101 protein-coding genes and 2 tRNA genes (2 of these 103 only partly in view) are annotated in these 115343 nt (G+C 57.3%); 49 read left to right on the forward strand and 54 right to left on the reverse strand.

The window, feature by feature from the left end; all coding sequences use genetic code 11:
- A protein-coding gene (gap, locus tag AB4Y89_RS03860; RefSeq protein WP_442299578.1) for a type I glyceraldehyde-3-phosphate dehydrogenase crosses the window boundary here: on the reverse strand, positions 1-126 show its 5' portion. It extends 879 nt beyond the left edge of the window; only the first 126 of its 1005 coding nucleotides appear in the window; it begins with the start codon at positions 124-126; the stop codon falls past the left edge of the window.
- A 274-nt stretch (positions 127-400) separates the two neighbouring features.
- Here gap and AB4Y89_RS03865 point away from each other — a divergent pair, with 274 nt between their 5' ends.
- Genes AB4Y89_RS03865 through AB4Y89_RS03885 form a run of 5 tightly spaced genes read left to right on the forward strand, consistent with a single transcriptional unit; the run spans position 401 to position 3990 of the window.
- Complete coding sequence (locus AB4Y89_RS03865; RefSeq protein ID WP_442299579.1) at positions 401-1186, forward strand: AAA family ATPase; 786 nt, start codon at positions 401-403, stop codon at positions 1184-1186.
- A 29-nt stretch (positions 1187-1215) separates the two neighbouring features.
- Positions 1216-1983, forward strand: a complete 768-nt coding sequence (locus tag AB4Y89_RS03870) for an ATP-binding cassette domain-containing protein (protein ID WP_442299580.1) — start codon at positions 1216-1218, stop codon at positions 1981-1983.
- Entirely contained in the window at positions 1980-2612 is a 633-nt protein-coding gene (locus AB4Y89_RS03875; protein WP_442299581.1) for an ABC transporter permease, read from the forward strand. The genes AB4Y89_RS03870 and AB4Y89_RS03875 overlap by 4 nt, the downstream gene beginning before the upstream one ends.
- Positions 2609-3490, forward strand: coding sequence for a glycine betaine ABC transporter substrate-binding protein (locus AB4Y89_RS03880; RefSeq protein ID WP_442299582.1), 882 nt, complete (start codon positions 2609-2611; stop codon positions 3488-3490). Before AB4Y89_RS03875 ends, AB4Y89_RS03880 begins: the two co-directional genes overlap by 4 nt.
- A complete protein-coding gene (locus AB4Y89_RS03885) occupies positions 3490-3990 on the forward strand; it encodes a DinB family protein (RefSeq protein ID WP_442299583.1) in 501 nt (166 codons plus the stop codon). The genes AB4Y89_RS03880 and AB4Y89_RS03885 overlap by 1 nt, the downstream gene beginning before the upstream one ends.
- Before the next feature lie 112 nt (positions 3991-4102).
- On the opposite strand, the gene ribA is transcribed toward AB4Y89_RS03885, so the two are convergent.
- Positions 4103-4681, reverse strand: coding sequence for a GTP cyclohydrolase II (ribA, locus tag AB4Y89_RS03890; RefSeq protein WP_442299863.1), 579 nt, complete (start codon positions 4679-4681; stop codon positions 4103-4105).
- On the opposite strand from ribA, the gene AB4Y89_RS03895 reads away from it, so the two are divergent.
- The 4 genes from AB4Y89_RS03895 to AB4Y89_RS03910 all read left to right on the forward strand — a co-directional run bounded on the left by AB4Y89_RS03895 (position 4583) and on the right by AB4Y89_RS03910 (position 9082).
- On the forward strand, positions 4583-4840 hold the full coding sequence (locus tag AB4Y89_RS03895; protein ID WP_442299874.1) for a hypothetical protein: 258 nt from the start codon (positions 4583-4585) through the stop codon (positions 4838-4840). The two genes, ribA and AB4Y89_RS03895, sit on opposite strands and share 99 nt — an antisense overlap.
- 10 nt (positions 4841-4850) lie before the next feature.
- Positions 4851-6188 (forward strand): sensor histidine kinase, encoded by a 1338-nt coding sequence (locus tag AB4Y89_RS03900; RefSeq protein ID WP_442299584.1) that lies wholly within the window; start codon positions 4851-4853, stop codon positions 6186-6188.
- A gap of 215 nt (positions 6189-6403) precedes the next feature.
- Positions 6404-7930, forward strand: a complete 1527-nt coding sequence (locus AB4Y89_RS03905) for a lipopolysaccharide biosynthesis protein (protein WP_442299585.1) — start codon at positions 6404-6406, stop codon at positions 7928-7930.
- Between the two features lie 12 nt (positions 7931-7942).
- The gene (locus AB4Y89_RS03910) at positions 7943-9082 is read left to right on the forward strand and encodes a putative nucleotide-diphospho-sugar transferase (protein ID WP_442299586.1); all 1140 of its coding nucleotides are present in this window, start codon (positions 7943-7945) and stop codon (positions 9080-9082) included.
- 1 nt (position 9083) lies between these two features.
- On the opposite strand, the gene thiS is transcribed toward AB4Y89_RS03910, so the two are convergent.
- Together thiS and thiD are read right to left on the reverse strand one after the other, a co-directional pair.
- A complete protein-coding gene (thiS, locus tag AB4Y89_RS03915; protein WP_442299587.1) occupies positions 9084-9305 on the reverse strand; it encodes a sulfur carrier protein ThiS in 222 nt (73 codons plus the stop codon).
- Between the two features lie 140 nt (positions 9306-9445).
- The gene (thiD, locus tag AB4Y89_RS03920; protein WP_442299864.1) at positions 9446-10243 is read right to left on the reverse strand and encodes a bifunctional hydroxymethylpyrimidine kinase/phosphomethylpyrimidine kinase; all 798 of its coding nucleotides are present in this window, start codon (positions 10241-10243) and stop codon (positions 9446-9448) included.
- A gap of 259 nt (positions 10244-10502) precedes the next feature.
- Between thiD and AB4Y89_RS03925 the strand changes: the two genes are divergently transcribed.
- Positions 10503-11054, forward strand: coding sequence for a septal ring lytic transglycosylase RlpA family protein (locus AB4Y89_RS03925; protein WP_442299588.1), 552 nt, complete (start codon positions 10503-10505; stop codon positions 11052-11054).
- 10 nt (positions 11055-11064) lie between these two features.
- Positions 11065-11799: an orotidine-5'-phosphate decarboxylase gene (pyrF, locus tag AB4Y89_RS03930; protein ID WP_442299589.1), complete on the forward strand. Its 735-nt coding sequence runs from the start codon at positions 11065-11067 to the stop codon at positions 11797-11799.
- 51 nt (positions 11800-11850) lie between these two features.
- Here pyrF and AB4Y89_RS03935 read toward each other — a convergent pair whose 3' ends face one another.
- From AB4Y89_RS03935 to recN, 9 genes are all read right to left on the reverse strand, one after another.
- Positions 11851-12030: a hypothetical protein gene (locus AB4Y89_RS03935; protein WP_147648351.1), complete on the reverse strand. Its 180-nt coding sequence runs from the start codon at positions 12028-12030 to the stop codon at positions 11851-11853.
- A gap of 154 nt (positions 12031-12184) precedes the next feature.
- On the reverse strand, positions 12185-13273 hold the full coding sequence (locus AB4Y89_RS03940; RefSeq protein WP_442299590.1) for a hypothetical protein: 1089 nt from the start codon (positions 13271-13273) through the stop codon (positions 12185-12187).
- 67 nt (positions 13274-13340) lie between these two features.
- The gene (locus AB4Y89_RS03945) at positions 13341-14399 is read right to left on the reverse strand and encodes a CPBP family intramembrane glutamic endopeptidase (protein ID WP_442299591.1); all 1059 of its coding nucleotides are present in this window, start codon (positions 14397-14399) and stop codon (positions 13341-13343) included.
- A 15-nt stretch (positions 14400-14414) separates the two neighbouring features.
- Positions 14415-15260 carry an acetyl-CoA carboxylase carboxyltransferase subunit alpha gene (locus tag AB4Y89_RS03950; RefSeq protein WP_442299592.1) on the reverse strand — a complete coding sequence of 282 codons (846 nt, stop codon included), beginning with the start codon at positions 15258-15260 and terminating at the stop codon, positions 14415-14417.
- The gene (locus AB4Y89_RS03955) at positions 15260-15670 is read right to left on the reverse strand and encodes a DoxX family protein (RefSeq protein ID WP_442299593.1); all 411 of its coding nucleotides are present in this window, start codon (positions 15668-15670) and stop codon (positions 15260-15262) included. Before AB4Y89_RS03955 ends, AB4Y89_RS03950 begins: the two co-directional genes overlap by 1 nt.
- Positions 15671-15702: 32 nt before the next feature.
- Positions 15703-17436: a DUF885 family protein gene (locus AB4Y89_RS03960; protein WP_442299594.1), complete on the reverse strand. Its 1734-nt coding sequence runs from the start codon at positions 17434-17436 to the stop codon at positions 15703-15705.
- Between the two features lie 77 nt (positions 17437-17513).
- Positions 17514-21032, reverse strand: a complete 3519-nt coding sequence (dnaE, locus tag AB4Y89_RS03965; protein ID WP_442299595.1) for a DNA polymerase III subunit alpha — start codon at positions 21030-21032, stop codon at positions 17514-17516.
- 212 nt (positions 21033-21244) lie between these two features.
- On the reverse strand, positions 21245-21856 hold the full coding sequence (locus tag AB4Y89_RS03970) for a YdcF family protein (protein WP_442299596.1): 612 nt from the start codon (positions 21854-21856) through the stop codon (positions 21245-21247).
- Between the two features lie 17 nt (positions 21857-21873).
- Positions 21874-23583, reverse strand: a complete 1710-nt coding sequence (gene recN, locus AB4Y89_RS03975; RefSeq protein ID WP_442299597.1) for a DNA repair protein RecN — start codon at positions 23581-23583, stop codon at positions 21874-21876.
- A 101-nt stretch (positions 23584-23684) separates the two neighbouring features.
- Between recN and AB4Y89_RS03980 the strand changes: the two genes are divergently transcribed.
- The 6 genes from AB4Y89_RS03980 to AB4Y89_RS04005 all read left to right on the forward strand — a co-directional run bounded on the left by AB4Y89_RS03980 (position 23685) and on the right by AB4Y89_RS04005 (position 29046).
- Positions 23685-24479, forward strand: a complete 795-nt coding sequence (locus AB4Y89_RS03980) for a MotA/TolQ/ExbB proton channel family protein (protein WP_442299865.1) — start codon at positions 23685-23687, stop codon at positions 24477-24479.
- 11 nt (positions 24480-24490) lie between these two features.
- A complete protein-coding gene (locus tag AB4Y89_RS03985; RefSeq protein WP_442299598.1) occupies positions 24491-24901 on the forward strand; it encodes an ExbD/TolR family protein in 411 nt (136 codons plus the stop codon).
- 3 nt (positions 24902-24904) lie between these two features.
- Complete coding sequence (locus AB4Y89_RS03990; protein WP_442299599.1) at positions 24905-25693, forward strand: TonB family protein; 789 nt, start codon at positions 24905-24907, stop codon at positions 25691-25693.
- 49 nt (positions 25694-25742) lie between these two features.
- A complete protein-coding gene (gene tolB, locus AB4Y89_RS03995; protein WP_442299600.1) occupies positions 25743-27098 on the forward strand; it encodes a Tol-Pal system beta propeller repeat protein TolB in 1356 nt (451 codons plus the stop codon).
- Between the two features lie 120 nt (positions 27099-27218).
- Positions 27219-27965: a peptidoglycan-associated lipoprotein Pal gene (pal, locus tag AB4Y89_RS04000; RefSeq protein ID WP_442299601.1), complete on the forward strand. Its 747-nt coding sequence runs from the start codon at positions 27219-27221 to the stop codon at positions 27963-27965.
- A gap of 106 nt (positions 27966-28071) precedes the next feature.
- Complete coding sequence (locus AB4Y89_RS04005; RefSeq protein WP_442299602.1) at positions 28072-29046, forward strand: tetratricopeptide repeat protein; 975 nt, start codon at positions 28072-28074, stop codon at positions 29044-29046.
- A 109-nt stretch (positions 29047-29155) separates the two neighbouring features.
- Here the strand turns inward: AB4Y89_RS04005 and AB4Y89_RS04010 are convergent, their stop codons facing one another.
- On the reverse strand, positions 29156-30223 hold the full coding sequence (locus AB4Y89_RS04010; protein WP_442299603.1) for a dihydrodipicolinate synthase family protein: 1068 nt from the start codon (positions 30221-30223) through the stop codon (positions 29156-29158).
- Positions 30224-30306: 83 nt separating this feature from the next.
- On the opposite strand from AB4Y89_RS04010, the gene AB4Y89_RS04015 reads away from it, so the two are divergent.
- On the forward strand, positions 30307-30798 hold the full coding sequence (locus AB4Y89_RS04015) for a hypothetical protein (protein WP_442299604.1): 492 nt from the start codon (positions 30307-30309) through the stop codon (positions 30796-30798).
- 65 nt (positions 30799-30863) lie between these two features.
- Here AB4Y89_RS04015 and carB read toward each other — a convergent pair whose 3' ends face one another.
- The 4 genes from carB to AB4Y89_RS04035 all read right to left on the reverse strand — a co-directional run bounded on the left by carB (position 30864) and on the right by AB4Y89_RS04035 (position 36280).
- Positions 30864-34151: a carbamoyl-phosphate synthase large subunit gene (gene carB / locus AB4Y89_RS04020; RefSeq protein ID WP_442299605.1), complete on the reverse strand. Its 3288-nt coding sequence runs from the start codon at positions 34149-34151 to the stop codon at positions 30864-30866.
- A 13-nt stretch (positions 34152-34164) separates the two neighbouring features.
- Positions 34165-34689 carry a hypothetical protein gene (locus AB4Y89_RS04025; protein WP_442299606.1) on the reverse strand — a complete coding sequence of 175 codons (525 nt, stop codon included), beginning with the start codon at positions 34687-34689 and terminating at the stop codon, positions 34165-34167.
- Complete coding sequence (gene carA / locus AB4Y89_RS04030) at positions 34686-35822, reverse strand: glutamine-hydrolyzing carbamoyl-phosphate synthase small subunit (RefSeq protein WP_442299607.1); 1137 nt, start codon at positions 35820-35822, stop codon at positions 34686-34688. Before carA ends, AB4Y89_RS04025 begins: the two co-directional genes overlap by 4 nt.
- Positions 35823-35965: 143 nt before the next feature.
- Complete coding sequence (locus tag AB4Y89_RS04035; RefSeq protein ID WP_442299608.1) at positions 35966-36280, reverse strand: Rieske (2Fe-2S) protein; 315 nt, start codon at positions 36278-36280, stop codon at positions 35966-35968.
- 92 nt (positions 36281-36372) lie between these two features.
- Between AB4Y89_RS04035 and AB4Y89_RS04040 the strand changes: the two genes are divergently transcribed.
- The gene (locus AB4Y89_RS04040; protein WP_442299609.1) at positions 36373-36789 is read left to right on the forward strand and encodes a DoxX family protein; all 417 of its coding nucleotides are present in this window, start codon (positions 36373-36375) and stop codon (positions 36787-36789) included.
- A 263-nt stretch (positions 36790-37052) separates the two neighbouring features.
- Here AB4Y89_RS04040 and AB4Y89_RS04045 read toward each other — a convergent pair whose 3' ends face one another.
- From AB4Y89_RS04045 to AB4Y89_RS04060, 4 genes are all read right to left on the reverse strand, one after another.
- Positions 37053-38294: a DUF1501 domain-containing protein gene (locus AB4Y89_RS04045; RefSeq protein WP_442299610.1), complete on the reverse strand. Its 1242-nt coding sequence runs from the start codon at positions 38292-38294 to the stop codon at positions 37053-37055.
- A gap of 186 nt (positions 38295-38480) precedes the next feature.
- Positions 38481-40616, reverse strand: coding sequence for a DUF1800 domain-containing protein (locus tag AB4Y89_RS04050; protein ID WP_442299611.1), 2136 nt, complete (start codon positions 40614-40616; stop codon positions 38481-38483).
- An 83-nt stretch (positions 40617-40699) separates the two neighbouring features.
- Entirely contained in the window at positions 40700-42871 is a 2172-nt protein-coding gene (locus tag AB4Y89_RS04055; protein ID WP_442299612.1) for an alpha-ketoacid dehydrogenase subunit alpha/beta, read from the reverse strand.
- A 176-nt stretch (positions 42872-43047) separates the two neighbouring features.
- The gene (locus AB4Y89_RS04060; RefSeq protein WP_442299613.1) at positions 43048-43419 is read right to left on the reverse strand and encodes a hypothetical protein; all 372 of its coding nucleotides are present in this window, start codon (positions 43417-43419) and stop codon (positions 43048-43050) included.
- 40 nt (positions 43420-43459) lie between these two features.
- Between AB4Y89_RS04060 and AB4Y89_RS04065 the strand changes: the two genes are divergently transcribed.
- Positions 43460-44395, forward strand: coding sequence for a mechanosensitive ion channel family protein (locus AB4Y89_RS04065; protein WP_442299614.1), 936 nt, complete (start codon positions 43460-43462; stop codon positions 44393-44395).
- Positions 44396-44491: 96 nt separating this feature from the next.
- Here the strand turns inward: AB4Y89_RS04065 and AB4Y89_RS04070 are convergent, their stop codons facing one another.
- Both AB4Y89_RS04070 and AB4Y89_RS04075 read right to left on the reverse strand, forming a co-directional pair.
- On the reverse strand, positions 44492-46618 hold the full coding sequence (locus tag AB4Y89_RS04070; protein ID WP_442299615.1) for a thioredoxin domain-containing protein: 2127 nt from the start codon (positions 46616-46618) through the stop codon (positions 44492-44494).
- Positions 46619-46922: 304 nt separating this feature from the next.
- Positions 46923-48986: a TolC family protein gene (locus AB4Y89_RS04075; protein ID WP_442299616.1), complete on the reverse strand. Its 2064-nt coding sequence runs from the start codon at positions 48984-48986 to the stop codon at positions 46923-46925.
- A 322-nt stretch (positions 48987-49308) separates the two neighbouring features.
- On the opposite strand from AB4Y89_RS04075, the gene truA reads away from it, so the two are divergent.
- The 5 genes from truA (at position 49309) to AB4Y89_RS04100 (ending at position 54392) form a co-directional block, all read left to right on the forward strand.
- A complete protein-coding gene (gene truA, locus AB4Y89_RS04080; RefSeq protein ID WP_442299617.1) occupies positions 49309-50103 on the forward strand; it encodes a tRNA pseudouridine(38-40) synthase TruA in 795 nt (264 codons plus the stop codon).
- Positions 50103-51299 carry a M20/M25/M40 family metallo-hydrolase gene (locus AB4Y89_RS04085; protein ID WP_442299618.1) on the forward strand — a complete coding sequence of 399 codons (1197 nt, stop codon included), beginning with the start codon at positions 50103-50105 and terminating at the stop codon, positions 51297-51299. The genes truA and AB4Y89_RS04085 overlap by 1 nt, the downstream gene beginning before the upstream one ends.
- A gap of 174 nt (positions 51300-51473) precedes the next feature.
- Positions 51474-53072 (forward strand): trypsin-like peptidase domain-containing protein, encoded by a 1599-nt coding sequence (locus AB4Y89_RS04090; RefSeq protein ID WP_442299619.1) that lies wholly within the window; start codon positions 51474-51476, stop codon positions 53070-53072.
- Between the two features lie 164 nt (positions 53073-53236).
- Entirely contained in the window at positions 53237-53653 is a 417-nt protein-coding gene (locus tag AB4Y89_RS04095; protein ID WP_442299620.1) for a peptidoglycan-binding domain-containing protein, read from the forward strand.
- Positions 53654-53807: 154 nt separating this feature from the next.
- A complete protein-coding gene (locus AB4Y89_RS04100; RefSeq protein ID WP_442299621.1) occupies positions 53808-54392 on the forward strand; it encodes a hypothetical protein in 585 nt (194 codons plus the stop codon).
- A gap of 124 nt (positions 54393-54516) precedes the next feature.
- On the opposite strand, the gene AB4Y89_RS04105 is transcribed toward AB4Y89_RS04100, so the two are convergent.
- The gene (locus AB4Y89_RS04105; protein WP_442299622.1) at positions 54517-55671 is read right to left on the reverse strand and encodes an ROK family protein; all 1155 of its coding nucleotides are present in this window, start codon (positions 55669-55671) and stop codon (positions 54517-54519) included.
- Positions 55672-55860: 189 nt separating this feature from the next.
- On the opposite strand from AB4Y89_RS04105, the gene AB4Y89_RS04110 reads away from it, so the two are divergent.
- Positions 55861-55937, forward strand: a tRNA-Val gene (locus tag AB4Y89_RS04110).
- 28 nt (positions 55938-55965) lie between these two features.
- Here AB4Y89_RS04110 and AB4Y89_RS04115 read toward each other — a convergent pair.
- From AB4Y89_RS04115 to AB4Y89_RS04125, 3 genes are all read right to left on the reverse strand, one after another.
- The gene (locus tag AB4Y89_RS04115; RefSeq protein ID WP_442299623.1) at positions 55966-57558 is read right to left on the reverse strand and encodes a carboxylesterase/lipase family protein; all 1593 of its coding nucleotides are present in this window, start codon (positions 57556-57558) and stop codon (positions 55966-55968) included.
- A gap of 116 nt (positions 57559-57674) precedes the next feature.
- A complete protein-coding gene (locus AB4Y89_RS04120) occupies positions 57675-59336 on the reverse strand; it encodes a M20/M25/M40 family metallo-hydrolase (protein WP_442299624.1) in 1662 nt (553 codons plus the stop codon).
- A gap of 88 nt (positions 59337-59424) precedes the next feature.
- The gene (locus AB4Y89_RS04125) at positions 59425-60648 is read right to left on the reverse strand and encodes a hypothetical protein (protein ID WP_442299625.1); all 1224 of its coding nucleotides are present in this window, start codon (positions 60646-60648) and stop codon (positions 59425-59427) included.
- 401 nt (positions 60649-61049) lie between these two features.
- Between AB4Y89_RS04125 and AB4Y89_RS04130 the strand changes: the two genes are divergently transcribed.
- Both AB4Y89_RS04130 and AB4Y89_RS04135 read left to right on the forward strand, forming a co-directional pair.
- Positions 61050-64427: a carboxypeptidase regulatory-like domain-containing protein gene (locus AB4Y89_RS04130; RefSeq protein WP_442299626.1), complete on the forward strand. Its 3378-nt coding sequence runs from the start codon at positions 61050-61052 to the stop codon at positions 64425-64427.
- Positions 64428-64465: 38 nt separating this feature from the next.
- The gene (locus AB4Y89_RS04135) at positions 64466-66052 is read left to right on the forward strand and encodes an amidohydrolase (RefSeq protein ID WP_442299627.1); all 1587 of its coding nucleotides are present in this window, start codon (positions 64466-64468) and stop codon (positions 66050-66052) included.
- Positions 66053-66101: 49 nt separating this feature from the next.
- On the opposite strand, the gene AB4Y89_RS04140 is transcribed toward AB4Y89_RS04135, so the two are convergent.
- The 5 genes from AB4Y89_RS04140 to AB4Y89_RS04160 all read right to left on the reverse strand — a co-directional run bounded on the left by AB4Y89_RS04140 (position 66102) and on the right by AB4Y89_RS04160 (position 72975).
- A complete protein-coding gene (locus AB4Y89_RS04140) occupies positions 66102-67592 on the reverse strand; it encodes an ABC transporter permease (protein WP_442299628.1) in 1491 nt (496 codons plus the stop codon).
- A gap of 6 nt (positions 67593-67598) precedes the next feature.
- Positions 67599-68963, reverse strand: coding sequence for an ABC transporter permease (locus AB4Y89_RS04145; RefSeq protein ID WP_442299629.1), 1365 nt, complete (start codon positions 68961-68963; stop codon positions 67599-67601).
- A complete protein-coding gene (locus AB4Y89_RS04150; RefSeq protein WP_442299630.1) occupies positions 68963-70426 on the reverse strand; it encodes an ABC transporter permease in 1464 nt (487 codons plus the stop codon). The genes AB4Y89_RS04145 and AB4Y89_RS04150 overlap by 1 nt, the downstream gene beginning before the upstream one ends.
- Entirely contained in the window at positions 70426-71181 is a 756-nt protein-coding gene (locus AB4Y89_RS04155) for an ABC transporter ATP-binding protein (protein WP_442299631.1), read from the reverse strand. Before AB4Y89_RS04155 ends, AB4Y89_RS04150 begins: the two co-directional genes overlap by 1 nt.
- A 78-nt stretch (positions 71182-71259) precedes the next feature.
- A complete protein-coding gene (locus tag AB4Y89_RS04160) occupies positions 71260-72975 on the reverse strand; it encodes a M20/M25/M40 family metallo-hydrolase (protein WP_442299632.1) in 1716 nt (571 codons plus the stop codon).
- A gap of 583 nt (positions 72976-73558) precedes the next feature.
- Between AB4Y89_RS04160 and AB4Y89_RS04165 the strand changes: the two genes are divergently transcribed.
- The 4 genes from AB4Y89_RS04165 to AB4Y89_RS04180 all read left to right on the forward strand — a co-directional run bounded on the left by AB4Y89_RS04165 (position 73559) and on the right by AB4Y89_RS04180 (position 75932).
- Positions 73559-74389, forward strand: a complete 831-nt coding sequence (locus AB4Y89_RS04165; RefSeq protein ID WP_442299633.1) for a hypothetical protein — start codon at positions 73559-73561, stop codon at positions 74387-74389.
- Positions 74390-74406: 17 nt separating this feature from the next.
- Positions 74407-74766 carry a copper resistance protein CopC gene (locus tag AB4Y89_RS04170; protein WP_442299634.1) on the forward strand — a complete coding sequence of 120 codons (360 nt, stop codon included), beginning with the start codon at positions 74407-74409 and terminating at the stop codon, positions 74764-74766.
- Positions 74767-74768: 2 nt separating this feature from the next.
- Complete coding sequence (locus AB4Y89_RS04175; RefSeq protein WP_442299635.1) at positions 74769-75641, forward strand: copper resistance D family protein; 873 nt, start codon at positions 74769-74771, stop codon at positions 75639-75641.
- A 214-nt stretch (positions 75642-75855) separates the two neighbouring features.
- Positions 75856-75932: transfer RNA gene (locus tag AB4Y89_RS04180), tRNA-Asp, on the forward strand.
- A 22-nt stretch (positions 75933-75954) separates the two neighbouring features.
- Here the strand turns inward: AB4Y89_RS04180 and AB4Y89_RS04185 are convergent.
- Both AB4Y89_RS04185 and AB4Y89_RS04190 read right to left on the reverse strand, forming a co-directional pair.
- Positions 75955-77214, reverse strand: coding sequence for a tyrosine-type recombinase/integrase (locus tag AB4Y89_RS04185; protein WP_442299636.1), 1260 nt, complete (start codon positions 77212-77214; stop codon positions 75955-75957).
- Positions 77211-77624: a helix-turn-helix domain-containing protein gene (locus AB4Y89_RS04190; RefSeq protein ID WP_442299637.1), complete on the reverse strand. Its 414-nt coding sequence runs from the start codon at positions 77622-77624 to the stop codon at positions 77211-77213. Before AB4Y89_RS04190 ends, AB4Y89_RS04185 begins: the two co-directional genes overlap by 4 nt.
- A gap of 121 nt (positions 77625-77745) precedes the next feature.
- On the opposite strand from AB4Y89_RS04190, the gene AB4Y89_RS04195 reads away from it, so the two are divergent.
- Positions 77746-78684 (forward strand): LysR family transcriptional regulator, encoded by a 939-nt coding sequence (locus tag AB4Y89_RS04195; RefSeq protein WP_442299638.1) that lies wholly within the window; start codon positions 77746-77748, stop codon positions 78682-78684.
- Positions 78685-79093: 409 nt separating this feature from the next.
- On the opposite strand, the gene AB4Y89_RS04200 is transcribed toward AB4Y89_RS04195, so the two are convergent.
- From AB4Y89_RS04200 to AB4Y89_RS04225, 6 genes are all read right to left on the reverse strand, one after another.
- Positions 79094-79603: a GNAT family N-acetyltransferase gene (locus AB4Y89_RS04200; protein ID WP_442299639.1), complete on the reverse strand. Its 510-nt coding sequence runs from the start codon at positions 79601-79603 to the stop codon at positions 79094-79096.
- A gap of 41 nt (positions 79604-79644) precedes the next feature.
- Entirely contained in the window at positions 79645-79971 is a 327-nt protein-coding gene (gene trxA, locus AB4Y89_RS04205) for a thioredoxin (RefSeq protein ID WP_442299640.1), read from the reverse strand.
- A 115-nt stretch (positions 79972-80086) separates the two neighbouring features.
- Positions 80087-81535 carry an efflux transporter outer membrane subunit gene (locus tag AB4Y89_RS04210; protein WP_442299641.1) on the reverse strand — a complete coding sequence of 483 codons (1449 nt, stop codon included), beginning with the start codon at positions 81533-81535 and terminating at the stop codon, positions 80087-80089.
- The gene (locus AB4Y89_RS04215) at positions 81532-84672 is read right to left on the reverse strand and encodes an efflux RND transporter permease subunit (RefSeq protein ID WP_442299642.1); all 3141 of its coding nucleotides are present in this window, start codon (positions 84670-84672) and stop codon (positions 81532-81534) included. The genes AB4Y89_RS04210 and AB4Y89_RS04215 overlap by 4 nt, the downstream gene beginning before the upstream one ends.
- Positions 84669-85919, reverse strand: a complete 1251-nt coding sequence (locus tag AB4Y89_RS04220) for an efflux RND transporter periplasmic adaptor subunit (RefSeq protein ID WP_442299643.1) — start codon at positions 85917-85919, stop codon at positions 84669-84671. Before AB4Y89_RS04220 ends, AB4Y89_RS04215 begins: the two co-directional genes overlap by 4 nt.
- 146 nt (positions 85920-86065) lie before the next feature.
- Complete coding sequence (locus AB4Y89_RS04225) at positions 86066-86845, reverse strand: isocitrate lyase/PEP mutase family protein (protein WP_442299644.1); 780 nt, start codon at positions 86843-86845, stop codon at positions 86066-86068.
- Positions 86846-87329: 484 nt separating this feature from the next.
- Between AB4Y89_RS04225 and AB4Y89_RS04230 the strand changes: the two genes are divergently transcribed.
- The 8 genes from AB4Y89_RS04230 (at position 87330) to AB4Y89_RS04265 (ending at position 93085) form a co-directional block, all read left to right on the forward strand.
- Positions 87330-88268: a GlxA family transcriptional regulator gene (locus AB4Y89_RS04230; protein ID WP_442299645.1), complete on the forward strand. Its 939-nt coding sequence runs from the start codon at positions 87330-87332 to the stop codon at positions 88266-88268.
- A gap of 87 nt (positions 88269-88355) precedes the next feature.
- Positions 88356-88529, forward strand: a complete 174-nt coding sequence (locus AB4Y89_RS04235; protein ID WP_442299866.1) for a DUF1272 domain-containing protein — start codon at positions 88356-88358, stop codon at positions 88527-88529.
- Positions 88530-88636: 107 nt separating this feature from the next.
- Entirely contained in the window at positions 88637-89500 is an 864-nt protein-coding gene (locus tag AB4Y89_RS04240) for a DNA-3-methyladenine glycosylase family protein (protein ID WP_442299646.1), read from the forward strand.
- Positions 89501-89534: 34 nt separating this feature from the next.
- Positions 89535-89993 (forward strand): methylated-DNA--[protein]-cysteine S-methyltransferase, encoded by a 459-nt coding sequence (locus AB4Y89_RS04245; RefSeq protein ID WP_442299867.1) that lies wholly within the window; start codon positions 89535-89537, stop codon positions 89991-89993.
- Positions 89994-90369: 376 nt separating this feature from the next.
- Positions 90370-91029 carry a cysteine hydrolase family protein gene (locus AB4Y89_RS04250; protein ID WP_442299647.1) on the forward strand — a complete coding sequence of 220 codons (660 nt, stop codon included), beginning with the start codon at positions 90370-90372 and terminating at the stop codon, positions 91027-91029.
- Positions 91030-91165: 136 nt separating this feature from the next.
- The gene (locus AB4Y89_RS04255; protein WP_442299648.1) at positions 91166-91954 is read left to right on the forward strand and encodes a type 1 glutamine amidotransferase domain-containing protein; all 789 of its coding nucleotides are present in this window, start codon (positions 91166-91168) and stop codon (positions 91952-91954) included.
- A 111-nt stretch (positions 91955-92065) separates the two neighbouring features.
- Entirely contained in the window at positions 92066-92542 is a 477-nt protein-coding gene (locus AB4Y89_RS04260) for a DUF4437 domain-containing protein (RefSeq protein WP_442299649.1), read from the forward strand.
- 150 nt (positions 92543-92692) lie between these two features.
- Positions 92693-93085 (forward strand): nuclear transport factor 2 family protein, encoded by a 393-nt coding sequence (locus AB4Y89_RS04265; RefSeq protein ID WP_442299650.1) that lies wholly within the window; start codon positions 92693-92695, stop codon positions 93083-93085.
- A gap of 126 nt (positions 93086-93211) precedes the next feature.
- On the opposite strand, the gene AB4Y89_RS04270 is transcribed toward AB4Y89_RS04265, so the two are convergent.
- Positions 93212-93730, reverse strand: a complete 519-nt coding sequence (locus AB4Y89_RS04270; RefSeq protein WP_442299651.1) for a TetR/AcrR family transcriptional regulator — start codon at positions 93728-93730, stop codon at positions 93212-93214.
- Between the two features lie 446 nt (positions 93731-94176).
- On the opposite strand from AB4Y89_RS04270, the gene AB4Y89_RS04275 reads away from it, so the two are divergent.
- Positions 94177-95892 (forward strand): FAD-dependent oxidoreductase, encoded by a 1716-nt coding sequence (locus AB4Y89_RS04275; protein WP_442299652.1) that lies wholly within the window; start codon positions 94177-94179, stop codon positions 95890-95892.
- A gap of 541 nt (positions 95893-96433) precedes the next feature.
- Here AB4Y89_RS04275 and AB4Y89_RS04280 read toward each other — a convergent pair.
- The 6 genes from AB4Y89_RS04280 to AB4Y89_RS04305 form a co-directional block, all read right to left on the reverse strand.
- Complete coding sequence (locus AB4Y89_RS04280) at positions 96434-97717, reverse strand: MFS transporter (RefSeq protein ID WP_442299653.1); 1284 nt, start codon at positions 97715-97717, stop codon at positions 96434-96436.
- Between the two features lie 423 nt (positions 97718-98140).
- The gene (locus AB4Y89_RS04285) at positions 98141-100156 is read right to left on the reverse strand and encodes an NACHT domain-containing protein (RefSeq protein WP_442299654.1); all 2016 of its coding nucleotides are present in this window, start codon (positions 100154-100156) and stop codon (positions 98141-98143) included.
- Between the two features lie 434 nt (positions 100157-100590).
- On the reverse strand, positions 100591-101529 hold the full coding sequence (locus AB4Y89_RS04290; protein ID WP_442299655.1) for a DUF5677 domain-containing protein: 939 nt from the start codon (positions 101527-101529) through the stop codon (positions 100591-100593).
- Positions 101530-101717: 188 nt separating this feature from the next.
- Positions 101718-102203, reverse strand: coding sequence for a DUF6790 family protein (locus tag AB4Y89_RS04295; protein ID WP_442299656.1), 486 nt, complete (start codon positions 102201-102203; stop codon positions 101718-101720).
- Positions 102204-102260: 57 nt separating this feature from the next.
- Positions 102261-102677: a DUF1398 domain-containing protein gene (locus AB4Y89_RS04300; protein WP_442299657.1), complete on the reverse strand. Its 417-nt coding sequence runs from the start codon at positions 102675-102677 to the stop codon at positions 102261-102263.
- A gap of 9 nt (positions 102678-102686) precedes the next feature.
- Positions 102687-103160 carry a MarR family winged helix-turn-helix transcriptional regulator gene (locus AB4Y89_RS04305; protein ID WP_442299868.1) on the reverse strand — a complete coding sequence of 158 codons (474 nt, stop codon included), beginning with the start codon at positions 103158-103160 and terminating at the stop codon, positions 102687-102689.
- 133 nt (positions 103161-103293) lie between these two features.
- Here AB4Y89_RS04305 and AB4Y89_RS04310 point away from each other — a divergent pair, with 133 nt between their 5' ends.
- Together AB4Y89_RS04310 and AB4Y89_RS04315 are read left to right on the forward strand one after the other, a co-directional pair.
- Positions 103294-104685 (forward strand): cation:proton antiporter, encoded by a 1392-nt coding sequence (locus tag AB4Y89_RS04310; RefSeq protein ID WP_442299658.1) that lies wholly within the window; start codon positions 103294-103296, stop codon positions 104683-104685.
- 85 nt (positions 104686-104770) lie between these two features.
- A complete protein-coding gene (locus AB4Y89_RS04315; RefSeq protein WP_442299659.1) occupies positions 104771-106099 on the forward strand; it encodes a transposase in 1329 nt (442 codons plus the stop codon).
- 236 nt (positions 106100-106335) lie between these two features.
- Here the strand turns inward: AB4Y89_RS04315 and AB4Y89_RS04320 are convergent, their stop codons facing one another.
- The 3 genes from AB4Y89_RS04320 to AB4Y89_RS04330 form a co-directional block, all read right to left on the reverse strand.
- Positions 106336-107931, reverse strand: a complete 1596-nt coding sequence (locus tag AB4Y89_RS04320) for a ParB/RepB/Spo0J family partition protein (protein WP_442299660.1) — start codon at positions 107929-107931, stop codon at positions 106336-106338.
- An 82-nt stretch (positions 107932-108013) separates the two neighbouring features.
- Positions 108014-108427, reverse strand: a complete 414-nt coding sequence (locus AB4Y89_RS04325) for a DUF6908 domain-containing protein (protein ID WP_442299661.1) — start codon at positions 108425-108427, stop codon at positions 108014-108016.
- Positions 108424-109335: an ArdC family protein gene (locus tag AB4Y89_RS04330; RefSeq protein ID WP_442299662.1), complete on the reverse strand. Its 912-nt coding sequence runs from the start codon at positions 109333-109335 to the stop codon at positions 108424-108426. Before AB4Y89_RS04330 ends, AB4Y89_RS04325 begins: the two co-directional genes overlap by 4 nt.
- A gap of 463 nt (positions 109336-109798) precedes the next feature.
- On the opposite strand from AB4Y89_RS04330, the gene AB4Y89_RS04335 reads away from it, so the two are divergent.
- Positions 109799-111289 carry an MFS transporter gene (locus AB4Y89_RS04335; protein WP_442299663.1) on the forward strand — a complete coding sequence of 497 codons (1491 nt, stop codon included), beginning with the start codon at positions 109799-109801 and terminating at the stop codon, positions 111287-111289.
- 11 nt (positions 111290-111300) lie between these two features.
- Here the strand turns inward: AB4Y89_RS04335 and AB4Y89_RS04340 are convergent, their stop codons facing one another.
- Positions 111301-111891: an alpha-ketoglutarate-dependent dioxygenase AlkB gene (locus AB4Y89_RS04340; protein WP_442299664.1), complete on the reverse strand. Its 591-nt coding sequence runs from the start codon at positions 111889-111891 to the stop codon at positions 111301-111303.
- Between the two features lie 160 nt (positions 111892-112051).
- Between AB4Y89_RS04340 and AB4Y89_RS04345 the strand changes: the two genes are divergently transcribed.
- Positions 112052-112429 (forward strand): MGMT family protein, encoded by a 378-nt coding sequence (locus AB4Y89_RS04345; protein WP_442299666.1) that lies wholly within the window; start codon positions 112052-112054, stop codon positions 112427-112429.
- 177 nt (positions 112430-112606) lie between these two features.
- Positions 112607-112867, forward strand: coding sequence for a hypothetical protein (locus AB4Y89_RS04350; RefSeq protein WP_442299668.1), 261 nt, complete (start codon positions 112607-112609; stop codon positions 112865-112867).
- 15 nt (positions 112868-112882) lie between these two features.
- On the opposite strand, the gene AB4Y89_RS04355 is transcribed toward AB4Y89_RS04350, so the two are convergent.
- Entirely contained in the window at positions 112883-113530 is a 648-nt protein-coding gene (locus tag AB4Y89_RS04355; RefSeq protein ID WP_442299670.1) for an SOS response-associated peptidase, read from the reverse strand.
- Position 113531: 1 nt separating this feature from the next.
- Positions 113532-114506, reverse strand: a complete 975-nt coding sequence (locus AB4Y89_RS04360) for an ATP-dependent DNA ligase (RefSeq protein WP_442299671.1) — start codon at positions 114504-114506, stop codon at positions 113532-113534.
- 93 nt (positions 114507-114599) lie between these two features.
- Here AB4Y89_RS04360 and AB4Y89_RS04365 point away from each other — a divergent pair, with 93 nt between their 5' ends.
- Entirely contained in the window at positions 114600-114824 is a 225-nt protein-coding gene (locus AB4Y89_RS04365; protein WP_442299672.1) for a DUF3606 domain-containing protein, read from the forward strand.
- A gap of 79 nt (positions 114825-114903) precedes the next feature.
- Positions 114904-115343, forward strand: the 5' portion of a protein-coding gene (locus tag AB4Y89_RS04370; protein WP_442299673.1) for a recombinase RecA. 571 nt of this gene lie beyond the right edge of the window; 440 of the gene's 1011 nt are visible here — the first part of the coding sequence; its start codon is at positions 114904-114906; its stop codon lies off the right edge, out of view.

Consider the following 115343-nt stretch of genomic DNA (forward strand, 5'->3'; position numbering starts at 1 on the left):
TGCCAGCGTCGCCGGGCTGGTCAGGTCGTTAACGGCGACAAACTCAATTTCAGGGTTATTGATTGCGGTGCGGAAGACATTACGGCCGATGCGGCCGAAGCCGTTGATTCCTACCTTCACTGCCATATGCAGTTGGCTCCTTGTTCAATTCACAGGTTGAAACGAGTAGCATTTCGCGTTTCCAGGCCGCTGGTTGGCGGCAGACGCACGTCTAAAGATCGATGCTACCAGCAGGGCAAGGGCCCCGCAAATAACGAGTGGCCCAGGACGTGGCCTCGCCATTAGCCAAAACTATGGCCTCCCATTACCCAGCCGAATACCTCCGGAGAGGGAGGAGTTTGCGGCTGGCAAGTCACTGTGTTACAAGCAGAAACATATGCGCGAATGGATGCGCGAAAAGATGAGAAGACGTTCCCGCCGCGGGCCCAACAATTCGGAGTCCACTGGCAAGATCGGTCAGGAGTTACCTGCCGACCAGCCAGCTCCGTTGCGTCCCGCTTATCCTGATGAACCGGCTGGCCAGCAGGCTGCGGCTGAACCTCCACCCGACGTTGTCGCGGCAAGCGAGGTTTCCGCGGTTGCAGAGGCGCTTGAGGCCGGCCCTGAGGCCGTTGCCGAGGGAAAGGTAGAGGTCGAGACTCAGCCTGCTGAGCCGCCTGCATCTCAGCCTGACGACCCCTCGACGGCGTCTCCGCGACAGCCACGCGGCTATGTGGTGCTAACCATCGGTCTTCCCGGAAGCGGGAAAACCACCTGGTACAAGCGCCGTGGCGTAACCCCGCTTTCGAGCGATATGCTACGCAGTATTCTGTTCGATGACATCACCGAGCAGCGTTATCAGGGGCTGGTCTTTTCCACCCTGAGGTCGCTGCTCCGGGCCCGGCTTATCGCCAAGATGCCATGGAATTACGTCGATGCCACCAATCTCTCGGCGCATGAGCGTCGCCAGTGGATCAAAATGGCCAAGAGCTTCGGCTACGAGGTGCACGCCGTGTACTTTGACGTGCCACTTGAGATCTGCATGGAGCGCAACCGCAAACGTGAGCGTAGTGTCTCCGACGACGTCATGAAGAAGATGGCTGAACGTCTGAGACCGCCAAGCTTCAAAGAAGGGTTCTCGAAGGTCACCGTCGTCCGCGTCAAGAGCGGCCCTAACGACGATTCTGCGCCTGCCGCAGAGGCCTGAAGTCCCCGGCAATCAGGAGAGGCCCTTTTATGGCCATGGCCGCCGTTGAGTTCGACGCCTTATCGCTCGTACTCTCCGGCGGCCGCTCCATTTTGAGCGGAATCCATCTCGCCGTAGAGCAGGGAAGCACGACTGCCTTCCTTGGCCGCTCCGGCAGCGGCAAAACCACTCTTCTACGCATGGTGAACGCCATGGCGGCGCCTACCGCCGGAGAGGCGCGCGTGATGGGGAAGCCTGTCGCGTCCCAGGACTGTATCGCGCTCCGCCGCGGGATAGGCTACGTCATCCAGGAGACCGGTCTCTTTCCGCATATGACGATCGAGCGCAATGTCGGTCTTCCCCTGGAGATGGCGGGGCAGTCGAAGACGCAGATCGCTACACGTGTTGCTGAACTGCTGCCCATGGTCGGCCTCGAAGGAACGAGCTTCGCCCGCCGCTATCCATGGCAGCTCTCCGGAGGTCAGCGGCAGCGTGTGGGGCTTGCACGGGCTCTGGCGGCCGATCCGCCAATCCTGTTGATGGATGAGCCCTTCGGAGCTCTGGATCCCGTTACCCGGGTGGAGATGCAGGAGATGATGGCATCGCTGATCGAGCGTCTCCATAAGACGGTCCTCCTGGTGACGCATGATCTGGAAGAGGCTCTTTATCTCGCACAGCGGGTGATCTTTCTGGAAGGTGGACGCGTCGTCGCGGACCTTCCTTCGAACAAAGTGATGCCCTCCAGCGACCCCCATGTGCGGCAGTACATCCGCGCTGTTCGGCACAATCACCGCAACCACGAGGAGCCGATGGCATGACCGGTTTCCTCCGAGCGCACGGGTATGAGATAGCCCGGCTGACCTTTGAGCACCTGTGGCTTACGCTGTTTGCGATGCTGCTGGCGACGGTGATCGGGCTGCCGCTTGGCATCATGCTCTCCCGCAGGCCGAAGCTGGCCAGACCCATCATCGGCTTTGCCAACGTGCTGCAGACCGTGCCGTCTCTCGCACTATTCGGTCTGCTTCTGCCGGTGCCGTGGCTTGGAGAAAATGCAGCTCGCCTGGCCATCCTGGCCCTCACTGGATATGCCTTGCTGCCAATCCTTCGGAATACCTATGCCGGAATTCGCAGTATCGATCCGACGCTGACCGACATTGCTACCGCGCTCGGTATGACGGCGCGTCAGAGACTCCTCAAGGTGGAGCTGCCGCTCTCGGCGTCTGTCATCCTCGCAGGCCTCCGGACCGCCACCGTGACCTGCGTCGGTGTCGCGACCATTGCAGCAGCCATCGGCGCCGGCGGTCTTGGCGAACTGATCTTCCGCGGTGTCGCCTCCGTGGATAACAGCCTGGTTCTTGCCGGGGCGGTTCCGGCCGCCTTGCTGGCATTACTGGCGGATGCGGCGCTTGGGTTTGCGGAAAAGAAGTTGACGGTGAAACGAGCATGAGCCGCAGATTCCTTCTGATTCCAATGCTGGCTCTGCTTAGTCTTGTGGCCTGTGCGCCTCCGCGGGCATCACGCATCGTGGTTGGCTGCAAGAACTTTACGGAGCAGGTCATCCTTGGCGAGCTGCTGGCACAGCAGATCGAAAGCACCACCCACGAGCGTGTCGAGCGCCGTTTCTATCTCGCGGGCAGCTATATCGCGCACCAGGCGTTGGTGCAGGGACGGATCGATCTCTATCCGGAGTACACCGGGACTGCGCTGACTGCCGTACTCAAACAACCGCTGGACCGCGATCCAGAACGAGTGCTGGCCACCATCCGCACCATCTACGCCAGGCAGCATCACGTCACCGTCGCACAGCCGTTAGGCTTCGAAAACACCTTTGCCATGGTGCTTCGGAAGGATGATGCCGCCCGGCTCGGCGTACAGACGCTCTCCCAGGCTGCCCAGTTCGCCCCGCATTGGAAGCTTGGTACCGGCTACGAGTTTGAGTCGCGCCCGGACGGGCTGCCAGGCCTGCAGCAGACCTATCAGCTCCGTTTCAATGGTTCTCCACGGGTCATGGATCTCGGTCTGCTGTATCGCGCCCTCGCCAGCCATCAGGTGGACATTGTCTCCGGCAACTCGACCGATGGGCCTATCCGGGCGCTGGGCCTGGTTGTGTTGCTGGATGATAAACGTTACTTTCCTCCCTATGAGGCCGTGCCGCTTGTCCGGGAGGATGCACTCCGGCGCCACCCAGGGCTCGCAGTGGCGCTGCAACAGCTTGCCGGAAAGATCTCTGCCGAAGAGATGCAAGCGCTGAATCACGAGATTGACGGCAATCATCGGGATGTTGTCGAACTCGTACGAGAGTTCCGCCAAAAGAAGGGACTGTGATGGTTGAACCCTGGCTCCGCAGCAGCCGCACTGAAATCGAACCCGTTCGCCGGGCGGTACTGCACGCCCTTGATCTTGCGGAAGAAGATCTCTATCGGTGGTCGAAGGACCTCTCTCGGGAAGAGTTGCACGCGAGGCCGCATAACCTGCCTTCGGTCGCGTTTCAGCTTCGTCATATCGCGAGGTCTCTCGATCGCCTTCTGACCTACGCCGAACGTGGTTCGCTGACCGAGATGCAACTGATCCTGCTTCGCTCTGAGGCAGATCCGCAGGGAACTCCCGAAGAGATTCTCGCGGAGCTCGGCGGCGCGTTAGCCACGTCCCGTGACCGTGTTCTCGCGATCACTTCTGGCTTTGGAGAACTTCGCCATGTCGGACGCGACAGACTTCCTGTCACCCTCGCCGGCCTGCTGGTCCACGTCGCCGATCACACGCAACGTCACGTCGGCCAGGCTATTACTACCTCCAAGGTCGTCGTTGGGTTTCGGCTGAAGGACTGATGCCGGCAGTGCTGTTTAGAGCACTTGCGTCTACCGAAACCCCGGAAGTCTAGCATCTCAAGACACAGTTGGACATGGCCGGGCAGACAGCGCAGCCCCGGAGAACGGTTCCCTAGATGCTAGGTAGCAGGTGGCCCATCTTCTCGCGCTTTACCTGGAGATATCTCTCGAAGGTCGCCTCGGGTTCCACTTCGGCCGAGATGCGTTCAACGACCTTGATTCCGCCAGCTTCCAGCGCAGCCACTTTCTCCGGATTGTTGGTAATCAGCTTCACGGAGGTGATGCCAAGCAGCTTCAAGGCCTCGGCCGGCAACTCAAAGTCACGGCAGTCTGCCTTGAAGCCCAGCTCTTCGTTTGCCTCAACGGTGTCCCGTCCGTGGTCCTGCAGCTCATAGGCGCGCAGCTTCGCCATCAGGCCGATGCCGCGGCCTTCCTGCTGCTCGTAGATCAGGATGCCGGCTCCGGCCTCGATGATCATGCTCATGGCCAACTCCAGTTGGAGACGGCAATCGCAACGAAGGGAATGAAATACATCTCCCGTCAGGCACTGCGAGTGCACCCGCACGAGGGGAGGGGCAGAGAAGACATCGCCATGGACCAGCGCAACCACACCCTCAATCCGTTTCGCAGGCGCGGGCAAAGCTTCGTTGCACGGCTCTGGATTGGCGACTACGCCCTCAAAACCGTGAATCCGAAACTGGCCCCAACGGGTGGGCAGATCGGCTTCAGCTACTTTACTAACTCGTTCAAAGGGCATTGTGTTGATTATAGTTCCGTTAACTTAGATGAATATGGTGCGGCTTTGGCTTCGGAGGAGTTGTCACCATCTGGTAAAAGACAGCTAGAGTAAGAATGGCCCTATGCATCCCACCGACCCCAAGCTGATCCTCATCACGCTCCTGGTAAAGCTGGGTGTGGCGGCGGCGGTCTCCAGTTCACTCTCACGGTCAAGCGTCTTCAAGGATCTGTTGCTGTCGCACCATCGCACGCGGCGGCAAACCTTGATTCTTCTGGCGCTTATCTGCACACCATTGATGCTGGGTGTCTGGCTGCGGAGTATCGTCCCAAATTTTCTAGCTGCCGATATCAGTTTCGAAACGGTGATTCTGCTGGGGCTCGTCCTGGGGGCGGGGCCTGCAACGCTGGGCGGTATCTTCCTGGCTCTCCCGGCCCTGCTCCACCATGAGTACCTGGCGTTGCCGGTGAACATGCTGGTCGGGAGCTTTGCCGGGGGATTTCGCTCATTTACCAGCCTGGAAGACGTCTGGTCGTTCACGCCCCTTATCGACCTCAGCCTCTACCGTTGGGTCCGTCGAAACCTCAGCAGGCCCCATCTGGACCGGCAACTGCTGTTGCTGCTCCTGATTGCGGTTCTTGAACTTGGCGCAAGTGGTTTAGCTACAATATTTCCCAGGCGATTCTTCTCGCTACACTCGAACAGATGGCTTGTAGAACTAGCTCTTTGCGCCTGTTCGCCCGTAGTCGTGGGAATTCCGCTGAAGATCTGGAATGCGGTCCGCATCGAGCGAAAGCTGGAAGAGCAGACCCGCCTGCTGCTGGAAGCCCGCCTGGACGCGCTGCAGCGGCAGATCAATCCGCACTTTCTTTTCAATACTTTGAACTCCATCGCCTCGCTAGTCCGGTTCAAGCCTGAGCTGGCGCGGGAGATGGTGGTCAAGCTGGCAAATATCCTGCGGGTCCTCCTGAAGGACCGAGAAGCGTTCGTCCCATTCTCAGAGGAGCTGGCGTTTACCGACAACTACCTTCGAATCGAGGTCGTCCGGTTTGGCGAGAAGCTGCGTTTCGTAAAGGAGATCAGCCCGGAGACGGAGCATCTCGTCGTACCCAGCATGATCCTGCAGCCGCTGATTGAGAACAGCATCAAGCATGGTCTGGAGCCTCGGATTACCGGAGGTACGGTCACGCTTCGCAGCAAGCTGGATGGCGAGCAGCTCCTGATTGAGGTGGAAGATGACGGCATCGGGATGGCTCCGGAGAACAACGCGCCGTCACCGGTGAGCGGCCTGGTTCGCCCGGGAACAGGCATCGGAATGCGCAATGTCCGCGAACGTCTGGAGGTGCTGTACGGCGATTCGGCCTCCATGGAGACCAACAGCCGTCCCGGCAGGGGGACCAGAGTGACTCTCAAAATGCCGGCTATGCACGCCCACGAGGCGGCGGCATTATCAGAGACGTAGCCATATTCGGCCTATACTCTTTACGTCCGATAACACATATTCTGTAGAGTGGATTCTCGCAGCTGCTTCCCAGCCTGCGTTCTTTCGAGATCATCTTTGTTTTCTGCTGTTTGCAAGCGCTGCACTCTTGCTGTGCTAGCATGCGAAAAACACGGTTCTTCTTCGAGCCTTCCTCTCCAGCATCAGCCTAAAGGACCTTACAGCACTCATTTTCTATGAATTTGCGCCGAATCTTTAAGACGCTCTTCACGAACTTTCTAGGTCAAGGCGTCACGATCATCTCGCAGCTCATCGTGCCGCCACTGTTTCTCCGGTCCTATTCCAACGGCATCATGGTCTACGGCGAATGGATTGCGCTCAGCGCCGCCGTCAGTTACCTGGGCACCCTCAACTACGGGATCCAGAACTACTCCAACAACCAGATGTCGATCCTGTACAACAGCGGCGACATTGAGGGCGCCAAGAATGTTCAGGGTGCGGCTCTGCGGCTGCTGGTTGGGTTCTTTACGCTTTTTGCCATCGCCGGCCTGATCGTCTTTGTTCTGCCGATCGCGTCGTACCTGAACCTGAAGGTCGAAACTCCGTTCCAGAATGCGCTGGCACTATACCTGCTGATCCTGCAGATCGCCCTGAACATGCTGTTCAGCCTGATGACCAACAGCTACATGGTCGTGGGCCAACTGCACCGCGGAAACTACTGGGCCAGTGCGCAGCGACTGTTCTCCATCGTATGCATTGCATTGACCGTGAAGATGCACGGTTCGTTCCCAGCCGTCGCCGGGGCGCAGTTGGGGGCTTTCTTCACCTTCCTAATCCTGGTGATGATCGACATGCGGCGGAATGCGCCGATCCTTCTGCCGTCACTGCGATACGGCAGCATGGAGCATGTCCGGGCGATCATCAAACCCAGCGGCCACTTTCTGCTGATTGCCCTGGCCGGCTTCCTTACCTGGCAGGGTCCTATCATCATCATCCAGCGTATGCTTGGCCCGGCGGCCGTGGCGACCTTCGCCCTGGTGCGCGTGGTCTTCCAGATGGCTCGGCAGATCCTCTCGATCGCCAGCTCTACCATCTCTCAGGACATCACCATGCTCTTCGGCAAACGCGACTGGAATGCCCTGCATAAGCTTTACGATCTGTCGGAGCGGGTGGTCCTCTTCCTGACACCGATCGTCACCATCGGAAGCTTCCTGATGTGCCCATTCCTCTTTACGGTCTGGCTGCACAAACGGAATCTGTACGATCCAAAGCTCTGTTTCCTGATGGCCATTGTGTCGGCGGTACTCGGAATCAAGGAACACAAGACCCAGTTCCAGTCCTCCTCGAACAAGCACGAGCGCTTCGCCGTCTTCAGTGTGGTCGGCTATCTCGTGATGTTGGGAGTATCCCTTCCGATCATGAAGATGTACAGCCTTACGGGCTTCATCCTCTGCTGGCTGGTCTGGGAGATCATCCAGACCTATGCCGTCGTTCGCTTCAATGAAGACATCTTCCCCGCCGAATATAAGGTCAGCCTGCAGCCAATTACCCGGCTGGCCATCTTTATGAGCGTCGCGTTCGCCCTGTCGTTCTACCCCTCCAAGCTCGAGGTCAACTGGTCACTGTGGGCGGTTGTAGGCTTCTCCTGCGCCGCAGCTCTGCTGTTCGCCGCTGCCGCATACGCCTACTTCGGGATCGGTGAACTGAAAGACATCCTGCAGCAACGGTTCAGAAGCCGGTTTCTCAAGACTCGCTCCGCCTGAAAGAAAACAACCATGTTGACGCGACTATTTCTTGGAAGCAGCCGTCTGTGTGCCCGGATGGGATGGTGGACCATGACGGTGGCGAGCCTGGTTTACGCCGGTCCCCTTCCGTCGCTTGCTGCCTTCGACCGCGGCAGGCTCTCCTATGCTCTTCTGCTCTCCAGGAGGAGCGGCACATCCCAGACGCTCTTTGAACGGCTACTGAAGCGTGACTTTGGCAAAGACGCAGCGATCGATCTCGAGATCGCCGAAATGGCCATGCGGCTGGGCAACCCCTCTTTAGGGCGGGACCTGTTGCAAAAGGTCGCCCAACGCGACCAGGGGCACGCTGCCGTAGTCGCTGAGACAATGCATCGGTACCTTACCCAGATTCTTGATGGGACGGTTTCCGATACCCTTCATCGGCAGATCGAGGCGCTCGCGCTTGGATCCGGTAGCCGCGTAACGATTATTACGCTCAGCGGTCACTATCTGGAGATGTTCGAGCTCTGGAAGGAACAGGCGTTGAAGTACGTCGACCAGCGTTTTCTGGTGATTGCTCTCGACAGCAAAGCTGTCGATGTAGCTTCACGGTTGGAATGTTGCCGCGTTCTGGACATCTCCTCCTACTTCCTCTTCGACGCCAACGGCAAGATCAATCCTCACAGCCGGCATCTGCTCTGGGTGCTGCGCTCCTTGATCCTGAAGACGCTGCTCGAGCGCGGGCATGCCGTCTACTCGATGGATATTGATGCGGTCGCGGTTGCTGATCTGGACACAATGCTTGCCACCCTGCCACAGGCCGACATCGTTGCCCAGGAAGACTTTTCCATTCCCATGGATGTGGCCCGCAAACAGGGGTTCATCCTTTGCTGTGGCTTCATGGTCTTCCACCCCACAACAGCCACCCTGGGGTTTATGAAGCGCTTCGCCGATCAGGTGATTCTAGAACTGGATGACCAACTCGCCCTCAACCATCAGATTGCAGAGGCGGGCATCAGGGACATGGAAACACAGCCGACCTATCGCCGCTTCTCGGTGGATGGGACGGTGATCGTCTGTCCGGACAAACAACGAGTCTCCCGGGATGTCTCTTATGGAACCGTCGTGCGCCACTTCCAGCAGCGGAATGAGAGTATTGCTGAGCTCCGGGAGAAGCTGGAAATTGGTTAGTTTAGGAGGCGCCGCCGCCCACGAAGTGGACGATTTCGACCTTGTCATTGGTCCTCAGAAAGGTCTCTTCCCACCTGCGGCGCGAGACGATCTCTTCATTGAGCTCCACGGCGACGCGATCACCTTTGAGGCCTGAGGCGCTGACTAAATCCCCCACGGACGCGCCCTCGTTCAGATCCGGAAACTCTTTGCTCTTTCCATTGAGCGTAATCAGCAACGGCATACCTCTAGTTCTACCCTAAATTGCGGCTAGAGCATTTTTCCTGTAGGTGTAGTGCAGGGATTCCACATCTATGGGCGTTTTCCCCAATGAAAACGCCGCTGTACGCTCCTTCCGGGATACCCAGCAACAGGAAAAATGCTCTACGGCTTCTGTGTAAGCGGCCACAAGAGGTTCAGCGGCCCCTTCCCGTGTCCGATCGTCGTCGCCCGCAGCATCCCCTGCCGGACGTATTCCTTAGCCGCTCCGGCAGCTTCCACTGGCAGCTGCCCTTCCACCAGGCGACACAAGAAGGCGCTCGAGAAGGCGCAGCCAGTGCCATGAGTTGCGTGGGTCGGGATATGCTCACCGGCAAGCCAAAGCCCTGCCGTGTCGCCGGGCAGCAGGACGTAGTCGTCCGGAGTCTCCAGGTGGCCACCGGTCGCAATGACACCGACTCCGTACTGTTGGCCCAATGCAAGGGCGGCACTCTCGATCTCCCGGGGCGTAGCGACCGGCATACCGGTCAGAACCGACAGTTCATCGACATTCGGCGTTACCCAGTCGACCTGTTGCAGAAGGCCTCGGAACACGGCCATGGCCTCCGGGCTCAGCAAAGCTTTGCCCGAGCTGGATCGAAGGACCGTATCCAGAACTACCGGACAGGTAAGCCGCTGAAGATACTCTGCGACGACCTCCACCACCGCTTTTGAGCCCAACATACCGAGCTTGACGCCGGCGGGCGGCAGATCCCCATCAAGAACGTGCAGCGTCTCTGCCAGAACCGCCGGTTCTACGGGGTGAACGGATGCGACTCCGGTCGTGGACTGGACGGTCAACGCGGTGATGGCGCTTGTTCCAAAGAAGCCATGGGCGGCAAAGACGGCAAGGTCTGCTGTGATGCCTGCTCCGGATGAGGGGTCGTAACCGGCGATCGTAAGAAGGTTTTTGGAGGATTTCAGGGTTGTTTCTCCAACCTAAAAAGGCAAAAAAATCTGTGGAAAGGTCCTCCCTGGCCAACTGAAGTTGGTACGGAAAGCATCCCTCTTTCAGTATGCAATGTAGCACTGGGCCCCAGAATGACCGCAAAAGCTCCTGCGACCTCCGTTCTTCTATACCACGGTGAGGCCTGGGGGGCAAGTCGATAAATGAAGGTAAGTCTCTGGGTTTGTTTGACTTAGCGTTTCAGGAAACTAGAAAATAACAGTGGAGTAAGAACGTATGCAAGAACAATTTTCTTCCCGGCTGCTGAACCGTATTCCACGTTTGCTGACAGGAGTTGTGGCCTTCGGTTTAGGTGTTTCAGCAACAGCTACATCGGCCGCTCCGACCGACGTTTCAACGGATCTCCCTCGCGATCTCAACAAGGCGCCGAACGATGGCAAGACTCGTAAGGCGACGTCCAAAAAGCCCTGGTATCAGATCGGCAAAGCATCCTGGTACGGTTCCGAGTTCCAGGGAAAGACAACTGCCAACGGCGAGAGCTTCGACATGCACGGCCTGACCTGCGCCCACCGTACGCTCCCTTTGGGAAGCTGGGCGCGCATTACGAACCTCAAGACGAAGAAGTCCATCTTTGTTCGCGTGAACGACCGTGGTCCTCTGCTCGAAGATCGGATCGTCGACCTTTCCTATGCCGCTGCCCGCAAATTAGGGATAGCCGGTCTTGGCAAGGTTCGCATTGACCCGGTAAACGGCAGCAATCCGGACCAGATTCGTGCTCTGGTGGCCCAGACAGCGTCAGTGCAGCCGTTGCTGTTGGCCTACCGCTAAAATCGAGAGCATGAGCTCTCCACAGATTCAGTCCCTCGACCGCCTCATCCTCGCGCTGGATTATCCCACTCAGTCCACAGCGCTCCCGGCGGTCGAGGCCCTTAACGGCCTCATCTCCTGGGTAAAGGTCGGACTGGAGCTCTATCTCGCCGAAGGGCGACCCGTCATTGATTCCCTTCTGCAGCACAAGCTCAACATCTTCCTCGACCTGAAGCTCCACGATATCCCCAACACTGTGGCAGGAGCCGTTCGTTCCGTCTCCGGATTGGGAGTCGGCCTGCTGACACTGCACGCCGCCGGCGGACCCCAGATGCTCGAAGCCGCAGCGAATGCAGCGGCGAAGATTCCCGGAGCTCCCAAGCTGCTGGCAGTCACCGTGCTCACCAGCATGGACCGTAGCCAGCTCGCTGCAACCGGGATCACCCGCACGCCGGCCGAGCAGGTCGCTCTCCTGGGCAAGATGGCGATCGATGCCGGTGTGGACGGTCTGGTCTGCTCCGGCGAAGAGATTGCGCTGCTGCGCGAGACGATCGGCGATGAGCCGCTGTTGATTGTCCCAGGCATCCGCCCTGCCACCTCAGAGGTCGGAGATCAGAGGCGGGTTGTCACGCCAGCGTCGGCCATCCGCTCCGGCGCGAGCAAGCTGGTTGTCGGCCGCCCGATCACCCAGGCGACTGATCCGGCTGCGGCGACCCGTTCCATTCTTGATGAGATTGGCTCCGCCTTGCCGGCGCTACAGCGTTAAACAGCAAAACCCGGCAAAAGCCGGGTTTGTGCTTTAAACCTCAAGCGGTGCTTAGAGCTTCTCGTAGAAGTCGCACGCAGAGCAGGAGATATAGACACCACCGGGAACATTGCGCTCACGGTCCTTGACGCGCTTCACGATGCGCGTGGGCTTGGAGCACTTCGGGCAATCCGTGCTCTTGGAGGTGTCCATCACCTTCTTACGATCTGCAGTCTTGGCAATCTTTGCCATGGTAGCTCCTTCGTCTTCGGGCCAGGCCACGAAGAAAATGTCTCATCGTTCGCCCTATCGTAGACACGCGAAATCGCTATCTACTTGTATCCTGCCCCAATCCCGCATTGTGCGTTGGAAAAGGAACCCGCTCGGGCGAGCGATCGTTTCTATCTTACCTCAAGTTGGACTGGAGCTGTTGTTCAGGCTTGTCCTGCTGATCCTTCTTGTCCGGAGGTAGCTGCACCAGTGAGGGAGAGCCGGGGGTAGTCTGCTGTTCTCCTTCACGCCGCAGCGAAGGAGGAGGCGCTTGTTTGCCGCTTCCCTCTTCATCCGGCTTGGCGTCACCCAAGGCAACCGTCCGGACGGCATCCGGATTGATATAGCCGGCCATCTCGTCCTTCTCGTGCACCTCGATCGGCTTGCCCAGCTCCGCAATCTTGATCATCACGACACGATCGCCGACAAAACGGACAAAGCGGATTGTCTGCGGGGTGCGGCCGTAAATCCACTCCTCATACTTATTACCGCTCGCGTCATCGATCTTTTCCCGCACCTTCATTACCGGTTGCCCCAGCGCCGCCAGCACCATCCGATGATTCATTCCGACCAGGACGCGATGATCAGCGACAGCAAGCTTCAGCGGCTCCGGTAAGGTATTGGCGTACGCCTCTTCACTGGTCTTCACACCAAAGTCAATGACTGGCTCCAACAGGCTTTTGATCTCGGCGGGGGTAAGGTCAGGGATGAATTTTTCGAAGGCGAGCGTGATCCGCGAGCCTGTCGGCTGGTCTTCCGGGGCGACGACGTTGTTGTCGTTGAACTGCACATGCGAGAGCCAGCGGTGCTTCTTGAAGGGGCCGCCGTCCAGATCAATGATGAGGCGGTCCTTCTCAAAGTGCAGGTTCGTCACGACGACTCGGTCTCCGGCCTGCGCAGAGATGCCCTTCTTATAAAGAGCGTCACGGATAGCATCAGAGTCTGGAGAGAGTGTGCCATTGGCTTGCAGGGTCAATCCCTGACCGCCCATCGGCAAAGCCCGGTGGGCGAAACCCTGTTCCGCTTCGAGCATGCGCAGCAAATCTCGCCGGCCCCGCTCTGTCAGAGGTTGGGACGGCAGCTCGACCCTTGTGGGATGAAATTCGGTGACCATGCCGTCGGTGGCGGTGTTTTTGCCAACAACAAAGACCTGTCCCCGCGCCGCCGGCAGCCAGAGGGCGGCCAGCGAAGCGGCTACCACCCAATACTGAGCCCGCGATGCCATGGAGGTGTCACCTCAAGTTACCAGCATCTTGCGCCTTCCCTGCGGGGCTTGGCAAGTCAGCGTTTTGTCATTTTTCCCCGGATGGGAAATCTGTCTGTTCTGTAGGCCGAGGTGTAACTGGCAAGGGTGCAGAAGCCGGCAAGATCTGGATGAGTGCTGCTTGTTTTGCGGCAGCTTCAGCCTCCATGGCAGCGTGCTGTGGCGGAGGTGGAGCGTCCATCGGGTACCCGCCGGCTACGATCGGATCAAACCCATATTTCCAATTGAGGTCGCGGGTTACCCGCACAACGACGGCGATGCCCGCGAGAACGACAAATGGCGCCAGCACCGAGGCTTCAGGGCCGTAAAGGCCTCCGGTTAACCAGAACGGAAGACCGGGACGAGCCTGCACTACGCTCGAGAAATCCAGACCACTGACCGGAAGGCCGAAGAGAACACCCATGCTGGCATTCCAGCCGAAGTGTAGTCCCCAGGCCATCCATAGGCTGCGTGTCTGCAGATATGCCACAGACAGCATGATGCCCGCCAGCATGGTCACAAAGACCGCCGGCCAGCCTCCGTGGGGGTTGTTCAGATGAACCAGACCAAAGACAGCGGCGAGCAATAAGGTAGCGACCGTCGGTCCAACTGCATCGCGAAGTCGTTGAAAGGCATAGCCGCGGAAGGCAACCTCTTCAACCAGGGCGGCGACCGCGAGCAAGATCAGGTTATTTACCGTGAGCAGGATAGACCGGGGGCTCCACCAGAAGCTGAGGTCGAGCCTGCCGGAGAGCATGATCGGCAGCACCAGAACCGTAATGAGTCCCCAGCCTGTAGCTACTCCCAGGGCGAGCTCTTTGCTAAATCCTTCTCGCCGCATAAGCCCCATGGCCTTGATAGGACTTTCCTGCCCATCAAGAACACGTCCCATTCCCCAGAAGCCGAGCAGCAGCAGGGCCAGCCAGAATGTCCGGAAAAACAGTTCATGCGCCGAAGTATCGATATTCGACGTGGCCATGACGGCAATGATCTGGGAGGCAAAGACCCAGACGGTGCCGAAGACAAAGCGCACGGCTGCGCTGCCCCGAGTCTGGCCTCCAAAGAGCCCGCCGGAGCCACGCATACGGTCCTGGGTCTGCAAAGTCATCGTGGCCAACGCAGCTTAGGAGGCTACCTCGAAGAACTGGGCCATGTTGCGGAACTTGCTGTAGCGCTGGGCCAGCAAGTCATCAACGCTAAGCGCACGAAGGTGGGCCAGATTGGCCTCCAGACGGTCGTTCAGAAGAGAGACAGAATAGGCGGGATCGTTCTGTGAGCCACCCTCCGGCTCTGCAACGATCTCGTCCACGCAGCCCAGCCGCTTCACATCATCTGCGGTGTACTTCAGGGCCTCTGCTGCCTTCTGCTTTTTGGCGGCATCCTTCCACATGATGGAGGCAGCACCCTCGGGAGAGATGACCGAATACATGGCGTTCTCGAGCATCAGTACCCGATCGGCCACAGCCAGCGCGAGCGCTCCGCCGGAACCTCCCTCACCCGTAATAGTGGCCAGGATTGGCACGCGCAGACGAGCCATCTCGATCAGATTGCGGGCGATGGCCTCTGCCTGTCCGCGTTCTTCCGCGCCGAGGCCTGGATTTGCTCCTGCCAGGTCGATGAAGGTGAAGACCGGACGGCCGAACTTCTCAGCCAGTTTCATGGCGCGCAGCGCCTTGCGGTATCCCTCAGGGTCCGGACTGCCGAACTTGCGCAACATGCGCTCCTTTAAAGTGCGACCCTTCAGGTTGCAGACGACCATGACCTCTTCCCCGTGAAAACGGGCCATACCGGCTGCCATGGCGGGGTCATCGCCGAAGGCACGGTCTCCGTGGATCTCGCTGAAATCGGTAAAGAGTGCCTGGATAAAGTCCATCGGGTATGGGCGCTGGGGATGCCGCGCCATCTCAGTCCTTCGCCAGGCTTCAGACGTCTCTGCCACGGCGGGCTTTGCTGCCTCAAAATCTGCCATCAGGTTCGATTGTATCGAAGCTGGTCGAGCGCAAGCCAGTTATCGCTGCGGAAGTGCAGCAAGATGAAAAAGACGACGAGATACAGCAACTGCTGGCTGGCCACATCCCATTGCTGATTGGCGGTAGTACCAGCGGTGAGCATCATCATGAAGAATGATCCGCAGATCAGGGCAAGGCGGGTAAGGATGCCGAAGATCAAAGCCAATCCAAGGGCAGCCTCCGCGAATGGGATGACGTAACCAAGAGCGAGTACCAGGCCATGCGGCAACGGAGCATTCGCAAGACGCTGTGCGGTATTAGCAGCGAAGACAGCGACGCCGACGTGGATCCGCGTGAACCCATGACCCGCAAAATTGATACCGAAGGCGATGCGAAGCAGAGCGTAGGCCATCTGGCGGTCGGTAACCATGCTGGTTGGACTACCGGTACCGCCCGGGAGTTTCAAAGCTTGCGTTTCGCCTCAAGAAAGGAAGGCGCAACAGGAGGTACATCACTGGGGTCGTTGAGCATCTCCCACCGCATCAGCGAAAACGGCAGATTGCCGTTCAGCCAGATGAAGTCGTGGAACTGCTGCAGCTTGAAGCTCTCCCCCTGCTTCTGGCGGGCATCGGTCATCAGCCGCTGAATGTCGAGTTTGCCGATCTGATAGGTAATTGCCTGTCCAGGTGTCGACGCAAACATGATGGCTTCGCTGGTTGCTGTACCGCGGTCCATGGGTACGACCTTCGTTAGATAGTCGGCGGCCTGCTCCAACGTGAACTCGCCGAGGGCCAGCTTGACGTCGACCTCCACGCGTAGCGCGCGCAGGCGCATCATGCCGTAGATGGCTTCCTTCATATGTGGCGAGTCGTCGAAGAGACCGGCCTCCAGCGCCATCTCCTCGGCATAGAACCCGATGCCTTCATTCGACTCCGAGTCGTAATAGTGCCGCCGGATCGAGTCGGGGTGATGCCAGCTCCAGGCCATCTGGAAGTAGTGTCCAGGCGAACCTTCGTGCAACGTCAGTGGCCGGGTATCCCGCCCGGTGATGGAACCCCAGAAATTAGCCGTCGGGCGCGGAGTTTCCTTGTAGCTGGTACCGTCTTCCTCAAGTCGCGACGGTCCGGTGAGGTCGTCGGTTACGCCCATGAAGCTGAGTGCCGCTACATAAGACGGGACCGGAAGATAGTAATAGTGTTTGACCTCGGCAGGATCGGAAAGGACACCGTGCGTGACCATGTACTTTCGGATGGCGAGCTCGTTCGCCTTCTCCGCGTCCATCTGCTTTTCGATCGTGCCGTAAAACGGGACCTCCGGAACGCCGGTGCTCGCGGCCCGTGCCAGAGTTTCAAAGCTTACAGATCGCTCCCACTCCTGGCGGCCCATTCGCAACAGGTCTTCCGGGGTGTACTTCATCAGCGCGACGTTGCGGAGGAACCAGATGTAGTCCTCCCGTCCCACCGCGGTCTTCTCCGGCAATGGAGACTTCCCACGTGCGCTCACCCATTCGCGATACTCCACGAGCGCTTTTACCGCGGCAGCCTCTGCCTTTTCGAAGCGAGGTTTGTTCGCATCGGAGAGCACGGGCAGCAGCCCATCGTGGACCTGCTGYATGTGTGCTTCGATCTCCTTGAGTTCGGAGAGTGTCGCTCGAACGTAAGGCGCCCGAATATCGGTAAGATTCTTCTTCCCTTCTTCCAGCGTGTAGGGCATGCGTTCCAGGCGGGAGAGGATGATCTCCTCGCGCGCCGGTGTAATCGGTGGCTTCGGTAGAAGGGCGGCATAAACGGAACCGAGGCTCTGATCGACGTAGAAGAACGGGTTCTCCTTCCACATCGGGAAGACCGTCAGCTCCCAGTGCACCCTTGCAATAGCGGAGCCAAGAAGCCGGTTGTCCACCTGATCGGCAACCGGTTCCTGTGCTGCGGAAAGGGCGCGCCACTGCTTCTCAAACGCATCGATCTTCACCTTGTACTGGGTGACATCGTCTGCCGCCCAATGGACGACAAAAGGTTCCGCTCGCTCGATGCGGGGAATGTCATCGTTGGTAAAGGCCTGCTCTGTAGCACGCCACGTCCAAAACTCCTCGCTCAGAGTGCGAAGCTTCGTTTGAAACGTGGAAGTTTGGGCGGAGGCAGACCACGAAGATGATGCAACCGCAAACAGCGAGAGCAGGAGGATCCGTTCGAGAGGCATGCAGACAAACTAACAGCTTAGCGTTGCGAGGGTGAGGTTCCCGGCAGGATACGCAGACCCGCTTCATGTCGATCGTGTTAGTCGATGACGCGGACGGCGCCCTGACCGACGAGCTCTTCGACGTGGTCGATAAAGAGCTTGTCCGCAGCGACGGAGAGTCCCTGTGGCTCCAATACAGCGCAGAACTGCCCAGGTTCCTCGAGATCGAGTAACACCTTGCCCGGTCCGGGCGTCCCCTGGAAGAGCGCAAGCAGCTTTTCAAGCAACGCCTCATCCGGATGATGCAAAGGCACCTTCACACGGAGTGCGGCCGGCAGCTTGATCTTCACGTCTTCCAGAGCCTGGATCGAGGTGACCGAGAGCTTCGGAGCTGAGTCTTCTTCTCCGCGAAGAGTGCCGCGCATAAGCACCGGAACGTCAATCTTCAACTTCTCGGCCAGCTTCTCGTAGTCCTTCGGGAAGGCAATAATGTCGATCTTTCCGGTCTGGTCTTCGAGAGCTGCAGAGGCATACATTTCACCGGAGCGCTTGGACTTGGCCACCTTCAGCCCGGTGATAACACCGGCGATCTGAATCTCGTTGGCGCTGCTATCCTGCCCGCGGCGGAAGACCTGGGGCTCCGGCTTCATCTCGCATGCGGTGGCTGTATCCACAACCTTGAGGTTGCGCAATTTCTCGCGGTACTTGTCCATCGGGTGACCGGAGACGAAGAAGCCGAGCACCTCCTTCTCGTTCTGCAGGCGCGTGTGTTCATCCCAATCCGGGACCTTGGGCAAGTCATCATCCGCCTTCTTCGCTACGTCGGGCTCTGCATCAAAGATGCCGAAGAGACCGTGCTGGCCCGTCTCGGCATCGCGTTGCGACTTCTGCGCGCGTTCGATCGCCCTATCCAGAGCAGCCATCACACGGGCTCGTGAACCGAAGCTGTCCATCGCGCCGGCCTTGAGCAACGACTCCAACACGCGCTTATTCATCAGCCGCAGATCGACCTTCTCGCAGAACTCCCAGATCGACGTGAAGCCAGCCTTTCCTTCCGACTGCAGCACGGTACGGGCCTGCTGGATGGATTCGATCGCATTGCCGCCGACGTTCTTGATCGCGGCAAGACCGAAGCGGATCGCGTCGCCGATCGGGGTGAAGTTTGCCGCAGAGATCTGCACATCCGGTGGCAACACCGTGATGCCCATTTCGCGGCACTCCTGAATGTACTTCACCACGTTCTCCGGCTTGGAGGTTTCCGAGGTCAGAAGCGCAGCCATGAACTCCACCGGATAGTGGGTCTTCAGATAGGCCGTGTGATAGGCCAACAGAGCGTAAGCGGCCGAGTGCGACTTGTTGAAGCCGTAGCCGGCAAACTGCTCCATCAGGTCGAAGAGCTGGCCAGCCTTGTCCTTGTTGAACTTGCGTTCTGCAGCTCCGGCCATAAAGATGACGCGCTGCTTGGCCATCTCAGCCGGGTCTTTCTTGCCCATGGCACGGCGCAACAGATCAGCGCCGCCGAGCGAGTAACCGCCGATGGCCGAGCTGATCTGCATAACCTGCTCCTGATAGACGATGACGCCCAGCGTCTCTTTTAGGATGGGCTCAAGCTCAGGGAATGTGTATTCAACAGCGCGGCGTCCCCACTTGCGCTCGATGAAGTCATCAATCATGCCGCCCTGAATCGGTCCGGGACGATAGAGAGCGTTGAGAGCGGTAAGGTCTTCCACCGAGGTAGGCTTGTAACGGCGCAGTACATCGCGCATACCACCGGATTCAAACTGGAAGACGCCGGAGGTAAGCGCCCGGTGAAAGACCTGTTCGTAGGTCTTTTCATCGTCGAGCGGCACCTTGGCCATCTCAACTTCGGCGCCCCGGTTTGACTTGATCAGTTTCAGACAGTCGTCGATAACGGTGAGTGTCGTCAGGCCGAGGAAGTCCATCTTGAGAAGGCCCATCTTCTCGACGGCCTTCATGTCGTAGGCAGTAACGATATCGTCGTTCTTGGCGCGTGTGACGGGAACGAGTTCAGTAAGCTTGGTCGGCGCGATCACGACACCGGCGGCGTGAACACCGGCTCCGCGCACCAAGCCTTCCAGCCTCATCGCCGTATCGATCAGCTCGCGGATCTTCGGGTCTTCATAGGCTTGCGCGAGCGGGGGTGAATCCTTGAGCGCCTGCTCAATGGTGATGCCAATGGTCGCTGGAATCAGTTTTGCGACACGATCGACTTCGCCATAGGGCATGTCAATCGCGCGACCGACGTCCTTAATCGCGGCCTTCGCAGCCATCGTGTTGAAGGTGATGATCTGCGCTACCTGATCGCGTCCGTACTTGCGCGTGACATGCTCGATGACTTCACCGCGGCGGTTCATGCAGAAGTCGATATCGATATCGGGCATGGAGATACGCTCAGGATTCAGAAAGCGTTCGAAAAGCAGCTCGTTCTGCAGCGGATCAATGTCCGTGATCTCCATGCAGTACGCCACCAGCGAACCTGCGGCCGATCCACGGCCCGGGCCGACAGGGATATCGCGTTCGCGGGCGTACTTGATGAAATCCCACACGATGAGGAAGTAGCCGGGGAACTTCATCTGCTTGATGCAGTCAATCTCGCGGTTCAGGCGCTCTTCATATTCGGTGAGGGTCTTCCGCAGCAAGCCACGCTCCTGCAGATGGCGGATGGCTGTCTCCTTGCGCTTCTGGAAGCCCTCGCGGCAGACCTGCTCGAAATAGCTGTCAATGGTCGCGCCTTCCGGCACGACGAACTCCGGGAAGGGGTTCTTGACCTTATTGAGCTTTACATTGCAGCGATCGACAAACTGCATCGTCCGAGTGCAGACCTCGGGCGCATGCTTGAAGAGCCGGTGCATCTCCTCGGCGCTCTTGATGTAGAACTCGTTGGTATCGAAGCGGAAACGGTTGGGATCGTTGATGGATCCGGCGGTCTGGACGCACAGCAGGATCTCGTGTGCACGGCTGTCATCGTCTGCCACGTAATGGCTGTCGTTGGTAGCGATCAGCGGGATGTTGAGTTCTTTTTCGAGCTTGAACAGCGCTTCGCAGACAGGCTTGTCCGGTTCGAGACCGTGATCCTGGATCTCGAGGAAGAAGTTGCCCTTCCCGAACATCTCCTCAAACATGCCGGCAGTGCGCTTGGCCTCGTCATACTTCCCGGCCATCAGATGCTGATTCAGTTCACCGGCAAGGCATCCGGAGAAGGCAATCAGGCCCTCAGTGTGCTTTGATAGAAATTCCTTGCTGACGCGCGGCTTACGGTAGAAGCCATGCAGGGCTGCTTCGCTGGTAAGACGGACGAGGTTTCGGTAGCCCTCTTCGTTTTCGGCGATCACGAGAAAGTGGTTGTAGCCGTCAGCGAGTTCACGGTGGTCCGCGGTCTTCGACAGGTAGAGCTCGCAGCCGATGATGGGCTTGATGCCCTTCTTCTCCATGGCGGCCGCGAAGTGCACTGCGCCATAGATATTGCCATGGTCGGTCATGGCGGCGGCCTTCTGGCCTAGTTTCGCCAGGTGGGAGGCCAGTTTGTCGACGTCACATGCGCCGTCCAGAAGCGAGTAGTCGGTATGCAGGTGAAGGTGGGTGAACTCGGCGGCCATGTGTTAATTCTAGTGAGCTTTGGCAGCGGCTGCAGAGTGTTGAAAAGGCGGTACCAAATATGGCTTCGCGAAGGCCGAGCCAGTTGCTGGTTCCTAATGATTAGGAATTATGGGTATCCCTTACCCACCCTGGCGTTGCGAGCGTTCACCCCAACGAACGGGGTTCGTTGGGGACCCCGAGGGTGGGGCACCCGGTAAGGAAAACAAGGAGGCTATTGCGGCAGGAACTTTGACTTCGGAAAGCCCTTGCGGCGAAGCGTCCAGCAGTACTGCGCCTCATTGAACTCGAAGAGAGCTTCACGCCACCAGCCGTACTCGGCCGGTTTGGCGGCTCCGTCCGTCTTCCATTCCAGCGGGAAGTGCGACAGGATCATGCCTGCGCGCGGCAGGTGGCTCTTTGAGCTGACCACCTCGGCCGAGTGCCAGCCATGCTGCTGCATGATCTCGTTCGAGTAATAGATATTCTGAACGGTATTCTGAGCCTTGCCCTCTTCAATGACAGCAGATTCCGGAACTCCCTGCTGCTCGGCATAAACAGCCATCGAGTGGGCCTCAACAAAGCGATTGTGTGCTGCCCCGCCGGTCATGATGATGACCGGCGCAATGCCCGCCTTCCACTGCCTGACACCTTCAAGCACTCGTTCTCTCTGTTCCGGCGACGGGGTTCCATCATCCTTCGAAGGCGTGCCCAGCACAACAATGGCGTCAAACTTCGCCTGCTGCGTATTGGCGTTCGGCAAGGTCCAGTGAGCGATCTCCAGCCCACCCAGGATAACGACGGCAACTAGCAGCAACACCAACCCGATCCACTTCAGCGTTCGCATCGATCCCTTATCGCTCCTCACACAGATTCTGCAACTTCGGCTTCGCCGATCATCTGTTCGGCGTTTTTGCGACTGGCTTCGGTAATGGTGGCGCCACTCAGCATGCGGGCAATCTCGTCCACGCGCTCTTCCCTGCTCGTCTCCCGTACGCCGGTGCGCGTCTTGCCTGCCTTCACCGTCTTCTCGATCACCAGATGGGTATCTGCGAAGGCTGCGATCTGAGGTAGGTGGGTAATGCAGAGCACCTGCTGGCCTTTGCTGAGCTGCTTGAGTTTGCGTCCCACGGCCTCGGCTGCGCGTCCACCGATGCCGATATCAATCTCGTCAAAGATCAATGTGCGCGGCAACGGCGTCTTCTTGCGCAGCTTGCTGACGCCGTCCTCGACCGATACCTTCAGCGCCAGCATGACACGTGACATCTCGCCACCGGAGGCAATCTCAGTCAATGGAGCCAGAGGAGCCCCCACATTCGTCGCGATAAGAAAGGAGATGTTGTCCCAGCCGTGTACTGTCCACGCGCCCTCGTCCTCTTCCCAGGTGACCTTTACCTCGAAGCGGACCTTCATGGCGAGATCATTAATCTGCTTCTCAGCGACCTTCTCCAGACGGGCAGCGGCGCTCTTGCGTTCAGCCGTCAGCCGACCGGCAATGAGACGATATTCCAATGCCGCCGCCTCCAACTGCTTGCGTACCTGCTTGACGAGCTCGTCCCGGTTTTCGATCTCACCCAGCTTGCGGGCGACCTCCTGCCCGTGTGCGATCACCTCAGCAAGCGTGTGGCCGTACTTGCGCTTCAATCGATCCAGCAGAGCGAGACGGTCTTCAATCTCTTCCAGACGCTGAGGGGACGCATTGATTCCGTCAGCGTAATCGCGTACCAGTGCTCCAACATCTTCGACAGATGCTTTGGCGCCAGCCAACTGCTGAACAGAATCGGCAAACCTGGTGTCGAACCGCGCGAGTTCCTCCACTTGGCGAAGCGCCGCGCCGAGCTTGGAAGCGGCTGCGCCTTCTCCCTCGTACAACAGGTCGAGTGCGGTCATGGCGCAGGCGTAAAGCTTCTCGGAGTTCGCCAGGACACGTTTCTCGGTCTCGAGAGCTGTGTCCTCGTCGGGGTTGGTGAGGCCGGCTTCCTCGATCTCCTTCGCCTGAAAGCTCCAGAGATCGGCTGACCGCAGGCGGTCCTGTTCATCCCCTTCGAGCTCGCGCAGGCGGGAACTTGCCTCATTCCAGGTCGCGTAAGCGGCGCTCATGTCGGAGAATACGGAGCCACCCTCACCCAGATAGCGGTCGAGGAGTCCGCGTTGCTGCGCCTGATCAAAGGCAGCCAGCGTATCGCTCTGGGCATGGATCAGGGCGAGTTCCGGCGCAAGCTGCCGCAGTACGGCAACGGTTGCTGGCTGGTTGTTCACCCAGACGCGTCCCTTGCCGTTCAGGGCAATTTCGCGGCGAAGCAGAATCTCGTCGGACTCGATGTCGATCCCGTTTTCCTCAAGAAGCGCTTCGGCCCCGGGTGTCGCCTCAAAGACACAGCTCACCACGGCTTTTTCCGCACCGTGGCGAACAACGTCGCTGGACGCCTTACCACCCATCAGCAGCGCAAGAGCATCAATCAAAATGGATTTGCCGGCGCCGGTTTCGCCGGTCAGAAGATTCAGGCCGGGACCGAATCCGGCCACGGCGTGGTCCATTACGGCATAGTTTTCGGCTCGTAATTCCAACAGCATGGCAGCCTGAGCATAACAAACGTGTGCACCAAACTGGGAACCTCACCCAACTTCTGCCCATTTTGCGCGTTTACACTGGGAATAAGCATTTTGTGATGACGATGACCCACGTACATCTCCTCGCCTCTTTTCTCCTGCGAATGCAGGAGACCGCCGCCGATCAGCAGGCCGCTCCGCTTCCCCCCTCGGGAGCCGGTGGCTCCGCGCTGCTCGAGATGCTCCACAACTCCGGTCCGGTCGCTTTGGCTGTGCTGGTGCTGCTGACCTTCGCGAGTGTCTTTTCCTGGGCCATTATCTTTGCGAAATGGTCTAGCTTCCGCCGTGCTCAGACACAGTCGCAACGGTTCGTTCGCGCGTTTCGCAAATCGCAGCGTCTTAGCGAGATTGCCACGGTAGCCGAACAGTTCAAGCCCTCGCCCCTCGTTATTGTCTTTACCGAGATCAACGAAGAGTACCAGCGCCAGACGGGGGGCCGTGGACTTCCGCGGAATCCGGTGGCTTTGGAGCGCGCGGCACAGACCGCCTCCTCTGAGGCGCTGACCCGCATGGAATCGCGTCTGACATGGCTGGCTACGATCGCTGCTATCGCTCCCTTCGTAGGCCTGTTCGGAACGGTGATGGGCATCATCGATGCCTTCCACGGGCTGGGCACTCAGGGTGCGGCGACACTGCGCGCCGTGGCGCCGGGTATCTCTGAGGCTCTGATTACGACCGCTGCCGGTCTGGTCGTGGCAATTCCGGCCGTTATCGGCTACAACCAGTTCACTGCCCGTCTGCGGGAGTTCGGTTCGCGCATGGATGATTTCGCACGCGAGCTTCTCTCGGCGATCGAAAACGCCGCCATGTCTCAACCCGCTGCTCCTCAGGTGGAAGAGCGCCGGGTGCGGCAGTACTAAGGGAGTGCGATATGGCCTTCTCCAACAGCGGTAGAACGCAAACCTCCCTCGCAGAGATCAACATGACGCCGTTGATCGATGTCGTGCTGGTACTGCTGCTCATCTTCATGCTGACCGCACCGGTGCTGCAGTCTGGGATCGATGTCGCGGTACCTAAGACCCGCTCCGTCAACCAGGTCACCGAGGAGCGGCAGGTGGTAACGATCAACAAAGATCAGCAGGTGTTTTTACAGGACAAGGTAGTTAATATCCACGAATTGCCTGCGTTGCTGCGGGCCGGCTCTGCCAATCCATCCAAGAAGATCATCTACCTGCGCGCGGATGAACGTGTTCCCTTCGGCGCTTTCGCCTCCGTCATGGACGCGGTGAAACAAGCCGGAATTACCAACATCAGCATCGTGACCCAACCGATCGAGAAGTAGACCATGCCGAACGACCACACATGGACAGAGCCGGACCCGCTTGGCGGCAATTTTGCCGGATCGGCGATCGTGCATGCTCTTGTTCTGGGAGGCGTCGTCGCTGCAGGTTTCCTGGTCCATCGGGGATCGAGCTGGGGTGCGGCCACCGCTCAGGCGGGAGCGATTCAGGCGACGATGGTCACGGCGATTCCATTGCCTGCGACGCAACGCTTCGACAAAGATCAGGTACTCACGTCGGACACGCCTAGCCCAGCGCCCAAAGAGCCTGCACCACAGACGGTGGCGCCACCGAAGCCGGATGAGATTCCGATTCCGGTAAAGCAGCCGCCAAAAACACCTAAGGTCGCTCAACAGGATACGCCTGCTCCGCCGAAACATCCGCAGCCAATGCAGCCGCCAAAACCGAATGTGGCGCAGACCGGCGAGACTTCAGGGATCCGGATTCAGCAGTCGACGATGCAGGTGACCAATGGAACGGCATCGGTCGCTGTTCAGGATTCCGCATTCGGAGCCCGCTATGCCTATTACGTTAATGTCGTGAACCGGACTGTAGCGCAGAACTGGTTCACGCGAGAGGCTGATCCCGTCAGCTCGGTAGGACGCAGCGTCACTATCATCTTCGATATCTTGCGGGACGGTACCCCAACCAACGTCCGCATGGGACAACGCTCGGGCTCACCGTCGCTCGACGCCTCAGCTTTGCACGCCCTGGAACGAGTAGATGGCTTCGGGCCACTGCCCGCAGGCGACCACATTACGGTGGAGTACACCTTTCATTACCAGCCCCATTGAGGTTTACCGCATCAAACCGGATTAAGTTCCGTCATACCATAGGATGAGAATGCAAAGTCCGTCGTGTAAGTTCAACGTTCTTCTAGCGTTCGTGGCCGCAGTCGTCACAACGGTGGTCCCCGCCCGTGCCCAGGACTGGTTCAAGACTGAGACCAGCACCGGCGTCGATAAAATCCGCATCGCCGCGGCCGATTTCAAACAGGGATCGGGTGATTCCGCTGCGCTGAAGCGCACCTTCGATTCAGTTCTCTATGCCGATCTCTCCAATGCCGGCATCTTCGACCTGGTGTCGAAGAGTCTGCTGCCCCAGGCAACGCCTGGAGCCCCCAGCGAGATGAACGTGCAGCAGTGGTCGCCCGCTCCGGTCAGCGCCGCCATGGTCGCCTTCGGTTCGACTACCGTGCAGTCCGGCAAGCTGGTCGTCAACGGATGGCTCTTTGACACCAAAAACGTCCAGTATCCACAGGTCCTGGCCAAGCAGTACAGCGAAGACGCTACCGATGACTCGGCCCGGCAGATCGCACACCGCTTCGCCGACGAGATCATCTTCCGGCTGGGCGGTGGTATCCCCGGTATCGCTGAGACCAAGATCGTTTACGTCCACCAGGCCGGCGGTTCCAAAGAGATCTGGATGATGGACTACGACGGCGCGAACCAGCATCAGATCACGCATTTGGGCACGGTTTCCCTGTCGCCCCGTATCTCGCCTGACGGTACGCGTATCGCCTTTTCCTCTCTCGGCAAGGATGGCTGGGGCATTCGGATGTATTCGCTGGTTCTGGGACGCCTGGTGAACTTCCCCAGCTTTGGCGGAACCAATCTTTCCCCCGCCTGGGCTTCAACAGGCAACAGCCTTGCCTTTTCGAGTTCCCGCACCGGTGACCCGGAGATCTGGGAGACGGACGGCAATGGCAACGGAGCGCATCGCCTGACCTCCTTCCGTGGTCCGGATGTCTCGCCGGTATGGAATCCCCGGACAAACGCCCAGATCGCCTGGATCAGCGGGCGCAGCGGCCTTCCCCAGGTCTACATCATGGATGCCGATGGCGCCGGCGTTACCCGCCTGACCGACATCGGGTACGCAACTTCTCCGTCATGGTCGCCGAACGGGCAATTCCTCTCTTTTGCCTGGAACCGGAAATACGGCCCTGGCGCGCCAGGAGGACAGGACATTTATGTACAGGAGGTCGCACCCGGCGCCGGCGGTTCCTACCGCTGGGTTCAGGTGACGCATGACAGCGGCCGCTGCGACTTCCCGTCGTGGTCGCCTGACGGGCGCCATATCGTTTATGCCAGTACGGCCAGCGGCAAGATGGAGATCTGGAGCATGCTGGCTGACGGTACGCAGAAACGCCGCCTGACTACAAACGGCGGTAATGACATGCCAAACTGGAGTTGGAAGTAACCTCGGCTGGCACCCCCTTTTTTCTATTTGCTTTGCAGCAACTTACCAACAGTGTTGAATCAAAACAAAGTGTAGGACCCGGCCGATTTGAACGCGCCGAGGCAGGAGGAAAGATTTCCGATGAACGTACCCGCACTCCGTAAGATGACCGTCCTGGCGATCGCGCTGGCTTTCGGCGCTGCTGGCTGCCACAAGAAGGCTTCTGCCCCCCCACCCTATACCGCTCCAGAAGTCCCGCCGACGCCTGCTCCGACAGCCAACATTTCGGCTGAACCGCTGGCCATCGACCTTGGTCAGTCGGTCGTATTGAACTGGCGTACCACGAACTCTACCTCGGTGACGATCGACGGCATTGGTGCGGTCAATGCTAACGGAACCCAGACGGTGACTCCGTCGAGCTCCACGAACTTCCACCTGGTTGCTCGTGGTGACGGCGGTTCGGCTGAGGCCAACGTCCGCGTGACAGTACGTGTTCCGGAGACCCCGGCTGCGCCCACGGGCAATGCGGATATGGGTTCGGACGCCGAGTTCGCGCGGAATGTCCAGGACGTCTTCTTCGACTACGACAGCTACGATGTCCGCACCGATGCGCAGTCTTCCATCACTGCCTCTGCCAGTTACCTGGCCGCCCACCCGGCAATCAAGGTCGTAATCGGCGGCTACTGCGACGAGCGTGGTTCGGCCGAGTACAACCTCGCCCTGGGTGAGAATCGTGCCAATGCCGCCAAGACCGCTTTGGTCAATGCCGGCGTCGCGCCCTCGCGGATGCGCGTCATCAGCTATGGCAAGGAAAAGCAGTTCTGCACCGAGCAGACTGAGTCGTGCTGGCAGCAGAACCGCCGTGCGCAGTTCTCACTGGACCGCTAGTCCGGACCCGCAGTTTGGGCGTCGTAGACTAGAATGAACAACCCGGAAAAGGCGCTTGCTCGCGGCAAGCGCCTTTTCCGCGTCGAAAGCGTTTGAGGAAACCGCCATGAAGCTTACACGTCTTGCACCTGTAGCCCTGCTGACCTGCTCCCTTTTCGTCCCTCCAGCGTTCGCCGTGAATAAAGACATGGTGCAACTGCAGACCCAGGTACAGGCGTTGCAGGACGCCGTCGCACGGCTGCAGCAGGCCAATGACGAGCGCATGGGCGTCCTGCGGGACCTGGTGCAGCAGACAGCCGACTCCGTCAACCGCATGTCTGTCACCGTCGATGGACTGCATAAGCAGGTCACCGCCAGCGCCGAAGCCCAGAGCGGCAAATCCGACCAGATCAACGGCCAGGTGCAGGCGCTGAACGATGCTCTGGACGAATTGAAGGCTCGTCTCGGCCGCATGGAAAAATCGCTGACAGACGTTCAGAATCAGCAACAGTCCATCAATGCGAAGCTGGATAACGGCGTACCTTCCGGTGGGAATACCGCGGCGCCTTCGGGAACAAATCCGGCCCCCGATATGACCCCATACACGCCTCCGGCGCCGGTGGTTCCTTCGCGGAAAGGCAAGCCCGGCCCCGGAACGCCGATGACTCAGACACAGCCGGCAGATGTTCCCGCCGCCCAGCCGGTGGCCGACGCAGCGCCGCCTGTGGCTGATCTCTACCAGACTGCGTATGGGGACTACGTTGCCGCCAAATATGCTTTGGCATCAGCGGAGTTCAGCCGGGTTATCCAGTACTATCCGGACAATGCCCTGGCTGGAAACGCGAACTTCTACCTGGGCGAGATCGACTATCGTGCCGGGAAGTTCCCTACCGCCATCAAGTTCTATGACAAGGTGCTGGAACAGTATCCGGGGAACAACAAGACAGCCCTCTCTCACCTACATAAGGGCTACGCATTGATCGCCACCCGGCAGGAGGCTGCCGGAGCCCGCGAGCTGCGTGCGCTGATTGCCCGCTACCCTGGCACGCCGGAGGCGAACCAGGCCAAGGCAAAGCTGAACGGACTGAAGGCTAGCCGCTAGAGCGTTTTTCCTGTAGGTGCAGAGCAGAGCTTCCGCATCTATGGGCGTTTTCCGCAATGAAAATGCCACTGCACGTCTCTTCGGGATACCCAGCAACAAGGAAAATGCTCTAACTACGGATTCCGTACATCCGGCGCTCTATCTCTGCCCGCTGGTCAGCGGTGAGCGGCAGACGTGGCAGACGCGGCTTTCCGCCGTAATATCCCGTCAGCTCCGCAGCATACTTCACACCGGCGATCCCCAATCCCCCGACAATCTCAGCAGCAGGCGCAGCGATGCGGGTCTGCTTCTCTGCAGCCAGTTTTGGGTCGCCGTCTTTCCAAGCGGCATAGACCTCATGGCATGCCTGCGGCGCGCTGGCCGTAAAGGTCGTCAAAAGTCCCTGTGCTCCGGCCGCCAGGGCATCGACCATGCCGGCATCTGAGGAGGAAAGGACCTGGAAGCCTACGTTGCGCGTGCGTGTCTTGAGTGCCGGCTTCGGTGGAGCAACCGCGACAGCAGCGCCTCCATCCGCCAGACTGCCGGCGCTCACAAAGGTTGCAGCTCCCGAACTCTGCGTTGCCTGCATCCGCCCCGTTACGGCAGAGAATATTGGAGTGACCACGACATCGCGACGGGGAGCTTGGGCTGACGCAGCAATTACGGCCGCGATATTGCTGGCCCCACTCACGATGCCAAAGATTCTGGCATGGAGCGATAGCCGTGAAACCTCTTCCGTGGTGAGTGCTGATTCGGGGTCGAAGATTACGACAGGAAGTTCGCTGGCATCTGCGACGGCGCTGAAGTACACCGACGGTTCGACCGCAGGAACGCGAACCAGAGCCACGTCGTAACCAAGGCCTGCCGCGTAATGGATCAGATCGAGTGTGGCAGCTACAGCAGAGCGGCTAACACCAGCCCAAAGGACTTTCTCAGGAGCAGCAGCGCCCACAGCCGCCGCCAGCACATCCCGGGTCTCGGTATCATCCAGCATCTCCGCTTCGCCCGGCCCGGCGAGAATCGCGATGCCGGCGGCAGGGGTCATGGAATAGCGCGCTACATTGTGCTCCAGCTTACGCAGGTATACGCGGCCATCGGAATAAAACGGAGTGGTGGCAGGGATATGCAATCCATCGAGCAGCATGGCTTTTATTTTAATGCGCTTTATAGCGGTTGACGGCATCAAGAGCAATACCACGAAAGGCTATTTCCATCGCTTCCCTCGATGTCGTACCGTGTATGGAAGCCAAATAGATCATTCGGGAGACGAAAGCTCGCTGCATGGCAGAAGACATCGAAGATGTAGGGGGGAAGTCTGCAACGGACCTTGGGTTTGAGGCCCTCTGGTTTGCAGTGCACACATTCCTGGCATTTCTTGTGGTTGTTGTGGTGGTCAGTGTCTTCGGGCTGTCAAAGCCCGATCCAAATGCAACCCAACCGAAGCTGCTCTGTACAGCTGTTATCTTTCTGGCAGCTATCATCACCGGCTTTGCGACCTCAAAGGTGACGAAGAACGAAGTCGCACGCTACATCTGGATCGCCGGTTTGCTGATGTTTTCGATTCTGTGCGTCTATGTTCTGGATCTTCCTACCGGGCCTGGGCTGTGCAACGGCTGCGGCGCACTGGAGAAGCTCTATCGGACCTTCTTCGACATCTCTAACCCCAGCGGCCTGATGGGCGGATATGGCTTCGCTGTCGGTAGCTGGATTCCCCTGTCGATGATCTCCTATTCGATCGGTGCGACGTTTGGTCTTCCAAAAGAAGAACTCTAAGTTTTCTGCGAAACAAAAGAGGCGTGAGCATTGTGCTCACGCCTCTTTTTGTAAAGTCTGGTCTGTTATGCCTGTACGGCTTCGCGCTCCGCATGCAGCGTCTGCAGCGCATTGACGTTGACCGAACCACCCTGGAGGGATTCGATTCCCTCTGCCGCAGCGCGTGCCGCGGCAATCGTCGTGATGGTGGGGATACGAGCCAGGACCGCGGCGCGCCGGATCGCCTTTTCATCGAAGAAGGTATCCTGCCCGCGCGGAGTGTTTACGATGAGCTGGATGCGATCACCCTTGATGTAGTCCACGACATTGGGACGGCCTTCCTTGACCTTGTAGACGCGCTCTACCTGCAGGCCGGCATCTTCCAAGACATCGGCCGTTCCGTGGGTTGCCACGATGTGGAAGCCCATCTCCCGGAACTGACGCGCAAGGTTCACCACCTGAGACTTATCGTGGTCGTTGACGCTGAGGAAGACGTTGCCCTTCTTCGGCAATACCTGTCCGGCGGAGATCTGTGCCTTGGCGAAGGCTTCGCCGAAGTTGTCGGCGACGCCCATGACTTCGCCCGTGGATTTCATCTCCGGTCCGAGAACCGTATCGACGCCCGGGAACTTGCCCCAGGGGAAGACCGGGCTCTTCACGAAGTAGTGACTTCCGGTTCCAAGGTCCTTGCCGCTGGCGAGCTGCTCGGGCAGCAGCTCCTTCAGTGTCTTGCCGATCATCAGGCGCGACGCAATCTTCGCAAGCGGGATGCCGGTTGCCTTGGAGACATACGGCACCGTGCGCGACGCACGAGGATTAACCTCGATCACGTAGACCTTGCCGTACTGGATCGCGAACTGGATGTTCACCAGACCGATGACATTCAGCGACAGAGCAAGCTTCCGCGTGTAGCTGCGGATGGTATCCAGCACCTCGGGCGCGATATCGACCGCCGGCAACACGCAGGAGGAGTCACCGGAGTGAATGCCGGCCTCTTCGATGTGCTGCATAATGCCGGCGATGATCACATCCTTGCCGTCGCAGAGAGCGTCGACGTCGACTTCGGTAGCGTCTTCAAGGAAGTGATCGATCAGTACCGGGCGCTCCTGCGAATACTCGATCGCGGTGCTCATGTACTTCACGATGGCATCATCGTCGTAGGCAATGACCATGGCGCGTCCACCGAGAACGTAGGAAGGCCGCACCAGCACCGGATAACCGACGCGGTTGGCGCCTTCGAGCGCCTCCTGCACCGAGGTTGCCATAGCACCCTGCGGCTGAGGAATTTCCAGCTCTTCGATCAGCTTGCCGAAGCGCTTGCGATCTTCGGCGAGATCGATGGACTCGGGAGAGGTACCGATGATCGGTACACCGGCAGCCTTCAGCGGGAGCGCCAGGTTCAGCGGAGTCTGACCGCCGAACTGAACGATCATGCCAACCTCTGCCCCATTTGCAGCCTCATGCTCGTAGACAGCCAGAACGTCCTCGTAGGTCAACGGCTCGAAGTAGAGGCGATCTGCCGTGTCGTAGTCGGTCGAAACCGTCTCAGGATTGCAGTTCACCATGATGGTTTCGTAACCATCATCCTTCAGAGCAAAGGCTGCGTGGCAGCAGCAGTAGTCGAACTCGATACCCTGTCCGATGCGGTTCGGTCCGGAACCCAGGATGATGACCTTCTTCTTTGCCGTCGGCGTTGCTTCATCTTCCTCGTCGTAGCAGGAGTAAAAGTACGGGGTAAAGCTCTCGAACTCGGCAGCGCAGGTATCCACCAGCTTGTAGACCGGAGTCACACCCAGCTTCTTGCGAAGGTTCATCACCTCGATCGCGCCGGCGCGTCCCTCGAGTCCCCAGCCAGCGGCAAGGCGCTCGTCGGAGATGCCCATGCGCTTCGCAGTGCGCAGCTCGTCTGCACTGATCTGGGCCGCCGGCTTTTCACTGACAGCCGTGATCTCGTCCACGACCTGCTTGACCTGGTAAAGGAACCAGGGATCCATGCCGGTCAGGCGAGCGACTTCGCGCACGCTCATGCCTCTCTCGAAGGCATAGCGAACGTAGTTGAAACGGTCAGGGTGAGGCGTAACCAGGCGCTGTGTCAGGCGGCGTGGCTCAATGTCCGTAGCGGTGGCCTTCTTGCCTGTCTCCAGCGAACGGACGGCTTTGAACATGGCCTCTTTGAAGGTACGGCCGATGGCCATGACCTCGCCGACGGACTTCATCTGCGGTCCAAGGCCTTCGTCCGCACCGGGGAACTTCTCGAACTGCCACTTCGGGAACTTCACCACGACGTAGTCGATGGTGGGCTCGAAACAGGCAGGCGTCGCCTTGGTGATGTCGTTCTTGATCTCATCGAGCGTGTAGCCAACAGCCAGGCGCGCAGCAATCTTTGCGATCGGGAAGCCAGTCGCCTTGGATGCAAGCGCCGACGAGCGCGAAACTCGTGGGTTCATCTCGATGACCGTCATACGGCCGTTCTGCGGATTGACCGCGAACTGCACGTTGCTGCCGCCGGTCTCGACACCGATCTCGCGGATGACCTTGATGGCAGCATCACGCATGACCTGGTACTCGCGGTCGGTCAGCGTTTGCGCCGGAGCCACGGTGATGGAATCGCCCGTGTGCACGCCCATCGGATCAAAGTTCTCGATGGAGCAGATGATGATGCAGTTGTCCTTGAGATCACGCACGACCTCAAGCTCATATTCCTTCCATCCAAGCACGCTCTCTTCGATAAGGCACTCGTGGACCGGAGACAGATCGAGACCGCGGGACAGAATCTCCATCAGTTCTTCGCGGTTGTAGGCAATACCGCCACCGGACCCACCGAGCGTGAACGAGGGGCGGATCACTGCCGGGAAGCCGATCTTTGCGGTGAACTCGAGACCGTCGCGCAGGTTGTTGACGAGCGCGGAACGCGGCATGTCCAGACCGATCTTGTTCATCGCATCCTTGAACAGGAGTCGATCTTCGGCCTTCTTGATCGCGTCGAGCTTGGCGCCAATCAACTCTACGTTGTAGCGCTCCAGAACGCCGCCATCAGCGAGGTCTACGGCGAGGTTCAAAGCCGTCTGTCCGCCTACGGTCGGCAGTACGGCGAACTTCCCTGCCTTGCCGCTCTCGGCAAGCATCTCGCTCTCCAGCCTCAGAATCTCTTCCAGGTAGGCGTAGCTCAGCGGTTCGATGTAGGTGCGGTCGGCAACCTCCGGATCCGTCATGATGGAGGCTGGATTGGAGTTCACCAGCACCACCTCGTAGCCCTCGGCCTTCAGGGCCTTGCACGCCTGGGTGCCGGAGTAGTCGAACTCTGCCGACTGGCCAATCACGATCGGACCTGAGCCGATCACCAGAATCTTCGCGATGTCATTCCTGCGTGGCATTGCGTCTCTCTTCCTAACTCAGCTTGTCGGCGCAGGGCACTGCCTGCGCTGTCATCCAACGTGTGGCCGCATTCAGCTCGTTGAGGTAGCGGCCTTTTTCTTCGGGGTTATTCATCGTCTCGCGCACCTGCTCCCCGGTGATTGCGCGAGCCTTGTAGTAGTGAACTGTTTTGAGGCCTGTCTCTGTCTCGCCTTTCAGCGGAAGTTCCGCTTCGGCGACCCAGTAGCCCCAGTAATGTAACGAAGCCTGAAGGGACTTCAGATTTCCGGCCGTGTCGTAGTGGTACTCATACATCACGTCACGGTTGCGCTGAAAGCGGCGCAGCTTGACTCGTTCCACCATCGTTCCGCTCGCCCAAATCTCCGCGTAGGTTGTCCCCGCTTTCGGATCGATCAGCGGAGGATACCCCTGGAGCTTCCACTCTGAAGGTGAGACCGGAACGCAGAAAAACGACTTCAGTGATTTCGACTTTTCGCCTGCAAAGACGGCGGGGGTTAGGAAGAACACCACCGCCGTTTTTGTCAGGCTCCGAATCACTTCTTCCACTCCTCCATCATCTTGCGGAAGTCCTGGAAGAGATAGTGCGAGTCGTGCGGCCCGGGACTTGCCTCCGGGTGATATTGCACGCTGAACATCGGATCGGTCTTGTGCTTCAGACCGGCAAGCGTATCGTCGTTCAGATTCACGTGAGTTACGGCAACGTCGGCGGGCAGACTTGCCGGGTCGACGTTGAAGTTGTGATTCTGCGCCGTGATCTCGACCTTGCTGGTCTCTTTGTTCATGATCGGATGATTGCCGCCATGATGACCGAACTTCAGCTTGTAGGTCTTGCCGCCCAGAGCCAGACCGAAGATCTGGTGCCCAAGGCAGATACCGAACATCGGCGTCTTCCCTTTGAGCTTCTGCGCATTCTCGATGGCATAGTGCAGCGGTTCCGGATCTCCGGGGCCATTTGAGAAAAAGACACCGTCGGGATTCATCGCCAGCACCTCTTCCGCAGACGTGGTTGCCGGCACGACCGTCACACGGCAGCCCTCGCGCGTGAGCATGCGCAGGATGTTCTGCTTGATGCCGAAGTCGTACGCCACCACGTGCAGAGGCTCGCCTTTGCCATCGCGCGCCTGCGGCAGCAACGGATCGCCGGCCTGGTTACGTGGATCGTCGGCATTAAACTCGTAGACAGACTTGGTCGTGACTACTGAGGCCAGATCCGTACCATCCATCTTCTTGATGGCACGCGCCTTGGCAATGAGCTTGTCCGGATCCGTTTCCAGCGTGGAGACAACGCCGCGCATGACACCGTTGGTGCGCAGATGGCGAACCACGGCGCGCGTGTCGATATCGGAGATGACAGGTACGTTATAGCGCTCGAGGTACTCATCGGTTACCTGAGTAGAGCGCCAGTTGGAACTAATAGGAGAAAACTCACGAACAACCAGCCCCTCAATGTAGGGTCGCGACGCTTCTGCGTCGCTGGGCGTGGTGCCGTAGTTCCCGATTTGCGGGTTCGTCAAGACAACGATCTGCCCGGCATACGAGGGATCGGTAAAGATCTCCTGATATCCGGTCAGCGATGTATTGAAAACGACCTCTCCGTAGCATTCGGCTTTCGCACCGAAGCCCTTGCCGCGAAAAATGCGCCCGTCTTCGAGCGCCAGGATGGCTTGCATCGCCTCTCCAAGGAGTGGATTCAATCGATTTTATCAGCTTTTGCCGCGCCTAAAAAGCGCAGGGCCAGAAGATGCTCCGGACCCTATATTTTCCGGCAGAAAATCGCCATTCCTGGTGAAACGACGTCCCATCTCAGTTGCATTTACGCGAGATCAACAAGCAGATCGTCGCCTTCCGTTTTTAGCGCGAAAACTTCCACGCTCGCCCGTTCGGGCGAGTGCGCTACGCCGGTCTTCGGGTCGAAAGCCCAGGCATGCCACGGACAAACGATCGCTCCCCCTTCCACCCAGCCTTCCCCCAGAGGGCCCCGCCGGTGAGGACACCAGTTATCCAGCGCATGCAGTTCGCCGTCCAGCCTTGCCAGGCAGACGTCAATACCGTCGGCTGTTGTCACCTGCATTGCTTTGCCTTCCCCCGGCGCTTCCTTGATCGAACACAAGCGGACCCACTGCGACATGAACAACCTCTCCACCAACATGCTAACGAACCGGGTTCCCTTCCGCTGTTTTCACACTGACAGGCAGACGCAAAGAGAGGTTAACTAGGCCTATGGGTAAATGGCTTGATGGCTTGCAACCGACCGCCGCTCTTCTGCTTCGTCTTACGCTGGGCATCGGCTTGATGTATTGGGGATGGGGCAAGGTGATTCCATCGCATGGAGCACCTGCGCTTTCTGCTATGAACCATCACGCAGCCTTTGTGCATTCGCTCGGCATGCCGTACTGGCTTGGCTACATCTCAGCCATCACGGAGTTCGTCGGCGGGCTGTGCCTGATCCTGGGCCTGCTCACTCGCTTCTGGGCGCTTCTCGCTGCAGTCAACATGGGCTTCGCGATCGGTCTGGTGACGATTCACAAAGGCTTTGCAGGCTCACAGTACGCGCTCTCCTGCCTTGTGATTGCGCTGATGCTCGCTACCTATGGCCCGGGCGTCATGGCAGCGGATCATCGCATCGGTCTGGACTGATCAGACTTCGGTCTCGACTAATCAGACTCAGACTCTCCGTGAGTAGATGCGCGCTCTGCTTATGAAAGGTCACTGTGCCCTTAAGAAGTGAGGGCTCCCGATACGCTGGGAGCCCCAAATGGGAGGGAGTGATGGTGCGGATTATGGAAGCCCAGGTCGTAGTCGGTAACCCAGACGTTGTTGATTGACAACACTTCATCAGACGCTTGTGATCCGAAAAAGTTGTCTCACACACATGTGATATCCCAGTTAACGACTAAGACTCACAAAAAGTTTAAGAACTCTTGCGGAAGCACGTTCGTATTTGGGAAAACGAGCTTCAGATCTTTCGCTCCCAGCGTTTTGTACGCTGCCTCACCCAGAACCCGACGGAAGTCCGTTGTCACCGCCAGGTCGCGGCCTTCATTCAACTGTTCGTTCTCAAGGCCGGGCCATCTGCCATAGACCTTACCGCCTTTTACATTTCCGCCGAGAACGAACATTACATTGCCGTGACCATGATCCGTACCGCCGGTGCCATTCTGACGCGCCGTGCGTCCGAACTCAGACATCGTGACCAACGTGATGTCTTCTGTATCGTCACCCATGTCCTTCCAGAAAGCGGCAATCGAATCGGAAAACTCTTTGAGACGATTCGCAAGGCGTCCGTTCACGTTCCCCTGATTCTGATGCGTGTCCCAATCACCGATGTCCGCAAACGCTGCTTCCACGCCGAGGTTTGCCTTCAGTAACTGCGCAATCTGCTTCATGCTGTTACCGAAGGGTGTATTTGGGTATGCTGCTCCATTCGCAGGCGTGTAGTGCGCGGGATCTGCGGACTTCAGCATGCGAACAGCTTCGAAGGTCTCCTGCCCCGTGCCATGCAGCACAGCGTCGACACTATCGGCGTACATCTGTTGAAACGCATTCGACATCGGAGATGGATCGGGACCGCGTCCACCGACGGAGAAATCCTGCAGATTGCTGATGGCGATTGCTGGCAGTTTGCCCTGCAGCGTGCGCGGGACCTGACCGCCTAAGGCAACCGCACGGAAAGGAGATTCCTCACGCAGCTTCTCTTCCTGCAATGCCCGGTTCAGCCAACCATCGGCCGTGGCCTTCAGGCCAGGCGTACCGCTCTCCATGAAGTCCTGAGCATCAAAGTGAGACCGTGTTATATCGGGTGACCCCGTAGCATGCACGATCGCGAGATGTCCCTGCTCATAAAGCGGCTTGAAGGACGCCATTGATGGATGCAGGCCGAAGAAACCATCCAGATCCAGAACCTGTTCCGGTTTGATGGCAAGCGACGGACGCATGGTGTAGTAGTTCTTCTCGTGATACGGCACAACGATGTTCAAACCATCTGCTGCACCGCGCTGGAAGAGGACGACGAGCTTCTTCTTGTTGGCCGCGGCTGTTGTAACCTCTGCCATCACCGAACGCGTCAAAAAACTTGGAATCGTCGACGTACCGACGAGCGCCAGTGCGCCACCCTTCATGAATCCACGCCTTGTTATCCGCATCGCCAGAACCTCTCTACGTTAGTTTTGACCCGTATCCGGAGCATTTCTCTCGCCGGGCAGAACATTTTCCCTGTTGGTGTAATCCAGAGCTTCCGCATGCTATGGGCGTTTTCCTCAATAGAAACGCCGCGGCACGCCTCTTCCGTGATACCCAGAAACAGGGGAAACGTTCCAGAAGACTCTCCCCTATCGCCTCTGGAATTCTGGCGATCCAATCAAAAGGCCGATCATATTCGCCGTCTGATCATCCAGAGCGGAGACGGTGGCTCCGGCACGGGAACGCCGCGAAGGCACACTTGCCGAGGCCGTTCCGTTACTCTGCGTCTCTTCCTCGGTAGCGGAAAGACTCTTTTCAGCCTGGGCCTGCAGCTCAGGATTGCGGAACTGCGCAAGGACTGTTTTACGCGTCCCCTCGCCGGCTGCCCTCCCCAAGAGGGTCTTCTCCAACGCCTGTTCCTTTGCCTCTTCTGATTGCTGCTCTCCCGATGGATCGCCGACAGCCACTCCCGGCAGGCTGTGCCCGAGCCGGATGCCAAAGTTCATACGATTGACCAGGGCTCCGGTGTTCAGCCATGTCTCCTGGTCCCACTTGTAGCCCGTTGGCGGCTGCGCTCCGTAGAGCGGCATACCGAGTGTGTTCATGGCCTGAACCAGAGGCAGCGGATTACTAACCTCGGCGCCGGTTGCACGAACGGCGCTCACCAGGAACTCCTCTGGAGTTTTAAACTTGGCGCCTTCATTCGATTTCGCCCAGAATTCAGGTGCATCGAACATGGTCTTCAGGACAGCCTTGATCTCTCCATGGGAGCGAGTGAAGCTGGCTGCCATCTTCTCGATCAATCCTGGATCCGGATGGTCGCTGACAAAGCGCTCCGCGAGCTTCTGACTGATGAAGTGAGCGGTTGCCGGGCTGGTGGCAAGCATGTGTAATACCTCAAGCCCCTCTTTCTCGCCGTTCTCCTTGATGGTGACGCCCAGCACGGTCTTCGAGCCGGGCTCGTGGCGGCGGTCAAGAAAAGCAAAACTGTTCGCGGATGCGATGCCCATACCGATCTGTTGCGCCGCCTGCTGCCTGCGTTCACGGCCGAAGACACCGCCCCGAAGCTGTTTCGGACGGAAACCCGGATCGAGCGTCCACCCAGTAAAGACCTTTGCTACCTCGGTGACGTCCTTCTGCGTATATCCGCCGTTCACTCCCAGCGTGTGCAGCTCCATCAGCTCACGGGCGTAGTTTTCATTCAGGCCGCGCGGAGCATTCTGCTGTGCCGCTGTCCGCAGAAAGCCTCCCTGGCTAGCCGCGGCAGAGTTGGGGCCGGTGCTCTGGAAGTTGTCGAGATAGACGAGCATTGCAGGACTTCTGGCGACGGCTACCAGCAAGTCCTCGAAGTTCCCCAATGCGCGCGGACGAATCACATCGCGCTCATAGCTCGGAAGGTAGTACGGCTCCTGCGCGTTTTTGCGGACGTACACATTGAAGTGATTCATCCAGAAGTTCGTCATGACCTCTTCGACCTGGTGCGTCGAGTAGATCTCACGGATGAGCCGTTGCTCCATCAGCTCTGCCCCGACAAGCCGCGGCGTTCCACCAAGCGCCGCCAATGTCTCTTTCTGCTCTGGCGTCATCCCCTCCATCAGTGAAGAAAGACGCTGCGGGCCGGCGATGCGGAGCGCCATCAGGTCACTCGTGTTCATCGCGAGAATCTTCTGGAAGCGCTCCTGCGGCGGAAGCTCTACAAGCTCCTTCACCAGGCGCTGCGGCTGCCCTGGAGCGATGCCGGCAGCCTGCATCCGTGCTTCCCGTTTGCCGGGATTGTCTTCGCCGGCAGCCATCTCGTTCTGTGGCTGCATCGCATCGGGACTCTGTCCCTTCTCCTGCGCTGCCGTCCGCAGTTTGTACTGCTCGATCTGGCTGCGGTAGATCGCCCGCTCGATGGGATCGCTGGGAAGAGATGCGCCGGTCCGATCCATCACACGAATCATCTGCGGACTCGGAAAGCGCCGCATCAATTCCGCCGTAGAGAGCTTCATGGCTGGATATTGGTCCAGCCGCATCAGCATCGCTGTGTCATCCAGTTTTTCAGGATGGAGTTGCTGGTCAAACCACCGCTCCAGACCGGTCTTCTCCACCGCTTCTATCTCGCCTGGACGAGGGCCGAAGGTAAACCGGCTCAAGGCGTAACGGGCGCGGTCCTGCGCGGCGATAGTGCCCGCAGTTTTCGCTTTATTGGAAACTGATCTCTCCGCCAGCAATGGCTGGCAGAGCAGCACGCCACATAGTGCGGCGGAACACAGTGTACGGAAGGCAGAGTCGGAGCGAAACATGGCAGCACCTGTGGGGGAAGAAACCCAATCTACCCCACAAGTTGCCGTTTGAATGACTTTTTACCGAAATAACTAAGGCTCGCCTAAAACTCGACCAGATCCTTCATCGCGGCGTAAATCTTCTCCGGCTGGGGCAGGATGAGGTCTTCCAGTACTGGCTGATAGGCGACAAAGGTATCCATTCCGGCCACACGGCGGACAGGCGCATCCAGGTCGTGGAAGAGCTCGTCCGCAATACGGGCTGCGATCTCGGCGCCGTAGCCCCAACTGATCATGTCCTCGTGCGCGATCAGAACACGGTTGGTCTTCCGAACCGATTCGGCGATGGCCTCCCAGTCGTAGGGCGACAGGGAGCGCAAGTCGATCACCTCAATGCTGATTCCCTTCTCGCGCTCCAGTTTCTGTGCTGCCTGCAGCGAACGCGGCACAACGGCGCCGTAGGTGACGACGGTAAGATGCTTGCCTGACCTGACGATCTTTGCCTTGCCGAACGGAATCATGTAGTCCGGCCCTGGATTGGAAGCGCGGCCATAGGCCTCACGATAGAGCCGCTTATGCTCCAAAAACAGCACAGGGTCATCGCAGCGGATGGAAGTGCGCAACAGACCGTTGGCGTCGAGGGCGTTGGACGGCATCACCACGCGAATCCCGGGAGTATGGGTAAAGATGCTCTCACCCGACTGGGAGTGATAGATCGAACCACCGGTCAGATATCCCCCGATCGGGCAGCGGATGACCATCGGTGCCGAGTAGGCGCCGTTCGAGCGCCAGCGCATTACGCTCAACTCGTTGCGCATCTGGTGAACCGCCGGCCAGATGTAGTCGAAGAACTGGATCTCAACCACGGGCTTCAGGCCCCGGAGCGCCATTCCAATCCCTCGGCCGACAATATTGGCCTCGGCGAGCGGAGAGTTGAAGCAACGGTCTCCACCAAACGCCTTCTGCAGGCCGTAGGTTAGCTTGAAGACCCCGCCCTTCCCCTTGAGTTCCCCGCTCCGCAGCCCGTCCTCACGACTGACATCCGCTACATCCTCGCCGAAGACGACAATGCGTTCGTCATGCCGCATCTCGTCGTGCAGACAGAGATTGATCAGGTCAGCCATCGTCCGCTCGGCGGCGTCGGTCTGCTTCGGCTCCGTGGCGAAGGCCGAAGATTTGGGATCCAGGTCTTCGGAGTACTGGTGGACCAGGATCGAATCTTCCGGCGGCAGCGGAGCAGCGAGAGCGGCGTCCGCCGCACGCTGCACCTCTTGGTCGACGGCCTTCTCCAGCGACGCAACCCCCTCCTGGTCCAGAATCCCCTCCTGGATCAGGAATGCCTGCATCTTCGAGATGGGATCGCGAAGGGCGTCGGCCTCGAGCTCCGCCGCGGTACGGTAGAGACGTTCGTCGTCCGAGAGTGAGTGAGAATATGGCCGAATCACATGGCCATGCACCAGCGCCGGTCCTTTGCCGCTGCGGCACCAGGCCACAGCCTCAACCAGAGCACGATAGCTGGCAATCGCGTCGGTGCCGTCGATCTCGGCAAAGAAGAAGTTCGGGAAGTTCGCCACCAGATGCGAGATGTTTCCGCCCGGCGTGTTGCATTCGACCGGTGTGGAGATGGCGTAGCCGTTGTCTTCCACCAGAAACAACACCGGAAGCTTGCTATTCGACGCTGTATTCAGCGCCTCCCAGAACTCGCCCTGCGAGGTGGAACCCTCGCCGATCGAGGTATAAGCAACCTCGTCGTTATAAAAAACGACATCCTTGAACTGACGGTAGTCTCCGTCAACTTTTGCTGCCGCTTTCGGATGATTGCTGAAGTATCGCCCCGCCTCTGCTATGCCGACCGCGTGCAGGCACTGGGTCGCGGTTGCGGACGATGGGCTGACGATATGGAGCTTTTTGCTGGTCCAGTGGGAGGGCATCTGCCGGCCGCCACTTTGGGGATCAGTTGCGGCGCCGACCGCCTGCAGGAGCTGATCCTCCGCGGTCTGTCCCAGGACCAGGCTGATGGCACGGTCGCGGTAGTAGGGCACAAACCAGTCATAGCTGGGCTTCAGGGCAAAACCGGCAGCCACCTGCAGGGCCTCGTGGCCGGCGCAGGAGATCTGGAAGAAGATTTTCTGTTGTCGTTTCAACAGAATTTCGCGGTCGTCAATGCGCCGCGACAGATACATATACCGGTAGAACTCGACGAGTTGCTCGGCGCTCAGGCCACCGTGATCGGCGGCCTGCTTCGGGGTCGTAGCTGCTGCGGCATTGCGAGGCATCGTATTCTGCTTCTCGATTGTAACCCTTTGTCCCTATTGCAAATCCTACGATTGCCGATCACACACCCTAAGGGTCGATCCGCCGTTTCTCGAAGGACTAGATGATGTGCCGCAGCCTCCTGTTTACGATCATGTATCTCTGCGCTTGCCTGCTCGCGATCTCCTAGGGAGCGCTGTTACCCCTTCATCCGCTCCTTGACTGACTTAGCCAGCTTCTCGATCTCCTCAGCCTTCTTGATGACAGTGATCGACATGGTGTCTTTGCTGGACTTGTCTACTTCTTCCTTCAACTGATTGGCCAGCGTCAGCAGCTTCTGAGTGTCTTCCACCAGCCGTTTCTGCCGATCCTCGTTACGCATTTTGGCCCGCTGATTCTCCATGGTCGCGTCGAAGGTTCCTGGGCGGTCATCCGGCGCTCCCATCGTGACATCCGGCATCGTCGTCGGCGGCCCCGGCCGGGCGCCGCGCGAGCCACCGGTATTGCCGCCCTGCTGGGCCACCGAGGCCGTCATAAGCAGACTGAGAAGCAGAATACGCGTGACTTTCATGGGAACCCCCTTCGAAACCACCGTGATGAAATAGAAGCTTATGATGCACCTTTCGATCTTCGCCCCGCAAGAAGTTCGTACCCTGCAGGTAGGACGCAACTGGCATGAGCAGGCAAGTGATTTCGTCCATCACGATCTGCCGAAGGTCGCGTTCATTCTGATCTTCGGCTTCATCCTGCAGCGCATTACCCTCTTCTTTGTTAGACGCATGCGGCGCATGGCCGACCGGCAGGTGGGCAACTCACAACGCGCCTCGCAGTTGCGCACCATGTCCTCTGTGCTGCGAGCCACGGCATACACGGCCATTGGCTTTTATGTTTTGCTGCAGATTCTGCCGATCTTCGATATCGACCTGAAACCGCTGCTGGCATCTGCCGGCGTCGTCGGACTCGGCATCTCTTTCGGCGCGCAGTCGATTTTTAAGGACATGCTGAACGGGATCTTCATCCTGCTGGAAGATCAGTTCAATGTTGGAGATTCAGTCAAGATGGCTGGGCTTACCGGAACAGTCGAAGACATGAGTCTGCGTTGCACCATTCTGCGTGACGGCGACGGAACCCAAAACATCATTCCCAACTCACAGATCACGACGGTCCAGAACCTGTCGCGCGACTACTCCGTCGCTTCGTTGCACGTAAGTGTCGACGCCAGCGAGAATCCGGACAAAGTCATGGAGCTGCTGGGCCAACTGGCGATGGAGGTCCGCAAAGACACCGCCTTCGCCCAGGTGACGATTGAAGATCCGAAGGTCTTGGGCGTCGACAAGATCAATGGCAGTGAGGTTCTCTACCTGGTGAATACCAAGGTTCGCGCCAACCAGAAGGATGGGGTACTACGCGAGCTGCGGAGGCGAATCCTGCTTGGCTTTGAGAAGAACCAGATTCGCCTGGGCATTCCTTCCAGTGCGGTCATCGTTAACGCGCAAGACCCTACACTTCCATCCGCACCCACCACGGTATTAGGTGGCGGGGATTAGAGCAATTCTCCTAATACTGTGGCGTTGGATAAATCTGCGAATGCCGTTTTCTTCGAAGGAAAACGGCGCAAACAGTCAAAGCTTCGCTCTACACCTTTAGGAAAAATGCACTAGCGCTCGGTTCAAAAGCTGCAGAAGACTCTCCGGATCGGCAACCGGCGGATGGCATGTTTTCGCCGCACAGACAATCGCAACGCTCTTCCCGGACTCAATGCCGGGCAGATTTGGGATCGTCTCCGCCAATGTCTCCGGAAGGGCGGAAAGCTGTGTGTAGGAGAGGCGGATGACGCTCTTGGAAACGGAGTAACGAGTCAGCGCCGCAGCCTCCAGCATCTTCGCGGCTTCATCGTCCCCCAGGATCACCACCTGGGCCGCCGGCTGTACCAAACGCTGCAGGGCCAGACCATAACTGGCCGCGTAGAGACCGAAGTGCTCCACAACACCACCGAAGATTTCCAGTGTGTCGAAGGCCATGTCCCGGTACTCCTGTTTCCCGGAGAGCTCTTCGAGCCGTACCAACAGCGAAGCCATGGTCGGATTCGCAGCCGGCGCCGGCGCATCCTGCAACGGCTTTCGGCGGGCTGAAAGCGCTCCGAGCGCCGGTTCGTCGGTAAGTGGGGTATCGAAGAACCCCAACCCCGTTGGATCCCAGAAGTTCGCGGCGACATACTCCGCCAGGCTTTTCGCTGCGAGGTAATACTTCAGGTTTCCGCTGCATTCCCATGCATCCAGGCAACATGTCGCGAGGAATGCATAGTCATCTACGGTCGAGGGGACATGCTTCCGCGCGGATGTCCCGTCAGCATAGGCGACGACGTGGGAGAGTCCCACCTCGGGGTTCCAGGCGTCTGCCAGAATCCGATCCAGTGACTTCAACGCGAAGGCAGTCACAGCTGGAATCGCCAATGCCCTGCCGGCAGCGATGTAGGCCGAGATCATCATGCCGTTCCAGCCGGTATAGATCGTCCGGTCAATATAAGGCGTCGGACGCTGCAACCGAGCTGCATATAACTTCTGCTTTGCGGAACGCAGGAGCGATGTTGCCTGCTCCGGTGGCATTCCCGCCCGCTGCGCCACCTGTCCCAGCAGATGCTTTACGTGGAGCACGTTTTTCGCAGGGTTGTGGTGCATGTCGCCCACATCGCCAATGTCGTAGAACGGAGCCGCAACGTTCAGCTCTTCGGCGGTGAGGACAGAACGGGCTTCGTCCAGCGTCCAGGTAAAGTAGTCGCCGTCGTCGTCCAGGTTGATATCGGCATCCTGGGAGGCGTAGAAGCCACCACGTTCGCGGTCAGAGAGCCAGGTATCGACCCACAGAATGGTCTCGCGCGCAACACGGGCAGCCTCCGGTTCAGCAAAACTCTGGAAGGCATGGGCGTAGTTTGCCAGCAGACCTGCATTGTCGTAGAGCATCTTCTCGAAGTGCGGAACGATCCACTGCTCATCCACTGAATAGCGATGGAAGCCTCCGGCGAGATGGTCATAGATCCCGCCCCGGGACATAGCGCTTAGCGTGCCGAGCGCTGACGCGGAGATCTTTTCGTCGGCGCCGGGACGAAGCGCGCTGTCGAGCAATAGATCGATTGCGGTTGAGTGCGGAAACTTGGGCTGAGAGCCGAAACCACCGTAGCGCTGGTCGTACATGCCGGTGATGGCGGAGGTGAGCTTGGTAGCCAGCTCCGCTGTGATGCGCGAGGAGCGACCGGAGAAGGTCTCATTATGCTCAATCGCCGCCATAACAGAAGCCGCGGAGTCGTCCACCTCATCTCGCTTCTGCTGGAAGGCAGAGGCCATGGTGAGGAGAACCCGCTGAAACCCAGGTCTGCCGAACTGGTCCTGCCGAGGAAAGTAGGTCCCGCCGAAGAAAGGCCTTCCGTCTGGTGTAAGGAAAGCGGTTAACGGCCAGCCTCCCTGCCCGCTGATCGCGGAGACGGCTGCCTGATAGCGGGCATCCACATCGGGACGTTCGTCCCGGTCGACCTTGATGGCGATGTAGTGCTCGTTAATGACAGCGGCAGTCTGATCGTTCTCATACGACTCACGATCCATGACATGGCACCAGTGGCACCACACCGCACCGATGTCGAGAAGAATCGGCTTATTTTGTTCCACGGCGAGCGCAAAGGCTGCGGGACTCCACTCATGCCACCGGACCGGCTGGTTGATGGCGGAACGAAGATACGCGGAGGCGGCAGATGCAAGGGCGTTCGGCTCGTGAGACATCGATTCTAGGATAGTTGGTTTACGGAATCCTTGTTCCGGTTCGCCCGCCCACGGTTTTCAGGGTGCTGAAAGTGACACGAGCGTGACAACCTCTGCAACGATCGAGCGTAGCCTCCTTAGACAACTGGGGACGCTTACGAATTTCCGTTGGGGATTGAATACTGAAATTCGCTGAGCGCTCTTTGGATGTTGAACCCTCTGCGGGCCGCCTCGCGCCGGGGCGGCCCTCTCTTATTTAGGGAGAAAGTTTAAGGAGAAAGCCCAGCCTGATGGCTGGGCTTTCGGCTATGTTCTTGGTGCTGGACTACTGCGGAGTAAGCGGCTTGGGCGGTTCCGGGTCCTTCGGAGCAGTCAGTCCAGGGATGACCGGAGCCTGATTGATGGTGCCGGTTGCAGCATCTGTAAGCGAGATGCCGTAGCGGTCCAGCGTATTTGCCAGCAACTGATAGAGCGAGGCGCGGTCACGGGCATAGGCTGCCGTCGACGAAATCAGGCTGTTCTCTGCCGTTGCGAGGTTACGCTCCTGCTGAAGAACGTTTGCTGTAGTTGAGGCGCCGAGACGGTACTTCTTCTGCTCGGAGTCCAGCGACTGCAGCTGGAAGTCACGGGCAGCCTGAGCTGCCTGTACCGCCGCGCGGTCATTGGTGAGTGCGAACTGCGCGTTGGTGACCAGCATGCGGATCTGCGTGTAGAGCTGCTGCAGACGCATCTGCGACTGACGAAGTTCCATCTGGGAACGCGCCTGGTCAGCCTGGGCGACACGATTGCGGATCGGGATATTGACCGAGAGGCCAACAGCCTTATCCGGATTTGTGGAGTTGAACAGATCCGAGAACGTACCACCGTAGCCACGTTGCGCGAGGCCCTGGCATCCGGTCTGCGCACCACCGGCGCAAACCGGGTTCCATGCGCCGCCGATTGCAGCGGCTCCGTAGAACCCGAAAACGTCAACCGTCGGCAGAAGACCGTTCTTTAGCGCCTTGATTGATATCTCGTTATTCTTCATGGCCAGCATGGCCTGTTCGATCTGCGGATTGTTGACGTAGGCCTGCTTCACCAGGTCTTCAATCTGCACATCCTCTTCCGGAAGACGGTCGAGACTGACGCGATCGGTCGGAATCACGGGAGCTGCGGCAACCTGAGGATCGTTGGTGTTGCGGGCAATCGCCTGCTTGATCAGCAGTTGCTGGTACTCGAGGTTCGACTGCGAGGTGATCAGCGCCTGTTTATCAGTCGAGACGGCAGAATCGGAATTCACGACATCGAGAGGAGCCAGAGTACCGATCTCAAGCTGCTTGCGATTATCGGATGCGAGCTTTGTCGATTGATCAAGCGCGCGGGTCTTTGCCTGCACATCCTCATACGCCGAAACCAGAGCCCAGTAGATGCTCTCAATCTGCGTTACGGTCGAGATGAGCTGCTGGCGAAACGCCGAGTCTACAATGCGGCGATTGTTCTTCGCCTGCACGATGAACCGTCCGTTCACACCCGGCCCGAAGCCCTGCAACAGGTGCTGCTGCAGACGGAGCTGGAAGGTGGTCTGGAGCTGCGGGCTGTACACGCTACGGGTGCTGTTGGTGCTGACGCGAGAGTTATTGAAGCTTACAGTCGCCTGCGTACCCGTGATGAATCCCTGGGAGTAGCCGAAGTTGTAGGTGTCCGACGCCTGATTCTGAGAGAACGTTCCGGTGATGAAATTCGTCGTCTGCGGAGTCCGGGCGCGCTCAAGCTGTAGCGTGCTGGTAAGTACCGGATCCAGGTTCATCGGCGTTGGGCCGGCGCCGTTCGTGGTAAGCACCAGGCCCGAGGCGCCCGCACCGGCTGCTCCGGCCGCGGTGCTGGTGCCGCCAGGACCGCCGCCTCCGGTGATTGTTGTCGTCGTGCCGCCGAGGGTATTGGAAACCAGACCCGAAGAGACGCCACGCAAGGTAGCGCCGGCGCGTGCACGCAGTAGGTCGGTATCCGCGATATCGAGGTTCAGGCGGAAGATGGCGATGTCGTAGTTGTTCTCCAGCGCCAGCATGACGGCATCGGAGAGAGAAAGGTACATCTTGCCGTCGCGTAGAAGCTGATCGAGCCGCGGCGTGTTGCCGAGACGAGGTTCCCCGACGTTGATAGGGGTATAAGGAGCCCAGGGCTTGAAAAGGTGGCTCTTGGGCTTGGAATAATCCCGGGCCGTATCACGCAGGTCAAAGGGTTCTGTGAGCTTAGGCTCCGGTACCGCGGGAAGAGTGGCGTTGGCCTGTGCCTGCGCGGGCGTTCCGCCTCCGGGGACGGTCTGCTGCTGCTGTGCGGCAGCGTACTGTGCGGCGGGTCCCATCAGGAGCAAAGCAATGCTCGCTGTGGCTTGCAGATGTCTCAATTTCACGTTACGCTCTCCAGCTAATGCGATCGTTTAGGGTCGCCGGTCTGCCTTAGTTTTTCGGGTCGCAGTTCCGGGTTGGCGAGAGGGTGGTACTGCTATTCCCTTTTCTCGGTGTAAGTGTTGTACGAATACCAAGTGACAGATGTTTCAGAGTGGCTTCCGGTTACGAAATCATTGAAATCATTCCACAACAGGTTCATCGGCTGATACGTAAACAGGTTCCTGTAGGTTCCGTGGAGTTCGTAGGAAGCGAGGGACATGGCCTTTGGCGGGATAGCGATGAGTATAGCAAGTGACACAAGCGGCAGCATGTTACCGTGCAAAGATGGCTTTTTCTCGGAATACTTGGAAGCTGATCCTGAGTTATGACGGCGGTGACTTCCATGGCTGGCAGGTACAGCCGGGGTTACGCACCGTTCAGGGGCTGCTCTCCGAAGCCATCCGGAAGGTCACTGGAGAAGAGGTCCTGCCACAGGGTTCTGGAAGAACCGACGCCGGCGTGCATGCCCTGGGCCAGGTGGCGACCTTCGACCTGGAAGCGGGCATTCCGCAACAGAACCTGCTGCGGGCGCTGAACCGGGCTCTACCCACCAGTGTGCGAGTGACGCAGGCAGAGATCATGCCGCAGGATTTCCACGCGCGACATTCGGCCTGCGGTAAGACCTATGAGTACCGCATCTTCGTCCGGCGCGACGCCGGGACACCCCATGAGCGCATCTGCTCTCCCCTCGTTGCCCGATACGTATGGGACTGCCGCTGGCCGTTGGACATTGCTCCGATGCAGCAGGCAGCCACATCCGTAGTTGGAGAGATGGATTTCAGTTCGTTTGCCGCGAACGACCCGGACGTCTCCGTTCGCCAGGGCGCAACTCCGCCGACAATGGTGCGGACTATCTCCTCTTCAGAGTGGAGGCGTGAAGGCGACCTCCTGATCTACCAGGTCAACGGCAATGGTTTTTTGCACCACATGGTCCGGAATCTGGTTGGCACCTTCGTTGAGATGGGGTGCGGGCGGATGTCAGCATCGCAGATGCCCGAGATTCTGGCAGCTCGCAACCGGTCGATCTCGGGACCAACGGCTCCAGCGAGAGGGCTCTTCCTGGTTGAGGTGCACTATTGATGCGCGCGAACCAGCGGATTACAGAACTGGCAGGCCTGCGTGGTGTCCATTCCGCCTTTCAGTGGCTGCATCTTCAGGAACAACGCCTGCTTGCCTGGCAGATGGAGATGCTGCGGATTCCTGCTCCTCCTTATAAGGAGGAGCACCGGGCCGCGTGGGTCCGGGACCGGTTTGTCGAACTCGGCCTGGAGCAGGTCCAGATCGATGCCGAAGGAAATGTCCTGGGGGAGCTCCCCGGAGAGGTCCGGAACGGTCCGGTCACCATGCTCTCGGCTCACCTGGATACCATCTTTCCCGATGAAATGCTGCCAGAGCCGCGGTTGGAGGAGGGGCGGGTCTATGCTCCCGGCGCCGCGGACAACGTCGCCGGACTCACGGGGCTTCTGGCGGTAGCTGCCGCCATGAAGGCAGCACAGCTCGTACCGGCGCACACCATCCTGTTTGCAGCCAATGTCGGGGAGGAAGCCGAGGGAAATCTGCGCGGTATGCGTCACCTCTTCTTCCGCTCTGAGTATGCCGGACGCATCCGCTCTACGATCTGCCTGGAAGGGGCGGGGACTGAGAATGTGGTCGTTGGCGCCATCGGCAGCCGCCGACTTCAGGCCACTATCACCGGCCCGGGCGGGCACTCCTGGACAGAGGCAGGGGCTCCCAACCCGATTGTCGTACTGAGCAAGGCGATCGCTGCGATGGAGCGAATCAAACTGCCGCGTCAGCCGCGTACTACCTGGAATATCGGGCGTATCGAGGGCGGCATGTCCGTCACCTCAGTACCCGAGCGTGCAAGCTGCCTCATCGACCTGCGCTCTGTCGATATGGACCAACTGATCTCTCTGGAGGTCCAGGTCCACCGCGCGCTTGAAGATGCTGTTCTTGAAGCAAATGACGACGCCGGCGACCGCAGGCTGAGCCTCCATGTGGCGACCATCGGCGACCGCCCGGCAGGAACCCTCTCCACAGAGGCTGCTCTGCTTGAGACCATTCATGCGGTAGACCGCCATCTTCGCCTGCGTACCGAGCTTCGCATCGGTTCGACCGATGCCAATGTGCCGCTGGCCCTGGGACGGGAGGCGATTGCGGTAGGAGCGGGAGGCATCGCCGGGGGCATCCATACCCACAGCGAGTGGTTCGACCCGGCTGGGAGAGAGCTGGCGTTGCGCCGTGTTTTGTTGATCTTGCTGGATGCCGCCAGATGAGGTGGCCAGACCACCGCCGGAATTGCACAAAACACCTTTCAGGTTAATCAGCGTCTAAACCTGCGAATGCCGCCGAGCACAAATTTCCCCGTTTTCGGCGATATACTGGCGTATTGCATGGTGTCTTTGGCGCGCGTGCTTTATTGAGGGATACACAACTACATGGAGAAAAAGATGTCACTGTGGGAACGGATTCAGGCCCGGCGTCTGACCTCGACCTTCGCGTTGCTGGCAACGCTGTCGGTCGGCATTGTGGCCGGCTCAGTTCTGACCGCGAAGGTTCATGGCAAGGAAGCGCAGGAGTCCTCAGACGCGACGCCTCTGCGTATTCCTGAGCCCCAGAGCGTGGGCAATGGCTTTGCGAAGATTGCCAAGATGGTTGGACCCGCGGTGGTCAATATCAACACCGAGAGCCTGCCAAAGCAGGCTGCCCAGCAGCGTCGCCGCCGCGGCAACGGTAATGGCAGTCAGGATCAGCAGGATATGCAGGATTTCTTTAACCGGTTCTTCGGCGGAAATCCTGGCGGTGGTGATGACGAGGATGATGATGGCGCGGGCGGCGAACGCAGAGCTCTGGGCTCCGGCTTCATCGTCGATTCAAAGGGCTACATCATCACCAACAATCACGTGGTGGAGAAAGCCGACAAGATTTATGTGAAGCTGTCGACGGATTCGGAGAGCGAGACTGGACGTCCGGCCAAGGTGATTGGCACCGATAAGGACACCGATATCGCGGTTATCAAGATCGACTCTGCGACTCCCCTTCCGACCATTAAGCTCGGAAACAGCGAAGGCGCACAGGTCGGCGACTGGGTGCTGGCGATCGGCAGCCCGTTCGGTCTGTCGCAGACGGTATCGGCCGGTATCATCTCCGCAAAGGGCCGTCAGATCAACGAACCCTCGCAGAGCGGTTTTGCGCAAAACCAGTTCCAGCGCTTCATTCAAACGGACGCGGCGATCAACCCAGGTAACTCCGGTGGTCCGCTGGTGGATATGACGGGCTCTGTCGTCGGTATCAACACTGCGATCTATACGCAGTCGATGGGTTCCCAGGGTGTCGGTTTCGCCATGCCAGCGAACACCGTGGTCAATGTCTACAACATGCTCATCGGACCGGAACATAAGGTGACCCGTGGATCGATCGGAATCAGCTTCCAGTCGAACATCTCCTCGGCAGTCTCCCGCATGTACGGTTCGGGCGTCATCGTCAGCACCGTCAGCAAGGGCGGACCGGCGGAGAAGGCCGGGCTGCAGCCGGGTGACGTGATTGAGTCGATCGACGGCCGCAAGATCAAGGACGGCGATGACATGGTGAACGACATTGCTGCCCGCCGTCCGGGATCGACAGTCAAGCTCGGCTATCTGCGCGACGGTAAACCAGCCTCAACGACAGTCTCCATCGGTGACCGCGCGAAGATTTTTGCCGATCTCAATGGCAATGGGCAGGACGACTCACAAGAGGCGCAATCCTCTGATGTTTCTGCCGATAAACTGGGCCTGACCGTCAGTGCTTTGCCTAACAACGTGGCAACCAAGCTCGGCATCAAAGGTGGAGTTATCGTTTCCGCCCTGAAGCCGGGATCGTTTGCAGACGAGATCGGGCTGGGCCGTGGACAGATAATCGTTGAGATTAACCGCAAGCCGGTGACCGACATGGCCAGCTTCCAGGCCGCGATCAAGAGCCTGAAATCCGGTGATGATGTGGTCTTCCTGGTTCGTACGCCGAACTCACCGACTGGTGGCAACAATTACGTGGGCGGTACCCTGCCGTAGCCCTGCAATCCACTCGCAGAAAAGAGCGGCGCAAAATGGGAAATCCGCCCTTTGCGCCGCTTCTTTTTCTGTTGCCGAGGGTTTACTTTGTCAGTAACCTTGAATGCAAATCAAGGTCAGACAGAATTGGAAATCGCCTGATACCAGGCGTTGCAGGTGTTGGAATGATGCGTCTTTCCCAAGTCTTATTTGTTGTTGCGCTTGCAGTCGTTACCGCTGTTCCATCTCACGCTATGATGCGTTCGCGGCGGGGTCCAACGGCTCCACATGTCCAGAAGAAATCAAACAAGCCGGGAACGATACGGCATACCACGTTCAAGCCCGGCCAGCGTGGCATTGGTGATAACCGCGCTACCGAGATTCAACAGGCGCTAATCAAGGCGGGTTACCTGAATGGCGATCCAAGCGGCCACTGGGATTCTTCAACGGAGGCCGCAATGCAGAAGCTGCAATCTGACAACGGTTGGCAGACCAAGCTGGTACCGGATTCACGCGCACTGATCAAGCTGGGCCTGGGACCGCACCAGGAGAATCCGGCCACAATTTCCGACAGCACGGTGTCAGCGCTCGGGTCAAAATAAGACCATTTCCGGAAAGCGTTTGGGCACGATGGAGCATTTCCCTGTAGGTGTCGTGTGGGGCTTCCGCATCTATGGGCGTTTTCCGCGATGAAAACGCCGCTGCACGTCCCTTCCGGGATACCAAGCAACAGGGAAAATGCTCTAGTCTGAAAGAGTGAAGCGACGGATTGTTGTTCTCTTCCTTCTGGCAATGGCGGCGAGCGCTCATGCCATTGAGCTGAAGATCTCAGCCGATGCATTGGAACGCACCCTGAAACAGCAGTTATTCAATACACCCGATGGCCGCTATTATCTGCGCGGCGATGGCGCTTCAGCCTGTTACGTCTACGCCGAGAAACCCCACGTCAGCTTCAAAGATGACCGCATCATCGTCAGTGTCCACACAAGATCCCGCGTGGGCGCTGGATTGCGCGGCGCTTGTATCGGGGTGGGATTAACGACAGATGCCGATGTATCCATGCTGCCGGAGGCGGAAGGTGRGACCATCGGCTTCCGCGATACTCACATCGACCAGCTAAGCGCCTCGAAGGAGTTAGGCTTTCTTCTGGTTCCCTTCCTCAGCCGCAAGCTGCCGCAGAACATGAAGGTCAATGCCGCGGATCTGCTGCGCCAGGCGCTGACGAAGTCAGGCACTTCAACCGGATATCTGCTGGCGCTGGAGAGGCTGAAGATTCACTCCATGCTGATCGAACAGGGAGCGCTGGTCGTGGATGTCGATGGAGCCGTAACCGTCAAGTAAAGACGCTAGAGCATTTCTCCTGTAGGTGTAGTGTAGGGATTCGTTATCTATGGGCGTTTTCCATAATGAAAACGCCGCTGCACTCCACTTCCGGGCTACCCAGCAACAGGAGAAATGCTCTAGACTACAGCGCACGGTCATTCATTACGAGAGCCACCGCGCTCCGCAGGCGCGCCAGACTTCCCTCAAATGCAGGACGAAGCCTGGGACCGCTATGAAAGGCATTCCGGCGCATCTCTTCTTCGACAACCGGTGAGATCAGCTGCCAGACCGTGGTGATATCACCGACGATGACGATCTCGCTCGGAGCAAGGCCTGAGGCGATCATACGCAGACCTTTACCGAGGCAACGGCCCATTGTTTGGATGGCAGCGACGGCGTGCTCCTCGCCGATCTGCGCCAGGTGCAACAGCGTATCGAAGGCCGCCAGACGACTGCCACCCTGCTGCTCGTAATAGCGCAGTCCTGCACGGTTAGAAGCCGTGACCTCCCAGCAGCCATGACTACCGCAGGCACAGGCCGGTCCGGCCTCTTCCATCTGCACGTGGCCAAACTCGCCGGCCATACCAGCCTCTCCACGAAGAAGCTGACCATTGGCGAAGATGCCTGTACCGATTCCCTCAGCGACATTCACGACGACAAGATCGTGCATACCGTCGCTTTCTCCAAACCAGACCTCGGAGAGAGCACAGGCGTTGGCGACATTGTCCATCTCAACGCGCAGACCCGTGGCTCGCTCGATGCGCTGCTTCACGGCCAGCACCGGCCAATGAAGGTTGGGCGCAAAGATAAGCTTCTGCTGGTCAAGGTCGGCACGGCCCGGGACACAGATGCCGATGCCATCGAGAGCACGCTCGGGATGAGTATCCACCATGCGTTTGACGGCCTTGATAATGGCGTTCATCGCCAGCTTGGAGTCATCGGGGAGCGGGACGATACTCTGCGAGATCACGCGGCCGCCAAGATCGACGATGCCGAGCGTTGTCTGTGCCGGATGAATGTCGAGCGCAAGGACAGCGCGCTTATCGTTCACCTGCAGGAAGGTTGGACGTCGCCCACGAGGCAGGCGGCCGACTTCGCCTTCAATAATCCATCCTCCGGAGATCAGCTCTTCTACGATCAGCGAGACCGTACTGCGCTGCAGGCCGGAGAGACGTGAGAGTTCCGCTCTGGAGACGGGCTGGCGCGTGCGGACAAGATTGAAGACCAGCGACAGGTTGATCTGCCGCGGTGTCTTGTTCGAAGCGCTCTGGTGACGTGTAAGGCGGAATCGTTGCAAGCTTGGGTCCGTGCGTTACGTTCTCAGCATCTTAGCTGGAGTGCCGAGGGTGTGTCATCAAACTCGTGCCGTCAGCGCCGGGAGTTGGATGACACACCCTAACGATACGAAAGCCTTTCGTTTTCTTTGCAATCCATAACGGGACAAGACGGTCATTCACATAAATTTGCGATAGACTTATAGAGGAATGGGCGGATAGCTCAGTTGGTTAGAGCGCCTGCCTTACAAGCAGGATGTCGGGGGTTCGAGTCCCTCTCTGCCCACCATTCCTCACCCGCTAAAATCCCTCAACAATCAAGGTTTGACCGAAGCAGTTGCCGGTTTTTGCCAGGCGCTGTCCAGGAACAAATACCTGTCGCGATGCGAATCGGCTTTCGCTGCGGAGTTCTTATCCAGCACCATCATCTGCCATTGGCTCGGCCCGTAGACAGGCCACTTGGGCAATCCTGCTCCATTGGGGTCGCCGGTGCGTGCAAAGTTGGTCCAGTAGTCCTGCATCTGCTCAGAGAGCTTGCGATCTTCAGGGCGCACTACGACCTCCAAACGGGAGTCCAGTGTTCCGAAGACGTATTCAATATCGTCGGAGTGAAACGCTCCCACAGCAGGCGTATGGTAGCGGTCACCTGGATTCGGGAGGGCGAACTTATAGCGATACACCGGCTTCGTTCCGGTAGCCGTATGAGCCTCCAGCCACTTCCACGTGGAGTAGGCGATGAAGCGGTCGCCGGCGTAGTCAGAGGCGGACGCCACCGCTTCTTCAGGGGTTGCTGTGCTGTAGAGCTTCAGGAACTCCGAAGCCTGTGTTGGGAACTCACGATTCGCCTGTGCAGCGAAGCCTTCGGCGCTGAAGCGATTGTTTCCACCGACTACTCCTCCGCGAGCTTCATCGGCATTCCATCCGGCGAGCAGTGGGATGTGAGCTTGTTCACCTGCGGCATAGATCTCTGCGGGAGGCTTCGGGAAGAAGTACCCATCGACGACCGGGCGGAAGGAAGGTCCGGGCCTCGTTGCCATGATGGGGCGGATGATGTCTTCTGTCGGAATACGCCGCAGTTCCGCGAGCTTCGCCGTGCCATAGGTCGTAAGTGCGAAGGCGGAGTCCGCCTTCTCCCGTTGCTCACGGCTCTCAATGGGGAAGGTGCCGGTGGTCATCACACTTCCGCTCTCGCCGATTGCTTTCTGAATAAGGTCTTTTGACAATGGCGAGGCCATTTGCGCGCTGACAGACATCGAACCTGCGGACTCACCAAAAATGGTGATGTTCGAGGGATCTCCACCGAACGCGGCGATATTCTGCTTCACCCACTGAATGGCTGCTGCCTGGTCCAGAAGACCGTAGTTCCCTGAAGCATGATTCGGAGATTCCGCTGTCAGCTCCGGATGTACGAAGAAACCGAAGATACCGAGCCGGTAGTTCATGGAGACAACGACGACGTTGCGATGGGCGAGATACTGACCATCCTGCCGGCGTTCCGAAGTACTTCCACCCGCGAAGCCGCCACCGTAGATCCAGACCATAACCGGCAGCTTGCTTGTCTCAGACGAAGCGGGAGTCCATACATTGAGGGTCAGGCAGTCCTCTGAGGCTCCCGGATCATGAAAGGCCATGTCTGCATAGCTCGCGGACTGCACGCAGTGGTATCCGAAGTCGTGTGCGGAGCGTACGCCCGTCCACGGCTCAACAGGCGCGGGTGGTGCCCAGCGCAGCTTGCCTACCGGGGGAGCTGCAAAAGGAATGCCCTTGAAGGACATGACCTTGCTATCTGGTGTCGGCTCTCCTTCGACAACGCCGCTGGCCGTTTTGACCTGCGGTCCTACTGCGGCGAAGGCTGTTGCTCCAAGGACAAAGGTTGCGGTGAGCGAAAACAGACAGCGTGCAAATCCCATGAGGAACCTCGGGAGCTACGGTAGCACACCGATGCGAGCCAAAGCATCTGCGACTAAGCTCTTCAACCATTCGTAAGTCCCGCGCTAAAGACCTGTCTTTGAGCGTGGAATCATCTTCACTTCCCTTTCGGCATATTGGCGAAGTGCCAGATGGTTGCGGCAACTGACTTCTCTGCTCCGGCGAGACCATAGACCTTTCCGGAGCCTTCAATGATGTAGTACTCGTTGGCCGCGTGCGCACGTCCTCCCATGCCGGCGCCACCGGCGGCAATCGGCATCTTCACATCGACAACGCGATCGCCGACATCCTGATTGGAGAACAGGTAGGCCGGCCAGTAGCCGCCAAGGATAGTCTCCTGCTCGAGAGGCTTCTGATAATTGATGCCGAACTCATCGAAGGTCTGCATGATGGACTTGGCGATATCGGAGTCGTAGCTCATCTTTGCCCAGGGGACATCGCCGATCAGCTTGACCTCGACGTCTTTGTAGCCGTTCTTGTCGAGCTGGGCGCGAAGCTTCTTCACAATATCGGTGCCGTGCATGTTCGGAATGTAGCGGAAGTTATGCTTTGAGGTGATCTTGTTCGGCAGGATTGCACCTGCGCCGCCTGCATACATATTGCCGCCCCAGATGCCGTCGAGGTTGAAGCTGGTACCGTAGCGCGACATCTTCTGAATGGTGAATGGATCGTCGGAGATAAACCTCGCCACACCAAGGTTGTCCGCGGCGGACTTCACATTCATCTTGCCGGCGGAGCCCTTTAGCAAATCGGTCTCCTGGTTGGTGAGCGGCTGCATGTTCTCGAAGAATCCGTCGATCTTTGGGGTATTGCCATCGTCGGAGATCAGAGATCCGAGCATCTTGATGTGGCGCCACGCCGGCGAGTCGACCGAACGCTTGTAGGAGCCGTGGATATCTGAGACCGTAGGCCCGCGACCCCAGCTCTTTCCGCTGGTCGTCAATTCCACATAGACGCACCCCTCTGAGCCTCCGGAGATGTTGGCTCCTCCGCCCGCGCTCTGACCGGCGAAGCGCAGCATGGCGTCAGCGCCTTTGAAGAGGTCCGGATGATCCTTCATGAACTTGCGAAGACCAATATCCATGCGCTCTTCATCGCCTTCCGCCACGAAGATCAGGTTGACTGGGAGCTTGCCCAGCACCTTCTTCATCGACATGAAGGCTTCAAGCTGTGCGAGCTGTGGCCCCTTGGAGTTCACTGCACCGCGACCGATGAGGACCTTCTTGAATGATGGATCGATACCGGCGGTCTTTCCATCGACCAGGCGGCCTTCAAACGGAGGCGCCACCCACAGGTCCGGCTGCGTGACCGGCATGGTGTCGTACATCCAGTAGATGACCAGCGTTTTGGGCGCACCCTCATCGCATTTCGCGTAGACCACAGGATTGCCCGGCGTTCCGTACTCCGTGATGCCGACATCGTAAACGCGGGTAGTCTGGCATCCCAGTTTGTCGAACATGCCTTTGACCATCTCAGCTGACTCGGGAATCCCTTCACCCGAGTTGGAGATCGAGGGTTGCTGAATCCAGTGCTGAAAATCGAGCACATGATCATCGACGTTGGCATCGATATAGTCGTAAACCTTCTTCAGTTCTGATGGTGTCCTGCTCAGATCCGGATGAACTGTCTCATCAGCCTGGGCTCGAATGCCGAGCTTCGGCTTATTCGCAGAGGTTGGGGTGCTGGAGTTCTTCTTGCTACATCCCGCAAAGACGACAAGGGATGCCAAAAGACACAACGGCGTGCGCTTCAGAAACATGTTCGATTGTCCTCGGTAAGCAGGTCGGCCGGGTTGAGTGCCGGTTGGGTAGACTCTAAGGCCGTTCCGCATTTGCGGTCAAGCGCACTTAGTCCGGAAGACTCGTTACGGCGGTGGTCATGAGAGCGGTATAACGCCGCCAACGATTTTCTGGACCTGCGGCGTCGACGTACTTCGCTACCCTGTCCAGACCGACCGTGTAGGTGAGCATATAACTGCGGTATTCGTTCAGGTAGGTCAGCATGGTCTCTCCATGTTCCATCAGCAGCTCTTCTTCTAATTGCGACAGTGCGCGAGCAAACTCCAACCGGCCGTCCAGATATTCGCGAGCGATCTCCGGTTCAGCGGTATGCAGCATGGCTACGAGCTTTTCGATACGGATGTAGCGCTCAATATCGCGCTGCGGCAGACCGGCGATGGGAAATAGAACATCGCGCTCAATCTGTACCCGCGCTGCGTCGTCCAGCACCATCTCGGGCGCATAGCTGGCCGCCGCTTCACTGACGAACGATTGGGGAGAGAAAGCAGGCTGCACCGCCCATTCCAGTTGATGGCGCTGCTTCACCAGAGCCTCTTCACGCAGTGTGTTGAAGACATGATGGCCGGGATACCCTTCATGGCAGGCAAGATCCAGCAACCGATCGACCGTCTGCGGAAATCCAAGGTTGACCTGGATCTGGCTATGGGCATTACCCAGATAGCGGCTGAAGGCTGCCCATGGTTTATTGACAACGTAGGTCACATCAACATGCTCTCCGGCCGGCATCGAGAGACGAGCCAGTGTCCGTTCGCGGCACACGTTCAAAGCTGCCTCGAAGACCGCTGGAACCTGTTTCGCTGGCACGACGAACGCCGCTTCGTAGGCGCTATACGCTTTCGCTCCTGGCCCAATCAGCGCAGCGATCTCAGCTCGCACCTTCGCACGCGGCGCTGCATCGGTATCCGGAGGAGCTGTGACTCCGAAATAGCCGCGGCTCTCTTCATCGAATCCGGCTGTCGCACCTTGTAGCTGGCGCACACGCTGACTCATGGCATTGAGTTGTTGATTCAGGAACGCAATGCGCTCGGTGTCCAATCCGCTGCTGGAAAGCTGCGCCCGCAGACGCTTCGTGTCCTGCTCGATCTGCTCCAGCGATGGAAGAGGCCGTCTCCCAGCCTGCGGTAATCGTTCGGGCCCCACATAGAAGTCGAGAAAATCGGGATCGCGTTCGCCGAGCGAGGCAGCAAGTTTGAGGTACTGCTCCACGATTTCGGTACTGTGCCCGGCCGACCGGCAGCTGTTGATCTGCCACACCAGCGCTATCAGCAGCATGACCCCAAAGGGTTTACGAGATTTTTTGAATTTAGCTATCACGTGATAGGAAAGTCTAATTTTACGGTTGTGTGAACCTTTGTTATAGATAGTTCATCCAGGACATCACAGAAAAGTCCAAATAGCTGTTTGCAAGAACGCCGAGGCGCATCTGGCCGCATTCCTTTCTCTTTTCGGCGTGCCCGGCATAGTCTCTTTCGTCGTTTTTGACTTCTGTACCTGCGAAGTACTGCTGGCTTTTCCTGTAGTCGTACGAGTCGTCCGTAACCAGAAAACGAGCCGTTCCACAGCCACTCTGCTGCACGTTTAACACATTCTGGAGGCATTACATGTCGTCATTTGGACGTAGACGCTACCCGTCTATCTCTATCTCCCTGTCGTTGCTGTTGCTGTTTGGAGTTATGTTCCTGCAGTCCGCGTCGGCGCAGACCATTAACGCAACGCTTACAGGGCACGTAGAAGACTCACAAGGTGCCGCGATCGCTGGAGCCACCATAACCGTAAAAAACACGGGCACGGGCGCCGCGCGCTCAACGCCTTCGGATGCGAATGGTCTTTACACCGTCACCAACCTGCAACCCGGCGCTTACGAGGTCACCGTAACGATGTCGGGATTTACGACGAAAACCATGACTGGAATCAAGCTGAATGTCGGCGATACCCATGAATTGCCCGTCTCGCTTACGGTCGGCGGAGTGAATGACACAGTCAACGTCGAGGCAGCCGAACCGTTACTGCAGACACAGACCTCTTCCAACGGCATCCTCGTTGATAACAAGCAGGTCACCGAACTTCCGCTTGCCAACCGGCAGTTCTATGCCCTTGCACTGCTGTCGCCAGGTACCTACCAGCCTGCCCAGAACTCAACGCTCGGCTTCCGCGGCGGCATCAACGTCGCTGGGGCCTCGGAAATCTCCAACCAGTTCACCCTCAACGGAATCTTCGACAACGACATGGGCGTTGCACAGCCTTCGTTCCGTCCTTCTGTTGAAGTCATCCAGGAATTCCGCGTTTTGACCGGAGTCTATGCCGCAGAGTATGGCCGTATGTCTGGCGGTCAGGCTGTAATCATTACCAAGTCTGGAACGAATGCGTTGCACGGATCGGCATACGAGTTTATCCGGAATGAGATTACTGACGCAAAGCCGTACTTTACGGCTGCCGGAGCCAAGAAGCCATCGTTCAAACAGAACACCTTTGGCGCCACGGCCGGCGGTCCCATCTGGAAAGATCGCACGTTCTTTTTCTTCGGCTATGAGGGGCAGCGTATTCGGCGGGCAGTGACCGCGCAGGCGACGGTCCCTACAACAGATATGCTGACGAGCGGTATCTTTCAAACCGGATCGACGCTCTACGACCCGAGTACAGGAAAGGCTCTGACTCCTTTGCCAGGAACGAGCGGCAGCTTGTCCTCATACAACCTCTCCACTCAGCTTCCAACACTCTGGAACTCAGCGGCAGCTCAGGCGGGACAATTGGTCGCCCGAATGGGCTATCCTACGCCGTCGATTGGGACCGCCGCAGGCAAGGCGCCGAGCAATAACTACAACTTCCAGGAAACCCGTGTCGAGAACATGGACGAATACTCGTTGAGAATCGACCACAAGCTCACAGAAAAAGACAACATCTTCGGCTCCTGGAATTTTTTCAAAGACCCGGCATTCGAACCCTCAAACTCTCTTTGTTCTTCTTACGTCGTTCCCAAATTCGGCTGCTACACGAACCAGATTTCGACACTCGTCAATGTCACATATGACCGCGTCGTCACCGCAAATTTATTCAATGATCTGCGACTCGGGTTCCAGCGCCTGCAGCAACCCCGCGTCCAGGAAGACAGTACCGCGATAGGCTCATCCTATTCTGGACTTCCGGGAGGTCCTTACTTTACGCAGGCGGGGTATGCCAATAACCAGGGCCTTCCCAATACAGCCGTTTCCGGATACTCCACGATCGGTGGCGCGACCAACCTCCCACAAAACCGGTGGGACAACCACTATCAGCTGGTCGACAGTCTTAGCTGGATTCATGGCGCCCACTCCTTCAAGTTTGGGGCGGACTGGCTGTGGGCTAATTCCGTCAATGTAATCACCAGTTCCGGACGCGGTGCTCTGACCTTCAACGATGCCACGTTGAAGTCAAACAACAAGAGTGTCAGCGGTTTCACCGGCGACTCCATGGCTGATCTGTTGCTTGGTTTGCCGTTGAGCACAAGCATCGGAACAACCGCAGGAACTGTTTACCTGAACTTCCGTAGCACTCACCTATTTGTCCAGGACGACTGGAAGCTATCTCCTACCTTGACTCTGAATCTGGGGCTACGCTGGGAGCTTGATGCGCCCGTCTACTCGCCACATAATACTGTCTCGCGGTTCGATCTGAGTGCAGGACGCTTTAGTCAGGCAGGTGTGGGAGGTTTTACCCACCTCTATAACTACGATTGGAATAACTTCGCCCCGCGTGTTGGATTTTCATGGCAGCCTCGTGGCCATGAGACCACTGTTCTCAAGGGTGGTTTTGGCGTCTTCTACAACGCACCCCTGCTCTACAACCAGTTTCTCAATACAGGAACACAGTACCCTCTTCGCCTAGTACCGACCTATACCTCAAAGCAAACCGTTGCGACCAATGTCACGCTGGCGAACCCTTTCCCCAGCGGAGGTCTTGATTTCTGCGGGATTGGACCGAACTTCGTCAACTATGCGCTCAAATCCGACGGAACGGCAACATGTGCGGCGAGTCTTTCTCCCCTTAGTGTGAATCCAGGCTATCGCACGCCTTACATTACCGAGTGGAGCTTCGGTCTGCAGCAGGCCCTCACAAAGACGATCGTGTTTGAAACGACCTACTTCGGGTCCAAGGGGACGCGTCTACCACTCTCCATCAACCTGAACCAGATCAATGTCAACACACTTGCTCAGGGAGCCAGCACCAGCCAGGCAGGGCGCCCATTTGCGAATTTCTCAACAGTCAACAATCAAGACACCCGCTCCAACTCTGCATTCCACTCATGGCTAAACAGCCTGAAGAAGTCTTACTCTAACGGCGTTGCTTTTACCGTTGCGTATACATGGGCAAAGTCGATCGATGGCGGCGGCGGTATTGGATCCGGCTCTAACTCCTCAGGAAGCCCACAGGATATCTATAACCTACGGGCAGAGCGGGCGCTCTCAGACTTCAACGTGGCACATCGTCTTGTCTTCAGCCCAGTTGCCGAACTTCCATTCGGCCGGGGTAAGAAATGGCTCACAAATGGGGTTGGCTCTGCACTCGCTGGTGGCTGGCAACTCTCCGGCATATTCCAGTTCCAGACTGGACGCCCCTTCACCGTCAGCAATTCGAGTAGCAATAACAGTGGGTCATTCCAAAGTGCAGACCGGCCATTGTTGATTGGTGATCCCAACGCGGCGACCGATTCAGTTACTGGAGCGAAGACCCGCACCGTACAGGAGTGGTTCAATATTCATGCCTATCAATTGGCGCCGACGACTCGCTTCGGCAACGCTGGGCGCAACCAGGTGATTGGACCGAGATTCACTTCAGTCGACCTGACTCTTTCAAAGAACTTCCCTATCTACGAAAGGATCAACGGTCAGTTCCGTGCTGAGTCCTTCAATCTTCTCAACCACTCCAACTTTTTCAATCCTCTGTCTCAGGGATTACAGTTTCCGGGTACCACAACTGCCCCGACAGTCGCCTCTAATTACACCGGGACCTTTGGAGCGATCACGCAGGCATATGATCCTCGTGATCTCCAGTTCAGTTTGCGTGTCCTCTTCTAGAACGAAGAAAACTAGCTCTATTTTCGGAGAACGTCGAAGTGAAGCTGAAACTTAGCAGTCTGGCAATTCTTACCTTTCTGGCCGCGGGCATCAGCCCCGGCCAGAACTCTTTAACCCCGGAGAAGACAGCCCTTGCTCAGCACGTCGACAAGAATGCAAAGCTGGCCCAGGTGATGGTCGACACCGTCTTCTCTTACGGCGAACTTGGCTTCCAGGAGTTCGAGACATCGAAGTACTTGACCGGGATCCTTGAGAAAAATGGATTCAAAGTCGAGCGCGGCATCGCCAGTATTCCTACAGCGTGGATGGCAAGCTGGGGCTCCGGTAAGCCGGTGATCGCTCTCGGTTCCGATATTGACTGCATCCCTCAGGCCTCACAGAAGCCCGGTGTCGCCTGGCATGAACCACTGATTCCGGGAGCTCCAGGTCACGGTGAAGGTCATAACTCCGGTGTTCCCCTCAATATCCTCGCGGCGCTGGCGGTGAAGGAGCAGATGGAGAAGAACCATCTCTCCGGCACCATCAAAATCTGGCCTGGGGTCGCTGAAGAGCTTCTGGGTGCAAAAGCCTATTACGTCCGCGAAGGCTACTTTAAGGATGTTGACGCTGTTCTCTTCGCTCACGTCGGCACAAACCTGGGTGCTCGCTGGGGAGAAGGCGGACAGACCGGACTGATCTCACTTCAGTACAACTTCCATGGAGAGTCGGCTCATGCAGCGGCGGCTCCATGGCGCGGCAAGTCAGCCCTCGATGCAGTCGAGCTGATGGATGCCGGCTGGAACTTCCACCGTGAGCATCTCCGCCCTCAGCAGCGTTCGCACTACGTCATTACCAATGGCGGCGATCAGCCTAATGTGGTTCCGCAGTCGGCCGCAGTCTGGTATTACTTCCGCGAGCTGGACTATGACCACATCAAAGGTCTTTGGTCAGATGGCGACCGCATGGCCCAAGGCGCAGCTCTAATGACCCAGACCACCTGGGATGAAACCATCCTTGGCTCCGCATGGCCAGGACACTATAACAAACCGATAGCCGAGGATCTGAATGCCAATGCGACACAGATCGGACTACCGGTATGGTCCGCCGATGACCAGGCGCTCGCGAAAGCATTACAGCACGAAATCGGAGCTCCGGAGAGCGGTCTGGACACCGAGTTACATACACCGCGCCCCCCGTCGCCAACAGCGAGTTCAGAGAGCGGCCCGTCCGACGATATCGGCGATATCTCGTGGAACGTGCCGACCATCGTTCTCTCGTATCCAGCCAATATCCCCAACCTTCCAGGACATAACTGGGCCAACGCTATCGCCATGGCGACACCCATCGCGCACAAAGGCGTCGTTGCCGGCGCCAAGGTACAGGCCATGACGCTCTATGACCTGATGACCAAACCTGAGCTTGTAGCTGCGGCAAAGGACTACTTCACCAATGTCCAGACCAAGACGGTAAAGTACAAGTCGCTTGTTCGACCGGAGGACAAGCCCGCAACCTTTATGAACAAGGCCACAATGGAGAAGTATCGGGCAGAGATGCAGAAGTATTACTACGATGCGTCGAAGTATCCCACTTACCTCGATCAACTTGGCGTCAAGTACCCAACTCTTACAAAGCCCTCGGGCAAATAAAACTGACAACATAGCCTGCGGAGGTTATTTCCGCAGGCTGTTGCTTTCTCTATTCATAACGAAGCGATGTCATCGGTGTCACACGTGAGGCCTCTCGGGCCGGGTAGTAACCGAACAGGATTCCCACGGCCGCGGAGACGCCGAACGAAACTAAAATCGCGAGCGGGGAGATACTGGTCGACCAGGCAACCATCCTGGTAATGGAACCGGAAGCAAGCACTCCAAACAGAATGCCGAGTGCTCCTCCCGTAAGGCTTAGAGTCACCGCTTCCATCAGGAACTGCAACATTACCTCATCTGATCGTGCACCCACCGCGCGCCGGATGCCGATCTCCTTGGTGCGCTCGGTCACTGAGAGCAGCATGATATTCATGATGCCGATGCCGCCGACGATCAGCGAAACCGATGCGATGCTGGCCAGCAGTGCCGTCATGGTACGGCTGGCCCGGTCGAGGGTCTTACCCAACTGTTCCAGCGTCACTTTGTCGAGATTGGTTACATTCCCAGTGATGGCGCGTGCGATATCGGTTCGCATGCCTCCACGTGCCAGTGACTTGCGGGCCTGGCTGGAGACAACGAAGTCATCCGGATCTTCATGCGCCAATCCGTGACGCTGACGAAGGAGCGCTGCAATGTTCTTCGTCACGCGTGTGACATCACCGGTAGAGACCGTAGACACCGTGATCGAGTCGAGCCCCCGCTTGCCAAGCAGGTTCTGCCCTGTCGTTACCGGCAGATAGACGGCATCGAACTGATCGTCACCGACCGCAGCCGGCACCATCCAGCTACCGCTGCCAACGACTCCGACAACACGAAAACTTCCACCCAGGATCGCGACGTCCTTGCCTACCGGATTCACATCCCCGAAGAGCTTCTCTGCCACAATGCTTCCAAGCACGATTGCGTTCGCAGCATTTGCGATCTCACTCTTTGGGAAGAACCGACCCTCCGGAAAGATCCATGCCCTCCGGATCGAAGGCAGATCCTTCCCTTCTCCATGGATGCGTGTGTACCAGGTAGCATCACCGGCTTTGACGATTGCGTTCTCCGTAACGCCAGGCGAAACAAATTGAACACCAGTCAGATCGGCGATTGCGTCCGCATCGGAGAGGCTGAGACTGTCGGAAGCTCCGAGCCCTGCGGCATTCTCGCCTCCGTGCGCGATGTCCTGCTGCGGATTCGTTCCCGGCTGGTAGACCCTCATCAGCATGGCAGAAGACGACGGCTGCCAAGTCATTGTGGAGAAGCGGGCACGATAGCGGTCTGGAACATAGGCGGCTGGTTCCTCAGCTTCGCCCTGGCTCGTCCACTGCTGTTGCATCTTGTAGTTGCCGGCGCTGACGACGATCACGTTCATGCCCGCGGCACGGACCTGGTCTTGAATTGCAGCCTGCGCTCCGCTGCCCAGAGCAATCATGGTCAGCACGGTGGCTACGCCGATCGTCATGCCGACCATCGTAAGAATCGTCTGCAGCTTATTGCGCTGCAGCGCACGCCAGGCGATGGCCGTGCTCTTGCGGAGCGAGGTGAGGTCTGCCATACCGTCTTACTCGAAGCGCAGAGCGTCGATAGGGTTCAGCTTCGACGCTCGACGGGCCGGGTAGAAGCCAAAGAAGACGCCAGTGGCTGCGGCGATGCCAAACGCCAGGGCAACGGCGGTTGGCGATACCGTGGCATCCCACTGCAGCGTGTGTGTGATAGTGAACGAGGCAAGAAATCCAAGGATGATTCCGAGGACTCCACCCGCGAGGCCGAGAGTCACGGCCTCTACGAGGAACTGCATCAGGACATCGTAGGAACGCGCTCCAACCGCACGACGGATACCGATCTCCCGTGTCCGTTCCGTGACCGAGACAAGCATGATGTTCATGATGCCGATGCCGCCGACGATAAGTGAGATGGTGGCGATGGCGGCCAGCAAAGCTGTCATCGTCTGACCAGCACGGTTCAGAGTTCCGGACATCTCCTGCATGTTCACCTGGTCCATCTGCGGCATGTTGGCGAGGATGAAGGCGGCGACCGAAGTATTCAGTCCCTTGGTCAGGGCTTCCGAAGCCTGTGTCTTGACGGTGAAGTCATCCGGCGTTCCGCCGCTCATGGTAGCCCCTTGCAGCCCACCCAGGCCCAGGCCGGCAGAGGTTGAGGGTTTGGGTGCCGATTCGAGCTTGTGCCGTGATCGCAGCACCGGAACGATGTCTTTGGCCACGTCGGAAGCCTTACCTGCCTCTTCCGCCGAGATCATAATGTTCGATAGATAGTTGATGCCGAGCATCTTCTGCAGCTTGGTGTAGGGGATGACAGCCATCTGCGATTGCTCTTCGTCACTGGTGGAGAAGACGCCCTTCACCTTGAACTTTTCACCGTGGATTTCGATCTCTTCTCCAATGGGATTGGCATCGGCAAAGAGGTTATCCCGTAAGGTGGTGCCGATGACAACTACATTCTCGGCATCTTCCACGGCGCCCTTCTTGAAGAACTTCCCTTTTTCAAAATTCCAGTCGTACATCTCAGCGTAGTCCACACCGACGCCATAGACCTGGGTATAGGTCTTGTCGCTGCCGTAGGCAACCCACCCGCGCATACGTGTCAGGGGAGAGATATAGCCCACGCCCTGCACCTGCGAGCGGATAGCCTCTGCGTCGTCAGCGATCAGGGTTGTCGCTGAGCCAAGGCCGGTTGCGATTTTGGACTCTTCTCCGCCGCGCGTAAAGTTGCCCGCACGGACATTGATGAGGGTCGTGCCGGCGGACTTTACATCCTTGGAGACGGACTGCTGCGCGCCAGTGCCAAGAGCGAACATCGTCAACACAGCGGCGACGCCGATGGTCATGCCCAGCATGGCAAGACCGGTCCGCAGCTTATTGGTCTTGAGAGCTTTGACCGCAATCCTGAAGCTTTTCCTGATCACCATTACTCAAACCTCAACGACGTCAAAGGTGCGACACGCGATGCTTCCCGCGCAGGGTAGTAGCCGAAGAAGATGCCGACAGCTGCGGAGATACCGAACGACAGCACGATCGATAGCGGCGAGATGCTGGTAGACCACTGCACGACATGCGAGATAGAGATTGCCGCCACGGTCCCAATCAGAATGCCCAGCAGACCGCCAACGACACTGAGTGTTACTGACTCGTAGATGAACTGCATCAGCACTTCCTTCTCACGTGCTCCGACCGCACGGCGGATACCGATCTCGCGGGTGCGCTCCGTGACCGAAAGCATCATGATGTTCATGATGCCGATGCCGCCAACAATCAACGACACGGTCGCGATGCTGGCCAGCAGGGCGGTCATCGTTTTGCTGGATTTGTCGAGCGTTTTTCCGAGCTGATCAAGCGTGACCTTTTCCAGACCACCGACATTTCCAGTGACAGCCTGCGCCACGTCCGGACGAAGACCGCCTTTGAGGAGCGCTTTACTTGCCTGGCTGGTCACAGTGAAATCATCGGGGCGGCTGGTATCGATACCGTGGCGCGAGCGCAACACGCTTGTAATCGTCTTTGCGACCCGCGTTACATCCCCTGTCGACTCGGTCGTCACCGTAATATCGTTGAGCTTCGAGAGATTGAGCAGGTTCTGCATGGTCGTCACCGGAATATAGACCGCGTCAAACTGGTCATCCCCGGCTTCGGGAGTCACCATCCAGTTCGCACTCGTTACCACGCCGATCACTTTGAACGGCTGCTTCCAGAGGGTAACGGTCTCGCCGACAGGACTCTTATCGCCAAAGAGCTTCTCCGCAACGATGCTTCCCAGAACGACAACCTGTTCCTTATTGCGCTGCTGTCTTTCACTGAAGAATCCGCCATGCGTGAATTTCCAGGACCTGCGGATCTCTGGCAGTGCACTGCCATCTCCATGCACGCGCGTGAACCAACGCGTATCGCCGCTGACAACGTGCACGTTTTCGTGAATGCCTTCGACCGCGTACTGCACGCCCTTGATCTTGCGGACAGCTTCGGCGTCATCGAGGGTCAGCGTCGCCGCAGCACCCAGGCCGGCCTCAGCGTCGCCAAGGCGCTGGCGTGAGGTTGGGTGATCATGAACTGCAAACGGATCGTCTTCGGGATGGAACATCGCGAGCTGCAGATGTGGCTGCATCTCAATCTCCGGATTGTGGAGACGCCCCATCTCGATGGCATCGTCCGGCGGACGCTCCCGCTGGGCCTGGTAATTGCCTGCGGTGACCAGCAGCATGTTCATGCCGGCTGCCTTGACCTGGTCCTGAATCGCCTTCTGCGCTCCACTGCCCAGAGCGATCATGGTCAACACCGTGGCCACACCGATGGTCATACCCAACATGGTCAAGGCGGTCTGCATCCGGTTACGGCGCAGCGCCTTCCACGCAATCACGAGCGCGTTGGGGACAACCACTACAGCACTCCTTCTGCTGGAACCGGCAGGCTCTCCAGTTCTCCGCTGGCGTGACGCCGGCTGTCGTTCGCTACGTCTGAAAGGATGTTGCCATCCTTGAAGGTAATGATGCGAGAGCCGTATGCGGCCACGTCCAGCTCGTGGGTGATGAGCACGATGGTGATGCCGCGCTCACGTTGCAGCGACTGGAAGATCTCCATCACTTCGATCGAGGTTTTGCTATCGAGGTTCCCGGTGGGCTCGTCGGCAAGCAGGATGGACGGATTGTTGAGCAACGCACGTGCAATCGCGACGCGCTGCTGCTGTCCGCCTGAAAGCTGATTGGTATGGTGGTCCCAACGGGATTCCAGACCGACAGACTCCAGCGCGGCCATGGCTCGCTTTCGGCGTTCCGTTGCGGAGACATTCCCGGTACCGTACAGCAGCGGGAGCTCCACATTTTCCAACGCCGAGGTGCGGGTAAGAAGATTGAACCCCTGAAAGACAAAGCCGATCTGCTTATTCCGGACGAGTGAGATCTCGTCATCGCTTAGACGGGAGACATCTCGGCCATCGAGAAAGTATTGACCGCTGCTCGGCTGGTCGAGACAGCCAAGGATATGCATCAGCGTCGATTTACCGGAACCGGACGGTCCAATCACGGAAACGAACTCGCCTGGATGGACGTCCAGCGAGATCGAGCGCAAAGCATGGACCTGATGCTCGCCGACGTGATAGGTCTTCGTCAGGCTACGAACGGAAATCACAGGATTCATGACGATGTCTCTTTCTGTGTATGGGCCTCCAGCAGCGCCCTGAAAGACGCTGCTGGAGGTCGTTACGTTGGTTGAGACTTACTTCGAGGCCGCAGAGGTCTTTGGCTTCGGTGGAACCGTCGTGATCTGAGAGTAGTAGTAAATGCTGGCGGCGACCAGTTTCTCGGCGCCAGCCATACCGTTATCCCACTTGGAACCTTCAACCGCATAGTACTCGTTGGCGGCGTGAGCACGTCCGCCCTGTCCACCGCGAGCGCCCATGCCCATCGGAATGGAGATGCTGCCGACCTTTTGACCGACCTCGCCGTCGGCGAAGAGGTACGACGGCCAGTAGCCACCGGTCGCCTCCGCCTGCGAAACACCCAGGGGCTTGTCTTCGCCCAGGAAGTTATAGTGCGATGCCATCATGAATGGGCCATTGCGATCGGCGGTGACGCCGAGTAATTCTCCTGCCTTCTTATGCGCGTTGGAGATATCGGTGTCAGGCGACGATCCGCGTGACCACGGCACATCGCCGATCAGTTTGATCTCTACGTCTTTGTAGCCGTTCTTATCCAGCTGGGCGCGTAGCTTCTTGATCAGATCCGGGCCGTTCATCTTCGGCACATAACGGAAGTTATGCTTCGAGGTGATCTTATTGGGCAGAATGGCGCCGGCACCGCCCGCGTACATATTGCCGCCCCAGATACCGTCGAGGTTGAAGCTGGTGCCGAAGCGGCCATCCTTCAGAACTTCGACCGGATCGTCGGACATATAGCGGGCAACCCCCTGGTTCTTCGCCATCTGCTCCAGGTTCATGTTTGCGGCGCGCTTCTTGAGCTCATCCATCTGTGCCGGAGTCGGCTTCTCCATGTTGTCAAAGAAGCCCTGGATCAGGGGCGTATTGCCATCAAGCGAGGTGAGCGAAGCTAGCATATGAATATGGCGCCATGCCGGTGAGTCGGTTGTACGCTTCATCACGCCGTGCACATCGCTGACTGTCGGGCCACGGCCCCACTTGGTGCCGCTGGTAGTGAGCTCGACGTAGACACAGCCCTCGGAGGGGCCGCCTGCATACAGAGCGTCCGCTTCCTTCAGCAGATCGGAGTGATCCTGGAAGAATTTGCGCAGACCGATATCCATGCGCTCTTCGTCACCCTCGGCGATAAAGATCAGGTTCACGGGCAGCTTGCCGTTTACCTGCTTGTACGCCATCAGAGCGTTCAGCTGAGCCATCTCCGGCCCTTTGGAGTTGGTAGCTCCGCGGCCGATCATGACGCGTGGAATATTGGGCAGGCCTGCGTCTTTGCCTGGAATAATGCGGCCTTCAAACGGAGGTGCAACCCACAGATCTGGCTGCGTCACAGGCATAGTGTCGTACTGCCAGTAGATCGCGACTGTCTTTGGCGCGCCCTCATCGCACTTGGCATAGACGACCGGGTTTCCCGGGGAGCCGTACTCGGTGATGCCTACATCGATCACGCGGGTCGTCTGACAGCCGAGCTTATCGAAGAAACCCTTTACCATTTCGGCAGACTCCGGAATACCTTCGCCGGAATTCGAGATGGAAGGCTGCTGAATCCATTTCTGCAGGTTCTCGACGTGATCGTCGATATGAGCGTCGATATAGTCGAATACTTTCTTCAGCTCGGGCGGAGCTTTGCTCTCATCGGGCGCCGAGTTACTAGTGCCATTCGGATTGATTCCCAGCTTTGGCTTGCCGGTCGCCGACGACGTCTTGGTTTCTTTCTTGTTGCACGCTATCGGTCCTGCAAGCAGACCGATCAAACACACAGCCATCAACCTGGATCGCATGATCTTCGAAAACTCCCTGAAAGCAAATAGAGGTGCGCCTGCCTCGCGGCGACGCAAGTGAAAATCGTTTAGAGCGTTTTCCCCGTTGCTGGGTATCCCGGAAGAGCGTACAAAGGCGTTTTCATTGCGGAAAACGCCCAAAGGATGCGGAAGCCCTGCACTAGACCCACGAGGAAAACGTTCTATCGTTCTGGAGCGTGTACGACGGAACTACGGCCTTCTAAAGTGTTGATCCGGCTATCTAAGCCTGGGATTCTTCTTGAAAAACCCGAACGACTGACACCTGTGCCTGCCATGCGAGAACGGAAAGATGGCATGGAAAAATAACAGTAGCAGAGCTGTCTCTTGATGAAGCAAGCCTATGGTCAGAGGAGAAATCGTGTCAAGGAAAGTTCTTCTATCAATAGAGTAGGTTTTTCAATCACTCGATGAGTTGCGCCATCAATTTGTAAGCAGTTGGTTTCTGCGCTATAGTCACAGCAAAATCACGGTAGGTTCCGCCGTGAAACCTCACCCACAACGCCCAGCCCGGGCAACAGATTTAAATTGCAGCGCCGATCCATTCATCCTTTCCGGGGTTTGTATGAGAGTCACTGTTGTTGCATTTCTTCTAGGCTTGGCAGTTTGTACCGCTTCGTCGCGAGCGGAGACGCTGAAGGGCGTGTCGGCCCTGCAAGGCGAAGCCGCGCAGATGGACGGCTACCTGAAAGCGACCTCTGTCGGCAGCCCACTTGAGCAGAAGCTCGACTTCTGGATGACACTGCCGAAGTCACAGGCGCCAATCAAGCAATATCAGGTGGAGATGACGCAGAAGCTTCATGTCGTTCTTGTCAGCGACGACTTCAAAACCTTCCTGCATATTCATCCGCAGATCTCACCTACCGGTCACTTCCTGATCACCCAGAAGTTTCCGCGTGCCGCGCTCTATCACGTCTATGCCGATGGAGAACCCAATAAACTGAATCACCAGGTCTTCCGGTTTGAACTGCCTATCGGCCAGACAGCGTCAGCCTCCCGCAAGCTTCCCTCGACGGGTATGGGAGTCCAGGTTGGCCCATACGAGGTGGACCTTTCCACGGTCCGGCTGCATGCTGGAAGGATGGAGATGATCGACGTCGAGATCCTGAGAGACGGTAAGCCGGCAAAGGACCTGCACCCGTACCTCGGAGTTCCGGCGCATGCGGTCTTTCTGAGTGACCGGGATCTGAGTTATGTTCATGTTCATCCAATGGCGATGGACGGCGACATGGATATGTCTAAACCGACACCGGAGATGCCGGACTCCGCTTCATCTCCGGGAGAGCTCATGCTGCACGTCGCCATCAAGGAAGCCGGAACCTATAAGCTCTGGCTACAGTTCCGCGGCGCGGGCAACCAGCTCTACATCGCCGAATTCACTATGCTTGCCAGCTAACAGGAGAGAAATTAGTCGTGAATCTGAAAACATGTGTTCTCGGTCTCGCAATGACAGTGACAGCCTGTGCCCCCCTGGCCATGGCCCATGCCCATCCTAAGGTGATGCTGCCCGCTGCCGACTCTGCGGGGCCCGCTCCTGCGAAGGTCGTTGTTACTTTCTCGGAGCCTGTCGAAGCAAAATTTAGCTCGCTGGCGCTGACGGACGACAAGGGCTCGACGGTCGGTACAGAGAAGTCGGCAGGTGTTGCGGGAGATCCCAAGACACTGACGCTTGCGGTTCCCAAGCTGACACCCGGCGATTACCTGGTGCATTGGGTCTCCGTTGCTCCCGATGGACATAAAATGCAAGGCGAGTACAAGTTCACGGTGAAGTAGACGTGCTTTCTGAAGGACAACTGCTGGCGCTGCATGTGCTGGCAAACGGAGCAGCCGATGTGTCCTTCAGCCTTAGCTTGGGGGCCCTCGCCGCATTTACCTGGAAGACGCTTCCTGCCACGTATGACAGGAAGCTCTTTCTATTAATCGGACTGGCTGCCTTGCTGATAGCAGCCGTACAACCGGTACAACTGGTTGTATTAACGGCCGGTATGACGGGGGCTGCCAGCTTCGCCGAGCTCACGCCCCAGTTCCGCGATGTGCTCGCGACCCACGCCGGATGGATTCTGCTGCCACAGGCCATTGCTGCAGGGGTGACTGCTGCAGCTGCTCTGATTCCCTCTCCTCGACGGTTACGGCTGACATCGGTTGGAGTGTCTCTGCTTGCACTATCCTTCTTCCGAGCAGCGTCCGGCCATGCGGCTTCGGACGGAAATTACTCGCTGCGCGAACTGGCGCAGTGGATCCATCTGGTGGCCACCAGTGTGTGGGCGGGCGGCGTCATCGTGTCGGCCAGAGTTCTTGCTTCGTTTCGCGATACCAGGCTGCAGCATGCCAACGGCGAGCGGCTCTCCATGCAATCAGCAACAGCGATCGTGTTCATCTTGCTAAGCGGTATCTGGAACACCTGGCTCGGAGTCGACGGAGACATTCAGGGCGCCCTGCATACGCGATGGGCGTTACTGCTCGGCGTCAAGCTGTTGTTCGTTTTCGCGGCGCTCGCTCTTGGAGCGATAAATCGGCGAACCCTCCAGCAGCCGCCCACGGACCAAGCCATGCGCCGGCTCTGCGCAACCCTGCGTGTAGAGGCCGTGCTGATGCTGGTCATTCTGCTGCTTTCGGCATGGCTCGGAAGCGTTGCCCCGGCCGCGTGAGATTCCCCTATGTCCTTCTTTCCACAGCGATCTTGAATCTTTGCCGGAAGATAGACACAAGCTGCCCATCTTCTGCTACACTCAATCTTGTTGTTGGTTGATGACGGTCCCTCCTGAAGGAGTCCAGTTCAGAACCGGCCACTAGGATGAGAGTTGTCTGCGCCAGCATGATGCTCAAGTCTGAATCCCATCCAACTTGCAGTTGAAGCAAGCTGGGGACGTAGCTCAGTTGGTTAGAGCGCTGCCCTGTCACGGCAGAGGTCGCGGGTTCGAGCCCCGTCGTCCCCGCCATAAACCAAAGAAAAGAAAAGGTTTATGGCACAGTGACAAGATCAGTTGTGACCCGCGAGGGTGCTGAAGGGTGCTGAGAGTTTCCGGCACCTTTTTTGCTGCCCTCAAGACGCAAGGGCTCCCGTTGCGAGGGTGCTGGCGAGGGTGCTGAAATACGGCCTTTGCCGGCCTCAATCACCATCTCCATGACTTTATTGTTGGCCTCACGCTTAGTTGCGGAGATCGCTCGCGTGTAGATGTCGAGAGTGATCCGCGAGTTCGCGTGACGCAGGAGTTCCTGGGCTGTTTTCAGGTCGGCTCCAGCCGCTCTCAGGTTGGTCGCCAGAGAGTGTCGGAAGCTGTGCCATCCAATTCTCTTCCCAGTGATCTTCGCCCGGACGAGTGCAGGGCGAATGATCTTCTTCAGGATCATGTCGGGCGTCACAGGGGTTTTGCCCTCATTCCGAACGGATGGAAAGAGGAAGTCATCCTCCCCGTTGTACGGCGACTCCTTCCTCCAGGCGTCAAGGCATTCGATGACGGAAGGATGAAGTGGAACGGGTTTCCGGCTGGCCTCTGTCTTGGTATCGCCGAATCGGCCCCGCACACAGGAACGGAGAACATTCACCTGCATCAGCAGTGGATCGATGTCCCGCCATGTGAGCGCAACCAGTTCCGAACGCCGCAAGCCTGTACTCCCAGCCAAGACCACCATCGCCTTCACGCGAAGAGGCAGTTCCTCGACCAATGCCGCAAACTCGGCAGGTGTCAGAACATCCGGTTCCCGCAAACGCTTTGACGAGGCGCGGACTTTACTGATGGGATTGCGATGCATCCACTCATACCGGATGGCATGATTGAAGATCGCCGACATGATGTTCCGAATTTTGCTTTTCGTTGCCGGAGCGTATGACAACGAATGCAGCCACTCCTCAACCTGCACGGTTCGAACGTCTGACAACCACTTCTCACCCCAAGCGGGAGCGATGTGATTTGTCAGATAAATCGACGTTGACTCGATCGTGGCAAATGCCTTCTTGTCGGCAGTCAACTCGTGTTTGCGGTAGTGGGCGATGAGCTCAGAGACCGTGACAGGCACTCTAACCTCGACGTTGATGTTGGCGCGAAAATCGGCCACGGCTTGTTCCGCATCCCGACGTGATGGAAGTTCATTCACCGTGCCGAGATTGCGTTTCTTGTACGTGCGCTTTCCGCTGGTCTCGTCATACCAGCGGAAGACCCATACATCCGGACCGCTTTTGCGCTTCTGTTTCAAGAGACTTCCTTGTTGAAAGCGGCTCATGCTGTTCTCCTGGCATGAGCGCTGATGGCTGTCTCCATGGTACTCGCGGGCGGTCGCCGTTCCGAGCTGATTCTGCGAGCTTCGACCCACTGAAGTAGCTCATGCTCAACGAAGCGCCAGAGCTTCCGTTTGCCCTCTCCCATAGGATGGGCCGGGACTTGGCCAAGCCGTGCCCATCGCACCAGCGTTCTCCTATCCATCCGCAGGATCTGTGCAGCTTCGTGTGCATCGAGAAGGTAGTGCGTCTCTGCCATTGGGTCACTCCAAGTCAGGCGCCGTGGTTCGTCACCACCAAGGCTTTCAGCCCAGCAGACTGACGCCTGAATTGAGCCCATCATCCTGACAAATATGGCAAGCCGTCCAATGAAAACTAGGGCTAGCGTTATTCCAGTTGGGAATAACGAAGACATTTGGATGGACGCCGCGTTGGCAAAACCAAACGCGGAAGGAATAAAATCTTCTTGTCGAAATTGACGATTGCCAGCTGTACGTTTGCTTGCCGTCTCCTAATGCTGAGTTCGGAGGATGGTTATGGCTCTTCCGGAAGTTCGGTTGCTTCAAGCTGCTATCGCGGTTGCGAGAGACCTCAATTTTTCGCGTGCCGCTGATCGTCTGCATATTGGCCAGTCCACACTGAGCAAACAAATTTATGAGTTGGAGAACCAATTGGGTTTTCGGCTCTTTGATCGGAATCATCAAACCGTCGCTATAACCGATGCGGGCCGTGCCTTTGTTGAAGAGGCTATCGAAGCGGTGTCTCACACTGAACGAGCCGTGGCAGCGGCAACAGCTGTTTTCAATGGCGCTGATGAGGTCTTGAATCTCGGAAAGTCAGCGTATACCGATCCTTTTCTCGTATCCACTCTGTTATCGATCCGCTTGCCCCTGTTTCCCGGCATGAGGATCAAACAGTGGAGCAACTATTCAAACGAACTCGCGCACCAAGTAATTTCAGGCGATCTCGACGCTGCCATGACGACCGGCGTTCCAGAGACACCGAAGCTGAGCCTGCTCCGCTTGGCGGACAATCCGTTCTACATTGTGATGGCAGCCAGCGACCCAATTGGGCAGCACCGGGAAGTACTCTTGGGACAGATGCACGACAGAAACTGGGTCTTGCTCAGTCGACACGCGAATTCCTACCTCTACGACATGATCCTGTTTGTTGGGTCAGGTAAGAATGTTCGCCCGAAGGACATCTTTCACGTAATGAGTCCAGAAGAGGTCCCTGAAATCATTCTGGAGCATCAAGCGATGGCTTTTCTTCCTCGGAGTGCCGCTTGGCGTATTTCACGTGACGGGATCACGATGAGGCCGTTGTCAGAATCACAGCTTCGGTTGGTGACAAACCTGGCAGTTCGTTCCGATACGAAGTCACGTCTCGTGAAGGAGTTTGTTCGGGCCACGTCGAGAAAGATGGACAGTTTCGCGCACAAATCGCAGGGACGACTGCCTCTTACAGGATCATGAGATTCGCTAAGTCGCTTATGCTTCAGAAGCAGGCCTGATCTCTACGTTGAGCGGACCGTCTTCACCGCACTTGGGGCAAGTGAAGATCCCAGAAGTGATTGCCCTTCCTTCAAAGGCCTCCCGTCTGGAAATCGTGCCACAGTGGATGCATACATGAACGGGAATCAATGTAGGTTGCGGTTGGGAAGGACCGGATGCCATAAGCGAATCTCTTCAACGTATTGGTTGCGACCTGCTTCAACATTCAATGCGGGGCTGATCCGGGTCGAAATGGAATCCATCAGCCAATCTCTGAGGCAAGTGTCCCTTCGCTCACGTATTCCTCTGCAAATCGCCGTAAGCGCCTAGTTGTGGGCCAGCGTGGTGCGAGCTAAGCTCGGCCGCATTCACGATGGGCTTCGCTATCAAATCAACGTAGCGGCCTAGTCATCATCCAGATGTCAAGCTCTTCAGAGCCGATTTGCAGGCTCCCTGGTAATAAACCGCACAAGCGAAATCCGAAGCGTTCAAACAAACGGACCGTGTTTTCATACTTGAGCGGGACCTGCACCTCTAGTTTCCTCATCTCGCTTGTCGCGAAGCGAAGCAGTTCCTGTAAAAGGAGACTCGCGACACCCATGTGCCGAAATTTCTCTCGCACGTAGAGGTTTCTCACGGTTCCGCAATGCCGGCGTTTGAAGTTGTCGCAACGAACGGCCGATGCGATCCCGCCCAATACATCACCAAACCAGACCCCTATTGTCGTCCCTCGTTCCAATTCAGTCTCAACCTCGGACAGAGGCCTCGTGATTTCAAAGTTGTAATCCCCGGCGAAACAATCGGGATGTACGATGAGCGCCTCGATCAGTAGCGCTCGATAGCAACGTGCATCTGCAGCCCTCATTCTTCGAATCTCAGGAAGCTTCTTTGCGGAACCCATCCGTGTTCTCCTTCGCTCACTTCATAGGAAAAGGCTCTCGCTTATGCGAGAAGCTTGGTGACCGTTGCGTGGATCGCTTCTTTCGGCACATAACCTACGATCTGATCTGCGATCTTCCCATCCTTAAAGAAGAGAAGAGCCGGGATCCCGCGGATCCCATAACGAGCAGCCGTTTGATTGTTTTGATCAACATCCATTTTCATGACCTTCAGCTTGCCTTCGTAGCTGGTCGCTACTTGTTCCACGATCGGTGACACCGCCCTACATGGACCGCACCAAGCTGCCCAAAAATCCACTAGAACCGGTTGTGTTGACTTGAGAACTTCGTTGTCGAACGTTGCGTCGCTTACTTCCACTATGCTTGCCATCGTTCCTCCTTTGTTGCTCGTGCGTTGAAGCAGTTCTTCGAGATCTAACGTCCTGTATGCGCTCGCCAACATCCTGGGTGAGGGGCCATCCCGCCGAGGTCGGGATGGCTGTCCGTCAGATTGGAGGCTGCCACCCGCCACCAAAGGCGCGGAACACTAGGACAGCTGCCCTGCCAACATCAGCCCGGTTTGCGTCAAGCTGATCTTGAGCGAATAGGAGTTGCCGATCTGCATCAAGCACATCTGTGAGAGTGATCGAACCTGCACGGTAGGCTTGCTGTGAAAGGTCTCGTGCCTTGGTCAGGGCCTGGACTTGAGTTTGTAGCTCCGCGACGTACTCTTGCGTTTCGGAGAGCGAAGCCAAAGCGTTCTCGACATCTTCGGCTGCACGAAGTACAGCCTGACGGTAGTTCACCAAGGCTTGAGCATTGGCCCCTTGAGCTTGTTTGACCTCTGCATTCACTCTGCCGAAATCAAAAAGACGCCAACGTAAACCGGCAACAGCTGCGGGCTGAAAGCCAGATGCCGAAAAGAGGCGGCCGGAGTTAAGACTGTCGAATCCCAGCACTCCAGCGAGCGAGATCTTTGGGTAGTAGTCGGCTACCGCCACACCGATCCGTTCATTCGAGGCTGCAAGGCGTCGCTCCGCCGCGATGATGTCCGGCCGACGACGTAATACATCGGTCGGTTCTTGTCCCGAAATCGTTGGAATCGACGGGATTGCGGCAGCCTCTTGTAGCTCGTGGGCGTAGGTCCCCGGCTGCGCACCCATCAACACGTCGAGGCGATTCAGCTGTTTTTCGAGAGACAGCCGCAGCAACGGAACAGTCGAACGAGCCTGCGAAAGCAACGCTTCTGCTTGAGCGGTCTCTCGTCTCGTCGCCGCGCCTGCAGCCACTCGGTTCTGTACAAGCTGTAACAGGTGCTGGTCCGTCGCTATCTGGTTCTGCGCGATCGCCAGCCTGGCTTGATAACCGCGTATCTGCAGATACGCATCTGCTGCATCCGCAGCAACAATGATCCGGGTACCCAGACTTTCTGCTTCGGCGGCTTGTACTTCGTCACGCGCCCCGGCAGCGTTGTGCCGCAGCCCTCCGGCGAGGTCGATTTCCCAACTGGCGGCCGGGCCTATCGTGTACTCGTGGATGTTGCGTCTGAACGTGGGAACTGTGCTCGCGATGGTGCCCAAATTGCCTTGTAGGCTCTGACGTTCAGCAGTCGCTGACGCGTCGAGCTCTCCGGTTGGATAGAGTCTGGCACGAGCTCCGGCGGCGGCGGCCCGGGACTGATTGACACGTGCGAGTGTGGCAGCTAGGTCCAAGTTTTGATCCAAAGCCCGTCGAACAATCGTCACGAGCTTCGGATCGTTGAAACCTAGCCACCACTGATCAAGAGTCGCGGGCGCCGCTCCGTTGTTCACGGAAGCGCTGACCTGATTGTGAAATGGTGCGAGAGCAGGCGTTGGCGCCCTGTACTTTGGGCCCACGCTGCACCCTTCAAGAAGCAAGGTCACGAGGATACCGGTCATCCCGGCTCTTGAGATAAATGGGTAGATCCGACTCATGCTTTCCTCCTGCCGAGTTTGCGAACGATGGTGTAGAAAGCCGGCGTGAAGAAGAGCCCGAAGATGGTTACTCCGACCATGCCGAAGAGAACCGCCGTTCCCAAGGATTGGCGCATTTCCGCCCCAGCGCCGTGCGCTACAGCAAGTGGTGCCACTCCGAAGATGAATGCGAATGACGTCATCAAGATAGGGCGGAGTCGCGTATGAGCAGCACTTACGGCGGCTTCAGCTACGGGGAGGCCAGCATGGTCCTCCTGCTGTTTTGCGAATTCCACGATCAAGATCGCATTCTTGGCGGCTAATCCGACCAGCACCACGAATCCGATCTGAGCGAGGATGTCGATAGGCATGCCTCGGACGTGAAGACCAGTCGAAGCGGCTAACAGACACATCGGCACGATCAGCACGATAGCCAACGGCAACGTCCAGCTCTCGTACTGAGCAGTGAGGACGAGAAATACGAATAGGGCGGAAGCTGCAAAAATTAACAGCGCGGGTGTACCCGGCAATTTCTGCTGATATGCGAGATCGGTCCACTCGTAGGTAATGCCTGGTGGGAGAGTGCGTGCGGCAATGGCTTCCATATGTTGAAGAGCTTCGCCCGAAGAAACGCCGGGTGCGCCAGATCCCTGCACCTCCGCTGAAGGGTAAAGGTTGTAGCGTGGGATCCGGTACGGAGCGGTACGTTCCTTCATCGTGGCAACGGTGCCGATGGGTACCATCTGCCCACTCGCGTTCCGAACCTTGAGTCGAGAGACATCTTCTCTGCTCTGACGAGAGGCTTGATCACTTTGCGCGTATACGGGCCAAGTGCGGCCTAGATAATTGAAGTCGTTCACATATTGTGGGCCAACGTAGAGTTGCAGCGTTGAGAATATGGACTCAGGCGATACACCGACTTTTTCCGCCTTCTCGCGGTCGATATCGGCATAGATGCTTGGAGATCCCGAATTGAAGAAGGAGTAGGTGCCGCCCAAAGCGGGGTCCCTATTCGCTTCTGCAATGAGTGCGTTAGTCGCTTTGCTCAATGCTTCCGAACCCAAGTTGTTCCGGTCCTCGACCATTAACTTGAATCCCCCGGCTGAACCGAGACCTTGAACCGGTGGAGGTGATATCACCGCAACCTGTGCTTCCGTGATACCAGCAAGTCTCTGCCTCACCGTCTGTAGCATCGTCGCTGCGTCGCCACCGGGTATCTCGACGTCATAAAGCGATGGCAGGGAGAAATAGATGCTTCCTGTATCGGAAGAGAACGTGAATGTTGAGACATCAAATCCCGCATTCGCTGAGGTATGCTGCACACCTGGCGTCTTGAGAATGATGTCATTTACTTTCCGCACCACCGCATCGGTACGTTCGAGGCTTGATCCTGGTGGCAGTTTCACCAAAGCGGCGAGGTATCCGATATCCTGCTGCGGAATGAAGCCAGTGTTCATCTTCGAGAATTGGTAGCCAGTGAGGCAGATCAAGCCAACATATACAACGCCCACGACCGCCGTGGCCCGAACGAGGCGGCCGGTCAGGTTTCCATAGCCCGATGAAAGCCAGTCGAACGCTCCATTGAATCGACTGAACACGGGACGCAGGAGCCGCGTCGGCGTGAACCATTTCTCAGAAGACTCTCTGACGTGATGAGGTTTCAGCAGGACCGCGCACAGAGCGGGACTCAGCGTAAGAGAGACAAAGCAAGAGATGATCGTTGACGCCGCGATAGTGGTAGCGAATTGCTTGAAGAAGAGCCCAGAGATTCCCGAGATGAACGCGGAGGGCACGAACACCGCACATAGAGTCAGAGCGATCGCAATCAGTGCACCAGACACCTCGTCCATGGTTTTGTGAGCAGCGTCGACCGCCGACATACCCAAGGCCATGTTGCGTTCTACGTTCTCTACAACGACGATTGCGTCATCGACAACAATCCCTACGGCCAGCACGAGACCGAACAAGGAAAGATTGTTGACGGAAATTCCAAACAAAGCGAGGATAACGAAACTGCCAAGGAGTGACACTGGAATGGCCACGACCGGGATGAGCGTCGCTCGCCAGTTTTGTAGAAAGACGTAGACGACGAAGACAACCAGCACGACCGCAATCACGATGGTAACCGCGACCTCTTTGATCGATCGGCTTACGAATTCAGTGGGATCGTAGATCTTGATATCGCTGATGTCAGATGGAAAGTGTTTCTTCAGCTCGCGGAACTTGTCCAATACCTCATGCTCAACCGTGACCACATTCGATCCAGGCACGGCAAAGAACCAAAATGGATTTGACGGATAACGGTCCGAGTAAGAGATGCTGTTGTAGTCGGCGGATCCCAAATCGACGTGGCCTATATCACGGATACGCGTGACGTGTCCGTCCTTATCGGTCTTGATGATTACCGCCGCAAATTGTTCAGGTGTCGTCAGTCTTCCTAAAGCTTCAACGTTGATGCGATACGCGGCCGTGGTCGAAATTGGTGGTTGGTTCAAGACGCCTGCAGAAACCTGGGCATTCTGAGCGCGCAGGGCCGCCACGATATCGTCAGCACTGATATCGTGTACCGCGGCCTTGTCAGGATTGATCCAGATACGCATCGCGAACTGTCGTTCCCCGAGCGCAAAGATCCCCCCCACTCCCGGGAGACGAGATATCTCATCTCTCACGTGAAGCGTCATGTAATTCGAGATGTACGACACGTCGCGTGTCTGATGGGGGGAATATGGAAAAATGCCTAGCAGGTATGCGGGAATGACTTTCTGAGTCTTCACGCCTATCCGCTGAACGGGGTCAGGGAGCCGCGACAGCGTATCCTGCACTCGATTGTTCGTGAACTGTTGAGCAAGGTTCACATCACTGCCGATTTTGAACGTCGCGGTAATCGTGAGGTTTCCATCGCCAGTCGATTGGCTACTGATGTAGTCCATCGATTCGACACCGTTAATGGCTTGCTCAAGTGGAGTCGCCACAGTACGTGCGATCGTGTCAGCCGAAGCCCCTGGATACGCTGTTGTGACTTGTATAGTCGGTGGGACAATGTCGGGATATTGCGCAATCGGCAACGCAACTAGAGTCGCCAATCCGAATAACGTGATGAAGACGCTTGTTACCGTTGCGAAACGTGGATGATCGATGAAGAAATGAGTAAGCTTCATGGCTGGACAGCACTCCGATCCTGGGCGGTTCTGAAGGTGATGGTTCCGGTGTGTGGCGTTACCTTTGATCCCGGAGCAGCAATCGCGACCCCGCCGATGATCACTCTGTCGTTTGGTAGAAGTCCGGTGCGAATCACTCTGAGGCCACCACGCAGGTCGCCTAGTTGTACTTTCTTCGGCGTCACAACGCTGTCCGGTCCAACGGTCAACACAACGTGTTCGGACTGGTCAGGGAGAACCGCATCATCAGGAACGAGGAACACGGATGTAGGCTTCGTAGTCGGAAGCAGAACCCTGCCAAAAACACCGGGCGTAAGTAAAAGATCACCGTTGGGGAGTATGGCGCGTGCGTGGATGGTTCCACTCGAACGATCAAGGCTGTTGTCGATGAAGTTGAGAGTGCCTGCGTGCCTGAATTCGCTCTCATCACTCAACGCGGCGTCTACCCTTTGGGCGAGGCCACCTTTCTGCTTGGCTCGCTCACGCTCGAACGTCAGATAGTCCGACTCGCTCATGTCGAAATCAAGATAGATCGGATTCAAAGAAACTATCGTCGCAAGAAGCGTCGTCGCTCCAGCTCCCGCCCGGCTGCCGGAAACGAGATTGCCCATCGAGACAAGGTGATTTCCCATACGTCCCGTAAACGGGGCGGTGATGCGGCAGTGATTCAAATCAAACTGAGCGTCACGGATGAGCGCCTGTGCTGCGTTGATGGCAGCTTGTGCTGTTCGTTGCTCTCCTGCACGCTGTTCTACGTTCTCGACTGTTCCAGCTTCCGTCTGCTGCAACGTCTGCGCGCGAGTCAGTTCCTTCGTCGCAAGATCGTACCTGGCTTGAGCACTTTCGAGCTGCGCCGTGGCCTCACTCAACTTGATCTGGTACTGCGTCGGATCAATTTCAAACAGGAGATCGCCTTTTCGCACAACGTCTCCATCCTTGAAGCCAATTCTCGTCAGCGTGCCGCCGACTTGTGCTCGCAACTCGACGCGCTCTACCGGCGAGAACTGACCTAAGAATTGAAGCCGTGAGTCGAGGTCACGTTGAAGCGGCTCGCTGACGGTTACAACGGGAGGATTCGGTGGAGCAGCTTGGACGGTGCCTCGACCGAAGAAACGCACTCCAACAACGATTGTGATTGTGATTACAGCCACGATAGCCACGGTGCCGATCCAGAACTTAGGGCCGCGCCGGTTTATAGGTGAGCCGCTTAGCGCCCCAAGTTCGGGTTGATCAATTCTGTTTGTCATTGTTCCTCACTCAAGTGGCCTCTCGGCCATCAATGCTCGTTGTGTTGTCCCGTTGCAATACGACCCATACGGCTCTCAGGCGATCTGGGACAACCAGTGAGCGGAGGTTCCGGCAAAACACGTCGGGACCTCCGCATCGCTTGTTCTCATGCGGACGCTTTGCTTACAGCGGAGCGAACAGAGTCTTCAAACGTACCCATCAGTTCGGCATAAGGAGTTCCGCCATAGCTCACACGCGCGACACCGACTTCGGCCAATGACGAGATAGAGGGGCCTGAACCCCCGATCAAGATGTTGATCGGTAGAGTTGACGCTTCTGTCAACTTGCTAATGAGGGTGAGATCGATGAGCCCTGGCACAAACAGTCCATCGGCGCCGGCCTTCTTATAAGCTTCAGCACGCTTGAGCGCTTCGGTCAGCATTGCGATGGTGTGCTCACTGGACGGCGTGTTGATAAAGACATCAGTTCTTGCATTGATGAAGAACGCAAGCCCCTGTTTGTCGGCGGCCTGACGGGCACTAGCGATACGCGCAGTCTGATCCGCGATCTCTCGCAACGTGCCGTCTGATGGGAAGCTGTCTTCGAGATTGCAGCCGATAGCACCGGCATTAATTGCGAGTCCGATAGTCTCGCCAACGTCCCCAGGTGTAGCGCCGTAGCCACTCTCTAGATCAACGGTCACAGGCAAATCTGTGCTGTTAACGATGCGTCGCAGGTTTTCAATAGCTAGGTTGATCGGAGTTTGCTCGCCGTCTGAAAACCCGTTCGCCTCAGCAACTGCCCAACTGCTAGTCGCAATCGCCTTTACTCCGGCTGCAAGTGCAGCCTTGGCGCTGCCAGGATCCCATATGTTGTAAATGACAAGCGGATTGCCCGCGATGTGCAGCTTACGGAACTCTTCACTCTTGCTCTGTTGCGTCGCCATTGCTTCTCCTTCTCCCTGCAGATTTCCAACGAATCAAAACGGCATCTCGTCTTGCGCAGTGTTAAAGATGTGAACTGGCTCCGGCAGACTTGACATAAAACAGTCATATTCTGCCAACCAGACAATGGGCACATCCTCCGTGCAGCGCTGTCTCGGAAGTATCAGCACTGTTGTTGCACTTCAACACTTGTCGATTCGCATCGATGCTCAGCGGTCTGCGGGATACAGCAGACAGACATCGGGCCGCCCCCGACGTGGCGGCCCTAAGGTGGCGCAGTCTGTCTGTCCCACGCACTACGTAGGTGATCTCAGCCAAGCGCGACGATCGCGGAGGATAGTCAAGGCTGATCTTTAGACACTAAACATGACGAAATACAGTCAAATCCTGACACAAACAACAGTGGCAGAACTGACATAATTAGGGCATAAACTGCCATAGTAAAATCTACTTATGGCAACCCGCTCACGAGTCATCGCTTTCCTGGTGGCCTCTCCGTTTGAGCTTCTTAATCTGATGGGGCCAGCGTCGGTGTTTTCCAACCCACAAGTTAATGGCAAGCAACAGTACGCACTCAAGATTTTGTCAATGCAGCCGACCTCCGAGGTACAGAGTGTAGGAGGCTTCACTCTCGGGAATGCTTGCTTCTACGCAGATTATGTCGGACCAATCGACACGCTGATCGCAATTGGTGGAGAAGGGGCGATGATCGAATTTCATCCCCCCGAACTCATCCGCTGGTTGCGCAGACGTTCTGCTCACGTGCGTCGTCTCGCTTCGATATGTACCGGCGCGTTCATGCTGGCGGCCGCAGGTTTGCTCGACGGCAAGCGAGCAACAACCCATTGGAGCTATATCGACCAGCTGGCAGATCGTTACGCCAGTCTGACGATCGAACGCGATCCGATCTTCATCAAAGATGGGAAGACCTACACCACTGCAGGCATCAGCGCGGGCATCGATTTGGCGCTTGCACTAGTCGAGGAGGACTTCGGTCATGATGTAGCGGCGGCCTGTGCTCGTCACATGGTTCTGTTTTTGAGAAGGCCTGGAACACAAGCGCAGTACAGCACCTTGCTCGCACAACAGGCAGATGTCAGTGGAACGCCGATGCGTGATCTTCCGGCGTGGGCCAAAACGCGGCTCACCCAGACACTCGACGTGAATACGCTGGCAAAAGTGGTTGCGATGACTCCCCGTACGTTTGCTCGTCAGTTCGAAATCCACTTTCGAACCACGCCGGCACGTTGGGTGCAATCGCTTCGTGTTGAAGCTGCTCGACAACATCTGGAGGCAAAAGAGTTGCCTTTGAAAGCGATAGCGCGCAACACCGGGTTCCGGGATGAGCAGTCTCTCCGGAGAGCGTTTCTTCAGCAGCTATCGATGACGCCTAAGGAATACCGCGAACGCTTCGGCACTGTTTAGTACCGGTGCAATGCGCTCGTCGAACCTCAATGTTGTGAGAACTGGACTCAAACGATCTGCCCTGATGGAGAACCTGCCTTGCTGGAAATGAAGAAGAAGTGTGAGCGGTGTGATGCCGAGTTACCTATGAATGCCAGGGACGCGATGATCTGTTCCTACGAATGCACCTTTTGTGAGCGATGCGCCTGCGGTCCGCTTGCAGGCAGGTGTCCAAATTGCAAAGGCGAGCTACTGCGTCGCCCCGCGCGCGAGCCAAAGTAGGAGCTTTGGACGGAATTCCTTCAGTCCGCACCCGCGTAGGCCCCGCTCACCGCACACCTCAGATGACACCTAGGTCCGAGACCACTTCCAGCCCATCCGTTCGAAGGATGCTTCGATACTGGCCGCCCTACGATTGGGCAAGTGTCCTGGGATATTTTCGAGCTCATCAGATTCCGTACCTTGAAACGGCTGACAATGACGGATTCGGACGCGTCGTGCCGACCGGACAAGGGTTGGGATGGTTTAGGGTCACGCACGCTCCGAGGTCTCTGTGCCTCCGGCTAGTCATTTGGAATGCGACCGCGGAAGACATCGTCGAGATCGAAGCAAGGGTTAGGAAAATGTTCGATGTGGAGGTGAAGCCAGAGGATCTTGATGCAGCGATGAAGACGGATCGCTATCTTTCGGGATTTTGGATGCAACACCCTGGGCTCCGTGTCGCACGGTCTTGGAATGGCTTTGAGGCTCTGGTGACCACGATTCTGGGCCAACTCGTTTCGGTGAGTTTTGGACGCGTGTTGACCGGCGAGTTGATGAGGGCTGCAGGAACAGTGATGAGGCATCCGGAAACCTCCGAGGATATCTTTCTTTTCCCGACAGCTCAACAATTGCTGCTCGCGGACCTATCGAGCGTTCGTACCTCCATCGCAAGAAGAGCAACGATCCGAGCTCTCGCGACAGCCGTCGCGGATGGAACACTTGACGGCAAAGAAGCGCCTTCCGTAGCCGCACTTAGAGAGACCCTTCAGTCTGTTCCCGGTGTAGGAAAGTGGACCACCGAGTATGCAGCGATGCGAGGATTCGACGATGACGATGCTTTCCCGTCCTCTGACTATGGTCTGAAGCAGGAGCTGAAGCGTCACCCCGGGATTCAAATTGATTCTGTTCGCCCATGGCGCGCTTACGCCGCCGTTGCGTTGTGGGCGAGCTTCGCTGAAGAAAGGAATAGATCTCGTGAGTCTGTTGTATAGGTATTGTGATTCGCCAGTTGGCAAGCTCACACTTGTGGCGAGCGACCTCGGCATAGTCGCTCTTCTATGGGAAAACGACAATCCGGCACGTGTTCCGCTGGGTCCGCTCGCACCGGGGGATCATCCAACGCTGGACTTGGCCGAGAGGCAGCTCGCTGAATACTTCGCGGGAGAGCGAACTGCTTTTTCGGTTCCACTCGATATAAGGGGAACCTTCTTTCAGAAAGAAGTGTGGAAAGCTCTCTTGAATATTCCCTCTGGCGAGACCAGGACCTATGGTCAGATCGCGAATGGGTTGGGAAGGCCGAACCACTCCAGAGCCGTTGGAGCAGCGAATGCTCGGAATCCCGTGAGCATCATCATTCCTTGTCATAGGGTGATCGGGCATTCAGGAAAGCTCACAGGATTTGCGGGGGGCCTTGAGGTTAAGGCACGTCTACTGAACCTGGAGAGGGCGAGTTTCGTCGCCGGACGAGAAGGTCGCTCAGTCTGACAAAAAGCAGGCAGTTTCTGCCACCTATGCTCGACGCTGACGTGACTTTGTATTGGTCTGAATTACTCGCCAGGACTTCCAGGCACCCACGCTAGAAGTGGCGTAAATGGCAGCTTCTGACGACTTCTCGATCTCGATTGGAAGCCGGCAATCTGCGCTGAAGCGACCGCTCTTATCCGCAAAATCCGATGAACGAGCAAGCCTCTGAGCAATAGGCTCCCTTATAAATATCTGGCGTATACTCGACCTCCAGATGAGGCCCCTGTCTATGAACAAGAGATAGGCAGTGTTTATGTTGTCTGGGAATCTCTAACTCCCTCACGCCAAGCTTGTTGAATGAAAGGAACCCAAAATGTTGTTCGAACACAAGGTCGATATGCAGATCAACAACGATCGGACGGCGCTCGTTCTGGTTGATATCCAGAATGACTTCCTCACCGAAGGTGGCAAGTATTACGTCATGATCGAAGAGCTCATGAAGCGTAACAACGTCAATGGCAACCTGGAAACACTGCTCCAGACCGCCAAAGACCACGATTTCCCCGTGTTCATGTCACCCCATTACTTCTTCCCACACGATCACAAGGGGAAAACGGGCCTCAGTCCGATGGAAGATCTCGCATTAAAGGGAGGAGTAGTGGCGCGCCAGAGCCCGCTGCATTTCGACGGCGTGGCCGGCAGTGGCGCGGATATCCCCGATCGTTTCCGCAAGTACATGGAGGATGCTGGGACAACCATCGTATCGCGCCATGTCACCTACGCGCCGACCAGCGACCTGGTCTACATGCTGCGCCGTCACAAGATCGAAAAGGTCATCATGGCGGGTCCTGTAGCGAATCTTTGTTTAGAAGACCACATGCGCAATCTCATCCAGAACAGCCTGGAAGTCGTGATGGTTCGCGATGCGGTCGCGGCGGCTTCGAATGAAGAAGGTGCCGGATACGACGCGGCGATGATCAACTGGCGATTCATGGCAAACGCGGTTTGGACTACGCAAGAAACCGTCCACCGGATGATTGAAGCCGCGAAGGCATAGCACCTGCTCGCCAACCCTGCTTTGGACCTCTATGAAGGGTCTACATGGGCAGGCTTCGGCCAACAGCCAAATTTTCAAGCTTTTCTTCCATTCAACGGATAGCCCACGGCTTTCTCTTTCAAGACAGGAGCATCTTATGAGTAAAGGAACAATTCTCGTCATCGGTTCGAACGGCATTCAGCTTGAGGCACAGGGCGGCGGCACGATCACCATCGGCCAGTTTCTGAACGAAACCGCTGTTCCCCTGATGACGCTCGTCGCCGCAGGATACGACTTCGTTCTCACCACCCCAACCGGCGAGAAGCCGCACATGGATCAGGACTCCGATGCTCTGATCTATTTCGCGAATGACGACGCCGCCCGCACCCGAGCACGCAATTTCTTCAACAACAATCCTGCGATGAACGATGGCCGGACCATCCGATCCGAAATCGAGGTCGGTCTGGATCGCTTCGCGGGCGTTTTCTTCCCCGGTGGCCATGCGCCGATCGTCGACGTTATGCAGGATCCTGCCGCGGGCGAAGTGTTGCGCTACTTCCATAAGGCGAACAAGCCCACCGCGGCCATCTGTCACGGTCCAATCAGCATCCTTGCTGCGCTCGACAATGCGCGTGAGTTCCGCGCGGCGCTAATTGAAGGCGACAAGGTAAAGGCGCACGCACTGGTCAAGGACTGGCAGTATGCCGGCTACCAAATGACCGTCTTCTCGCGCAGTGAAGAAGAGTATGCCGAGGAGAATGTCTTCCACAAGAAGCTGATCTTCAACATGCCCGATGCGCTCGAAGCCGCTGGCGCCAAAGTCCTCAACGCGGATAATTTCACCTCATACGTTGTTGTCGATCGCGAATTGATCACCGCCCAAAACCCCATGTCAGACCACGAGCTGGCCGCCAAGTTCATCGAGGCGCTGGCCACCGCGCACTGATCTAGCAAGAGACTCAAAGTACAGCCAGATGTTGGACGGGAGGCCCGGAGGGTGCGACGGGAATAGAACCCAGCACAATATCGCACCTAACTCTAAGGAGGAGAAGTCAATATGAACTTCAAAGTGGGCATGGCCCTCATGGCCGTAGCTTCTGTGTTCGCCGCTGCCTCGTGTGCTGCTCAGGTTCCGGCCTACCCGCCGTTGAACGACGGGCAGTCGGTGTCGCTGCCTTCGACGCACTACAAATTCCAAGACAGCGGAGCGAAAGGAGCTACTCCGAACAAGGGAATTCAATATTCAAATGTCTGGGGAGACGTGACGAAGGGCGCCCATGGAGCGTTCTTCCGGTTTGATCCCGGTTTCACGAGTTACGTTCACACCCACACTTACGACTATTACGCCGTCGTGATCAAAGGTGAGATGGAAAACTACAAGCGCGGTGAAACGCCAGCCAAGCTAGGCCCCGGCTCCTACTGGTATCAGCGCGGCAAGGAGAAACACATCACCGCCTGCGTGTCCAAAATACCTTGCGAAATCTACATCGTTCAAAGCGACAAGTTTGACGCGCAGAATTTCCCCGGCGAATAAGCCGACCACAGGCGTCGAACCGGGCCATCTCTCGTGCATTCCCCAATGCTCGCAGAGAGAGCCCGGAGACGATTTAGCGCTGGCCGCGCTCTCAGGCTGCCGGTTCGCTCCGGCCACGACGGCCCGGCGACAATCCGACTGGAGATCATCATGAAGACCGAAACCATTGCAGAGCAGAACAAGAAAACCGTGCTCGCCTTCTACAAAGAAGCGCACTTTGACGGCGACGTCGACGGTGCGATCTCAAGATACGTGGGCGACACCTATGTACAACACACCCCTGCTAGTGAGGACGGCGTAGAAGGCCTGCGGAAATACATCAACGCCTTTCTGGCAAACTTTCCCAACGCCAAGGGGGACATCAGGCATGTGCTGGCCGACGGTGATCTTGTCGCCGTGCATGCCAGCTGGACTGGCCTCATCAGTAAGAATGGTGATGTCAGTGTTGATCTTTTCCGGGTAAAGGATGGAAAGCTTGTAGAACACTGGGATGTAGTTCAAGGCATCCCTGACGCCTCGAAGAACACCAACCCGATGTTCTAGCGCCTGCAGCCAAACAATCACATGCGGGATAAGGGGCTGTTTGGTGCCGGACCCAAAGTGTGCTTTTCGCGACTGCCGAGCAGGTCATTTCCAGGCTCGGCAGTCGTGCTTTGCTAGATGGCGATGTCAATCGTTCTTGCTGAAGATGTCCGACAATTGTTTCGCAACGGTCTTCAGAATCTGATCGGAAAGGTCAGCGTCCGAGACGGCACGCGAAAGTCCGATTGCGCCAACACAGGCGCTGCAGATCAAGATCGCCTTTGCGTGCCTTTGTCTGCGGCCCTCATCAGGGAGCTGTTCAGCGATGTCGGCGAAACGACGCTCAACTCGGTCCGTATAGACTTTGCGTGCCCCATCGGAGCTCCTCAAAACATCGCCCACAAGAGCCGCGACAGGACAGCTGTCTTCGAGGTCGTCGCGATGGTTCTTCGAAAGATACGCTCCAATGGTCTTCTTAAGTGTTCGTTGCTTTGTGGGTCGCGAATCGTCCATCTCGAAGCTCGCGGCAGCAAGCGCTTCCACGACCAAGTCATCGCGCGAGGCAAAGTGCTTGTAGAAGCCTCCAACAGCTACATCGGCTTCGTCCATCAAGTCTGCGATGCTGATTCCTTCTAGACCATATTCGCGGAATCGTTTCGCAGCCAAATTCACGATCCGCTGATGGGTCTCGGCTTTTTCTGCCTGCGAATGCCCCATGGATGCTCACCCCCCTACGTAGATGAGTTTATTTGAGCGCTGCTGACCGCGACAGTGGATCGAGCGTGAGAGTGTAGTTGTCTTCAAATCGGAACCCGACAGCTGCCTCAACGCTGACGTCGAAACTGGCGGGATTGAGGCTCTTTACTCTTTGGTTTTTACTGACAAAAATGGCGCAATAACTGCCACACACTGGATGAGTGCTGCAGCACGTTTTCAACCGACTTGTTAGCTCGATAGCCTCTGGTTCGACTGCGACCTCACACAATTCGGCCACACTATCGCATAAATGAAGAGTTTGCCAGTCGCGTGTTCGCGAACCATTGCTGCTGCTAAAGATCACGAATCTCGCGTACGTGGTGTCTTTAGCAAGCGATTGGCATAGCTACTGAGCCATGCAGTCTGCCGACGAAGACGGCTATTCTGATTTGATGAGCGATGCGGATATTTTCAGCGGCCATGATGAAACGCAGGAGACTGTGTTTCTCAATTCAGTCGGCACACGGTTTCGCCCGGATCTCGCTTTCCCGAAACTATCGGAGGACATGCTTGAGCGACTTCGATCTTATGGGGAAGAAGAAGATGTAGATGCCGACATTTGTCTATACAGTCATGGCGATCGGAATATCGATCTGTTCATCGTGCTGGAAGGCGGTATAGACATCATCCTGCCCGACGCTCAGGGCGGAAGCAGGGTCTATAACCAGATCCGTGAATTGAATTTCAGTGGAGAACTCAACCTCTTCAATTCCCAAGGCGCCGTTGTCGAGGCCCGGACGATCGCGCGGAGTCGACTATTGCGTATTCCGCGAAACAAGTTGAGGGAGTTGATGCGTGCCGAAGGAGATATCGCCAACCTTCTTGTTCAGGCTTCCGTCTGGCGTCGGCTACGGATCGTTGAGGCGGCCGTGAGTGGGGTCACGTTGAAAGGATTTCCTGACGACCCTCAAATGATCCTTCTTCGGCGATTCTTTCTTCGCAATACCTATCCCCATCACGTAACCGAACTGACACCGGACGATCTCGACGCGAGCGATGCTGCGAGGTCCTATCCGATTGTTCTCTTGCCCGACGGTCGGCGCTTGGAACGCCCCGCAATCCCCGCCTTGGCGGACGAATTAGGCATCACGGAAATCCCTGATGCCTCGATCGTTTTCGATGTCGCGGTAGTCGGCGCGGGGCCTGGAGGACTGGCTGCCGCCGTTTACGCAGCATCCGAAGGGCTTTCGACGGTAGTCATTGAGGCTGTCGCTCCAGGAGGTCAAGCTGGAACAAGCTCGAAGATCGAAAATTACTTGGGGTTCCCGACAGGAATTAGCGGGCAGCAGCTTGCGACCCGCGCTCAGATGCAAGCTCTCAAATTCGGGGTAGACTTCGCAATCGCACGCGAGGTGATAACCATCGACCCCACAGATGGCATTCACAAGTTGACTTTGGCCGGCGGTCACACGATTCGCACGCGATCCGTCGTCGTGGCGACCGGTGCGCAGTATCGTACGCTTGAGGTCAAGAACTATAGGACCTATGAGAATCGCGGCTTGTATTATGCCGCGACGCCTATGGAAGGCGTGTTTTGCAAAGACCGAGAGGTGATCGTTGTAGGCGGCGGAAACTCCGCAGGACAGGCTTCGCTGTTCCTCTCCGGCATTGCCAAGCATGTGCACCACATCGTGCGGGGAGCCTCCCTCGCCAGCACAATGTCCCAGTATCTGATCTCGCGGATTGAGAAGTCTCGACACATCACGCTTTATCCGAATTCCGAAATCGTGGGGCTTGAAGGAGAGCCATCTTTGAGTCGGGTCATTTGGCGCAATAGCCTAACCGGCGAGGACATCGCTCGCGAGGCCGGAGTCGTTTTCGTCATGATCGGCGCTGAACCGAACACAGGCTGGCTGTACGGCACGGTCATGCTGGACACCAAGGGTTTTGTGATGACAAACGTCGCCGATGGATCGACAAGCGGTCCATATGCAACTAGTGCCCCCGGCATTTTCGCAATTGGAGACGTACGTGCGAACTCGGTTAAGCGAATTGCCTCCGCTGTAGGAGAAGGGTCGGTGGTCATCTCGGATGTCCACCGTTACCTCTCAACTTCTCGAGACCAACCTTGAAAACTGAGAGCGGCATTGGATCGATTCATTCCCCTCAGCCGGTCTTCCCGAGTTGCGCTGCTTGCGACAACGTCTGACTGACTAGGGTGTCATCTGACGTTGTCGCTAGATCGTAAGGCTCTCCTCAAGCGGCGCTGTGCAGATTGTGCCGAGCCGCTTGCACGGTCCTCTCCAATTCATCAAGCCCAACGCGCGCAGGGTCGTCTGCAGTGCTGGAATGTGAAGGCGGGGCTTGCCCTGGAGTTAAGACTGCGGAACCCGCTGGCGCCGCGTGCAGATACTTTTCAAGTTCATCGAAACCCGCTCGAATTGCATCCTGGGAACTGTCACGAACTATGTCCAAACTATTAGCAGAAGATGTCATCATTGCCTCCCGGTCGAGTCACTCAACCGCCACCTAGTGGATGCGTCGGCAGCACCGCAAGAAATGTCAATAAAGGCGCATATTCTGCCAGCTTGCCATGCGCCGAACAGCGATCTCTGCTGTTGTGCGACTCGATAGTGATGTGGTTCCAAGGATTCCCGTCGGAGCCCGTCCGCTTCAGTGAATCGCTAAGGACTCGTTCTCGGTAAGCGGCTCGCCGACTAGCGCTTTCGTTCTATCCCGTCCGGCGAGATATGCCACGATTGCTATCACCTGAATCGCGGCAGCGGCGAAGAAGATGATCGAAGTCGGGCCAACTTGTCGCAGTACGCCGAAGAGTGCGGGAGCCACCGCATACGCTCCCTGAGAGATGGCTACGATCAACGCAACCACGCGGGCTGTATCCTTCGGAGAAAACTCAAGGTTGGCAATGACAGGTGGCACCGAGATCGCATTCCCGACGCCGAAACCAAACAGTACAACGCCCGAGACCATGAGCGCGATGTGAGACCCTCCGGTGAGAGCTAAGACCGCACAACCTGCAACCTGGAACGCGAGGCTGACAGAAGCAATCACGCGCCAGTCAGAAGTGCCCGCGGCACGCCAGCCAACGAGAAGTCGCCCGATGACAGCTGCGAGACCGGAAAGGCCCGCTGCCCAGCCTGCGCCTTGGGTGCCGAGGGCCGGTACGAGCACCGAGACAAGATGAGCAACGACGCCCGTTTGCGCAAACAGAGCCAACGTCATGCCGCTGCACAACGTTAGAAAGGCGCGGTCCCGCGACAGAGACTCTCGAACCGCAATGGGGCCGGTCGCGGGAACTGGATTGATCAATCCAGACGCAGTTTCCTCGGGCTCACCGTCCGGATGTTGCCCCAAGCTCAGCGGGGTCCGTCCTAGGACGAATACTGCCAGGGCACCTAGGACAATGACCATGATCGTTCCAACGGTTAGTGCTGAAGGAATGAAACCGATCCTGTGAATCAGAATGACCCAAAGCGGCGAGAAGATGACTCCGCCGACGCTTCCGCCGTTGAAAGCCACCCCCAGGGCCAAAGGACGCTTGGTAACGAACCAAGGCGCAACGATGTCGGTGATAGCGACGGCTCCAAGGGCTGACCATCCTGCGCCTGTGAGTAGCGCCGCTACGTAAAGCTGTAGCAGCGTCCTCGCGAGAGCCCATCCTAGAACGCCGGATGCCATACAAAGTGCGGCGATAAAGGTGACGGCTGGTAGTCCAAAGCGCCGATGCAAAGACGGAAGTCCAGGGATGATTAGGAGCCCGACCACAAAATGCAGGGTGACGGCACCGGAGATGAGCGCGACAGGCCACCCGCGGGTTTGGCGTACCACTTCCAAATAAACCGGCGGACCATAGAACCCTAGCCCCCAGCCAAACACCGCCACAACGAATGCGGCTGTAACAATGTGCCAGCCATAGAAGTGGTTATCTCTCTCCACGCGTCCACAACCTCCATATACCCACACCCGCGACTCTGGTCGGATGGATGTTGCGACGCAACGATCTGCGAGCCTGGTGCCCTTGCCACTTAGTCGATCGTGTCTACGGGAGATACGATTATCGAGTTTCTGAATCAACCACAAGTGACATAAAAGCTTCCATTTCTGCCACGAGAAGCTATCGATACGGTGGGGAGACGCGACATTTGTTCTTGCAGACCACCGCAGGCAGTGAAGGGGGAAAGGTGCAGGAACGGGGTAACGAGGCGCTACACCGTCGGAACAATTCTGTCCGGATGCGCGCTTCAGACAGCGCGCCTGAGGCCCGTTCTACCGCGGAAGCGACACATAGGTTGCATCATCCGCAACGCCATGGATGACGAATGAGAACTGGCCACAGATCGTCTCGGTCTGAGCTCTATGTCAGCGGGGCTTAAGCCGCTGTAGAGATTTCTTCGTTCTCTTCTCCGGTCGGAAACCTTTGTGGTGCGCTTCAAGCCCATCGATGAGCTCATCGGCCCGACTCTTGATCTCCGTGGGGTGTGATTGCCCTCGTCCTGAGATGTGTTCGGTGACATCAACGATCCATTTTGCTGTTTCGTTTGGATCTTCTGCCCCAGCGATGAAGAATCGCATGACTTCGGTCCACCATGAGTCTCCTTCAAGATATTCCCTGAGCGCTTGGCGCTGGCGATAGCCCCGCGGGTCATTCAAGTGATTTGCGACCAAGAATTCTTGAAACGACAAATGGGCGAACGCGAAACGATCTCCCCCTCGAATAAGAATGCCATCATGAATGCATTCCCGTAGCAGCACGGAAGCACGTGCAGTCAAGCCGCTCAACGTCTGCCCAACGGCGCTCTTGAAATCTGCTTCGGTGAAGTCCCGCAAGCGAGAGTTGTGCGCCATCCAGGCTACGCGGGTTATAACCGTTCTCTTTGGTCCAGCTCCGAACTCTGAGTCACGGCGGATGTTCTTCGCTGAATCCCATCCACCGCAAAGCAACTGGACAAACATCTCATAGAGCCGGGTTGTGCTCTCGGGTAGGGCGCCGATCTCCTTGAAAATAGCCAAGGTGAGATTCGCGAGAAGTGGGACACGAATAATCCGCTTAAGCTCTCCAGCGGTATCAAGCTCCGAGAGAAAACGAGCGCATTCCGCCTTGTCCAACCACTTGTGCGCCAAGGTAGCCATTTGGACGTCGTCGAAGGGTGCGAGTGAAAGCCGAGGGAGCCAATCGAGATTCGACCCAACCACATGCTCACGGGACGTCACCACGATCTGGAAGTTCCGGTCGATCGCTGCAATGCGAGCAAGCCGCATGATGTTGGTCCTGGCCGCCACGTCTGTCACCTCGTCTAATCCATCGAGGTAAAAGCGGAGTGATATGTCTTCGCCAGAAGTTAGCTTTTCGTACACGTAGCGGCGAAGTTCCGTTGAATCGATGAAGGCCTCGACGGGATCTTGTTGTGCCTGAAGCTCCTGCGTGTTCAATCGATAAAGTTGCACGTAAACCGGAAGCGTGTGTTGGCTCTTCTCAGCGAAGCGCGTGGAATCCCTCAATGTCGCCATGCGACAAAACGAGGTCTTGCCGTAACCCGCTGCGCCCGCGATGAGGAGGGGCCCCTTGTACTTATCAAGCAGATTTTGATCGAACGAGATCGTATGGTCGTTAGGGTCCATGTGAACGACCCACGGGTATTCGATGCTCGCGAGCTTCAGCCTGCTGAAGATCAGATAGGGCTCGGAACGGAGCTGGTTGGCGTCAGACGAGGGAACGACTCTCGAAAGTTCTTCTGCCATCCTCTGAAACTCCTCCGCAAGTTCGCGAAAGGCGGTTTCGATCTTGTTTACGACTCTGTCGTGCGAGCGATCAACCAGTGAGGTGGCCACGAACTTTCGCTCGCTCGGCGAGAGTTCTTCGGCGTCGCGAGCGCGATCGACTGCAGCTTGATAGTGCTGTTTCCACACGTGTGAGACGGCGTCGGACAACTGATCAATCGATGCGCTTAGCTCTGCAAGCTGGTCTTCAGGTCTCCGCGACCAGAGTCGTGCACTTTGGATCAGTGTCTTTGAATCCTCAAACAGACGTTTTGTCAGGCGAAGATCGCCTTGCGAACTGGGGATATCGAGCCCTCTCCACCCTGGAAAAGGACTAGCGAGTGTGAAGCGTGGGATGGTTTCGCGGAAGTTTTGAGGAATGTAAACCCGACTCAGAGAGCTGATGCCGTCGATGGTGAAGCCGCCGCGGGTCATCAGGTTGGAGAAAGCTGAGTTCTCATCGAGATGAGCCAGAGAACTTAAATACAGCGAGAGCAGGTTGGACTCGAAATAGATATAGGAGGTCCAATGCTGACGAAAAAGATCGAATAGATCGCGACCACAAACGAAGGCCACCTGGCCTTTGGCGCTTTCAAGTTCTCCTTTGATCGAGTTCATTGCTTCCTGCGAGCATGGCCAAGGACTCATTACGTACACATGAGTGACGAACTCAGATTCCCCGTTCGTTCCAGTGTAGGGGTTCCTGAGAGCTTGGCGAACCTGCAACAGGACTCTCGTGGCCCCGGACTGCGCTCCAATAGAACCGGAGATCTTATCGTTCTTAACGACACAGGCGACAAGTCGTCTTTCGCCGCACGTTCCTTTCTCATAGAACACAAGATCTTTGCCGTACTCCTGGGTGCCTTGCAAGACCTTTACCCCAGAAACATTCGGAATCTTGGAAAACAACGTGTCCAAGCGAGAATGAAGAACGGCTTCGGTTGCGAAGCTGTTGGCGAACCTCTCAAGCTCTGGATGAATGATCTCGCTAACATCGCCTTGGATCGAGTGTTGTCCGGGAGTCTCCATCTGGAAATGATATCGAGAACCACCTACGAGCTCGCACTTTGCATTCGTGTTTTACGCCGGGCGTGTTTTTTTCGCAGCTTTTCGACGCGCTCGCCCTGCTGCACCGCCAAAAGTGCCCTCAAAATGATGTTGTCGTTCTGGGGTAAGTTCATTTCCTCGTACGTCACGAGCTCCGGCCACCGATTGACGCCTTCGATCGCCAATTCCACCGCATCGACGGCGTACATGAACTCCGAAGACAACCGAAGAGCGGAACGAAAGACCCGACAGAAATTAATCCAGATGTAAGCGGCGTACACACGACTAAACTGACCGTAGAATTTCGCGAAGTTCGATGGCGAGAAACTGAATTCGTTCTTACCGGTGCCCCAGCCACTACGAAGGGCAATTCGCACGTTGAAGTGAACGATCTCGGACGTGGCGGCATAGAGATATTCGTAGAGCTCAGATAGCATGACCTTTTTGGCCATCTGTTCAATCGGAGGCAGTTTGTTCTCCGTCCTCCACATGCCCGTTCTACTACCGACCTCATTGAGGACGCCTTTTGCCTTGTCGATGGCAGGCGGCTCGAATGTGGTGGTTAGCACCGGCTGGTAAGGATGATTACGTTTGAAAAACTCCCCTTGCTTTTCGGAAGCTTTACCCGTGCTGATGACCATTAGGGCCTGAATCACCTTGTCTCGGTCTTTGCGCTTGAGCATCGCCAGGTATTTTAGGGCGATCAAATCCTCGCAACATTGCCGTAGCGGGGCTGACCCGAAGAAGCTACCGGGCCCAACGTCCGACGTGTCAGCGTGGACAAACTCGGCGTACTCGTGAATGCGTGCGAACGATGCTTTGAGAACGGCCTTGAACAGGCCCTCGCGAGTTGGTCTGCAAGTACCCTTCGTCGCGACCTCTGGCCGTAAGCTCTCTAGGAGGGCACGAACTTGATCTGCTGGAGGGCTGATTTTCTTCTTCATGACGGAAGCCTTATCGGTGCTCATCCATCATAGCGACAGCGTCGCAGACAGCATCGGGACAGGTGCAGGAGGGGGGAACGAGGCTGTTACGAAACTCTTCGATCGCCATTTTGGTGGGTGGTTGATTGACGGTAAGTCGGCTTCTGAATACCAAATGCGACCGAGGTATTGTTCTCGCCAACTGCCTTTCAGGTAACTCTGCCCTTCCGACGATGGCAATAAAGAGCTAAAGCGAGGACTACAAGCGGCGTGATAATTTCGGTGACCAAGAAAATACCTGAGTTGTTAGCGGCATGATTGTTGTTAAGTGTCATCTGCCGTATGTGACCTACAGCGTCACCCAGCAACCAGACTGCGTTTGCAATTGCTGTCGCCAACCAGAAACTATCGCGGAATCTCAGACACAACACGCCCAAAACGCCAACGGTAAGGTCTGCCATCCCGACTTCGTATTCATAAGGGCTCGTTGACCATCCTATGGACGCCGACGTCTCAACGGGACGGAAGACATGTGCATATGCTGTGAGCACTCCCATGAGCCCAACATAGAAGAAGAGAAGATACCGTAGGTATGTTTCGGCAATTACTGTCCCGCTGCTCCGGCGTTCCGCTGAGCATGCAAGATGAACAGATGCGCCCACAACCGCAATCAAAGTAAATATAACTTGAAACATATAGCCTCCTGAGAACCTAATAGCTACCGGATGGCGCGACCGGCACTCCCTTCCGATCTATATGGTATTAACCGCAGGATAGGCTTCAATGTATTGCTCGCCATTGCAACCCTGATAGGCCACTGTGCGTGCTTCAAGGTCTACTTCATAGCGCACGACTCCAGCCAGCCAGGTCGCATCCAGAAACTGCGGAAATGTACTTTCACCAGCCTGATCCACGCGTAGCGCCTTGATTATGGCCTGTTCGTCGAACGTAGGGACATCGACAGCGCCGTTGACCAAAGGTGAGCCCTGCATGACGACTGGTCCTTCCCCGGTTAAGTAGAGGCTCTGGCAGGATGGTAGCGACCAGACATTGCGGGTCACGCCTGCCTTTCGAAGAACTTCGGCCAGGTATGGGAAGCCACCCACACGGGGACGGTTTGCCAGTGCGAATTTCGTGGCTTCTATTAGGTTTTCGATTGCTTTGCTCATCAGCTTCTCCTATTCGGTTGGGACATCGTAGATGTGGTTGTGCTTTGCAAGTTTGATAAGCAGTTCCCGCAGAATGCTCTTCTCTCTTGCAGTCAGACAATCGAAGTAGTCTGCATCGTTTTGGTCGGCAATCTCTGCAAGAACGGGAAGGCTCCGCTGTCCTGCCGAGGTAAGGGACAGCAAACGGAACCGGCTGTCACCCTCCTTAGTCTCCGTTTCGAGCCAGCCCTTCGTATCGAGTTTGTCTACGATTTTGGAAACTGCGCCACGAGTTAACCCCAAGCTATCGGCTAACTCGCTTGGAGAAGCTTGTCCGCGTTCGTAAAGTTCACGCAGTAGTACCCATTCCGCGACGGAAGTCTGTTTCTCCTGAAGGGCGCGGGCGAACGATCCTGATACTGCATTGGAGACGCGTCTGAGCCAGTAGCCCAGGTGGCTCTCAAGCTGGGATAGGCGCGAATTCACCCGCGATATTGTTTCCATGGAAATCACTATAGTATCCGTGGAAACTATCTGTCAAGACGGCCCGCCTCGATCTCCTAACAACGCCCTTGTGGGAAGTTGGAACGCCGCAGGCAGCAAAGGGGAAAAGTGCAGGAGCGGGAACGAGGCTGTTATGAAACTTGTCACCAATCCGATCCGCAAGTCGAGAGAACAACTTTCCCAACTGAAGAGCCGCCCGGAGGCCTGTCGGTGTGCCGCTCCGCAATCGTCTATCCTAGTGATAGCCGACATGATGCCTTCATTCGCGCTGCTTAGCGCACTTGTCACACTCGGTGCTCTCTTCAGCTTCCTCAGTTATCGGGTACTTCGCTTGCCAACAAGTATCGGGACGATGGTCCTGTCTTTGGCTGCGGCCTGCGCTCTCATTGTGGGCGGGCACACTGTCCCAGCACTTCAGGCGAGCGCTCATCTGCTGGTATCCGGAATCGACTTCAATCAGGCGGTCCTCCACGGCATGCTGGCATTCCTTCTATTCGCTGGAGCGCTGCAACTTGATCTCAAGCAGCTCGGACGTGAACGCGTATCTGTACTCAGTTTGGCTATTTTCGCCACCGCGATTTCGACGGTCATCGTCGGATTCCTATTCAAAACGAGTTTGCACCTCGCAAGCATCCCGATCAGTTGGACGGAAGCACTTCTGTTTGGGGCATTGATTTCGCCCACCGATCCAATTGCGGTGCTGGATATGCTGCAGCGCGTGGGTGCTTCGCCAGAACTGAAGATCCAGCTTGCGGGTGAGTCGTTGTTCAACGACGGAGTTGGTGCCGTGATTTTCGTCGCGCTTCTAGGGGCTTCCGCTAAGGGATCGGGGCACGGCAGTTTGCCTTCCCCTGCGACGTTTGGAGCCCTGTTGCTCGGAGAGGCAGGCGGAGGTATCGCGCTGGGAATGGCACTCGGATATCTCACATACCGCCTTATCCGGATGGTCGATAGCTATCGGGTTGAAGTCATGCTTACGCTTGCTCTGGCGATGGGAGGTTACGTCCTAGCCGACAACCTTCATCTTTCGGCTCCTCTTGAAGCTGTTGCCGCTGGGCTTATGGTCAGCGGGACTGCACGGCGCTTCGCGATGTCTCCGACCACCCGAGATCACCTTGAGAAGTTTTGGGAATTGATCGACGACATTATGAATGTCGTGCTCTTTCTCTTGTTGGGCCTACAGCTACTCATACTTCCTCTCAGCTTTTCTCTGCTAACGGCAGGATTGATCGCAATTCCCGTAGTGCTCATTGCACGTTTCGCCAGCGTAACCGCGGTAGTACGCACACTCGCGGTTTGTCGTCAGAGAGTGACTGGCAATGTGACGATATTGACTTGGGGAGGGCTTCGAGGGGCGCTGGCAGTTGCTCTTGCCCTCTCGCTTCCGCAGGAACCTGCTGGAGAACGCAACTTGCTGTTGGCCGCGACTTACATCACGGTAGTGTTCTCTATTTTGGTGCAGGGCTTGACGATCTCGCCTCTCCTCCGGCGGATGCACGGACGCTTAGGCAATGTCTCGTGCTGAACATCACGATCTACTCAAGACGTCCGATCTTTTAAACAGGTAAGGATGAGACGATGTCCTCGTAATCGCGAGGACATCGTCGCTTATGGCCTATATACAAGGTGAAGGACGCAAACAGTCCACACTCTTTCCTGTTGTCTTGGACGACCTAGTCCCGGCAAACCATGTCTGCCGAGTAATCGACGCATTTGTCGAGAAGCTCGACATGGCTCAACTGGGTTTCGAGCGGGCACAGCCCGCTGCGACCGGACGGCCCGGATACGATCCTCGCGCACTCTTGAAGCTTTATATTTATGGGTATCTGAACCAACTGCGTTCCTCCAGGCGTTTAGAAGCTGAATGCCGACGCAATGTGGAACTCATGTGGCTCTTAGAGCGACTCTACCCAGATTACAAGTCGATTGCCGAGTTTCGGCGCATGCATCAGGAGAGCGTCACGTCTGCTGGGGCGGAACTTGTACGATTGGCGAAAGGTTGTGGTCTTATTCGTGGAGAATGGATAGCGATCGATGGAAGCAAGTTCCGGGCAGTGGCGAGCATTGACAGTGCCCGCGAGCGATTTCAGTTGCAGCGATACCTTGACGGCATGGAGAAAGCGGACAGTGAGCACCATGGAGAAGTTGACGCTTCAGGGGTGCAGGCTGCGCTGGATAAGCTGAAGGAACATCCTGAGCCGGAAGCAAACTTCATGCTTATGAGGGGTGCAACCGCACCTGCGTATAACGTCCAAACCGCTGTCGATGCGGAGCACGCTGTCATCGTGACGCATTCTGTAGTATTGGACGCCGCTGATAATCGCCAGTTGCAACCAATGGTTGAGGCGGCAGCAAGGGCTTTGAATCTGGAGAGCTTCCATGTGACGGCTGATGCCGGTTATTCCAATGGAAAGCAAGCCGCAGAATGCGAGCAGAAAGGGTTTGAGCTACACATCCCAACTGCACGTAACGTGCATACAAGAAGCGGCGGACTCTTCTACTCCCGCGAACACTTTCAGTACCAGGCGGCCTCTGACACATACACTTGTCCTGCTGGCAAAACTCTTCGCAGAAAACGGACGCGGCCGAAGGAGCTTGATATCGTCTATCGAGCTGCTAGTGCCGATTGCTCGACATGTTCCTTGAAGTCAAACTGCACTCTTGCAGCGCAACGATCCTTCACTCGCCACTTGCACGAAGAAACGTTGCTCCGCATGCAAGAGCGTGCAACTCCGGCGGCCATGAGACTTCGAAGATCAACTGTAGAACACCCTTTCGCAACGATGAAGTATCGAATTTTCGGACATCCGAGACTGCTCTTACGCGGCCTAAAGGGTGCCCGGATTGAGATTGGACTTGCAACGATGGCCTATAACCTCAAACGTATGGTGCAGGTTGCCGGGGTTCATGCCCTGATCGGGTCAATCCAGAAGCTCTGAGCGCCCAACTCAGAGTTCAGGGACCACCTCAGCTCCACTGGAATCACTTGTCGCGAAAGCTTTGGCGAGTTTGGTAACAACCTCGGAACGTCTTCCTGCCGCGCAGCCGGCGAGCGAGGGCCGGAGCCGAAGCGGGATGATGGTCGCAGGAAGAAACCGAAGCGGTGTCTTCCTGCGCGAGTTTAGGCAGCAAAAAATAGAGGCGGCAGGTTCGCCGCCCCTCGAAAGTTGTGACGTTAGGCCGCTTTCTTGGCCTTAGGGGCCGGTTTGGCGGCAGGCCCAACTTCCTTCTTCGCCTTGGCCTTCGCAGCAAACTCCTGCTTCACCCTCTGACCGATGGCCTCGGTGTCTACCTTGTACAACGCAGCGGCATCCTTGAGGACACTCGTTCCGTTGTGACGGGACGCAGCGAGAAGGATGATGGCCTCGACTATAAGCCGGGACAACGTACCTTCGTCGGCGCGGCGCATGAAAGCTATCAGCGTTTTTGCAGCGCCTCCTTCGTCACGCTTTTGGCGGATGCCATGCTGTCGCGCCAGCATCTCGATGCGCGACTCATCCAAGATGCTGACCAACTTTTCCAGCACGAAAAGGAGGTCACGCTTGAGCAACCGCACCGGAACGGCGGCACCGATGGCTGAGAGGACGCGCAGCCCGGTTGCGTTGGCGATAGCTTGTTCACGGCGTTGCTTGTCCTGCTCGGCCTTCCACTTGGCCTCATCCCGTCCGCTGGTTTGCTTGGGATGATGTACCGGGCAGTTCATGTTGGCGCATACCTTGTGGATGGTGCCGACATCGCTGCCTTCGGTGATGATGGCCTCCGTGGTGTACTTGCATTCCTTGTATTCAGGACGCTTCGCCTCGTCCTTCGATGCAGGGCGTTCGTCTCGAATCGCGGTGTACTTATTGCGTGGCAGGACGGTGCTGCCTTCCTGCTGCACACCGTACGCGGTGCTGATCTGTACCAGCTCCGGTTTTGCGGCGATGGCCTTGGCGACGTGTGCGTCTACTTTGGCCTGATAGCAAGTTGGGTCGGTGCACTGGTCACCCTGCTTGCCGAGATCATCCCCGAAGAGCAACTTGTTGTGGCCTGTGCGCTTGGGGCAGTCGGCGCAACTGCCAGCGGTCGGAACAAGCTGCGCATCGCGCTTATTGAACGGCGCATCCTTGAGGATGAGCAAGACGTTGGTTGCAATCCAGAACTGAAGATTGCGGACAGGCAGAAGAACGCGGGTGGGCTTGTCGCCGCCGTTGTAGACCTCTTTGAAGCACGCGAGAAGCGCGGGTGACTGTTGCTCTGGTGGCAGCTTCGCCAGCAAGAGCGCATGACCAACGCCGATGTGATCTTGGTAGAACGCGGCGGCTGCCTCATCGCACAGGTCGGTGAGTTTTAGGCGAGTGGTGATGTAGGCAGGGGTCTTGCCGACCTTCGCGGCGATTTGCTCGACGGTGTAGGTCGGCTCTGCGAGAGACAAGAGGCGTTTGTATCCCTCGGCTTCTTCCATTGGGTGCACATCGCGGCGTTGCAAGTTCTCAACGAGTTGCGCCTCCAACACCTCCGCGTCGCTCATCTCGCGCACAAGGGCAGGAATGGTTTCTTTCCCGGCCAGTAACGAGGCGCGATAGCGTCGTTCGCCAAAGACGATCTCCAAGCCGTGCTCCCTGGGGCGGGCGAGGATAGCCTGATAGACGCCGGACTTACGAATCGTTTCCGACAGTTCTTTGAGGTCTTCTTCATTGAAGTGCTGGCGTGGGTTGGTGCTCGACGGCGTGAGAAGTGAGAGTGGGACTTCCTGCGCTACTACGTTGGGTGTGATGGTTTGGGTCTGCATGATGAAAAGCTCCTTTTTGTAGGGTTAGGGCTGAGGTCATAGAGCGGTAGGGTCGAACTGGCTCCGCTCCAAGATGAGCGGACTAGCCGACGATGCACTTGTCCGTGAACACGTCCGCGAAGCCCTGCTGTCGCAGGTTGTAGTCCCACGTCTTCGCGAAACTCTCGTGCTGTGCGTGTAGCTGCGGGTGAAAACAATAGTTGCCGTCGCGGATGAAGCGGCTCCACTGCTCGATGGCTACATAGTCATTTCGCCAACAGAACGGATTGAGGTGAGCGCCACCGGCGAGGCCAAGCTCGAAGCACATCTCCGGGTCGCGCATGAGGTCGCCGTTCTGTTCGCCGTAGTGAGCGACGGAGATAGAGGGCAGACCACATGGGCCAGACTCGTCCACCGCTTCAATGACAAGCTCCGTGTACGGCGCGTTTTCGATTTTGAGATAGAGGCCGAGTCGCCAACCTCCGGCCTTCTGCAAGATGGCGAGGATGGTTTTCATGCCGCCACCTCTTCCGGCGGTACTGCGGTGGAAGGTTCGCTGTCCTCGGCTGCAACGGGCGGTTCCAGCGCGGACAGGATGAGGTTGGCAGTGTGCTGGATAACTTCCAAGCTCTCGGCCAACAGTGAGGCGTTGCCTTGATAAAGGTGGATGTAATCAGCCGAGGCGCTTTCGTTCTTGAGTCCCACGGCCTTACCGACAACAAAGGCCACGGCCTCGGCTTCAAGCTCCCGCATGGTCTTGGTGGTGGCGGTGCGGCGTTCTGCCTTGTGTAGAAGTTCGTGCGCCGCCTCGTGCACGAGAGTCGAAAACTCTTCGGCCTTGGACTGACCGGGCAGGATGGCGATGCGTCCGCCGTAGCTCATGCCAAGGGCTGGCGCAATGTTGGGGTTGTAGACAAGCTGAATGCCTTTGCTCGTGAGGAATGCGGCCAGACGGTCGATGTTGTCGCCTGGGTCGCCGCTCACTTCGTGCATGGAAGGAAGATCAACGCCGTTGGTCTGCGAGATATCGAAGACATAGGCATTGCGGAAGCCAAGCAGGAAGCGAGTGTTCTGTCTGGTGATGTCCTTCTCGGCCTCTTCGTCCTTCTTGCGACGAACGCCGACGATGGGAGCAAGGATGCGGATGCCTTTTGCGCCAGCATTGACGCTGCGGCCCATGTTCTTCCACGTCCAGAAACCAGCAACGCGGGTAGCCGTGGGCATCTGCCGGGCGATCTCCAGCACATTGCCAAAGCTGTAATTGTGAAAGCGGCTCATCGCCGTGAGGTAGTTGGTAAGAGCGTCTGACTTGCCAGCTTCCAACTGTTCAATCAAGAGCTTGATGTTGGCGGCGATGAGTTCCTGTTTGGTGAGGGGCTTTTTGCTGTCGATGGCGGTGACGTGGGTGTTGGCTTTGCTGCTCATGCTGTCTTCTCCTTGGTGGTTGGCCTTTGCACGTCCGCGTTGAAACGCGGCATGTACATGCCGAACGCCACCTGGCGAAGGCGGGGGTAGCAAACGGAAAGGTCTTCGAGCGCAGCTTTTTGGGGGGACCGCTTGCGGGGGAGCCAAAACCCGGAGGGCGAACGGCCTTGCAGAGCGCGTGGGGCAGAGCCCCTAGCGAGGCTTGGTTTCCTTATTTGCGTGCATCAAGCACGCAGGATTTCAGGGTCGCGTTGCGGCAGGAACAGGCCGCTGTGGTGGGTGGCGGAAGACGTGGAACGCGGCTGGAGACAGGCGAGGAGCGTAGCTTCTCCCTGAATCACGAGGTTGCATGTAAGAGGCAGGGATTGTTTTTCCTGCAGAAGATTGCGTTTCGGCACGCAGACAAGCCACGATAGCTGTGTTGAGAACTTTCCTTATGTCTGACAACAGTTCACCCAGATCCGTGACCGCTCGGCTCGTGCTGCTGGCAACCATCCTCGGTTCGAGCATGGCGTTTCTCGATGGGACGGTCGTGAATCTCGCGCTGCCAGCGCTGCAACAAACGTTCCGGACCAATATGTCTGGTGTGCAATGGGTTGTGGAGGCTTACGCGCTCACGCTTGCTTCACTGCTGTTGGTGGGCGGTTCGATGGGAGACCGCTATGGACGAAAGAAGATTTACGTCTACGGCATCCTTCTTTTCGCGATTTCGTCCATTGCCTGCGGTGTGGCAGTGAACATTCCATGGCTCATCGGCGCACGCGCGATCCAAGGAATTGGGGCGGCCCTGCTGGTGCCCGGCAGTCTCGCGCTCATCACAGCAACCTTCCCCGAGAGCGAACGCGGGCGTGCCATTGGCACCTGGTCGGGATTTTCGGCGGTCACCGCGGCGCTTGGGCCGGTTGCGGGCGGATGGTTGATCCAGCATTTCAGTTGGCGCTGGGTCTTTTTCCTCAACATCCCGTTTGCGTTGGCGGTATTGGCGCTTTGCGTGAAAATCCCCGAAGCGCGGAACGAGGATGCGACGGGCAGCCTCGACTGGCTGGGGGCCCTCCTGACCACGGTGGGACTGGGCAGCATCACTTATGCACTGATCGAGTGGCCATCCGGCGCGAGCCATCTTCTGTTGGGGGCGATTGCAGTGCTCGGAGCGATTGCCCTTGCGAGCCTCGGCTACCTGGAAGAGCACACACCCGCGCCGATGCTTCCGTTCGCCCTATTTCAATCACGCAACTTCACCGGCGCCAACTTGCTCACGTTCTTTGTCTACGCCCCACTGGGCGCACTGCTGTTTTTCACTCCGTTGGATCTGATTCAGATTCAGCACTACTCCACGACGCAAGCGGGCGCGGCGTTTTCTCCGTTCATCGTCACCATGCTGTTGTTGTCGCGGTGGGCAGGACGCCTCGTAGAACGCTTCGGCTCCCGCCTTCCGTTGACTGTTGGGCCACTGCTCACCTCGGTGGGCTTTGCGATGTTCGCCCTGGCACCGCAGGAAGGTCACTATTGGAGATCGTTCCTGCCGGCGGTGCTCGTGATGTCCTTGGGGATGACGGTCACAGTGGCTCCTCTGACCACGACCGTGATGAACGCAGTCCCCAAGTCCAATGCGGGCGTCGCCTCCGGCATCAATAACGCAGTATCCCGGTTGGCTTCGCTCCTCGCGGTTGCGGCCTTTGGTGCGCTTCTGGTGACGGTCTTTGTGCACGCCCTCCACGATCGACTTGCGTCCCTCTCGCTGCCGCCTGAGATGCTGGCTGAAATTCAAGCGAACCATCTGCAGCTTGCTGCGATGAAGGTGCCGGATGACCGCGCGATGCATGCCATCACCCAGTCCTTCGTCCATGCGTATCGAACTGTCCTCTGGGTTGCGTCGGGGTCGCTGTTGCTTGCATCGTGTTTCGGCTGGCTCGTCGTGACCCCGGGCAAGAGCAAAGCCCGTCCCGGCGAATGAAGTCGGTGAGCCTACTTTCGGAGCGAGTCTGCGAGCGTTCGAAAGGTAATCGAGTACCGAAGGTCGCTTACCTCCGGGATGCTGTGCTCCCACTCCGTGCGGGCCTCTCCCGCCAGGATGTAGATGGAACGCGGTTGCACTTCATGAGACACCCGCTCCCAGGTCTTACCCCGTGGTTTGCGGAACCGCATTGTCGCAGGCCCTCCTAAGGACAATCCAACGATGACACCAAATTCCGCTTTATCTTTGTGCCAACCGATACCCGCTCCGGCGCGGTACTCGTTGACGCCAACCTGTCGAAATGCGTGCTGCTCATACCGGGCGAAGCTCGCGACACGAGGAAGCAAGTCGGCAAGGAATGGCGGGATGTCTGAAGCCGTTTCCACCGCGCGGCGGCTGAAATTGTATTTGAGTCCAAAGCTGGTTACACGTCGATTCCCGATGTGGCCATGAAACTCGAACGGCTTCAGATCAAGGAGGCCAAGTGCTTCGAGTAAACCTCGTTCTTCCTCATCGGTAATGAAGTTCTCCTCATACCGAAAACCTTCGGGTTCGAGACCCTCTCTGCTTTGCGATCCGCCGAACAACCTTGCCTGTTCCATAAGTGCTACCTGAGTATTGGATTCACAAACCATGTGCGGGGATCGCGCCCTTCTCCCATGCGCTTTTGTCTGCCCACGCTTGCACCGTCTGCATGTCGCTTATGTCTCCTGGATACACGGGAGGACGCCTTCTACAAGCGCGGGCAGTTATTCTTTTTGTATGAGGTACGCAAGTCTTCCGGGAGAACTCAAGCGCCGTCTCAATCGTTCGGCGCTCAGCTCAAGCCAGGAGCGGGACCAGGCTTTCTATAAGATGATCCGTTCCATACCAAAAGGGCGAGTCTCGACCTATGGCAAGGTTGCTACAGCAGCTGGCTATCCTCTCTACCATCGCGCCGTAGCGAAGTTTCTTAGAGGAGAAATCGGTCTAAGCATTCCCTGGCAGAGGGTTGTCGGTTCCGGCGGTGAGATCAAGCTCCGTGGAGACGCTGCACTGGAACAGCGCCGACGTTTGGAAGCAGAGGGCGTGGTCTTCAAGGGCAAGCGTATCGACATGGAAGTCTATGAACAGGTTTTTCGAACATGGGAGACCGACTAGGCTTCTACCTCACAACGGCCAGAGCTAACGAATGTTCGATTGTCAAAGGGGTTTGATTCCGGGCTTGCTCCTGGCAAAGACCGTTGATCTGGAAACCATCGTGCAAGTCGCGACCGATGCCGGACGGGAACATAGCCGGCGTGCCATGTTCGAAACAGCCGCTTGTAAACTTGACGCATGGCTGCCAAGACTCTTCTGCAAGCAAAGCAAATCAATCACGGCCAATCGGAAATCTGGCTCGAAGCCGACGGAAAAGAGATTACGCCGCACCGGACCCTGGCAACGAACGAAGTCGTGAATATTGTGCGCAATTCTACACCTGAGGATGTCTTCAAAGCGTTCTATGCCGACTACCATGTTGCGCTCGAACACGTCGCATCGCTCGACGCACAGAATCTGGATGTCATCGCGGCCGAGCTGAAACTCAAAGCCTCATGAATACCTTGTTGCCAGTCATTGGCTATCGAAAAGGTTCACTTGTTGATTGCTGATCGGTGTTGCGTCCACTAAGCGAGCTTTCATCTTTGACGCTGGAAGAATGCGGAGCAGATGAACAGGCGGTCTTTCCGAAGGCGCAAGATACTCCTCATAATCTCGCGGCTCAAGAAAGGTCGTCATGCGGTCATGAATCGGGGCCATCAGCTCGTTTGGCTCCCCGGTCAGAACAGCGAACGTCTTTTCCCAATGATCCGTCTTCGGATTCTTCCAGAGCTTCCAAACGGCGGCCATACCGAACGGATGCTGACCGGGAATCGTGAACTCATACTTTGGTTTCTTCTTACCTTTCTCGGCTTCCTTCCATTCGTAGATGGCATCGCCAGGCAGAATGCACCGTCCCGTGAAAAAAGCGTCTTTCCAGAACTTCGACCGCTCGATGCCTTCTGATCGTGCATTGAAGAGCAAGCGGTCGGGCAGCTTGAACGCCCAGCGCATGAGCTCGATCTGTCGTTCGCCATCGTCGTTGGTGTAGATGACAGGCTGCATGGACTGGGGGCGCAGGTCGTCTCCTTCATCGAAAACGCTCTCGTCCAATCCTGCGTTGACATGAAATGCCGTCGCAATACGCTGCTTGTCTGATCCTCGTTTGAACCGTCCGCACATGCTAGGTCTCCCTCACGACTTTGCGCGGATCTTTGTCATCGCGCATACCGGTAAATTTGGTGTGGCGCAGGTGGTCGGCACCTGTCCATTCCAAAAACTCAAAGTTTGCGACTGCTTCCGGCTTCAGCCACACACACTCTTTCATCTTCTCGGCGGTAAGTCCCTGTCCCCAACGTCCAGCTTGTTTCTCCGGTAGATTTACGAACGGACATTTTTCTGTCTTCAAGTGTTTGATCTGCTCGAAGACCTCGCGCCTGGTTGCGGGAACGAAACCGGCACGCACACGCGCGGCGTAGTAAAGATCGCGCCCACGATAGAAACCGATGACGAGTGAATCGAAGCCGTGTGTACCAGGGACGTAGCCGCCAATCACAAACTCCTGCCCAAGATTGACACGATGTTTCGACCACAGGCCGGTCCGCAGACCTGGTTGGTAAATGCTGTCAGTGCGCTTGGCTACGATCCCTTCCAATCCGTGAGAGCGAACGAACTTCAACATCTCAGTAGCGGTTTGGTCGGATACTTCCGAGAGCGCCACATGATCGGCAGGTGTGATGACGGAGCGCAGGATATTGCGCCGCTCGGCAAGCGGCAGCATCGTTAGGTGACGATCCCGAAGCACCAGAATGTCGAAGGCGTAGTAGATGATGTGCTCTTCGGCGGAGCGGAAGTTCTGAAGCATATTGAAGTTCGGCTTTCCGTCCGGGCCGAGGGCGACCAGCTCACCGTCAATCACGGTGCCTTGCGGAACCCGATGGAGCGCTGATGCGATATACGGAAACTTGGCATTCAAGACGTTCTCACGGCGCGAATACAAGGTCGTCTCGGTCCCGGCACGGACGACCTCCAGACGATAGCCGTCTAGCTTCAGTTGATACGTCCATTCCGGCCCCTCTGGGACAGTGGAGACCGGCAGGCATTCCATCGCTTCGATGAAAGCGACCATCCGCGCTCGCGATGGTGGTTTTTTGACCATTCCGACTCCCTCAAAGGTAAGTACAACCTCGCGTTCGCGAAGGCTTTCTTATCGTCAGATGCTTTCTCTCCTGAGAGATAGCCGGAGGTTGAAATGGCAGATGACAAGAACAATCGTGGTCCGGCAGACCGGGCCAGAGTCAATATCCACGAGGCGTACGAAGTGGAGTATTGGAGCAAGGAATTCGGTGTGACACCGGCTAAGCTCCGGGAATTGGTCGGCAAGCATGGAGTCATGGCTGCGGACGCTCGGCAAGTAAAACGGTGTGGGCCTAGGCCCACACCCAAGAAAGTTTCTCCTTCTAATTGTTGTACTTAGCTTCTGATTGCCACGCTTTTAGTGCAAGCGGCGCTTGACTGGCACCACTCTAGATAGGCGAAGATATGGCGAAGACGCTATGACTTCGTCCTCCAGTCTTCGGGTACAGATCGAAAGCGCCCTGGCGCACAAGATGCCATCGGCTCTGACTCCGCGTGCGCGTGTCGTCCGTCCTACGACACCCACCGGAATTCAGGCGGTAGATGCGCTTCTGGAGGGCGGTCTGCCGGTCGGCGCCCTGACGGAGATCGTTGGGCCGGAGAGTTCCGGGCGAACATCGCTTGCTCTCTCTTCTGTCGCGAAGCTCACGGCAGGGGGCAAGGTCTGTGCCTGGGTCGATGTCGGCGACATGCTCAAGCCGGAGTGCGCGGCGGCTGCGGGGATCGCTTTGCCGTATCTGCTTTGGGTGCGTTGCGGCATCTTCCGCGAAAGTGTCCACACGGCGCCGGTTCGTTTTGAACTGCCGCAAAGTTGTTTGGTGCGTCCTGAGCCGATCAAGGGTCTGCATGGTGGAGGGTG

The sequence above is a fragment of the Terriglobus sp. 2YAB30_2 genome, assembly GCF_052114765.1.
In the GTDB taxonomy this organism is placed as follows: domain Bacteria; phylum Acidobacteriota; class Terriglobia; order Terriglobales; family Acidobacteriaceae; genus Terriglobus.

What these genes read in the sequence shown, in the direction of transcription:
- AB4Y89_RS03865 (WP_442299579.1), top strand. Translation starts at nt 401, where the DNA reads ATGAGAAGACGTTCCCGCCGCGGGCCCAACAATTCGGAGTCCACTGGC.
- AB4Y89_RS03870 (WP_442299580.1), top strand. Translation starts at nt 1,216, where the DNA reads ATGGCCATGGCCGCCGTTGAGTTCGACGCCTTATCGCTCGTACTCTCC.
- AB4Y89_RS03875 (WP_442299581.1), top strand. Translation starts at nt 1,980, where the DNA reads ATGACCGGTTTCCTCCGAGCGCACGGGTATGAGATAGCCCGGCTGACC.
- AB4Y89_RS03880 (WP_442299582.1), top strand. Translation starts at nt 2,609, where the DNA reads ATGAGCCGCAGATTCCTTCTGATTCCAATGCTGGCTCTGCTTAGTCTT.
- AB4Y89_RS03885 (WP_442299583.1), top strand. Translation starts at nt 3,490, where the DNA reads ATGGTTGAACCCTGGCTCCGCAGCAGCCGCACTGAAATCGAACCCGTT.
- AB4Y89_RS03895 (WP_442299874.1), top strand. Translation starts at nt 4,583, where the DNA reads ATGGACCAGCGCAACCACACCCTCAATCCGTTTCGCAGGCGCGGGCAA.
- AB4Y89_RS03900 (WP_442299584.1), top strand. Translation starts at nt 4,851, where the DNA reads ATGCATCCCACCGACCCCAAGCTGATCCTCATCACGCTCCTGGTAAAG.
- AB4Y89_RS03905 (WP_442299585.1), top strand. Translation starts at nt 6,404, where the DNA reads ATGAATTTGCGCCGAATCTTTAAGACGCTCTTCACGAACTTTCTAGGT.
- AB4Y89_RS03910 (WP_442299586.1), top strand. Translation starts at nt 7,943, where the DNA reads ATGTTGACGCGACTATTTCTTGGAAGCAGCCGTCTGTGTGCCCGGATG.
- thiS (WP_442299587.1), bottom strand. Translation starts at nt 9,305, where the DNA reads ATGCCGTTGCTGATTACGCTCAATGGAAAGAGCAAAGAGTTTCCGGAT.
- AB4Y89_RS03925 (WP_442299588.1), top strand. Translation starts at nt 10,503, where the DNA reads ATGCAAGAACAATTTTCTTCCCGGCTGCTGAACCGTATTCCACGTTTG.
- pyrF (WP_442299589.1), top strand. Translation starts at nt 11,065, where the DNA reads ATGAGCTCTCCACAGATTCAGTCCCTCGACCGCCTCATCCTCGCGCTG.
- AB4Y89_RS03935 (WP_147648351.1), bottom strand. Translation starts at nt 12,030, where the DNA reads ATGGCAAAGATTGCCAAGACTGCAGATCGTAAGAAGGTGATGGACACC.
- AB4Y89_RS03940 (WP_442299590.1), bottom strand. Translation starts at nt 13,273, where the DNA reads ATGGCATCGCGGGCTCAGTATTGGGTGGTAGCCGCTTCGCTGGCCGCC.
- AB4Y89_RS03945 (WP_442299591.1), bottom strand. Translation starts at nt 14,399, where the DNA reads ATGACTTTGCAGACCCAGGACCGTATGCGTGGCTCCGGCGGGCTCTTT.
- AB4Y89_RS03950 (WP_442299592.1), bottom strand. Translation starts at nt 15,260, where the DNA reads ATGGCAGATTTTGAGGCAGCAAAGCCCGCCGTGGCAGAGACGTCTGAA.
- AB4Y89_RS03955 (WP_442299593.1), bottom strand. Translation starts at nt 15,670, where the DNA reads ATGGTTACCGACCGCCAGATGGCCTACGCTCTGCTTCGCATCGCCTTC.
- dnaE (WP_442299595.1), bottom strand. Translation starts at nt 21,032, where the DNA reads ATGGCCGCCGAGTTCACCCACCTTCACCTGCATACCGACTACTCGCTT.
- AB4Y89_RS03970 (WP_442299596.1), bottom strand. Translation starts at nt 21,856, where the DNA reads ATGCGAACGCTGAAGTGGATCGGGTTGGTGTTGCTGCTAGTTGCCGTC.
- recN (WP_442299597.1), bottom strand. Translation starts at nt 23,583, where the DNA reads ATGCTGTTGGAATTACGAGCCGAAAACTATGCCGTAATGGACCACGCC.
- AB4Y89_RS03980 (WP_442299865.1), top strand. Translation starts at nt 23,685, where the DNA reads ATGACCCACGTACATCTCCTCGCCTCTTTTCTCCTGCGAATGCAGGAG.
- AB4Y89_RS03985 (WP_442299598.1), top strand. Translation starts at nt 24,491, where the DNA reads ATGGCCTTCTCCAACAGCGGTAGAACGCAAACCTCCCTCGCAGAGATC.
- AB4Y89_RS03990 (WP_442299599.1), top strand. Translation starts at nt 24,905, where the DNA reads ATGCCGAACGACCACACATGGACAGAGCCGGACCCGCTTGGCGGCAAT.
- tolB (WP_442299600.1), top strand. Translation starts at nt 25,743, where the DNA reads ATGCAAAGTCCGTCGTGTAAGTTCAACGTTCTTCTAGCGTTCGTGGCC.
- pal (WP_442299601.1), top strand. Translation starts at nt 27,219, where the DNA reads ATGAACGTACCCGCACTCCGTAAGATGACCGTCCTGGCGATCGCGCTG.
- AB4Y89_RS04005 (WP_442299602.1), top strand. Translation starts at nt 28,072, where the DNA reads ATGAAGCTTACACGTCTTGCACCTGTAGCCCTGCTGACCTGCTCCCTT.
- AB4Y89_RS04015 (WP_442299604.1), top strand. Translation starts at nt 30,307, where the DNA reads ATGGCAGAAGACATCGAAGATGTAGGGGGGAAGTCTGCAACGGACCTT.
- carB (WP_442299605.1), bottom strand. Translation starts at nt 34,151, where the DNA reads ATGCCACGCAGGAATGACATCGCGAAGATTCTGGTGATCGGCTCAGGT.
- carA (WP_442299607.1), bottom strand. Translation starts at nt 35,822, where the DNA reads ATGCAAGCCATCCTGGCGCTCGAAGACGGGCGCATTTTTCGCGGCAAG.
- AB4Y89_RS04035 (WP_442299608.1), bottom strand. Translation starts at nt 36,280, where the DNA reads ATGTCGCAGTGGGTCCGCTTGTGTTCGATCAAGGAAGCGCCGGGGGAA.
- AB4Y89_RS04040 (WP_442299609.1), top strand. Translation starts at nt 36,373, where the DNA reads ATGGGTAAATGGCTTGATGGCTTGCAACCGACCGCCGCTCTTCTGCTT.
- AB4Y89_RS04045 (WP_442299610.1), bottom strand. Translation starts at nt 38,294, where the DNA reads ATGCGGATAACAAGGCGTGGATTCATGAAGGGTGGCGCACTGGCGCTC.
- AB4Y89_RS04050 (WP_442299611.1), bottom strand. Translation starts at nt 40,616, where the DNA reads ATGTTTCGCTCCGACTCTGCCTTCCGTACACTGTGTTCCGCCGCACTA.
- AB4Y89_RS04055 (WP_442299612.1), bottom strand. Translation starts at nt 42,871, where the DNA reads ATGCCTCGCAATGCCGCAGCAGCTACGACCCCGAAGCAGGCCGCCGAT.
- AB4Y89_RS04060 (WP_442299613.1), bottom strand. Translation starts at nt 43,419, where the DNA reads ATGAAAGTCACGCGTATTCTGCTTCTCAGTCTGCTTATGACGGCCTCG.
- AB4Y89_RS04065 (WP_442299614.1), top strand. Translation starts at nt 43,460, where the DNA reads ATGATGCACCTTTCGATCTTCGCCCCGCAAGAAGTTCGTACCCTGCAG.
- AB4Y89_RS04070 (WP_442299615.1), bottom strand. Translation starts at nt 46,618, where the DNA reads ATGTCTCACGAGCCGAACGCCCTTGCATCTGCCGCCTCCGCGTATCTT.
- truA (WP_442299617.1), top strand. Translation starts at nt 49,309, where the DNA reads ATGGCTTTTTCTCGGAATACTTGGAAGCTGATCCTGAGTTATGACGGC.
- AB4Y89_RS04085 (WP_442299618.1), top strand. Translation starts at nt 50,103, where the DNA reads ATGCGCGCGAACCAGCGGATTACAGAACTGGCAGGCCTGCGTGGTGTC.
- AB4Y89_RS04090 (WP_442299619.1), top strand. Translation starts at nt 51,474, where the DNA reads ATGTCACTGTGGGAACGGATTCAGGCCCGGCGTCTGACCTCGACCTTC.
- AB4Y89_RS04095 (WP_442299620.1), top strand. Translation starts at nt 53,237, where the DNA reads ATGATGCGTCTTTCCCAAGTCTTATTTGTTGTTGCGCTTGCAGTCGTT.
- AB4Y89_RS04115 (WP_442299623.1), bottom strand. Translation starts at nt 57,558, where the DNA reads ATGGGATTTGCACGCTGTCTGTTTTCGCTCACCGCAACCTTTGTCCTT.
- AB4Y89_RS04120 (WP_442299624.1), bottom strand. Translation starts at nt 59,336, where the DNA reads ATGTTTCTGAAGCGCACGCCGTTGTGTCTTTTGGCATCCCTTGTCGTC.
- AB4Y89_RS04125 (WP_442299625.1), bottom strand. Translation starts at nt 60,648, where the DNA reads ATGCTGCTGATAGCGCTGGTGTGGCAGATCAACAGCTGCCGGTCGGCC.
- AB4Y89_RS04130 (WP_442299626.1), top strand. Translation starts at nt 61,050, where the DNA reads ATGTTCCTGCAGTCCGCGTCGGCGCAGACCATTAACGCAACGCTTACA.
- AB4Y89_RS04140 (WP_442299628.1), bottom strand. Translation starts at nt 67,592, where the DNA reads ATGGCAGACCTCACCTCGCTCCGCAAGAGCACGGCCATCGCCTGGCGT.
- AB4Y89_RS04145 (WP_442299629.1), bottom strand. Translation starts at nt 68,963, where the DNA reads ATGGTGATCAGGAAAAGCTTCAGGATTGCGGTCAAAGCTCTCAAGACC.
- AB4Y89_RS04155 (WP_442299631.1), bottom strand. Translation starts at nt 71,181, where the DNA reads ATGAATCCTGTGATTTCCGTTCGTAGCCTGACGAAGACCTATCACGTC.
- AB4Y89_RS04160 (WP_442299632.1), bottom strand. Translation starts at nt 72,975, where the DNA reads ATGCGATCCAGGTTGATGGCTGTGTGTTTGATCGGTCTGCTTGCAGGA.
- AB4Y89_RS04165 (WP_442299633.1), top strand. Translation starts at nt 73,559, where the DNA reads ATGAGAGTCACTGTTGTTGCATTTCTTCTAGGCTTGGCAGTTTGTACC.
- AB4Y89_RS04185 (WP_442299636.1), bottom strand. Translation starts at nt 77,214, where the DNA reads ATGAGCCGCTTTCAACAAGGAAGTCTCTTGAAACAGAAGCGCAAAAGC.
- AB4Y89_RS04190 (WP_442299637.1), bottom strand. Translation starts at nt 77,624, where the DNA reads ATGTCTTCGTTATTCCCAACTGGAATAACGCTAGCCCTAGTTTTCATT.
- AB4Y89_RS04195 (WP_442299638.1), top strand. Translation starts at nt 77,746, where the DNA reads ATGGCTCTTCCGGAAGTTCGGTTGCTTCAAGCTGCTATCGCGGTTGCG.
- AB4Y89_RS04200 (WP_442299639.1), bottom strand. Translation starts at nt 79,603, where the DNA reads ATGGGTTCCGCAAAGAAGCTTCCTGAGATTCGAAGAATGAGGGCTGCA.
- trxA (WP_442299640.1), bottom strand. Translation starts at nt 79,971, where the DNA reads ATGGCAAGCATAGTGGAAGTAAGCGACGCAACGTTCGACAACGAAGTT.
- AB4Y89_RS04210 (WP_442299641.1), bottom strand. Translation starts at nt 81,535, where the DNA reads ATGAGTCGGATCTACCCATTTATCTCAAGAGCCGGGATGACCGGTATC.
- AB4Y89_RS04215 (WP_442299642.1), bottom strand. Translation starts at nt 84,672, where the DNA reads ATGAAGCTTACTCATTTCTTCATCGATCATCCACGTTTCGCAACGGTA.
- AB4Y89_RS04220 (WP_442299643.1), bottom strand. Translation starts at nt 85,919, where the DNA reads ATGACAAACAGAATTGATCAACCCGAACTTGGGGCGCTAAGCGGCTCA.
- AB4Y89_RS04225 (WP_442299644.1), bottom strand. Translation starts at nt 86,845, where the DNA reads ATGGCGACGCAACAGAGCAAGAGTGAAGAGTTCCGTAAGCTGCACATC.
- AB4Y89_RS04235 (WP_442299866.1), top strand. Translation starts at nt 88,356, where the DNA reads ATGAAGAAGAAGTGTGAGCGGTGTGATGCCGAGTTACCTATGAATGCC.
- AB4Y89_RS04240 (WP_442299646.1), top strand. Translation starts at nt 88,637, where the DNA reads ATGCTTCGATACTGGCCGCCCTACGATTGGGCAAGTGTCCTGGGATAT.
- AB4Y89_RS04250 (WP_442299647.1), top strand. Translation starts at nt 90,370, where the DNA reads ATGCAGATCAACAACGATCGGACGGCGCTCGTTCTGGTTGATATCCAG.
- AB4Y89_RS04255 (WP_442299648.1), top strand. Translation starts at nt 91,166, where the DNA reads ATGAGTAAAGGAACAATTCTCGTCATCGGTTCGAACGGCATTCAGCTT.
- AB4Y89_RS04260 (WP_442299649.1), top strand. Translation starts at nt 92,066, where the DNA reads ATGAACTTCAAAGTGGGCATGGCCCTCATGGCCGTAGCTTCTGTGTTC.
- AB4Y89_RS04265 (WP_442299650.1), top strand. Translation starts at nt 92,693, where the DNA reads ATGAAGACCGAAACCATTGCAGAGCAGAACAAGAAAACCGTGCTCGCC.
- AB4Y89_RS04275 (WP_442299652.1), top strand. Translation starts at nt 94,177, where the DNA reads ATGCAGTCTGCCGACGAAGACGGCTATTCTGATTTGATGAGCGATGCG.
- AB4Y89_RS04285 (WP_442299654.1), bottom strand. Translation starts at nt 100,156, where the DNA reads ATGAACTCGATCAAAGGAGAACTTGAAAGCGCCAAAGGCCAGGTGGCC.
- AB4Y89_RS04290 (WP_442299655.1), bottom strand. Translation starts at nt 101,529, where the DNA reads ATGAAGAAGAAAATCAGCCCTCCAGCAGATCAAGTTCGTGCCCTCCTA.
- AB4Y89_RS04295 (WP_442299656.1), bottom strand. Translation starts at nt 102,203, where the DNA reads ATGTTTCAAGTTATATTTACTTTGATTGCGGTTGTGGGCGCATCTGTT.
- AB4Y89_RS04300 (WP_442299657.1), bottom strand. Translation starts at nt 102,677, where the DNA reads ATGAGCAAAGCAATCGAAAACCTAATAGAAGCCACGAAATTCGCACTG.
- AB4Y89_RS04305 (WP_442299868.1), bottom strand. Translation starts at nt 103,160, where the DNA reads ATGGAAACAATATCGCGGGTGAATTCGCGCCTATCCCAGCTTGAGAGC.
- AB4Y89_RS04310 (WP_442299658.1), top strand. Translation starts at nt 103,294, where the DNA reads ATGAAACTTGTCACCAATCCGATCCGCAAGTCGAGAGAACAACTTTCC.
- AB4Y89_RS04315 (WP_442299659.1), top strand. Translation starts at nt 104,771, where the DNA reads ATGGCCTATATACAAGGTGAAGGACGCAAACAGTCCACACTCTTTCCT.
- AB4Y89_RS04320 (WP_442299660.1), bottom strand. Translation starts at nt 107,931, where the DNA reads ATGCAGACCCAAACCATCACACCCAACGTAGTAGCGCAGGAAGTCCCA.
- AB4Y89_RS04325 (WP_442299661.1), bottom strand. Translation starts at nt 108,427, where the DNA reads ATGAAAACCATCCTCGCCATCTTGCAGAAGGCCGGAGGTTGGCGACTC.
- AB4Y89_RS04330 (WP_442299662.1), bottom strand. Translation starts at nt 109,335, where the DNA reads ATGAGCAGCAAAGCCAACACCCACGTCACCGCCATCGACAGCAAAAAG.
- AB4Y89_RS04340 (WP_442299664.1), bottom strand. Translation starts at nt 111,891, where the DNA reads ATGGAACAGGCAAGGTTGTTCGGCGGATCGCAAAGCAGAGAGGGTCTC.
- AB4Y89_RS04345 (WP_442299666.1), top strand. Translation starts at nt 112,052, where the DNA reads ATGAGGTACGCAAGTCTTCCGGGAGAACTCAAGCGCCGTCTCAATCGT.
- AB4Y89_RS04350 (WP_442299668.1), top strand. Translation starts at nt 112,607, where the DNA reads ATGGCTGCCAAGACTCTTCTGCAAGCAAAGCAAATCAATCACGGCCAA.
- AB4Y89_RS04355 (WP_442299670.1), bottom strand. Translation starts at nt 113,530, where the DNA reads ATGTGCGGACGGTTCAAACGAGGATCAGACAAGCAGCGTATTGCGACG.
- AB4Y89_RS04360 (WP_442299671.1), bottom strand. Translation starts at nt 114,506, where the DNA reads ATGGTCAAAAAACCACCATCGCGAGCGCGGATGGTCGCTTTCATCGAA.
- AB4Y89_RS04365 (WP_442299672.1), top strand. Translation starts at nt 114,600, where the DNA reads ATGGCAGATGACAAGAACAATCGTGGTCCGGCAGACCGGGCCAGAGTC.